95 protein-coding genes, 2 tRNA genes, 1 other RNA gene and 2 pseudogenes are annotated in these 114,605 nt (G+C 61.1%); 69 read left to right on the forward strand and 31 right to left on the reverse strand.

Features of this window, described 5'->3' with window-relative positions; genetic code table 11:
- Positions 1 to 171 precede the first annotated feature (171 nt).
- The 3 genes and pseudogenes from ASF84_RS00005 to ASF84_RS00010 all read left to right on the forward strand — a co-directional run.
- Positions 172 to 1,356 (forward strand): annotated as a pseudogene (locus ASF84_RS00005) (IS256 family transposase); the annotation flags it as partial.
- Positions 1,357 to 1,926: 570 nt separating this feature from the next.
- A pseudogene (locus tag ASF84_RS28205) lies at positions 1,927 to 2,091 on the forward strand (transposase domain-containing protein); the annotation flags it as partial.
- A 107-nt stretch (positions 2,092 to 2,198) separates the two neighbouring features.
- Positions 2,199 to 3,545, forward strand: coding sequence for a phospholipase D family protein (locus ASF84_RS00010; protein ID WP_056833959.1), 1,347 nt, complete (start codon positions 2,199 to 2,201; stop codon positions 3,543 to 3,545).
- Positions 3,546 to 4,360: 815 nt separating this feature from the next.
- On the opposite strand, the gene ASF84_RS28900 is transcribed toward ASF84_RS00010, so the two are convergent.
- From ASF84_RS28900 to ASF84_RS00020, 3 genes are all read right to left on the reverse strand, one after another.
- The gene (locus ASF84_RS28900) at positions 4,361 to 5,188 is read right to left on the reverse strand and encodes a hypothetical protein (RefSeq protein WP_156684117.1); all 828 of its coding nucleotides are present in this window, start codon (positions 5,186 to 5,188) and stop codon (positions 4,361 to 4,363) included.
- A 139-nt stretch (positions 5,189 to 5,327) separates the two neighbouring features.
- Positions 5,328 to 7,919, reverse strand: coding sequence for a DEAD/DEAH box helicase (locus ASF84_RS00015; RefSeq protein WP_056833961.1), 2,592 nt, complete (start codon positions 7,917 to 7,919; stop codon positions 5,328 to 5,330).
- 3 nt (positions 7,920 to 7,922) lie between these two features.
- Positions 7,923 to 10,025 (reverse strand): site-specific DNA-methyltransferase, encoded by a 2,103-nt coding sequence (locus ASF84_RS00020; protein ID WP_056833963.1) that lies wholly within the window; start codon positions 10,023 to 10,025, stop codon positions 7,923 to 7,925.
- 720 nt (positions 10,026 to 10,745) lie between these two features.
- Here ASF84_RS00020 and ASF84_RS28210 point away from each other — a divergent pair.
- The 5 genes from ASF84_RS28210 to ASF84_RS29555 all read left to right on the forward strand — a co-directional run bounded on the left by ASF84_RS28210 (position 10,746) and on the right by ASF84_RS29555 (position 15,752).
- A complete protein-coding gene (locus ASF84_RS28210; RefSeq protein WP_082481213.1) occupies positions 10,746 to 11,048 on the forward strand; it encodes a hypothetical protein in 303 nt (100 codons plus the stop codon).
- Positions 11,049 to 12,775: 1,727 nt separating this feature from the next.
- Entirely contained in the window at positions 12,776 to 14,182 is a 1,407-nt protein-coding gene (locus ASF84_RS00025; protein WP_056833965.1) for a YfjI family protein, read from the forward strand.
- On the forward strand, positions 14,169 to 14,522 hold the full coding sequence (locus ASF84_RS00030; protein ID WP_056833967.1) for a hypothetical protein: 354 nt from the start codon (positions 14,169 to 14,171) through the stop codon (positions 14,520 to 14,522). The genes ASF84_RS00025 and ASF84_RS00030 overlap by 14 nt, the downstream gene beginning before the upstream one ends.
- The gene (locus ASF84_RS00035; RefSeq protein ID WP_056833968.1) at positions 14,506 to 15,486 is read left to right on the forward strand and encodes an integrase domain-containing protein; all 981 of its coding nucleotides are present in this window, start codon (positions 14,506 to 14,508) and stop codon (positions 15,484 to 15,486) included. The genes ASF84_RS00030 and ASF84_RS00035 overlap by 17 nt, the downstream gene beginning before the upstream one ends.
- The gene (locus ASF84_RS29555; RefSeq protein ID WP_016568976.1) at positions 15,483 to 15,752 is read left to right on the forward strand and encodes a hypothetical protein; all 270 of its coding nucleotides are present in this window, start codon (positions 15,483 to 15,485) and stop codon (positions 15,750 to 15,752) included. The genes ASF84_RS00035 and ASF84_RS29555 overlap by 4 nt, the downstream gene beginning before the upstream one ends.
- A gap of 164 nt (positions 15,753 to 15,916) precedes the next feature.
- Here ASF84_RS29555 and ASF84_RS00040 read toward each other — a convergent pair whose 3' ends face one another.
- From ASF84_RS00040 to ASF84_RS00070, 8 genes are all read right to left on the reverse strand, one after another.
- On the reverse strand, positions 15,917 to 17,173 hold the full coding sequence (locus ASF84_RS00040) for an integrase domain-containing protein (protein ID WP_056833969.1): 1,257 nt from the start codon (positions 17,171 to 17,173) through the stop codon (positions 15,917 to 15,919).
- Positions 17,174 to 17,358: 185 nt separating this feature from the next.
- Positions 17,359 to 17,750: a transfer-messenger RNA gene (gene ssrA / locus ASF84_RS28225) on the reverse strand.
- Positions 17,751 to 17,834: 84 nt separating this feature from the next.
- The gene (locus ASF84_RS00045) at positions 17,835 to 18,119 is read right to left on the reverse strand and encodes a hypothetical protein (protein WP_056833971.1); all 285 of its coding nucleotides are present in this window, start codon (positions 18,117 to 18,119) and stop codon (positions 17,835 to 17,837) included.
- Between the two features lie 497 nt (positions 18,120 to 18,616).
- Entirely contained in the window at positions 18,617 to 21,427 is a 2,811-nt protein-coding gene (locus ASF84_RS00050) for an FAD-binding and (Fe-S)-binding domain-containing protein (protein WP_056833974.1), read from the reverse strand.
- Complete coding sequence (locus ASF84_RS00055) at positions 21,424 to 22,095, reverse strand: LutC/YkgG family protein (protein ID WP_056833976.1); 672 nt, start codon at positions 22,093 to 22,095, stop codon at positions 21,424 to 21,426. The genes ASF84_RS00050 and ASF84_RS00055 overlap by 4 nt, the downstream gene beginning before the upstream one ends.
- Positions 22,095 to 23,570 carry a LutB/LldF family L-lactate oxidation iron-sulfur protein gene (locus ASF84_RS00060; protein WP_056833977.1) on the reverse strand — a complete coding sequence of 492 codons (1,476 nt, stop codon included), beginning with the start codon at positions 23,568 to 23,570 and terminating at the stop codon, positions 22,095 to 22,097. Before ASF84_RS00060 ends, ASF84_RS00055 begins: the two co-directional genes overlap by 1 nt.
- The gene (locus ASF84_RS00065; RefSeq protein WP_056833980.1) at positions 23,567 to 24,400 is read right to left on the reverse strand and encodes a (Fe-S)-binding protein; all 834 of its coding nucleotides are present in this window, start codon (positions 24,398 to 24,400) and stop codon (positions 23,567 to 23,569) included. The genes ASF84_RS00060 and ASF84_RS00065 overlap by 4 nt, the downstream gene beginning before the upstream one ends.
- Positions 24,401 to 24,515: 115 nt before the next feature.
- Positions 24,516 to 26,204, reverse strand: coding sequence for a lactate permease LctP family transporter (locus ASF84_RS00070; RefSeq protein ID WP_056833982.1), 1,689 nt, complete (start codon positions 26,202 to 26,204; stop codon positions 24,516 to 24,518).
- Between the two features lie 371 nt (positions 26,205 to 26,575).
- Here ASF84_RS00070 and ASF84_RS00075 point away from each other — a divergent pair, with 371 nt between their 5' ends.
- Positions 26,576 to 27,343, forward strand: a complete 768-nt coding sequence (locus ASF84_RS00075; RefSeq protein WP_056833984.1) for a GntR family transcriptional regulator — start codon at positions 26,576 to 26,578, stop codon at positions 27,341 to 27,343.
- Between the two features lie 109 nt (positions 27,344 to 27,452).
- Here ASF84_RS00075 and smpB read toward each other — a convergent pair whose 3' ends face one another.
- The gene (gene smpB, locus ASF84_RS00080; RefSeq protein WP_056833987.1) at positions 27,453 to 27,935 is read right to left on the reverse strand and encodes an SsrA-binding protein SmpB; all 483 of its coding nucleotides are present in this window, start codon (positions 27,933 to 27,935) and stop codon (positions 27,453 to 27,455) included.
- Between the two features lie 237 nt (positions 27,936 to 28,172).
- Here smpB and ASF84_RS00085 point away from each other — a divergent pair, with 237 nt between their 5' ends.
- Positions 28,173 to 28,607 (forward strand): type II toxin-antitoxin system RatA family toxin, encoded by a 435-nt coding sequence (locus ASF84_RS00085; protein ID WP_056833989.1) that lies wholly within the window; start codon positions 28,173 to 28,175, stop codon positions 28,605 to 28,607.
- A complete protein-coding gene (locus tag ASF84_RS00090) occupies positions 28,600 to 28,920 on the forward strand; it encodes an RnfH family protein (protein ID WP_056833990.1) in 321 nt (106 codons plus the stop codon). The genes ASF84_RS00085 and ASF84_RS00090 overlap by 8 nt, the downstream gene beginning before the upstream one ends.
- Positions 28,921 to 28,978: 58 nt before the next feature.
- On the opposite strand, the gene ASF84_RS00095 is transcribed toward ASF84_RS00090, so the two are convergent.
- The gene (locus tag ASF84_RS00095) at positions 28,979 to 29,515 is read right to left on the reverse strand and encodes an outer membrane protein assembly factor BamE (protein WP_056833992.1); all 537 of its coding nucleotides are present in this window, start codon (positions 29,513 to 29,515) and stop codon (positions 28,979 to 28,981) included.
- A gap of 98 nt (positions 29,516 to 29,613) precedes the next feature.
- On the opposite strand from ASF84_RS00095, the gene fur reads away from it, so the two are divergent.
- The gene (gene fur / locus ASF84_RS00100; RefSeq protein WP_056833994.1) at positions 29,614 to 30,021 is read left to right on the forward strand and encodes a ferric iron uptake transcriptional regulator; all 408 of its coding nucleotides are present in this window, start codon (positions 29,614 to 29,616) and stop codon (positions 30,019 to 30,021) included.
- Between the two features lie 68 nt (positions 30,022 to 30,089).
- Here the strand turns inward: fur and recN are convergent, their stop codons facing one another.
- Complete coding sequence (gene recN, locus ASF84_RS00105) at positions 30,090 to 31,763, reverse strand: DNA repair protein RecN (protein WP_056833997.1); 1,674 nt, start codon at positions 31,761 to 31,763, stop codon at positions 30,090 to 30,092.
- Positions 31,764 to 32,034: 271 nt separating this feature from the next.
- On the opposite strand from recN, the gene grpE reads away from it, so the two are divergent.
- The 7 genes from grpE to greA all read left to right on the forward strand — a co-directional run bounded on the left by grpE (position 32,035) and on the right by greA (position 42,114).
- The gene (gene grpE / locus ASF84_RS00110; RefSeq protein ID WP_056833999.1) at positions 32,035 to 32,598 is read left to right on the forward strand and encodes a nucleotide exchange factor GrpE; all 564 of its coding nucleotides are present in this window, start codon (positions 32,035 to 32,037) and stop codon (positions 32,596 to 32,598) included.
- A 101-nt stretch (positions 32,599 to 32,699) separates the two neighbouring features.
- Positions 32,700 to 34,616 carry a molecular chaperone DnaK gene (dnaK, locus tag ASF84_RS00115; protein ID WP_056834000.1) on the forward strand — a complete coding sequence of 639 codons (1,917 nt, stop codon included), beginning with the start codon at positions 32,700 to 32,702 and terminating at the stop codon, positions 34,614 to 34,616.
- A 325-nt stretch (positions 34,617 to 34,941) separates the two neighbouring features.
- On the forward strand, positions 34,942 to 36,075 hold the full coding sequence (gene dnaJ / locus ASF84_RS00120) for a molecular chaperone DnaJ (protein WP_056834003.1): 1,134 nt from the start codon (positions 34,942 to 34,944) through the stop codon (positions 36,073 to 36,075).
- A gap of 21 nt (positions 36,076 to 36,096) precedes the next feature.
- On the forward strand, positions 36,097 to 36,900 hold the full coding sequence (dapB, locus tag ASF84_RS00125; protein ID WP_056834005.1) for a 4-hydroxy-tetrahydrodipicolinate reductase: 804 nt from the start codon (positions 36,097 to 36,099) through the stop codon (positions 36,898 to 36,900).
- A 248-nt stretch (positions 36,901 to 37,148) separates the two neighbouring features.
- Positions 37,149 to 38,285 (forward strand): glutamine-hydrolyzing carbamoyl-phosphate synthase small subunit, encoded by a 1,137-nt coding sequence (gene carA, locus ASF84_RS00130; protein ID WP_056834007.1) that lies wholly within the window; start codon positions 37,149 to 37,151, stop codon positions 38,283 to 38,285.
- A gap of 134 nt (positions 38,286 to 38,419) precedes the next feature.
- On the forward strand, positions 38,420 to 41,641 hold the full coding sequence (gene carB, locus ASF84_RS00135; protein ID WP_056834009.1) for a carbamoyl-phosphate synthase large subunit: 3,222 nt from the start codon (positions 38,420 to 38,422) through the stop codon (positions 41,639 to 41,641).
- Positions 41,638 to 42,114: a transcription elongation factor GreA gene (greA, locus tag ASF84_RS00140; RefSeq protein WP_056834011.1), complete on the forward strand. Its 477-nt coding sequence runs from the start codon at positions 41,638 to 41,640 to the stop codon at positions 42,112 to 42,114. The genes carB and greA overlap by 4 nt, the downstream gene beginning before the upstream one ends.
- A 111-nt stretch (positions 42,115 to 42,225) precedes the next feature.
- Here the strand turns inward: greA and yhbY are convergent, their stop codons facing one another.
- Positions 42,226 to 42,534: a ribosome assembly RNA-binding protein YhbY gene (yhbY, locus tag ASF84_RS00145; RefSeq protein WP_056834013.1), complete on the reverse strand. Its 309-nt coding sequence runs from the start codon at positions 42,532 to 42,534 to the stop codon at positions 42,226 to 42,228.
- 101 nt (positions 42,535 to 42,635) lie between these two features.
- Between yhbY and rlmE the strand changes: the two genes are divergently transcribed.
- From rlmE to ASF84_RS00225, 16 genes are all read left to right on the forward strand, one after another.
- Positions 42,636 to 43,286 carry a 23S rRNA (uridine(2552)-2'-O)-methyltransferase RlmE gene (rlmE, locus tag ASF84_RS00150; RefSeq protein WP_056834015.1) on the forward strand — a complete coding sequence of 217 codons (651 nt, stop codon included), beginning with the start codon at positions 42,636 to 42,638 and terminating at the stop codon, positions 43,284 to 43,286.
- Positions 43,287 to 43,478: 192 nt separating this feature from the next.
- Entirely contained in the window at positions 43,479 to 45,383 is a 1,905-nt protein-coding gene (gene ftsH / locus ASF84_RS00155; RefSeq protein ID WP_056834018.1) for an ATP-dependent zinc metalloprotease FtsH, read from the forward strand.
- Positions 45,384 to 45,391: 8 nt separating this feature from the next.
- Positions 45,392 to 46,243: a dihydropteroate synthase gene (gene folP, locus ASF84_RS00160; RefSeq protein ID WP_056834020.1), complete on the forward strand. Its 852-nt coding sequence runs from the start codon at positions 45,392 to 45,394 to the stop codon at positions 46,241 to 46,243.
- 17 nt (positions 46,244 to 46,260) lie between these two features.
- Entirely contained in the window at positions 46,261 to 47,601 is a 1,341-nt protein-coding gene (glmM, locus tag ASF84_RS00165) for a phosphoglucosamine mutase (RefSeq protein WP_056834022.1), read from the forward strand.
- Positions 47,602 to 47,666: 65 nt separating this feature from the next.
- Positions 47,667 to 48,422: a triose-phosphate isomerase gene (gene tpiA, locus ASF84_RS00170; protein WP_056834023.1), complete on the forward strand. Its 756-nt coding sequence runs from the start codon at positions 47,667 to 47,669 to the stop codon at positions 48,420 to 48,422.
- Positions 48,423 to 48,426: 4 nt separating this feature from the next.
- Positions 48,427 to 48,807 carry a preprotein translocase subunit SecG gene (secG, locus tag ASF84_RS00175; RefSeq protein WP_056834025.1) on the forward strand — a complete coding sequence of 127 codons (381 nt, stop codon included), beginning with the start codon at positions 48,427 to 48,429 and terminating at the stop codon, positions 48,805 to 48,807.
- 46 nt (positions 48,808 to 48,853) lie between these two features.
- Positions 48,854 to 48,939: transfer RNA gene (locus ASF84_RS00180), tRNA-Leu, on the forward strand.
- Positions 48,940 to 49,035: 96 nt separating this feature from the next.
- Positions 49,036 to 49,112 (forward strand) — tRNA-Met (locus ASF84_RS00185).
- Between the two features lie 130 nt (positions 49,113 to 49,242).
- Positions 49,243 to 49,701: a ribosome maturation factor RimP gene (gene rimP, locus ASF84_RS00190; RefSeq protein WP_056834027.1), complete on the forward strand. Its 459-nt coding sequence runs from the start codon at positions 49,243 to 49,245 to the stop codon at positions 49,699 to 49,701.
- A gap of 59 nt (positions 49,702 to 49,760) precedes the next feature.
- Positions 49,761 to 51,242 (forward strand): transcription termination factor NusA, encoded by a 1,482-nt coding sequence (nusA, locus tag ASF84_RS00195; RefSeq protein ID WP_056834029.1) that lies wholly within the window; start codon positions 49,761 to 49,763, stop codon positions 51,240 to 51,242.
- 26 nt (positions 51,243 to 51,268) lie between these two features.
- Positions 51,269 to 53,824, forward strand: coding sequence for a translation initiation factor IF-2 (gene infB / locus ASF84_RS00200; RefSeq protein ID WP_056834031.1), 2,556 nt, complete (start codon positions 51,269 to 51,271; stop codon positions 53,822 to 53,824).
- Positions 53,825 to 53,960: 136 nt separating this feature from the next.
- On the forward strand, positions 53,961 to 54,362 hold the full coding sequence (rbfA, locus tag ASF84_RS00205; RefSeq protein ID WP_056834033.1) for a 30S ribosome-binding factor RbfA: 402 nt from the start codon (positions 53,961 to 53,963) through the stop codon (positions 54,360 to 54,362).
- Positions 54,363 to 54,365: 3 nt separating this feature from the next.
- A complete protein-coding gene (truB, locus tag ASF84_RS00210) occupies positions 54,366 to 55,283 on the forward strand; it encodes a tRNA pseudouridine(55) synthase TruB (protein WP_056834035.1) in 918 nt (305 codons plus the stop codon).
- Positions 55,284 to 55,443: 160 nt separating this feature from the next.
- Positions 55,444 to 55,713, forward strand: coding sequence for a 30S ribosomal protein S15 (rpsO, locus tag ASF84_RS00215; protein ID WP_056834037.1), 270 nt, complete (start codon positions 55,444 to 55,446; stop codon positions 55,711 to 55,713).
- 271 nt (positions 55,714 to 55,984) lie between these two features.
- The gene (gene pnp / locus ASF84_RS00220; protein ID WP_056834039.1) at positions 55,985 to 58,090 is read left to right on the forward strand and encodes a polyribonucleotide nucleotidyltransferase; all 2,106 of its coding nucleotides are present in this window, start codon (positions 55,985 to 55,987) and stop codon (positions 58,088 to 58,090) included.
- Between the two features lie 343 nt (positions 58,091 to 58,433).
- The gene (locus tag ASF84_RS00225) at positions 58,434 to 58,790 is read left to right on the forward strand and encodes a BON domain-containing protein (RefSeq protein ID WP_056834041.1); all 357 of its coding nucleotides are present in this window, start codon (positions 58,434 to 58,436) and stop codon (positions 58,788 to 58,790) included.
- Between the two features lie 150 nt (positions 58,791 to 58,940).
- Here the strand turns inward: ASF84_RS00225 and ASF84_RS00230 are convergent, their stop codons facing one another.
- The 4 genes from ASF84_RS00230 to ASF84_RS00245 all read right to left on the reverse strand — a co-directional run bounded on the left by ASF84_RS00230 (position 58,941) and on the right by ASF84_RS00245 (position 64,037).
- Positions 58,941 to 59,222 (reverse strand): DUF2845 domain-containing protein, encoded by a 282-nt coding sequence (locus tag ASF84_RS00230; RefSeq protein WP_056834043.1) that lies wholly within the window; start codon positions 59,220 to 59,222, stop codon positions 58,941 to 58,943.
- 40 nt (positions 59,223 to 59,262) lie between these two features.
- Positions 59,263 to 62,211 (reverse strand): DUF748 domain-containing protein, encoded by a 2,949-nt coding sequence (locus tag ASF84_RS00235; RefSeq protein ID WP_056834045.1) that lies wholly within the window; start codon positions 62,209 to 62,211, stop codon positions 59,263 to 59,265.
- A 107-nt stretch (positions 62,212 to 62,318) separates the two neighbouring features.
- Entirely contained in the window at positions 62,319 to 63,335 is a 1,017-nt protein-coding gene (locus ASF84_RS00240) for a class I SAM-dependent rRNA methyltransferase (RefSeq protein WP_056834047.1), read from the reverse strand.
- Between the two features lie 153 nt (positions 63,336 to 63,488).
- Positions 63,489 to 64,037: a DUF1523 family protein gene (locus tag ASF84_RS00245; protein WP_056834049.1), complete on the reverse strand. Its 549-nt coding sequence runs from the start codon at positions 64,035 to 64,037 to the stop codon at positions 63,489 to 63,491.
- A 119-nt stretch (positions 64,038 to 64,156) separates the two neighbouring features.
- On the opposite strand from ASF84_RS00245, the gene ASF84_RS00250 reads away from it, so the two are divergent.
- The 13 genes from ASF84_RS00250 (at position 64,157) to ASF84_RS00310 (ending at position 75,788) form a co-directional block, all read left to right on the forward strand.
- Positions 64,157 to 65,155 carry an ATP-grasp domain-containing protein gene (locus tag ASF84_RS00250; protein WP_056834051.1) on the forward strand — a complete coding sequence of 333 codons (999 nt, stop codon included), beginning with the start codon at positions 64,157 to 64,159 and terminating at the stop codon, positions 65,153 to 65,155.
- A 158-nt stretch (positions 65,156 to 65,313) separates the two neighbouring features.
- Positions 65,314 to 66,456 (forward strand): trypsin-like peptidase domain-containing protein, encoded by a 1,143-nt coding sequence (locus tag ASF84_RS00255; protein ID WP_056834053.1) that lies wholly within the window; start codon positions 65,314 to 65,316, stop codon positions 66,454 to 66,456.
- 48 nt (positions 66,457 to 66,504) lie between these two features.
- A complete protein-coding gene (locus ASF84_RS00260; RefSeq protein WP_056834055.1) occupies positions 66,505 to 67,638 on the forward strand; it encodes a phosphoribosyltransferase domain-containing protein in 1,134 nt (377 codons plus the stop codon).
- On the forward strand, positions 67,631 to 68,389 hold the full coding sequence (locus ASF84_RS00265; protein WP_056834057.1) for a hypothetical protein: 759 nt from the start codon (positions 67,631 to 67,633) through the stop codon (positions 68,387 to 68,389). Before ASF84_RS00260 ends, ASF84_RS00265 begins: the two co-directional genes overlap by 8 nt.
- 1 nt (position 68,390) lies before the next feature.
- Positions 68,391 to 69,491, forward strand: coding sequence for a cysteine protease StiP domain-containing protein (locus ASF84_RS00270; RefSeq protein WP_236709349.1), 1,101 nt, complete (start codon positions 68,391 to 68,393; stop codon positions 69,489 to 69,491).
- A complete protein-coding gene (locus tag ASF84_RS00275; RefSeq protein ID WP_056834059.1) occupies positions 69,491 to 70,441 on the forward strand; it encodes an HpcH/HpaI aldolase/citrate lyase family protein in 951 nt (316 codons plus the stop codon). Before ASF84_RS00270 ends, ASF84_RS00275 begins: the two co-directional genes overlap by 1 nt.
- Positions 70,442 to 71,146, forward strand: coding sequence for an HAD family hydrolase (locus tag ASF84_RS00280; protein WP_056834063.1), 705 nt, complete (start codon positions 70,442 to 70,444; stop codon positions 71,144 to 71,146).
- 45 nt (positions 71,147 to 71,191) lie between these two features.
- Positions 71,192 to 71,782: a TerD family protein gene (locus tag ASF84_RS00285; protein WP_056834064.1), complete on the forward strand. Its 591-nt coding sequence runs from the start codon at positions 71,192 to 71,194 to the stop codon at positions 71,780 to 71,782.
- Positions 71,779 to 73,002, forward strand: a complete 1,224-nt coding sequence (locus tag ASF84_RS00290; protein WP_056834066.1) for a TerD family protein — start codon at positions 71,779 to 71,781, stop codon at positions 73,000 to 73,002. The genes ASF84_RS00285 and ASF84_RS00290 overlap by 4 nt, the downstream gene beginning before the upstream one ends.
- Positions 73,003 to 73,054: 52 nt before the next feature.
- Complete coding sequence (locus ASF84_RS00295; RefSeq protein ID WP_056834068.1) at positions 73,055 to 73,504, forward strand: tellurite resistance TerB family protein; 450 nt, start codon at positions 73,055 to 73,057, stop codon at positions 73,502 to 73,504.
- A 27-nt stretch (positions 73,505 to 73,531) separates the two neighbouring features.
- Positions 73,532 to 74,569 carry a TerC/Alx family metal homeostasis membrane protein gene (locus ASF84_RS00300; RefSeq protein WP_056834070.1) on the forward strand — a complete coding sequence of 346 codons (1,038 nt, stop codon included), beginning with the start codon at positions 73,532 to 73,534 and terminating at the stop codon, positions 74,567 to 74,569.
- Positions 74,570 to 74,596: 27 nt separating this feature from the next.
- On the forward strand, positions 74,597 to 75,172 hold the full coding sequence (locus tag ASF84_RS00305) for a TerD family protein (protein ID WP_056834072.1): 576 nt from the start codon (positions 74,597 to 74,599) through the stop codon (positions 75,170 to 75,172).
- Positions 75,173 to 75,209: 37 nt separating this feature from the next.
- On the forward strand, positions 75,210 to 75,788 hold the full coding sequence (locus ASF84_RS00310) for a TerD family protein (RefSeq protein ID WP_056834074.1): 579 nt from the start codon (positions 75,210 to 75,212) through the stop codon (positions 75,786 to 75,788).
- Positions 75,789 to 75,865: 77 nt separating this feature from the next.
- On the opposite strand, the gene ASF84_RS00315 is transcribed toward ASF84_RS00310, so the two are convergent.
- From ASF84_RS00315 to nadC, 3 genes are read right to left on the reverse strand one after another with little or no spacing between them, the layout of a single operon-like run.
- A complete protein-coding gene (locus tag ASF84_RS00315) occupies positions 75,866 to 77,122 on the reverse strand; it encodes a VWA domain-containing protein (RefSeq protein ID WP_056834076.1) in 1,257 nt (418 codons plus the stop codon).
- Between the two features lie 28 nt (positions 77,123 to 77,150).
- A complete protein-coding gene (locus tag ASF84_RS00320; protein ID WP_056834078.1) occupies positions 77,151 to 78,233 on the reverse strand; it encodes a TIGR00266 family protein in 1,083 nt (360 codons plus the stop codon).
- Positions 78,234 to 78,269: 36 nt separating this feature from the next.
- On the reverse strand, positions 78,270 to 79,118 hold the full coding sequence (nadC, locus tag ASF84_RS00325; RefSeq protein ID WP_056834081.1) for a carboxylating nicotinate-nucleotide diphosphorylase: 849 nt from the start codon (positions 79,116 to 79,118) through the stop codon (positions 78,270 to 78,272).
- A gap of 314 nt (positions 79,119 to 79,432) precedes the next feature.
- On the opposite strand from nadC, the gene ASF84_RS00330 reads away from it, so the two are divergent.
- The 3 genes from ASF84_RS00330 to ampE all read left to right on the forward strand — a co-directional run bounded on the left by ASF84_RS00330 (position 79,433) and on the right by ampE (position 83,542).
- Positions 79,433 to 81,667, forward strand: a complete 2,235-nt coding sequence (locus ASF84_RS00330) for a DUF1631 domain-containing protein (RefSeq protein ID WP_056834083.1) — start codon at positions 79,433 to 79,435, stop codon at positions 81,665 to 81,667.
- A 474-nt stretch (positions 81,668 to 82,141) separates the two neighbouring features.
- Positions 82,142 to 82,702 (forward strand): 1,6-anhydro-N-acetylmuramyl-L-alanine amidase AmpD, encoded by a 561-nt coding sequence (gene ampD, locus ASF84_RS00335; protein ID WP_056834085.1) that lies wholly within the window; start codon positions 82,142 to 82,144, stop codon positions 82,700 to 82,702.
- A gap of 3 nt (positions 82,703 to 82,705) precedes the next feature.
- A complete protein-coding gene (gene ampE, locus ASF84_RS00340) occupies positions 82,706 to 83,542 on the forward strand; it encodes a regulatory signaling modulator protein AmpE (protein WP_056834087.1) in 837 nt (278 codons plus the stop codon).
- Positions 83,543 to 83,548: 6 nt separating this feature from the next.
- On the opposite strand, the gene ASF84_RS00345 is transcribed toward ampE, so the two are convergent.
- Both ASF84_RS00345 and cra read right to left on the reverse strand, forming a co-directional pair.
- Complete coding sequence (locus ASF84_RS00345) at positions 83,549 to 84,328, reverse strand: TatD family hydrolase (protein ID WP_056834089.1); 780 nt, start codon at positions 84,326 to 84,328, stop codon at positions 83,549 to 83,551.
- Position 84,329: 1 nt separating this feature from the next.
- Positions 84,330 to 85,313 (reverse strand): catabolite repressor/activator, encoded by a 984-nt coding sequence (gene cra / locus ASF84_RS00350; protein WP_056834090.1) that lies wholly within the window; start codon positions 85,311 to 85,313, stop codon positions 84,330 to 84,332.
- Between the two features lie 342 nt (positions 85,314 to 85,655).
- Here cra and ptsP point away from each other — a divergent pair, with 342 nt between their 5' ends.
- From ptsP to ASF84_RS00370, 4 genes are all read left to right on the forward strand, one after another.
- Positions 85,656 to 88,517: a phosphoenolpyruvate--protein phosphotransferase gene (gene ptsP, locus ASF84_RS00355; RefSeq protein WP_056834092.1), complete on the forward strand. Its 2,862-nt coding sequence runs from the start codon at positions 85,656 to 85,658 to the stop codon at positions 88,515 to 88,517.
- Complete coding sequence (gene pfkB, locus ASF84_RS00360; protein WP_056834094.1) at positions 88,517 to 89,458, forward strand: 1-phosphofructokinase; 942 nt, start codon at positions 88,517 to 88,519, stop codon at positions 89,456 to 89,458. The genes ptsP and pfkB overlap by 1 nt, the downstream gene beginning before the upstream one ends.
- Positions 89,459 to 89,472: 14 nt before the next feature.
- Positions 89,473 to 91,206 carry a PTS fructose-like transporter subunit IIB gene (locus ASF84_RS00365; protein ID WP_056834096.1) on the forward strand — a complete coding sequence of 578 codons (1,734 nt, stop codon included), beginning with the start codon at positions 89,473 to 89,475 and terminating at the stop codon, positions 91,204 to 91,206.
- 328 nt (positions 91,207 to 91,534) lie between these two features.
- Positions 91,535 to 92,476, forward strand: a complete 942-nt coding sequence (locus ASF84_RS00370) for an AEC family transporter (protein WP_056834098.1) — start codon at positions 91,535 to 91,537, stop codon at positions 92,474 to 92,476.
- A 10-nt stretch (positions 92,477 to 92,486) separates the two neighbouring features.
- Here the strand turns inward: ASF84_RS00370 and ASF84_RS00375 are convergent, their stop codons facing one another.
- From ASF84_RS00375 to gatC, 6 genes are read right to left on the reverse strand one after another with little or no spacing between them, the layout of a single operon-like run.
- Positions 92,487 to 92,870, reverse strand: a complete 384-nt coding sequence (locus tag ASF84_RS00375; RefSeq protein ID WP_056834100.1) for a carboxymuconolactone decarboxylase family protein — start codon at positions 92,868 to 92,870, stop codon at positions 92,487 to 92,489.
- A gap of 30 nt (positions 92,871 to 92,900) precedes the next feature.
- Entirely contained in the window at positions 92,901 to 93,953 is a 1,053-nt protein-coding gene (locus ASF84_RS00380; protein WP_156684118.1) for a calcium/sodium antiporter, read from the reverse strand.
- A 53-nt stretch (positions 93,954 to 94,006) separates the two neighbouring features.
- Positions 94,007 to 94,375: a septal ring lytic transglycosylase RlpA family protein gene (locus tag ASF84_RS00385; RefSeq protein WP_056834104.1), complete on the reverse strand. Its 369-nt coding sequence runs from the start codon at positions 94,373 to 94,375 to the stop codon at positions 94,007 to 94,009.
- 53 nt (positions 94,376 to 94,428) lie between these two features.
- Entirely contained in the window at positions 94,429 to 95,874 is a 1,446-nt protein-coding gene (gene gatB, locus ASF84_RS00390) for an Asp-tRNA(Asn)/Glu-tRNA(Gln) amidotransferase subunit GatB (RefSeq protein WP_056834106.1), read from the reverse strand.
- 12 nt (positions 95,875 to 95,886) lie between these two features.
- Positions 95,887 to 97,338, reverse strand: a complete 1,452-nt coding sequence (gene gatA, locus ASF84_RS00395; protein WP_056834108.1) for an Asp-tRNA(Asn)/Glu-tRNA(Gln) amidotransferase subunit GatA — start codon at positions 97,336 to 97,338, stop codon at positions 95,887 to 95,889.
- 15 nt (positions 97,339 to 97,353) lie between these two features.
- Positions 97,354 to 97,641: an Asp-tRNA(Asn)/Glu-tRNA(Gln) amidotransferase subunit GatC gene (gatC, locus tag ASF84_RS00400; RefSeq protein WP_056834110.1), complete on the reverse strand. Its 288-nt coding sequence runs from the start codon at positions 97,639 to 97,641 to the stop codon at positions 97,354 to 97,356.
- A gap of 216 nt (positions 97,642 to 97,857) precedes the next feature.
- Between gatC and mreB the strand changes: the two genes are divergently transcribed.
- The 8 genes from mreB (at position 97,858) to tldD (ending at position 109,131) form a co-directional block, all read left to right on the forward strand.
- The gene (gene mreB, locus ASF84_RS00405) at positions 97,858 to 98,895 is read left to right on the forward strand and encodes a rod shape-determining protein MreB (RefSeq protein WP_056834111.1); all 1,038 of its coding nucleotides are present in this window, start codon (positions 97,858 to 97,860) and stop codon (positions 98,893 to 98,895) included.
- A gap of 222 nt (positions 98,896 to 99,117) precedes the next feature.
- The gene (mreC, locus tag ASF84_RS00410) at positions 99,118 to 100,227 is read left to right on the forward strand and encodes a rod shape-determining protein MreC (RefSeq protein ID WP_056834113.1); all 1,110 of its coding nucleotides are present in this window, start codon (positions 99,118 to 99,120) and stop codon (positions 100,225 to 100,227) included.
- The gene (gene mreD / locus ASF84_RS00415) at positions 100,220 to 100,711 is read left to right on the forward strand and encodes a rod shape-determining protein MreD (protein ID WP_056834115.1); all 492 of its coding nucleotides are present in this window, start codon (positions 100,220 to 100,222) and stop codon (positions 100,709 to 100,711) included. The genes mreC and mreD overlap by 8 nt, the downstream gene beginning before the upstream one ends.
- Positions 100,712 to 100,765: 54 nt before the next feature.
- Complete coding sequence (locus tag ASF84_RS00420) at positions 100,766 to 101,368, forward strand: Maf family protein (RefSeq protein WP_056834117.1); 603 nt, start codon at positions 100,766 to 100,768, stop codon at positions 101,366 to 101,368.
- A complete protein-coding gene (gene rng, locus ASF84_RS00425) occupies positions 101,365 to 102,822 on the forward strand; it encodes a ribonuclease G (protein ID WP_056834119.1) in 1,458 nt (485 codons plus the stop codon). Before ASF84_RS00420 ends, rng begins: the two co-directional genes overlap by 4 nt.
- A gap of 166 nt (positions 102,823 to 102,988) precedes the next feature.
- Positions 102,989 to 106,804 carry a YhdP family protein gene (locus ASF84_RS00430; RefSeq protein ID WP_056834121.1) on the forward strand — a complete coding sequence of 1,272 codons (3,816 nt, stop codon included), beginning with the start codon at positions 102,989 to 102,991 and terminating at the stop codon, positions 106,802 to 106,804.
- Positions 106,805 to 106,843: 39 nt separating this feature from the next.
- On the forward strand, positions 106,844 to 107,689 hold the full coding sequence (locus ASF84_RS00435; RefSeq protein WP_056834123.1) for a carbon-nitrogen hydrolase family protein: 846 nt from the start codon (positions 106,844 to 106,846) through the stop codon (positions 107,687 to 107,689).
- Positions 107,690 to 107,691: 2 nt separating this feature from the next.
- Positions 107,692 to 109,131, forward strand: a complete 1,440-nt coding sequence (gene tldD / locus ASF84_RS00440) for a metalloprotease TldD (protein ID WP_056834125.1) — start codon at positions 107,692 to 107,694, stop codon at positions 109,129 to 109,131.
- A 44-nt stretch (positions 109,132 to 109,175) separates the two neighbouring features.
- Here tldD and yjgA read toward each other — a convergent pair whose 3' ends face one another.
- The gene (yjgA, locus tag ASF84_RS00445) at positions 109,176 to 109,697 is read right to left on the reverse strand and encodes a ribosome biogenesis factor YjgA (RefSeq protein ID WP_056834127.1); all 522 of its coding nucleotides are present in this window, start codon (positions 109,695 to 109,697) and stop codon (positions 109,176 to 109,178) included.
- Positions 109,698 to 109,804: 107 nt separating this feature from the next.
- On the opposite strand from yjgA, the gene pmbA reads away from it, so the two are divergent.
- From pmbA to ASF84_RS28905, 6 genes are all read left to right on the forward strand, one after another.
- The gene (pmbA, locus tag ASF84_RS00450; protein WP_056834129.1) at positions 109,805 to 111,151 is read left to right on the forward strand and encodes a metalloprotease PmbA; all 1,347 of its coding nucleotides are present in this window, start codon (positions 109,805 to 109,807) and stop codon (positions 111,149 to 111,151) included.
- A gap of 362 nt (positions 111,152 to 111,513) precedes the next feature.
- A complete protein-coding gene (locus ASF84_RS00455) occupies positions 111,514 to 111,909 on the forward strand; it encodes a hypothetical protein (protein ID WP_056834131.1) in 396 nt (131 codons plus the stop codon).
- Complete coding sequence (locus ASF84_RS00460) at positions 111,902 to 113,278, forward strand: class II fumarate hydratase (protein ID WP_056834134.1); 1,377 nt, start codon at positions 111,902 to 111,904, stop codon at positions 113,276 to 113,278. Before ASF84_RS00455 ends, ASF84_RS00460 begins: the two co-directional genes overlap by 8 nt.
- 27 nt (positions 113,279 to 113,305) lie before the next feature.
- Complete coding sequence (locus ASF84_RS00465) at positions 113,306 to 113,761, forward strand: tetratricopeptide repeat protein (RefSeq protein ID WP_056834136.1); 456 nt, start codon at positions 113,306 to 113,308, stop codon at positions 113,759 to 113,761.
- 1 nt (position 113,762) lies between these two features.
- Positions 113,763 to 114,374, forward strand: a complete 612-nt coding sequence (locus tag ASF84_RS00470; RefSeq protein ID WP_056834138.1) for a superoxide dismutase — start codon at positions 113,763 to 113,765, stop codon at positions 114,372 to 114,374.
- 27 nt (positions 114,375 to 114,401) lie between these two features.
- A complete protein-coding gene (locus tag ASF84_RS28905) occupies positions 114,402 to 114,575 on the forward strand; it encodes a hypothetical protein (protein ID WP_153811665.1) in 174 nt (57 codons plus the stop codon).
- Positions 114,576 to 114,605: the final 30 nt, after the last annotated feature.

Genomic DNA, 114,605 nt, shown 5'->3' on the forward strand with positions numbered 1-114,605 from the left:
GAAGTGGTGTAACTGAACCAGCCGAAGGCGCCCTGTGGGCGAAAGAGGAGGGTCATCGTGAAGTGGTGTAACTGAACCAGCCGAAGGCGCCCTGTGGGCGAAAGAGGAGGGTCATCGTGGTTCTTGGCTAATGTTGAGTTTGCGGACTTAACCTTCACCAGAGAAACCACGATGACCAAACCCACTATCGCATTGACCGAGCTGGTTGAGAAAGGGGCAGACGCYGATCTGCTCAAGCAAATGATCCAGTACGTTGCCCAGCGCATGATGGACCTCGATGTCGAAGGCCTGTGCGGCGCCGGCTTCGACGTCAAAAGTCCAGACCGCCTAAACAGCCGCAACGGCTACCGGGATCGCCTCTGGCAGACCCGTGCCGGCGATGTCGAYCTCAAGATCCCCAAGCTGCGCCAGGGCAGCTATTTYCCGGGTTTCCTTGAGCCCAGACGCACCGCCGAGAAGGCCATGGCTGCCGTCATTCAGGAGGCCTATATCCAGGGCGTCTCGACGCGTTCGGTGGATGARCTGGTCAAGGCCATGGGCATGACCGGCATCTCCAAGAGCCAGGTGTCGCGACTGGCGGGTGAGATCGACGAGCGCGTCCACGCCTTCCTTGATCGCCCGCTGGAAGGCGACTGGCCCTACCTGTGGATCGACGCCACCTACGTCAAGGTGCGGGAGGCCGGGCGTATCGTCTCGGTCGCCGTCATAATCGCCGTGGCTGTGAAYACCAACGGGGGCCGGGAAATTCTGGGCATGCGGGTCGGTCCGTCCGAGGCTGAGCCGTTCTGGACGGACTTTTTGCGCAGCCTGATGCGACGCGGCCTGCGCGGCGTGAAGCTGGTGATCTCCGATGCCCACGAAGGGCTGAAGGCCGCTGTATCCAAGGTKTTCCATGCCACCTGGCAGCGYTGTCGCGTGCACTTCATGCGCAACGCCATGGCCCATGTCGGCAAGGGCCAGCGCACCATGGTGGCCGCCCTGCTGCGCACGGTGTTCGCCCAGGACAGCCGCAGGGAATGTCATCAGCAATGGCGGCTGGTGGCCGATCAACTGAGGGAAAAGTACCCGAAAATCGCGKCGCTGATGGACGGCTGCGAGGACGAGGTGTTGGCACACATGGCCTTTCCCAAGGCGCACCGGCAGCAGTTACACAGCACCAACCCGCTGGAACGGTTGAACGCGGAGATCAAACGCCGCACCGAAGTCGTGGGTATTTTCCCTAACGATCCGGCGATTACCCGGCTGGTTGGGGCGATGCTGCTGGAACAGAACGACGAGTGGTGCCTGCAACGGCGCTACATGCAACTGGAGGCCTTCGAGGCAGTCAGCGATAATCCGCAGGCCAAGCTGTCGGCCGTAGTGGAACAGAACGACGAGTGGTGCCTGCAACGGCGCTACATGCAACTGGAGGCCTTCGAGGCAGTCAGCGATAATCCGCAGGCCAAGCTGTCGGCCGTRATCAACTAAACGGCAAACTCAGTGGCCAGAGCCATGATGAGTTACACCACTTCCTGGGACACGATCGTTTTTTTTGAGATTTGGTAGCCGGGGTAATCTGAATTTTGTTTGTAGGCTATTGATTTATATTAATAATACTAGATTGATATTTTTTCTGGAATGCCAATTGGAATACCAAGTGCTGTTTCGCTGATTGGTGATCCGCATTTGTCCCTCCCCAACGCGAGGAGCTTGATATCCCAGTATCAAGGGGCTCGCTCTGATGAACGTCTGCCAAGGCTCTAAATTAGGTGGGCTTCGCGATCATCGAAAGCAGTGAATTCGATAATTATTATGTCCAGATTAGCGTCATTGCCTTTAATTCGGGCGACTGACTAGGCAGATCTTGATACGGTGCCCCTTCAGAGGTTGCTCCACTAGAAAGGCATTCACCTGTGCGGCAGTACGTCGGTAATTTCATTTGCCCCGCTGAGCAGCGGTAAACGGGCGGTAGCGATCATGAGTCTGATCCACTGAGCGCGCATCAATGGGCATGACCCGTATGCTTGTCTCAAGGACGTGCTGACGCGGCTGCGGACGCAGCGAGTAAGTGAGAGTGATCAGTTGTTGCCGCGTCTGTGGATACCTGACTGACTTGCGCAAGGTGAATTGGGCGGACGCTTACCGTTCAATTTGTGATTGAACGGATATAGTAGCGTCGTGTGCGCATTGTCCAATGCAATACGTTGAAAGGAGTCGACATGAAGCTGATCGCCAATCGAATTAACGGGGTACATCTGCGTGACCTACTACCTGGGGCCGAGGTCGAGATAGATGGCGTGTTGGCTGCCGTGGCCTATGGCAGTAGTGCATCCGATATCACCCAAGATCTGGTCGGCCATTGCGTCGATAACAAGCTGCGTCTGGACCTATGGATGCGCTACGACCATACCGTTCCCGTTTCGGTAGAACTGCTTAAGCGACTGTTCAAGCATCAGAAAAACAATGTATTTGCGCGCTTTGTCCCCGACCGCTTCCACCCCAAGGTTATTTGGTGGAAAGGCTACGGCGCCTATATTGGCTCGGCCAACCATACTGATAATGGGTGGCTTACAAACATTGAAGCGGGAGTTTTCCTGACGGCGGACGAGTTGCTCGCCAATGGCTTGGACAACCAGTTGGAAGACCTATTCGACTACCTACGTGAACTGGAAGTGACCATCCCTATTTCGGCGGATTACATCGCTGAAATGGAGCGCTTCAACTTCTGGAACAAGGGCCTCTACGACGAGTCACGCAAGAAGCGCACCCATCCCGAATGGGAAGGTCCGAGCTTTGTCCAAGAGAAGGCCGCCTTTGACCGACGCAAGGACAATTTCAAGCAGGAATGGTTAGAAACGCTCGGTATTCTGCAGGGCATCCAGCAACAACTGGGTGACTACCGACCCAAATGGGTGAGTGCCAATGTCCCAAGTGCTTGGCATGTCGATCAATTTCTGCATGGTTACTATTACAATCATGTCGGCGACGCCCAGCGCAAGCCATACGAGGACTTCCACGAACACCACCGGGCCAACCCGCAGGCTGCACTGGAGGTTGAACTGAGGTGGTGGAAGTCTTTGTCGGAAGCGCCATCGTACGAAGACTACGCGCTTTATGAGAGTGCACCGGCGGTGCGTGAGTTGCTGGCGCAGGACAAGGTGCTCGAACTATCTAGTGAGGAATTCGCCGTCCTGTGTCGCAACACCCACGCCACCATGGAGCACATAATAAAAGTGCCAACCGCCGAGCTTGGCTTTCCTGAGCTGAAGACGCTGGATAGGGAGTCACGTGTGCGGCCCTTTGCCGAACTCATTCTGCGTCAGCGCAACCGCAAGGGCTGGGATGTTCGTAAACTACTCCACCACGTGCTCTATGAAGGGCAAGATAGTGAAATCTGGTTGCGCCTTTACCATGCTGGGCGCGACTGGGAGCACAGCATTCCACGCTACGGTCTGAATTCGCTAGCCGAGGTGATCGGCTGGGCCCGACCGGAGGTTGTCCCACCGCGCAACGGTCGTACCAGCAAGGCGTTGAGAGCATTGGGCTACGATGTGAAGGTCTATTGAGCCCTATATTAGATGTTTCAGACGACTAACGCCTGCTAATGGTTTGGCGGTTCAAAGTTGCGAAGGTTAGGATTATCTGATGCAAAATCACACTCCCCTCACTAGTGAGAAGTGATGTTTCTATGAAGTTAATTGCCCCATCCAATATGGTCTCGAGGGGGACAAGGTCTAGTATAGAAGTCAGTCGAGGTTGAACGGGCCATGGCGGATAGTCGCCCACGTAATACTCCGCACTGTGGTCTTCAGTCTTGGAGTTATGGGAGGAGGCGGTAATGCAAATTTGGACGGGGCTAGAAGTCCGCTTGTTGCGATATTCTACTTCGTCAGATCCAAGGTGTGCCTTGCCTTGCCTTGCCTGGGTGGGGAGGCAGGCTTCATCTACGGTCAGTCAATATTACTGTAACTAAATTTGAGAGTACAGATGCCAGGGTAATGCCTCGTTTCCTCTAATTGCGGAAGCAAGTGAGATCCACTTTGACTGGAGTTCCTGTTTCTCAGGTTTGCGACGTTATTCATATGACTTGGTGGACGTTTAATCTTTTTTGTAGGATATGCAATGCTCCATAGGGATTATTAATACGTGCTAGCTTAGATGGCGGTGGCGTATTAAAGAGTTCTGTAACTATATAAATTACGCTATTTGTTATGCGCTATTAATACATGTGGTAGCTTATAATCGGCATAAGTCGCCTGTCATGTCAGCACTTTATCTTTAAAGGTACCGTCTGCCAAAGATGGCGGACGGTACATTTGTCTATTCTTTGCATAAACGTAGGTTAGGGTTGATCGGCCGGAATCGCAGGTTGATAAGTTTCTCACGAACAATAGTTCAGGCCAGGTGCGCATTGTGGGGGAGTTGTTTCACTGACCCCGTGGATGTCAGCCCACGAATCATACCGGTCTTTGCCTGGGGTAAACTGACCGATTGTAATTGCTCGCGCGATTGTCGTATTTGATAAAAAATGAGGAGTCATATCCGGAAATACAAAGGCATGCCACCCATAACTATTATTCTCAGAAGAGAATTTCCTTCCTTCGCTATGAGATACTCTGAAATGCGTATCTTTATTGCGTTTTTTAACTTCAAAAGTGATGTTGCACGTTCTGCAAGTTAAATCCGGGCGCCGTATTTTTTTTGATTTGTCGTAAATAATCTTAAAGTGGCCAGGAGTTTGGAGTACATTGGTATCGAACGAGTGCCCTTGACTTACTAAAACCTGCGCTACAACTCGCTCGGCCTTTTCACCGGCTTTGGCACGTAGCGCGAATAGACCGTCTTCTTTCTGCGAGAAGTTTCCAGCGTCGCTCGGTTGTCCGATGTATAGGATATGTATCCAAAATAGTTCAATCGTGATCGAGTTCTGAGAAACTGAACTTACTACGACGTCAATGTGGTCGCCACGCTCTAGAACTCTTTTAAAATAATCTAAGGCCGAGATACGCTCTGTGCCAAAGGTCATAGCGTGATTTTTAGGTATTGAGAGAGGAAGGTTGCATCCTTCGAAGTATAACAATAGCAAGTCTTGATTGGTTTTAGCGTTTGTGATTTTGAGATTTCTAACTAGTGCAGTACTAGTTAGGGAAAGTATGTCTCTCTGGGGCTTTTCCGTTATTTGTGAGTATCTTGAGGGCGTATAGTCCATTTGCCTATCTCCTGTGATGTGATATTTTCTAAGTGCTCTATATAAAGTTAGCTATGCGGGTGTTGTCTTGCATCGATCCCGCATAGCGTCTGGTCTTTGGATCGTTTTAGTGGCCTCAGTGATGTTTTAACAAAAACTGCTATAAGTAGTCACTTGCTAGCTCGCTCCGATATAGAGATATAACGTCATTAGCCTCTGCAATGGCTGATCTGACTTCTGCTCTAGTGAGGTCAAGTAATCTCAGTTTATTTTCAACCTCAGTTATACACTCTATACGACGATAGGCGTCTGGGTGTGCTGCAGCATACTCCGCCAAACCTTGCAACTTTGGTAGGGCATCACTCAGATGATGGCTATGCGGGTCTATCAAATCCGCGATAAAACTGCCATCCTTTTGTTTTACAAAAAATATAAAGTCTGGCCGCACAATTTTATACTGTTCGCCATTTTTATACGCTACACCTAGTGATGACTGTCCAGGCTGCTGCGGGTTTCGATACCAAAAGGAGAATCCGGCGCGCGCGCGCTCAATTTTGATGACAGATTTTTCCCATGTATTGAACTCTGCAGGGTAATCTCCCGCTTCATCGCATAGCAAGTGATCGCGATACGTAGGCAGGATAGTAATGCTGTCCTGTTCGATTGCCGTAGTAGGTTCATCTTTCGCCTCAGGTCTGACCAAATCTATATCCTGGGGCTCGTTGCTCATCTCCTTTACCTGACGATATGCCTCTTGTCGTTCATGAGAGAGGCTCTTGATGTCTACTCGATATTTTGTAAACCAAGACTTTGCAATCTTTTCTGCTTCAGCATCAAAAAAAGCTAACAGATCGGGTAGTAACCCCAGCGCAGCAATGTCGACTCGCGCGTCCACTAAAGCTTCAAGATAAGCTTCTGTGTCATCCGGCCCCGCTTTTTTTCGAGCGAGGTCTTCAGTGTACGTGCGTGCAATATCAGGCGTGATAATACGAGCTGCACGCCGAAAGGCATCATCAATAACCGCCATATCCGCGCCTTCCCAGAACTGATTGAATGACTTCGAATTACCCTTCAGGTCAGCAACTAGCGACAGCCCTTCAACATTCATCACTCCATCACGTCTGATGGCGATGTCATCTTGCCAACGCGCCCTCGCACCATCCAGCACTTTATGTAGCTCCGCGTGCGCTTTCTTACCCGCATCTGGAAACAGACCGTCCCATGCTAACTCATGAGCTAACGCAGTCAGCCGTTTAGGGGATCTTGCTCCTTTCTGAGGCCGAGTCTGAGATGGCAATGACTCAAACTTTGTCCAAACCGAGTCTGGTACTCGATCGGAGGGGCGCATCCTGCGCGGGTTGACGAGAATTCGACCAGTTGGAGGTTGATCAACTCCGTCGCTGCCGCCGTTCATTAAGGCATCTGCTACAGCGCTTACCGTTTTTGCATCGAATAAAGGAAGTAAGCAGTGCACCGTATTTAATTGTTCATTGCCCGGAATTCGACGGGCAAGAGGTGTCCTCACCATGCGGCCGAGTAACTGAGTAATATGTGTGCGGTCTACGGCTGCGCGGAAAGACACCATCACTTCAGCGCGTGGACAGTCCCAGCCGGTACTGATCGCGTCTTTGGCGATTAGCACTCTTATCCAGCTTGCATCTTGGACTAGCTCGGGGGATACATAAGGCACTCTATAGGGGCCAAACTGCTGCGTAGAATGTTCGCCGAAGACGTGCGCGATACAGTCACTAGGTGCATCTGGCCACTGTCGGAAAATCGTCGTAAGAGCTTGTCCAATATCATCAGGGTCTGGAGTATTTGGAACCTGAAGTACCATCAGGGGCGTAACAGAAGACTTTTCGTCTTGTTGTTTGGCATACGCCGCCCATTGAAGTGATGACTCCTTAAGTTTATCAGCTGCCCGTCTAAGAATTACGGTGTCAAACCTACCGGCCTCATCTGGAATATCAAGAATAATCGTGTCCTTTAGTAATCCGGACTCTTGGACTTTTTGCGCATCCACCGACACGTGAGGGAGGGTGCTGCGACCGATAGCTCCATCCATTGCTTTATTAAAGCGATCAACCGTTGCTGATATACCCCACACAATAGGTATGCTTGGTACGTTTTGCACGCCATTGATAAGTCTCAATACAATCGAGCTCTTAGCATTTTGCGCTGCTCTTGTAGGGCTTCCCATTCCTCTATGAGCTTCATCGAGCACTAAATACAAAGTCAGGGATGGTTCGTTGACCGTATTGCGTATAGTATCCCAAATAGTATTGGACCGCAGATCTGGCCGCGTCTCAGGGAAAAGCCCTCCGCTATTGTCTCCTTCAAAGCCTCGTACTAACAGACTGTTTTTTCCGAGTTTTTGGGTGTTTAGAAAATAAATTTTACGAGCTTCAAATTTTATACGATTGAAACTATTGTCCACAACTATCAAGTCAGTGTGTTTCAGCCGGTCAGAGGCTTCCATCAATCGGAATCTAGTTTGTTCGTTTAACGTTGGGTCATCGCTAAACCAGATGACTACTGCGCCAGGATCAGCATCAAAATTGTATTCATCTTCACCGAAAAATAGCGCTTCAAAAACTGCTGCGGCCATGACTGTTTTACCAGCACCGGTTACAGCTGTTAGTGAGAAGGCGTGTTTGTCGCCATCTTCCTGCCAACGCCTGCGCGCCTTTTTTAAGTTGGCTAAGGCGTCACGGACTGCATCGATCTGATAATCTTTGAGCGTAAACTTCATGCTCTATTCCCCATTCATAAAGCTGAAGTTTGTCAGGTACGACTCGTATAGCCTTACTGATTCGATATGGCTGGGTAGATGGCGAGTGACAGATTGAAAGCGGCGCTCGTCATTTGTTACTATATATGCAACGCGTAGCTCTTCAGCCTTTGCTACTGCATCGTAGAACGCAGCCGCATTATCTACGTCCACTAATAAAGCATAGGCATCCATCACCACCCAGCCCGTATCAGGCAGTCGGTCAGCCCTGCGGCCGCGGCTGCCGGCACGCAACCACAGAAGAGGCGCTATACGCGAAAACGCGCTGTTATGGCTCACCGATATAGGAGTTTCGTATGATAATGTAAAGAACTCTGCATTCTCTTCAAAACCTTCGGCGATTGGGAACTCATCTGTAAATTTGTAATCTCCGGGAATGATTTCTCCATTGGGCGTTTTGCCGGTAATTGCGGCGGCCACTCGAGGTTTAGTCACGTAGTCGCAGATCCCAAATGCCTCCCACTCTGGGTCTCCCGGGCGCAAGCCTTTCTGGCGAAGTGCTTGTTGCTCATTAGCTCCCACTTCATTGTTGGTAATACTGATACATTGGCGACGCCCGCCATCTTGGCGGTTTAGACGCATAACGGCATGAACTGTGGTGCCAGATCCTGCGAAAAAATCTAGTATCACGGCATTTGGTTTGTTAGCTAAAAAAAGACGCAGTGAGTCTTCTACTGCGTATAGTGATTTCGGGAAAGGGAAGGCGCGCCCAGGTATAAGAGACCGGAGTAAACTAGTTCCATACGCTCCGGCGTCATGTTTCGACTCTCGCCAAACTGTACTTGGGCGTGCTGCCTTCCCACCAGGTATCACAACGATCTTTGAGCCATCTGGTCGAGTGCCTGTGATTTTATATTCGCCTCGCTCCACTCGCTTTATGTCCTCTGTAGAGAGGTAGGCGATGGTGTACGGCTGATGTTCATTGCCGGGCGTAACTCTAACGTAGCCCCCGTTTATAGCTTGCTGCAGACTAGGACCTGTTAGACCCCAGATGAGAGCAGTTCCGTCCGGAGCGATTGGAAATACAGGTACGGCGCCGTTGACCACAGGCACATCATCGATATGATCATCATTCGACATCGGATTTCCGATGTGTACGATACGCATAGTTTCTCTATCGACATATACTGGATAAAACTGCCGAGGGCGTGAGCCACGAATCAATGCTTTCTGAGTACGGCGAAGGTAAAGCCATCGAACCTCTGCATCATTGCCGGAACGCTCGCCGCTTCCAAGTTCAATATTTCCAATAAAAACGAAGAAAGCGTATTCGTCGACTCGTGAAAATTCGTTTGCGCGACTGGTACTGCGAGGGCTAATAGTGATACTCACCATTTGAACGCGGCAGCCTTCGAAGATTTGCTCAAGTAGTAATCCCAGTCGGAGGTACTCTTTTTCATCAATCGTGATGATGAGCACTGAACTAGCAGGATTAAGTAAACTTTTTGCTAATAATAGACGGCGCTCTATCATTGCTAGCCATTTACTGTGCCGATAGAGATCATCACCTTCTACGTAATCATTATTATATTTCCAGTCTTTTGCTCCGGTATTATAAGGTGGGTCTATGTAAATCGCGTCAATTTTTCCACTATGAGTATAAGTGAGCGCCTTGAGCACGTGGTAATTTTCACCGTTGATTACGCTGTGGAATGGCTTTTCTCCACCGCGTTCAACTTTACCGGTGCTCTGCAGCCCAGGATATATAGCGTCGCGAAACTGGGCTACAACCACCAGATCCTTTAAGTCAGCTATTTGGGTTTGGATGCCACTAGGCTCTAAGAGCTCCAGTTCGGCAAGCTTACCCTGCTCAGAGGCTATAACACGAGCAACTCTCCATAGGCGCGAATCACCACCGCTCAAGGTATGGCGATCAGGCATTACCCGAACCTTGTCACCTTTGCGCACTGGGCGCCGAGGCAGTTCCACGGCCTCTGGACTATGGCGTTCGAAGTTCAGGCCAAACGGCAAGCGTGACGACAGACCATTGAACTCGCGTTCCAAATCGTTGCCCAGCTGTGCATCGTTTTTCTTGACCTGCGCGATGAGGTCAGTCAATCGAGACATCGAGTTCGTTTATCCTTATTCATTGCGGTAAAATTTTTTGGTGGCGCTTAGCCATTCTAGGCTCCCGCGACGCGCTCTGACGCCCGAATCCTCGGGCAGCACGGCAGACCAAGAGGCGACATTTACCCATTTGTTCAAGCTGACGGTCTTCATTTGAGACCCCGCTTCCTTCGCGAGCGTTATGTTGCCTGAGGTACAACCGCGATCTCATCGCACTGAATTTCGAGCCGAAACTGAACTGCAGCTGCCAAATGTGGCCAATCATCCCACGTTGTGTCGCGCCGGGCCAGCAGCGCCCGTATAATCGAGGCTTCTGTTTGAGATCAGAAAAGGTCCCCATAGCTAAACGTGCTCAGCGAAATTTGCATCAGATATGTCTTGGTTACCGTCCCAAATTCCTTCCATAGCCGCTAGAGGGGCTGGTAGGGAGTGTGCCCCTGCTTGCCAGTGGATAAATTTGCCGAACGAATGCTTTTAGCTGAGGTAAGTGCGACGGTTCATGACTGCAGCTTAGGCTGTATGAGGCTTAGGTTTCCCGTGTGCTAGGTACGGACGATAATAGGGTCACCTGTCTTTGTAAGCCTTGTGGTTCTTTGGTTTGGCTTTGATGTGTTGCCGTCGTCGTAAGCTTGGCGCGTTGGTGAAACGCTGATGACAGCGCGCTCGCTTTGGTGAATCTCGTTTTGGTATGGTGTCGCTCTAATCGAGGTTGATGCGAACATGAAATTATTGAACACGTATGAAGATCGTGACGATGCTGAGGATGCTGCAGAAAAGCTAGTAGGGGACAAACGCTTAGCCAGTGAGCGTGACGCAACCGTGACTATCTACAATTTATTTGGTATTCCCAGCTGGGGTAATTTCCTTCGTCTTGATATGTACGGCTTGGTGGAGTTGAAGGCACTTTTGCAGCAGCGTGCTAATTGGGGGTCAGATAGTATAGTTAGGCATGACGAACTGATCTCTGTACTGCAAGTTATCTCTAAAAATTATAATTTATCTATTCCCCCGCACTGGCTTTAAGGGGGGCGCAATTATATTGTTTTATTAGGGAGGTTTTGACTTTTTGGTGGCGTGTAGTTTAAGGTATATATGCTTGTTTGGATGACCTGATTTGCGGTGGGGGGCTTGTAGTAGTGTAGGTGGTCGCGATTTTTTGAGATATCTGCTGGGATGCTTTGATTAGTATCATTCCTTATCTTCACCAGTCGGCGCAATCTGCAACTATTTGGGTAAGTTCTCATTTTCTTACTCACATGCCTAAGACATAACGACGCAATCGAACGAAACTGCTCATTTTCCGCAGGACGTTGACCGGGTGGTAGGGGTGCCGATGACGCGACGGTGCCTGACGTCGAGGTGTTTCGATACTGAATGGCTTGTCCGCTTAGCGCATTCACCGATAGATAGGTGAGTGAGTCTCTGTCTCGCCTGATGAAGGTTTGCCCGCGATCCAATCCCATGGAGAGTGAGTTCGTTTCGAGTATTAAGGGTGGCGTTCGATGTGCTTAGACGTGCTTCGAAAACTCTTCATGCCAAGATTGCGGTCACTGGTGCAGAGCCTAAAGTGTCATTGTCCTGGGGGCTTTTAGAAAGTATTGAGGCCGGTTTCCGTGGCGTTGCGGCAAACGCTGCTCAATCTCCGTGCACATACTGCGTCCCGACAAACCAGTTCATGCTGAGAGTCTAGTCTACGCTTGGGACTTTTCTTTTCCCGCCAAACCCTCCGATCAAGCGATCTTTGATCGCGCCGGTCGGAGGGTTCACTCATTGTTCTCGAAGTCACCTTGTTCCAGCCTCCTATTTCAAATTTAATTCGCGCGACGCCATTGTCAATCCGTCAGTAATTGCCCGTGATTTCTATCGAGTCGAACGCAGTTTCAGCGTCAGAGTCGAGGTTGTCGTAGGGCTACAGCTAGAGATGTGGCGACACCGGCGACGGCGGCGACAACCCATGCAGGGCGCAGGCTGGGGCATGGCGACAAAAGTGGCGACAGTCGCCACTTATTGGCCGCTTTGCTCGTGATGCTTGACCACCTATTCGAGTGGGTATAACAATTGGCGCACGGACCGCTGTCGTTGACAGCACCTGCCCAGGTAGCCAGAACCTTCAAGGCTACGCCCCTTGTGTGGTGGTTCTTCCCCAAGTGCGATTAGCGTCCGGCGGCTCGCACGGTCACTCTTCTAGCGTGATGGATGCCTACTCGACCTATCTGCCCACTGCGGCAGACGATAGACCCTCCTCGCTGCATTGCAGCAACCTCACATCTTGGCACTCTACGCTGCGCCAGACCGCGCCCGTCTCTTTCTCTTGGAAAGAGACGGGCGCTCGTACCACTGCTGCAAGCCATGTCGTACAAGGCATTGCCGCAACCTTTCTCGTGACAATCGGCCTGACAAATCCGATTCGTCGCCTTCCGCAACGACACAGGCACCGGTGCCGCAGCCTATGGAAAGGCTGCATCTGACTGACGGTCAGGCATGCCCCAGGTGTCGATGTTGTGGCCTTCTCTCACCCAGGATCTCTAGGTGCCGAACTCGTCAGTCGGCACAACCTCCACCCGCCCGCATCGTCGGATGCGTCTAAGGAGGCCAGATTCATGGGTCATGCCCTTGCTCCCGGTCGTAAGGAGCCGTTCGTTCCGCGTCAGTGAACACCTCACAGGCCGCAGGGGCCTTGATCCCTGATAACACTCAACAGCCGTGGCGGGACTACGTGAGGACGACCAGCAATAACGAGGAGAGGGCGCATGCAGCAGTTAGATCCGAAGCTTGAACTACCACAACCACCTCTACCACTGATTGAGTCGAATCCCGTGGCCCAGCCTTATCCGGTGCAGGCACTGGGTGGGATTCTTGGGCCTGCAGTCGAACGCATGGCCGAGGTCATCGGGGTGCCCCAGGCATTGGCTGCACAATCGATGCTGGCTGCTTCGGCGCTGGCCACTCAAGGTCATGCGGGCTTACAGCTCGATGGGAGAAATTATCCGCTGTCGCTGTACCTGATCACGGTGGCCGCGTCAGGGGATCGTAAAACGGCGGCGGATCGATGTGCATTGCTCCCAGCACGGCAATGGGAGCGTGAGCAGTGGCAGCGCTACCGCGAACAGCTCGCTCGGTACCGTGTCGCGCAGCGACAGGCCCAGCGTATCAACCCTGGCGATCCCAACCCCACAAACGGCGTACCGCTTGAAGCTGAGCCCTCTGCACCTAGGCTGATCACCACGGATCCGACTATCGAGGCCCTGATAAAAGGACTCTGCCATGACTTACCGAGCATGGGCCTGTTCTGTGACGAAGGAGGGCAGTTCCTCGGTAGCACCACCATGAGTCGGGACAACCGTTTGAAAGCGGTCACGACCTTGTCGTCACTCTGGGACGGTAGCCCGATTGATCGTGCTCGCTCTATGGCAGGCGAAAGCCTACGAGCATATGACCGACGCCTGAGCCTGCACCTGATGCTGCAACCGTATCTAGCCATGCAGTTACTCAGTGACCCATTGCTGCAGGGGCAAGGCATTCTCGGTCGCTGCCTCATCACCTGGCCCACCAGCCTGGCCGGACAACGCAGTTACCAGTCTGTCGACTTGTCCAAAGACCCCGCCCTAAAGCGATATCACCACCGTCTTTCGGCCCTGTTTAATCAGCCTTGGTCACTTTCCGCTGACGGCGCCTTGCGGCTATCACCGCTGACACTAAGTCCGTTAGCACGCCGTCGCTGGATTGATTTGCATGATGCCATCGAAGCTCAGTTGGGGGAGTTTGGCGAACTGGCCAGCGTACGGCCCAGCGGATCAAAGGCCGCCGATAACCTGCTGCGCGTCGCCGGCATTCTTGCGGTTGTGGAGGAGAGCAGCGTCGTGGAGGTCGACCATATCCAACGGGCCTCCGCTTTAGTCGGCTACTACCTCACCGAGATCCAGCGCCTGACTGAGCGGGAGCCAGTGTGTCGGGTAAAGGAAGAGGCGGACCGGTTGCTGCGATGGCTACAGGTCAAAGATTGGAAGCGTTTCAGTATTCGTGAATTGAATCGCAACGGTCCCCGTTTTGCCCGTAAAAGCAGTCGTCATACCGCCAAGCTGTTGGTCGAGTTGATTGATCATCAGTGGCTCATCACCGACGGCCACACCTTCGAGGTGCGCCATGTTCAATCTTGATGAAGCGCTGCGCAACCATCTGGCTCAGCGCGAAAAGGAGCCGAAAGCGCAATTTGTCGCCGTTACTGTCGCCACTTTGTCGCCACGCTCAAAGCCAGGCAGGGCTAGGGATGTCGCCGCTGTCGCCGGTGTCGCCACCACCAGTAAAACTATCACCTCGACGACAGCCATCATTCAGTTGTTGAAAGAGCAGGGCGTGCATCTCTACGTCACTGACAACACGCTGTGTTTTCGTCCGACTGATTGGGCTCAGTTCGCGATTGTAAGTCCGCACTGGCGAGCCCTTTTGCATGATCTCGCGGCAGTCGATCAGGAACAGAAAAATGGCTCGGGTCGGTAAGCGAGCGGGGCGCAATTTCGGCTTCGGTCGCCAGCTTAGCTATGCTGGACCGCAAGCACTGAAAGACCTGTTTGGCAACGGCCATTTTGCTACCGTCAAAGCCCATAGCGATCGCTGGCAGGCCTTCGTGAATTGGTGTCGATCCGAGGAAGGGCCGAGGCTCAATGACGCGCGTCAGATCGACCGCGAGATCCTCATGCGGTACGCTGCCTATGTGAGGCAGCAGGTTGACCAGGGCAACGTCGGCATCGCCACCGCGCAGAACCGACTGTCAAGTGTGAACCGAACGATGGCTGCGCTGCGCGGTGATCAGTACGTCAAAATCCCCAGTCCGAGCAAGGCGCTGGGTATGCAGCGCTCAAACGTGCGCGGGGAGGCACCGCAAGGCCAAGATCGTGCTCAGATCGAGTTGATCGCACGCGCACTGTCAGAGCGAGGTCAGCAACGAGTGACCGCAATTGTGCATCTGGCTCGGGAGACTGGTATGCGCCTGCGTGAAGCGATCTTGGCTGACCTGCCCCGACTGCAACGTGAGGCCGGGCAACTGGGCAAGATCAACATCCAAGACGGCACCAAAGGTGGTCGATCAGGCGCGTCAGCACCGCGCTGGATCGCGGTCACTGATCAAATCCGTGGCGCCTTGGATAGGGCCTGGGAGGCTTCACCCCGCGGCAGTCGGAACCTGTTGGCTCCCAACGAGAGCTACAAAGAGTTTATGCAATCAGTTGTGCGACCGGCACGGGACCTCCTGCATGAACATGGATTGAAAGGCTTTCATGAGCTGCGGGCGGCTTACGCCTGTGAGCGCTATGAGCAACTAATCGGCTTTCCTGCACCCGTTAATGGTGGTCGTGTTCATCAAGAGGATCGAGCACTCGATCAGCGAGCCCGTAAGCAGATCAGCCACGAGTTGGGACATAACCGCATCGATGTGGTGAGTGCCTACATCGGAGGCCGGCAATGACGGCCGAGTTCGACATAGCGTTGTTTCTGCGCCCCGTGCTCAAAGGTGCACATGCCACGCAGCAGCGGCACATCAGGCAAGCAGAAAGGATGCACGAGGTGATTCGTGAACGCTGGGGTTGCGCGACTCCCTGGTCCTGGAGGGAAAAGCACGTGAGATGGTTTCTGGAGCACTATTTGCGATGCTCAGCTCCAGCTACCATCTATTACTACGAGTTAACAGCAGGGTTGATCCGCCGTAGAAAAGCAAAAACGGTGGTTGCCTGATAGACCTTTAAACGTGAGCCCCTGAGGATGGGAATGCGGAGCCTTCCCATCCTCAGGGGCTTGGCTGAAAAAGCGCAGGCATACCAGAGATCTGGCAACTGTCGTCTCCTTTCACCCTACTACACGACACGAATCGTAGCCGGTGCCGCGTACCTTTTGGATGTTCAGCGAATCGGTACGACGTTGCGATCTCTGGTTTGATTGATAGCCGATGCCGACAGGCTGCCGGTGGCCGCGTTCTGGATATGTTCACTCCACCACGCCATCATCGGACGCCGGCGTTCGATGTAGTCAGTCCTGTTGTAGGCGCTACGAACTTCGTCCTTGTCGACATGCGCCAGCGCGACCTCGATCAGTTCCGGATCCCAGCCATGCTCATTCAGGATGGTGCTCGCCATCGAGCGCAAACCGTGGCTGACTAGACGGTCCTGAAAGCCCATGCGTTTCAGCGCCATGTTGGCGGTCTGGCTATTGGCATGGGTGCGGGGATTTCTATCTGAGGGGAACACGTACTCTCGGTTACCGCTGAGTTGCTTGAGCGTCTCCAGTAACGCAAGTGCCTGATCGGTAAGAGGGATTGTGTGCGGCCGGCGCTTTTTCATGCGCTCTGGCGGAATGGTCCAGATGCGCTTGTCGAAGTCGATATCTGCCCATCGTGTGGTGGCTGCTTCGGAAGGGCGGGTCATCGTATGCAGTTGCCATTCGATCAGACAGCGGGTGGTGCGCTTGATGCTGGCGTTCGCGATTTCCATCATGAGCTCGGGAAGCTCCTCAGGTGGTAGCGCAGCCATGTTCTCTTTCTTGGGTTTCTTGAACACCGCCCGAATTCCATTGAGGGGGTTCGCGAATATCAGCCCGGAATTGACCCCGTAGGTCATGATCTCGTTGAGTCGTTGGCTCAATCGTTTAACGGTTTCGAGGCTCCCTTTAGCTTCGATTGGACGAAGGATCTTGATAACCATCGGAGCAGTGATTTGAGAGAGCGGCGTTGTTTTCATGCTTGGGAATACATGAAGCGTCAGCGATCTCCAAATGTCTTCGGCGTAGGCTTTGGTTACGGAGTCTTTCTTCAGCTCGAACCAAGCGGTGGCCACCTTCTCGAAAGTGTGTTCAGTCTCAGCAAGTTTGGCTTGCCTTACCTCATCACGCTGGGTTTTGGGATCAGTGCCCAAAGCGAGCAGCTCACGCGCCTCTGCGGCTTTCTTCCGGGCGTTGGCTAGCGAAAGGTCGGGGTAGGGACCAAGCGCCATATTGATACGGCGTCTGGTCAGGGGCTCGCGGTAATTGAAATTCCAGATCATTGAGCCGCTTGCGCGGACTCTAAGCTGTAAGCCATCGCCGTCGCTGAGGACGAAATCTTTACCAGTTGCCTTGACCGCCTTGAGCTGGCGATCTGAGAGGCGGGTTGCGTTAGTAGGCATGGGGCTACCTCCAGCACCGTTTTGGTATCCTGAAAATAGCATTTGGCAGTTCGGGATACCACCTGGGATACCAAAGCGGCTGGAACTCAGAAACTCTCCAAAGCTCCCATAAGCGCTGAAACCCCCGTATTTGCTGGACTCCAGGCACAAAAAAAGACGTCCGTGGACGTCTTTAGTTGATCAAATGGTGGAGCCGGGGGGATTTGAACCCCCGTCCGCCAGTACTCCGCTGTCGGTCCTACATGCTTAGCCGTGTCTATTAAGTTAACCCTCAGCGACCCGACGGGCAGGGTGCTTTGGGCGAGTTGTGTAAGTTTTAGTCACATCGGCCACAACGTCCTAAGTGACGATCCTGTTCTATATGACAATCACTTCGGGTTTACAGGCATCCCCTAGTGATTGCTGGAGCCGAAGCTACCAGAAGAGCTAGTCGCACCGCTTACGCGGCGAGAGCGTAGCCCTCGTAGTTTTCGTCATTGGCAACTATAGAAAGTTGCAACAGTGGATTTACGACTTCTGTTACCAAGTCGGCATGCACCTAGAGTTTCATCACCGGCGTCGAATCCAAATCGGCCCCGTGACTGCTTTGCGGGCAGTCAGTGGGGCGCAGTCTACGCCTTTCGAGGCGTGAAGTCGACCCACTGAAGCGGACTGCCGGCGATTATTTGGCGCCCTGGCTGCCCGAACCGATCAGCTTGAGCTCGGAAATGCTCTTGGAGGTCAGCTCGATGCATTTCTTTTCGTCACCGGCGGCTTTGGCGGCAGCGGCTTCGTCGTGGGTGGTCTTGAGCGCGGTCTTTTTGTCCATGCTCAGGTTGCTGTTGGTGGAGACCTGGGCGTCCTTGAGGACTTGCAGGTTGGTGTCGCACAGGTCGTCTGCGGCGAAAACGGGGGAGGCCAGCAGGGCAGCGCTGAAGAACAGTCCGGTGAGAGCGGTACGTTTCATGTTGTTTCTCCATAAACCTGTGGACTCGGTGGGGTCCGTCGGTGGGACGGGATTCCGAGATTAAAAAGCCATCTGTTTCATCTGGCTTACAGGATTGACTGTGCCGCTTGGCAGGGGTTCTATTTATTTTTGGGGGTGAAATGAAATGTTGAAAATGCGGTGAATATGCACTGAAAGGGGGCGATCTGGGTGGTAGCGGTTGGGTAGGGCGATAGATATGTAGTGCTTGGAAGTCAGTCATCGCCAGCAGAGCTGCCTCCCACGGGCTGAGTGAGCGAGGCATGAGGTTCAGGCGGACATTGATTCTGTTGGGCGCTGCTTGCTGCGGGTGGTGTTCTGAGTATGGGACGGGTATGGGCGATGGGTATGTGGTGTTTGGACGTCAGTCATCGCCGGCAAGCCGCCTCCCACGGTGGTGGGTGGGGGATGAAGTTCGGGGGTGTCAGTGGTTTTGGTGGCGGGGGCTGGGTGAGGGGCATTTCTGCCCCTTTTTTGGGTTAGATGCGGCGGGGTTGGGTGACGCGGTCTACCAGGTAGACGAGGCTGTGGTAGTCGATGCCGGAGTGGTGGGACAGGCCGATTTCGCAGGTGCGGCTGGTGGAGATGCCTTCGTTGCAGTGTTGCACGGCGTCTTTGAGCGGGCGCAGGGCGTGGGCGTTGAGTTCGGGGGTGGTGAAGCCTTTGTCGCCGGCAAAGCCGCAGCAGTGGATGCCTTCGGGGATGACGACGTTGACGCTGCAGCGCCGGGCCAGTTCGATCAGGGCCTGGCTTTCGCCCAGGTGCTGGGTGCTGCAGGTGACGTGCACAGCCACCGCTTCTTGTTGCGGGGTGAAGGTCAGTTTGTCCAGCAGGTGGGTGCGGATGAAGCGCACCGGGTCGTAGAGGTCCAGGCGGGTGTCGGCCAGGTCCTGCGCCAGGCGCAGGGTGCAGGGGCTGGTGTCGCAGTAGATCGGGTCGAGGCCGCCGCGGCTGGCCTTGAGCAGGGCGTTGAGCAGTTCGGTGCGCTTGGCGTCGGCCTGTTCGGTGTAGCCCTTGGAGGCAAAGGGCTGGCCGCAGCACAGGGTGTCCTGGTCGTCGGGGAACACCACTTGGTAGCCGGCTTTTTCCAGCAGGTGGCGGGTCTTGTCGAGCAGGGAGGATTGCTCGCGGTCGCCGATGGCCGGGCCCATGACCCGCGAGACGCAGGCGGCCAGGTAGACCACGCGGGGGCGGGCGTCGTGGATCGGTGCGCTGAGGCGAATGGCTTGCTCGGGCTGGGGCATGGCCGGCGTCCATTGTGGCACACGGCCGGCGGAGGCTTTGCTCAGGCTGGCCGACCATTTGGCCAGGCGCGGCGCGCCCAGCAGCATGCGCGCGCCGTTGGCGGCGTGCAGGGTGAAGCGCGCGCCCTGCAGGGCGGTCTTGAAGTGGCTGGCCAGCCAGCCGGCGGCCTTGTCGTGGTGCGCCTGTTGGCTGCGCAGTTTTTTCACCAGTTCGCCGGTGTTGATGCCCACCGGGCAGCGTTGGGCGCACAGGCCGGTGGCGGCGCAGGTGTCGATGCCCTGGTAGTGGTAGTCGCGCTCCAGCGCCGTGGTGTCTTCGCCGTTGCGTTTGCGCGCCTGGATGTCACGCCAGATGACGATGCGCTGGCGCGGGCTCAGGGTCAGGCCCTTGGAGGGGCAGACCGGCTCGCAAAAGCCGCATTCGATGCACTTGTCGACGATGTCGTCGGCAGCCGGCAGCGGTTTGAGGTTTTTCAGGTGGATCTGCGGGTCGTCGCTCAGCACCACGTCGGGGTTGAGGATGCCGTTGGGGTCGAGCAGGCGCTTGAGCTGCCACATCAGTTGGTAGGCGTCGGTGCCCCATTCCTTTTCGACAAAAGGCGCCATGTTGCGGCCGGTGCCGTGTTCGGCCTTGAGCGAGCCGCCGAATTCCACCGCCACCAGTTCTGCGACGTCGTCCATGAACGCCTGGTAGCGCGCCACTTCGGCCGGGCTGTTGAAGCCCTGGGTGAAGACGAAGTGCAGGTTGCCTTCCAGGGCGTGGCCGAACAGGATCGCTTCGTCGTAGCGGTGTTTGTCGAACAGCTCGATCAGGCGGCGCACGCCGATGGCCAGTTGCTCGACCGGAAAGGTCACGTCTTCGATGATCACCGTGGTGCCGGTCTGGCGCACCGCGCCGACCGCTGGAAAGGTGTCTTTGCGAATCGCCCAGAGGCGGGCGTTTTCCACCGGGTCTTCGCTGAAGTCGACCTGTTTTTCCACCGGGAACGGCGCCAGGGCGGTCATGATCTGAGCCAGTTGTTCATGCAGCAGCGGCTGGCTGGCAGCGCGGGCTTCGATCAGCAGGGCGCAGGCGTTGTCCGACAGCGCGCGCACGAAGGCCGGCATGCCGGGTTTGTCTTGCACCGAGCGCAGGCTGCGGCGGTCGAGCAGTTCGACGGCGGCCACCGGTTGCTGCTTGAGCACGGTGACGGCGTTGCAGCAGGTTTCGACGTCGGGGAAGACGATCAGCGCCGAGGCCTTGTGCGGGTGGTCATGCACCGTGTCGTAGGTCACCGCGCTGATAAAGCCCAGCGTGCCTTCGGAGCCGACCAGCAGGTGGCTGAGGATGTCCAGCGGCTCGTCGAAGTCGACCAACGCGTTGAGCGACAGGCCGGTGGTGTTTTTCAGCCGGTATTTGTGGCGGATGCGGGCGGCCAGTTCGGTGTTGGCGCGGGTCTCGCGGCCCAGCCGGGCCAGGTGCCCCAGCAGGTGGGCGTGGCGGGTGCGAAAGGCGGCGACGCTGGCCGGTTCTTCGGTGTCCAGGCAGGTGCCGTCGGCCAGCACCAGGCGCAGGCCGGCCAAGGTGTGGTAGGTGTTCTGCGCGGTGCCGCAGCACATGCCGCTGGCGTTGTTGGCGACGATGCCGCCGATCTTGCAGGCGTTGATCGAGGCCGGGTCCGGGCCGATCTTGCGCCCGAACGGTGCCAGCCAGGCGTTGGCCTGGGCGCCGATGACCCCCGGTTGCAGGCGGATCTGCGCGCCGTGCTGGCGAATTTCCCGGCCGTTCCAGTTATCGCCGAGCACCAGCAGCACCGAGTCGCTGATGGCCTGGCCCGACAGGCTGGTGCCGGCGGCGCGAAAGGTCACCGGTACGCGCGAGGCCTGGGCCAGCTTGAGCAGGGCGATGACTTCGGCTTCGGATTCGACACGGATCACCAGTTTCGGGATCAGCCGGTAGAAGCTGGCGTCGGTGCCGAAGGCCAGGGTCGAGAGCGGGTCGTCGAAGCGCCGCGCAGGCGGGATGAGCAACTGCGCCTGGCGCAGGAAATCGGCGGGCAGGGTCATGCGTCCTCCAGAATCAGCACCACCAGGTCCTTGGGACCGTGGGCGCCATAGGCCAGCACTTGTTCGATGTCGGCGGTCTTGGACGGGCCGGACACCAGCAGGGCGTTGGTCGGCATGCCGCCGGCCCACTGTTGCTCGCGCTGCACCTGGTACAGGTTGTCGTAGATCTGGCTGGCCTTGAGCAGAGCAACGTGCACCGGCGGCACCAGGCTCATCAGGCGCGGTTCTTCACGGGTCGGCCAGAGGATCAGGCTGCCGGTGGCGGCGATGGCGCCCAGGGTCGAGGTAACGCTGGCGGCGGTGTCGTCGAACATTTCCTGTTTCCAGTGCTCGATGGGCCGGTCGTAGGCCTTGAGCGGCGCCAGGCCTGGGTGCTGCGCCCAGTGCGCGGTGATGCGCTGCCCGTGGGGCGTGGTCGGGGCGATCAGCAGGTTGTCCAGTTGCCGCTCGGCGACCAGTGCGGCCAGGCGTTGCGGCCAGTTCTGTTCGGTGCACAGGTGGATTTCGGTGTGCACCGCTTCCATCAGTTTGCGCAACTGGGCGATGCGCTGGTCGGCGGGGTAGGACCAGGGGTCGGTCACCAGCGCTTCATTGAAAATGTCGGCAATCGGTTGGGTGCCGGCCAGGCTGTGGCGCAGTTTGGCGAGGATGTTGTGCCGGGCGTTCATCAACGCTCTCCTGTGGGGCGGGGCTGCGGTTTGCCCTGCTGGTGGTCACGGGCCAGGTCGTGCAGCGAGCGGGCGGCGGGCCTGGGCGCGCTGTGGTTCTGGGTCCAGGGGCCGATATTGCCCGGTGTCAGGCCGCGCAGGCGCGTGGCCATGAAGCCGAAGGCGCGGTACAGCGCAGGCGAGGTGTTGAGCCGCGCCCAGAGGTTCCAGATCAGGCGTTCCTTGCGTGAGTATTTCTGGCCCTGGTCGCGCATTACCGGGTTGGGGCTGTCGGGCGCCTTGACGTTTTCTTCGCGCAGGCGGCGCAGCAGGGCCGGGATCGGAATCTTCACCGGGCAGACTTCGCCGCACGCACCGCACAAGGAGGAGGCGCTGGGGTGATCAGGAACCTTGTTCAGGCCGGCCATGTGCGGGGTGATGATCTTGCCGATGGGGCCGGGGTAGACCTCGCCGTAGGTGTGGCCGCCGACGCGGGTGTAGACCGGGCAGTGGTTCATGCAGGCGCCGCAGCGGATGCAGTTGAGGGTCTGGCGCAGTTCGCTGTCGGCAAAGGCCTGGCTGCGGCCGTTGTCGAGCAGCACCAGATGCACTTCTTGCGGGCCGTCCAACTCGTGGGCCTGGCGCGGGCCGGAGATCATGTTGACGTAGGTGGTGATCGGAATGCCCAGCGACGAGCGGGTCAGCAGCGACAGCAGGGGCACGGTGTCGCGCAGGTTTTCGACGACTTTCTCGATGCCGGTCACGGCGATGTGCACCGGTGGCACGCTGGTGACCATGCGGCCATTGCCTTCGTTTTCGACCAGCAGCAGGGTGCCGGTCTCGGCCACGGCGAAGTTGACACCGGAGACGCCGATGTCGGCCTCGAAGAATTTCTGCCGCAGCACGCGGCGGCCGATCTGGATCAACTGGTCGACGTCGGTGGTGTACTCGACGCCGAGCTTTTCATTAAACAGTTTGGCGACTTGGGCGGCGTTCTTGTGGATGGCCGGCATGATGATGTGCGAGGGCTTTTCGTGGTCCATCTGCACGATGTATTCGCCCATGTCGGCTTCCAGGCACTCAATGCCGCGCTCGCCAAGAAAATGGTTCATCTCCATTTCTTCGCTGACCATCGACTTGCCCTTGATCAGTTGCCGGGCTTCATGCGCCTCGACGATCGACAGCACGATGGCGTTGGCTTCTTCGACGGTCTCGGCCCAGTGCACCTTGACGCCGTTGCGGATCAGGTTGCGTTCCAGTTGCTCCAGCAGGTCGGGCAGCTTGGACAGGGCGCGGGCGCGGATGGCGTTGCCCAGGTCGCGCAGGTCTTCGCGCTCGTCGGCATCGCTGAAGGCGGCGGCGCGCTTGGTCATCAGCGAGTCCATGGCGCGGCGGAAATTGCCGCGCAACTGGGCGTCGCCCAGGGCCTGGTGGGCGCGCTGGCGAAAGTCGGGTTCTTCTATCTGTACGGCAGGAATGCGCGTGTGGCTGTTCATGAGCGGCCTCCGGTGCGTTGCCATAGAAAGCTGGCCAGGTGCTGGCCGCGCAGGGACTCACGCTGTTTTTCCAGGGCGCCGTTGATGTTCATCAGGCAACCGCAGTCGGCGGTCAGTATCTGGTCGGCGCCGGAGGCTTTCAGCGATCGGGTTTTGTCGGCCACCATGGCGCCGGAGATGTCTGGCATGCGCACGCTGAAGGTGCCGCCGAAGCCGCAGCATTCGCTTTCGTGGTCGTGCTCGACCCACTCGACGTTGTGCAACTGGCCGAGCAGTTCGCGGGCGTGCAGGTGGGTGTTCATTTCCCGGCGCGCCGAGCACGAGGTGTGCAGGGCGATGCGGGTGGGCTGGCCGTGGTCGGTGAAGCGCACCTGGCACACGTGCAGCAAGAATTCGGTCAGCTCATAAGTGCGCGCGGCCAGCGCCTGAACCTTGGCCAGCATCTCGGGTTCGTCCCTGAACAGGTCCGGGTAGTGCTCGCGGAACATGCCGGCGCAGGAACCTGACGGCAGGATCACCGGCGCGTCGCCGTCGAACAACTGCACCTGGGCACGGGCCACGCTGCGGGCCTGCTCGGTGTAGCCGCTGGTGTAGGCCGGCTGCCCGCAACAGGTCTGTTCGGGCGGGTAGATCACCTCGATGCCTTCGCGTTCGAGCAGGTGGATGGCGTCCATGCCGGCTTCAGGAAAGAACAGGTCGACCACGCAGGTGCCGAACAGGTAGACCTGTTGCGGTTTGTTGGTCGGGTACTGCCGCGGCGCATGGCGCGGGGCCAGGCGGGTGGCATTGGCGGGGGCAGTAGAAGCTGCGTTGTAGAACAGATCGCTCATCAGGTGCTTCTCCGGGTGGGCCCGGTTATCCGTGCGCGGCTGCGTTGTGGGCGACCGCACACGGGATATCGATGGATGGCGCCGGCTTCAGGGGCCGGCGCCAGGGTTGGCACTGTCAATGCACGAGCATGCCGGTGAACCAGTACGCCTGGGCGTAGGTGATGCAGCCGACCAGCGTGGCGAAGAACAGGCTGTGCTTGAGGGTGAAGCGGAACAGGTCCGACTCCTTGCCGACCAGGCCGGTGGCGGCGCAGGCCACGGCGATCGATTGCGGCGAGATCATCTTGCCGGTCACGCCGCCGCTGGAGTTGGCCGCGACCATCAGCACGTCGCTGACGCCGACCTGGTGCGCGGTGGTCGCCTGCAGCGAGCCGAACAGCGCGTTGGCCGAGGTGTCGGAGCCGGTCAGGAATACGCCCAGCCAGCCCAGGAACGGCGAGAAGAACGGAAAGGCCGCGCCGGTGCCGGCCAGGACCAAGGCCAGGGTCGAGGACATGCCCGAGTAGTTCATGACAAAGGCGAAGGCCAGCACCATGCCGATCGAAACGATGGCCCAGCGCAACTCGATGACTGTCTCTTTAAAAGTGGTAATACCAATTTTTGCGCTGATGCGCAGCACGATCATCGAGACGATGGCCGAGAGCAGGATCGCAGTGCCCGAGGCGGCGATGAGGTCGAGCTTGTACACCGCCGGCATGGCCGTGGCCTTGGCGACGATGGGCGTGCCCTTGATCACCATCTGGTCCAGAAAAGGCACGGCGGTGTTGATGGTCCAGGCCTGCAGCGGGCCACCGGCGGCGAACAGCGCCTTGAACGGTTTCAGGGTCCAGACGGTGACCATGGCGGTCAGGATCAGGAACGGCGACCAGGCCTTGAAGATCTGCCCTGCGCTGTAGGGCGATGGCGTGCGCGAACCCAGCGGGCTGCTGCCACCGCCGCCACCCAGCATGGCTGCGCCGCCACCGCTGATCACCACATCAGTGGCGCGCTGCGGCTGCCAGACCTTGAGGAACAGGGTCAGGGAGATGATGCTCACCAGGGCCGAGGTGATGTCGGGCAGTTCCGGGCCGATGAAGTTGGAGGTCAGGTACTGGGTGATGGCAAAGCTGGCGCCGGCCACCAGGGCGGCAGGCCAGGTTTCCTTGACGCCGCGCATGCCGTCCATGATGAACATCAGCCAGAACGGCACGAAGATCGACAGGAATGGCAGCTGGCGACCGGTCATGGCGCCGATCTTGAAGGCGTCGATGCCCGAGACCTGGCCGGCGACGATGATCGGGATGCCCAGTGCGCCGAAGGCCACAGGCGCGGTGTTGGCGATCAGGCACAGGCCGGCGGCGTACAGCGGGTTCAGGCCCAGGCCGACCAGCAGGGCGGCGGTGATGGCCACCGGGGCGCCGAAGCCGGCTGCGCCTTCGAGGAAGGCCCCGAAGCAGAAACCGATCAGCAGCACTTGCAGGCGCTGGTCGTCGGTGATGGTCAGTACCGAGCTGCGGATGATCTCGAACTGGCCGCTCTTGACGGTCAGTTTGTAGAGGAACACCGCCGCGACGATGATCCAGGCGATCGGCCACAGACCATAGGCAAACCCGTAGCCGGCCGCCGCCAGGGCCATGTCGACCGGCATCTGGAAGGCGAAGATCGCCACCAGCACCGACAGCGCCAGGGTAATGCTGCCGGCGATGTGCCCCTTGAGCCGGAAGATCGCCAGCGCCAGGAAGAAGAACACGATGGGGATGAGCGCAGCGGCGGCGGATAAGCCCAGGCTGCCAAGGGGGGTATAGAGTTGTTGCCAGGTCTGCATGGGGTGGCCCCTAGTTGTTTTTGGTTAGGCCCGGTGTGCTGTGACGTGCGCCGCCGATCGGTGTCACGGTGCGTGGTGTCCAGCCCGCCAGTTCTGGCCTTTCCGGTCGGGAAAGGTCCGGCGATGCGATGGTGGTCAACCATCTGACATTGCGCTTGGATAATTGGTAATACCAATTTACAATGCTTGGTCGCTAGGTTAGAGGCCTTGCTTGGGGTGTGTCAATTTGTCCTTTTGGGACTTTGGTCTGATGCGGGGATGGCAACTGGCTTGGTGGCCGGCTGCGCAAGCGCTTGCAGCAGGTGCCGACAGCGTCTCAATGGGCCAGAATAGACAGCCCGATAACGGGATCGGGAAGTGGAGTGAGGGTTATGGGCTTTGGTCAGGTGCGGCAGCGCCGTTTGTCGGACGATATTGTCGAGCAGTTGGAAAAAATGATTCTCGAGGGGACGTTGAAGGCCGGTGGTCGCCTGCCGGCCGAGCGTGCCCTGGCCGAGCAGTTTGGCGTGTCGCGTCCGTCGCTGCGTGAGGCCATCCAGAAATTGACGGCCAAGGGGCTGCTGATCAGCCGCCAGGGCGGCGGCAATTATGTGGCCGAAAACCTGGGGTCGACGTTCAGTGATCCTCTGTTGCACTTGCTGGAAAACAGCCCGGATGCCCAGCGCGACCTGCTGGAGTTTCGTCATACGCTGGAGGCGTCATGCGCCTATTACGCTGCGCTGCGGGCGACGGACCTGGATCGCGAGCGTCTGCGCCAGGCATTCGATGCGCTGCAGGATTGTTATGCACGGGCCGAGGAGGAGGGTGGGACCGAAGAGGCGGCGGCCGATGCCAATTTTCACCTGGCGATTGCCGAGGCCAGCCATAACACGGTGCTGTTGCACACCATTCGCGGGTTGTTCGACCTGGTGCGGCGCAACGTGGTGATCAACATTGGTGGCATGTACAAGCAGCGCAGCGAAACCCGCGACATGCTGATCGAGCAGCACCGGGAGCTGTTTCTGGCGATCATCGAGCGGCGGGCGGAGGATGCGCGTGAAGTGTCCAGCCGGCACCTGATGTATGTGCAGGAGGTGCTGGACGAGGTGCGCCAGCAGGGCGAAAGGGCTGCGCGGGCCGAGCGGCGGCATAATTTGTAGGGTGTGCGGGCAGGCGCCTGTACGTGGGAGCGACCAGCGGTCGCGAAGGCCGCAGTGAGTTGCGGGTTTTTTCGCGACCGTTGGTCGCTCCTACAAGGTGTTTCTGGGGTCAGTCGTCCTTGCCCTTGCTGCGCACGGCGCGTTGCAGCTCGCGGTCGGAATCGCGTTCGCGCTCGGTGTGGCGCTTGTCGTATTCCTTCTTGCCCTTGCCGAGTGCGATTTCGCACTTGATCAGGTGCTGCTTCCAGTACAGCGACAAGGCGACGCAGGCGTAGCCCTTTTGCTGCACGGAGGTAAAGAGCTTTTCCAGCTCGCGCTGGTTGAGCAGCAGTTTACGGGTGCGTGTCGGGTCGGCGATGACGTGCGTGCTGGCGGTCTTGAGTGGCGTGATATGGCTGCCCATCAGCCAGGCCTCGCCATCCTTGAGCAACACGTAGCTGTCGACCAGCTGTACCTTGTTGGCACGCAGGCTTTTTACTTCCCAACCGGACAGGACCAGACCGGCCTCGAACTTGTGTTCGATGAAGTAATCGTGACGCGCCTTTTTATTTTGCGCGATGGTCCCTGTAGGGTGCTTTTTGAGTTTGGCCATAGGGGGCGCATTATAGGCAGTTGCTTCGATGTCGGCTATGGGCAAGCGGTGCGCTTGAGCACACTGGATGAATCCCGGACAATGCGGTCTCTTTTTATGCAGGTTTCGATGGGGTGGGTGGCCGATCTGATAGGGCGCACCGAAGTTGTTGACCCTTGTATTTCTACCAGATGCGCTTTGTGGCGCCATTCGGCATTCTTGTGATGTGTGCCGCTCAGTTTTGGAAATGACGCTGACATGACTACGCATATTCAACGCTCGGCCCTGTTGCCGTACCCGGCCCGGTTTCTCTACGACCTGGTCAATGATGTCGCGCGTTACCCGGAGTTTCTGCCCTGGTGCGCGGCTGCGCAGGTGCTGGAGAGCAGCGACACGCACATGCGTGCCAGTCTTGAAATCGCCAAGGGCGGGTTGAGTCAGAAGTTCGTGACGCGCAACACCCTGGTGCCGGGCGAGTCGCTGACCATGGATCTGGTCGAGGGGCCGTTCAGCCAGCTGCACGGGGTGTGGACCTTCAAGGCATTGAACGACAAGGCCTGCAAGATCAGCCTGGACTTGTCCTTCGACTATTCGGGTGCCCTGGTGCGGACCACGCTGGGGCCGCTGTTCAACCAGGCGGCCAATACGCTGGTCGACGCCTTCTGTCAGCGCGCCAAGCAATTGCATGGCTGACACCCTGATCGAAATCGAGGTGGTGCATGCCGGCCTTGAACGTCAGGTGCTGCTGGCGGTGCAGGTGCCGGTTGGCAGTACGGTCTACCAGGCTTTGCTGATCAGCGGTATCGGGCAGGCCTTTGCGCAGTTGGACCTGACGACCTGCCCGGTGGGGATCTTCGGCAAGCGGGTCAGTGATCCGCAGGTGCGCATCGTGCAGGCCGGCGAGCGGATCGAGGTTTATCGACCATTGCTGGCCGACCCCAAGGAGATCCGGCGTTTGCGTGCTGCCAAAACGGCACGGGTGCTGAAAAAGGCGCGCCCTTCATAAGCTTTACAAATGACAGGCACAAAAAAGCCCGGCGAACCGGGCTTTTTTTATGGCGGCGTTACCGTGGCGACGTTTCCAGGGGTTCCTGGACGGGGGTCGGTATGGTTTCGACGCTGTCGACGTCTTTCTGGATCTGGTCAAGCAGCGAACCTGGGCGCGGAGGTTCTTCCGGCTTGGGCTGCGGCTGATGCTCGATCGGTGCCGTGGCAGGCTCGGTGGTGGTGTTGCTGCCCTGGCCCAGGATGGCTTCATCGCGGCTGACGCCGGGCATGAAGTCGCCTGAGAGGCTGACCAGTTGATCGTTGCTGTTGAAGATCAGGCTGACACGTTCCTGCTGACGCTCGCCGCCACCGGGCTGCATGCTGTACAGGTAATCCCAGCGATCGGTGTGGAACGTGTCGGTCAGCAGAGGGTTACCCATGATAAACCGTACTTGCCGTCGGGTCATTCCCGGGCGCAACTGGTCTATCATGTCTTGCGTGACGACATTTCCCTGTTGGATGTCGATTTTATAAACCCCGGGGAACGAACAACCGGCGAGTGCGAGCAGTCCCACGAGTGTGAAACTGGTTAGCAAGAGCTTGGTGTTTTGCATCGGTGGGCGACTTCCACTATCTTGGCTGGGACAACGTAAACTCCGATCATACCTGCATTAAGAGAAGCTGCGAAGCAGCGTCTGCGAGAAAGCTGACCATGGTTGAAAATAGCGAACTACGTAAAGCAGGACTCAAGGTGACCCTTCCACGGGTCAAGATCCTCCAGATGCTCGATTCTGCCGAGCAGCGTCACATGAGCGCCGAGGATGTCTACAAGGCACTGATGGACGCCAGCGAGGACGTCGGCCTGGCCACGGTTTACCGTGTCCTGACTCAGTTCGAGGCGGCAGGTCTCGTCGTGCGCCACAATTTCGACGGCGGTCATGCGGTCTTCGAACTGGCTGACGGCGGCCACCACGACCATATGGTCAACGTGGATTCTGGCGAAGTCATCGAGTTCTTCGACCAGGAAATCGAATCGCTGCAAAAGGCCATTGTCGAGCGGCATGGCTTCGAGCTGGTCGATCACAATCTGGTGCTCTACGTGCGCAGCAAGAAAGACTGAGTCTTTTATTGCGTGCATGAAAAAAGCCCCTTGGCGACTCCGGTCGCCAAGGGGCTTTTTTGTGTGCCTCAGTTTTTCGAGGTGACGATCATCTTCTTGGCGTGAGCCAGCGATTCCTTGGTCAGGTCGATGCCGCCCAGCATGCGGGCGACTTCTTCGATGCGTTCGGTCTTGCCCAGTTTCGACACGGCTGTGCGCGTGGCGTTGTTGTCGCGGACCTTGTGCACGAACAGGTGCTGATGGCCTTGTGCGGCCACTTGCGGCAGGTGGGTCACGGTCATGACCTGGCCGCGATCACCCAGCCGGCGCAGCAACTGGCCGACGATTTCAGCGGTCGGGCCGCCAATGCCGACGTCGACTTCGTCGAACACCAGGGTCGGGATGCGCGAGGTCTGGGCGGTGATCACCTGGATGGCCAGGCTGATGCGCGACAGCTCGCCACCGGAGGCCACCTTGGCCAGCGGCTTGAGCGGTTGTCCGGGGTTGGCACTGACCAGCAGTTCGACCTGCTCCAGGCCATAGGGCAGCAGTTCGCCGCCGGCATGAGGCTTGAGTTCGATGCTGAAGCGTCCACCCGGCATGCCCAGGCGATGGATTTCCTGTTCGACGGCGTGGGCCAGTTCGCCCGCCGAGCGGTGGCGAAGGTCGCTCAGTTCCCGGGCCTTTTCCTGATAATGCCGGGCAAAGGACGCCAGCTCGTTCTGCAGGCGCTCGATGGACTCGTCATTGGCATTGAGCGTTTCAATCTCGTCCAGCAGCTTCTGGTGCAGCGTGGCCACTTCGTTGGGCTGGATGCGGTGCTTGCGCGCCAGGCTGTAGATCGCGTCGAGGCGTTCTTCGATCTGTTGCAGGCGGGCCGGGTCGGCATCGAAATGATCGAGAAAGCGGTTGAGCTCGCCCATGGCCTCTTCGACCTGGATCTGGGCACTGGACAGCAGTTCGGTGGCCTCGTGGAGGGCGGTCGAAGCATTGCTGACCCCCGACAGGCGGTTGAGGCTGTTGGTCAGGGCGTGCAGGACGTTGCCCGAGTCGCTTTCGCTGCACTGCTCGATCACCTGGCGGCAGATGCCCAGCAGGCTTTCGGCGTTGGTCAGGGCCTTGTGGTCCTGCTCGAGGTTCTCCAGTTCGTTTTCGCCCAGGCTCAGGCTTTCGAGTTCTTCGAGCTGGTAGCTGAGCAACTGGTGGCGGGCGCGTTGTTCGTCGCCGGAGTTGGACAGGCGTTCCAGCTCCTGGCGGGTCTGGCGCCAGCGTTGCGAAGCCAGGTGCACCTGGCGGGCGAGGTCGGTGGCGCCGGCGTATTCGTCAAGCAGGCGCCGGTGGGTCTCGGCCTTGAGCAGCGACTGGTGCTCGTGCTGACTGTGAATGTCGATCATCAGCTCGCCCAGCGCCTTGAGGTCGCCTTGCGGGCAGGGCGTGCCGTTGATGTAGGCGCGCGAGCGGCCTTCGGCGGTGATGACCCGGCGCAGGATGCACGGGCCCTGGTTGTCGAGGTCGCGCTCGGCCAGCCAGGCTTGTGCTTCGGGAATGTCAGCCAGGTCGAAGGTGGCCAGGATATCGGCCTTGTCGGCGCCCGGGCGGACCACGCCACTGTCGGCCCGGTCACCCAGGGTCAGGCCCAGGGCGTCGAGCATGATCGACTTGCCGGCACCGGTTTCGCCCGTGATAACGCTCATGCCGCGATCGAGTTCAAGATCGAGGTGCTCAACGATGGCGTAATTGTGTACGGAAAGATGGACCAGCATGAAGTGGCTCCGAGACAGTTCTTCTGGTTATTTATACAGTGTTTGATTCCGCTCTGACAATGCCTGCCTTTAGTTCGATTTCATCGGTCGACGTACGGCCTTAGTCGTTCCTGTCGCCGGCTTGAGACGCTCGTCTGGGTTTTATGGCGCAATTTTTCATCACAATTGGCAACTTCCTGTAGGCCGGGCCCTTGAAGCCGTAAATTCCGTTCCCATATAGGGGGGCAGAAGCGCGAGTTGGGTTCGCGGACGTTTTTGAAAGGAGAGCTCTATGGCTGACGAACAGAATCTGGATACGCAGGCTCAGGATCAGGCTGCGCAATCGGCGACAGGTGAAGACCTGGCAGTGCGCGTGCAGGTGCTCGAAGAGCAGCTGGCTGCCGCGCAGGACCAATCTCTGCGTGTGGCTGCGGATCTGCAGAATGTCCGCCGCCGTGCCGAGCAGGATGTAGAAAAGGCGCACAAGTTTGCGCTGGAGAAATTTGCCGGTGATCTGTTGCCGATCATCGACAGCCTGGAGCGTGGTCTGGACCTGTCCAGCCCGGACGATCAAAGCATCCGTCCGATGCGCGAAGGCATCGAGCTGACGCTCAAGATGTTTCAGGACACGCTCAAGCGCTATCAGCTGGAGGCGGTCGATCCACACGGCCAGCCCTTCAATGCTGATCAGCACCAGGCCATGGCCATGGAAGAAAGTGCCAACGTCGAGCCCAACACGGTGCTCAAAGTGTTTCAGAAGGGCTACCAGCTCAATGGTCGCCTGCTGCGCCCGGCAATGGTCGTGGTCAGCAAGGCCCCTTCGCCTGCCAAACCGTCGATTGACGAGCAGGCTTGAAATCGGCCGACCAGGCCCCATTTAAAGGTCAAGCGTTCAAGTGCTACCGCAATCTGTGAACCCGGTTGCGGCAACCCTACAAAAGTTTCGGGAGAGTAAAGATGGGCAGAATTATCGGTATCGACCTGGGGACCACCAACTCCTGCGTTTCGATTCTGGAAGGCGGTAATGTCAAGGTGATCGAAAACGCCGAAGGCACCCGCACCACGCCTTCGATCGTGGCCTACGCCAACGACGGCGAAATCCTGGTTGGCCAGTCGGCCAAGCGCCAGGCGGTCACCAACCCGCACAACACCCTGTACGCGGTAAAGCGTCTGATCGGCCGTCGCTTCGACGAAGAAGTCGTTCAGAAAGACATCCAGATGGTGCCTTACAAGATTTCCAAGGCTGACAACGGTGATGCCTGGGTCGAGGTCAATGGCCAGAAGATGGCGCCTCCTCAGATTTCCGCTGAAATCCTGAAGAAAATGAAGAAGACCGCCGAAGACTACCTCGGCGAGCCTGTGACCGAAGCGGTCATCACCGTACCGGCCTACTTCAACGACAGCCAGCGTCAGGCCACCAAGGACGCCGGTCGTATTGCCGGTCTGGACGTCAAGCGCATCATCAACGAGCCGACTGCGGCTGCGCTGGCCTACGGCATGGACAAGGCCAAGGGCGATCACACCGTGATCGTTTATGACCTGGGTGGCGGTACCTTCGACGTGTCGGTGATCGAAATTGCCGAAGTCGACGGCGAGCACCAGTTCGAAGTACTGGCCACCAACGGTGACACGTTCCTGGGCGGTGAAGACTTTGACATCCGTCTGATCGACTACCTCGTCGACGAATTCAAGAAAGAAAGCGGCATCAACCTCAAGGGTGATCCGCTGGCAATGCAGCGCCTGAAAGAAGCCGCTGAAAAAGCCAAGATCGAGCTGTCCTCCAGCCTGCAGACCGACGTCAACCTGCCGTACATCACTGCAGATGCAACCGGTCCGAAGCACTTGAACGTGAAGATCTCGCGTTCGAAGCTCGAATCGCTGGTCGAAGACCTGGTGCAGCGCACCATCGAGCCATGCCGCGTTGCCCTGAAAGATGCCGGTATCGACATTGGCGCGATCAACGACGTGATCCTGGTCGGCGGTCAGACCCGCATGCCGCTGGTGCAGAAGCTGGTGACCGATTTCTTCGGCAAGGAAGCGCGCAAGGACGTCAACCCTGACGAAGCCGTGGCCATGGGTGCTGCCATCCAGGGTGCGGTACTGGCCGGTGACGTCAAGGACGTCCTGCTGCTGGACGTCAGCCCGCTGACCCTGGGTATCGAAACCATGGGTGGCGTGATGACCGCGCTGATCGAGAAGAACACCACGATTCCGACCAAGAAATCGCAGGTTTTCTCCACCGCCGACGATAACCAGAACGCCGTGACCATTCACGTGCTGCAAGGTGAGCGCAAGCAGGCTGGCCAGAACAAGTCCCTGGGCAAGTTCGACCTGGCCGAGATTCCGCCAGCACCACGCGGTGTGCCGCAAATCGAAGTGACCTTCGACATCGACGCCAACGGCATCCTGCACGTCGGCGCCAAGGACAAGGCCACCGGCAAGCAGCAGTCCATCGTGATCAAGGCCAACTCCGGTCTGTCCGAGGAAGAAATCCAGCAGATGGTGCGTGACGCCGAAGTCAACGCCGAAGAAGATCGCAAGTTCGAAGAGCTGGCCTCTGCCCGTAACCAGGGCGATGCCCTGGTGCACTCGACTCGCAAGATGATCTCTGACGCTGGCGACAAGGTCACCGCTGAAGAGAAGACCGCTGTCGAGGCTGCACTGGTTGCGCTGGAAGCTGCTGTCAAGGGCGACGACAAGGCGCTGATCGAAGCCAAGGTCGAAGAACTGTCGAAGGTTTCCGCACCCATCGCGCAGAAAATGTACGCCGAGCAGGCTGAAAGCCCTGAGGCCGCTGCCAAGCCGGCCGAAGGCGCAGCCAAGCCTGACGACGTCGTCGACGCCGAGTTCGAAGAAGTCAAGGATAACAAGTAAGCGCAGGCTCACTTGCAAGCCGGTTGACCGCTGTGTTGCGGTCGCTGGTAGGATGTCGCCGCGCGGGAGCTTGCTCCCGCGTTGGCGTGTCTGGAGCAGACGAAATTTCCGGTGGTTGCCGCACGGCGGCAGGCACCTTGCGGCAAGGCTGCGATGCTCCTGCATCAAGGCTTGTTCTGCCGCTTTCTCGGCCATCGGTGGCCGTTGAACGAAGACCAGGATCGTTGAATTGACGTGAGTTGGGTCCGGGCCTTTATTGGGCTCAACGAGTCAGGCCAGGCTCAGGAGAGTCAGGCCGGACGTCCTCAAGAGTGCGGAAGAATATATGGCTAAGCGTGACTATTACGAAGTGTTGGGGGTCGAGCGCGGCGCCGGTGAGGCGGAGCTGAAAAAAGCCTATCGCCGCCTGGCGATGAAGCATCACCCGGACCGTAACCCGGATGACAAGACCTCGGAAGAGCTGTTCAAGGAGGCCAACGAGGCCTACGAAGTGCTGTCCGATGCCAGCAAGCGTGCGGCCTACGACCAGTATGGCCATGCCGGTGTCGACCCGAGCATGGGTGGCGGCGGTGGCGGCTTCGGTGCGGGCGGTGCGAACTTCTCCGATATTTTCGGTGACGTGTTCAGTGACTTCTTCGGTGGTGGACGTGGCGGCGGTGGTCGTGGTGGTCCGCAGCGCGGCAGCGACCTGCGCTACACGCTGGAGCTGAACCTTGAAGAAGCGGTGCGCGGCACGACCGTGAATATCCGCGTGCCGACGCTGGTCAACTGCAAGCCGTGCGACGGCAGCGGTGCCAAGAAAGGCTCGTCGCCGATCACCTGCCCGACCTGTGGTGGTATCGGTCAGGTGCGCATGCAGCAGGGCTTCTTCTCGGTGCAGCAGACCTGCCCGCGCTGCCATGGCAACGGCAAGATCATTTCCGATCCGTGCGAATCCTGCAATGGCGAAGGCCGGGTCGAGGAATACAAGACCCTGTCGGTCAAGGTGCCGCCCGGTGTCGACACCGGCGATCGCATCCGCCTGTCGGGCGAAGGCGAGGCCGGCCCGCACAGCGGTCCGAGCGGCGACCTGTACGTGGTCATCAATGTGCGCGAGCACCCGATCTTCCAGCGCGACGGCAAGCACCTGTTCTGCGAAGTGCCGATCAGCTTTACCGATGCGGCGCTGGGCGGCGAGCTGGAAGTGCCGACCCTGGACGGTCGCGTCAAGTTGAAGATCCCCGAAGGCACCCAGACCGGCAAGCAGTTCCGCCTGCGTGGCAAGGGCGTGGCGCCGGTACGCGGTGGCGGCCCTGGCGACCTGATGTGCCGTGTGGCGGTCGAGACGCCGGTGAACCTGGGCAAGCGTCAGCGCGAACTGCTCGAGGAATTCCGTGAGTCGCTCGAAGGTGACCAGTCGCACTCTCCCAAGGCCAGTGGCTGGTTCGAGGGTGTGAAGCGTTTCTTCGGCGATTTGTAAGGTTATCCACAGGAGCAGGGTATGCGACGTATTGCTGTGACAGGCGCCGCCGGGCGCATGGGCAAGATTCTGATCGAAGCGGTCGGCCAGGCGCCGGGCGCCGGGCTGACCGCCGCCATCGACCGTCCCGACAGCACGCTGGTGGGCGCCGATGCCGGCGAACTGGCAGGGCAGGGCCGCATCGGCGTGCCCTTGTCGGGTGACCTGGCCCGGGTGGCCGAAGAGTTCGATGTGTTGATCGACTTCACCCATCCTTCGGTGACGCTGAAGAACCTGGCGTTCTGCCGCAAGGCGGGCAAGGCCATCGTGATCGGCACCACCGGGTTCACGGCCGAAGAAAAGCTGCGCCTGGCCGAGGCGGCCAAGGAGATTCCGGTCGTCTTCGCGGCCAACTACAGCGTTGGCGTGAACCTGTGCCTGAAGCTGCTCGACACGGCCGCGCGGGTGCTGGGTGACGAGGTCGATATCGAGATCAGCGAAGCGCACCACCGGCACAAGGTCGACGCGCCTTCGGGCACGGCCTTGCGCATGGGTGAAGTGGTGGCCAATGCGCTGGGTCGTGACCTGGAAAAAGTCGCCGTCTATGGGCGTGAGGGCCAGACCGGTGCGCGCGAGCGGCAGACCATCGGCTTTGCCACGACCCGCGCCGGCGACATCGTGGGTGACCATACCGTGCTGTTCGCCGCCGATGGCGAGCGCGTCGAAATCACCCACAAGGCGTCGAGCCGCATGACCTTTGCACGCGGTGCCGTGCGTGCAGCGCTGTGGCTGGACGGCAAGGCGCCAGGTTTGTATGACATGCAGGATGTGCTGGAACTGCGCTGATTAACGGTCGAGGTCGGCGAAAATCCTGAATTTTCACGACCTTGGCGATCAGCAACAGAAATTGCGTGTCCAGACTGGCTGCATTTGCAGTAGACCAAAACAGGCCTTTTCTGTAAGCTACAGCTTTAGTGTGTCCACTAAAAGCGCGCAGATGAATCCATAAGAAAGCGGGGTGACGTATCAAAACGTCATTCCGCTTTTTTACAACCTGCGATCGCCCTTTCAGGCTTTATTTACGGGAGGTCTTCTTGACTAAGCCAGCCATACTCGCCCTTGCTGATGGCAGCATTTTTCGCGGTGAAGCCATTGGAGCCGACGGTCAGACTGTTGGTGAGGTGGTGTTCAACACCGCAATGACCGGCTATCAGGAAATCCTTACCGATCCTTCCTATGCCCAGCAAATCGTCACCCTGACTTACCCGCACATTGGCAACACCGGCATCACCCCGGAAGACGCCGAGTCCGACCGCGTCTGGTCAGCCGGCCTGGTCATTCGCGACCTGCCGCTGGTGGCCAGCAACTGGCGCAGCAAGATGTCTTTGCAGGACTACCTGAAGGCCAACAACGTCGTGGCCATCGCCGGCATCGACACCCGTCGCCTGACCCGCATCCTGCGTGAAAAGGGCGCCCAGAACGGCTGCATCCTGGCCGGTGACAACATCAGCGACGAAGCGGCCATCGAAGCGGCACGCGGCTTTCCGGGCCTCAAGGGCATGGACCTGGCCAAAGTGGTCAGCACCAAAGAGCGCTATGAGTGGCGTTCCAGTGTCTGGGAACTGAAAACCGACAGCCATCCGGAAATTGCGGCCGCCGACCTGCCTTACCATGTCGTCGCCTTCGACTACGGCGTCAAGGTCAACATCCTGCGCATGCTGGTCGAGCGCGGCTGCCGCGTGACCGTGGTGCCGGCACAGACCCCGGCCAGCGATGTGCTGGCACTCAGCCCGGACGGCGTGTTTCTGTCCAACGGCCCGGGTGACCCGGAGCCTTGCGACTACGCCATCCAGGCGATCAAGGATGTGCTGGAAACCGACATTCCGGTGTTCGGCATCTGCCTGGGTCACCAGTTGCTGGCCCTGGCCTCCGGTGCCAAGACTGTCAAGATGGGTCACGGCCACCACGGTGCCAACCACCCGGTGCAGGACCTGGACAGCGGCGTGGTCATGATCACCAGCCAGAACCACGGTTTTGCGGTCGACGAGGCCACCCTGCCAGGCAACGTCCGCGCCATCCACAAGTCGCTGTTCGACGGCACCCTGCAAGGTATCGAGCGCACCGACAAGAGCGCGTTCAGCTTCCAGGGTCACCCTGAAGCCAGCCCGGGTCCAAACGATGTAGCGCCTTTGTTCGATCGCTTCATCGATGCCATGGCCAAGCGCCGCTGACCGGTTGCCTTGAAAATGAAACAAGCAGGTGCCCGGGTGGCCCCGGACCTTATCGGTCCGGTCGCTGCCACCCGGCATCGCCATGAATATTCAAGACGGCTTGCCGACTGAATTGCGGAGTTGAGTGACAACCCATGCCAAAACGTACAGACATTAAAAGTATCCTGATTCTCGGCGCCGGCCCCATCGTGATCGGCCAGGCCTGTGAATTCGACTACTCCGGCGCCCAGGCCTGCAAGGCCCTGCGCGAAGAGGGTTACCGCGTCATCCTGGTGAACTCCAACCCGGCCACCATCATGACCGACCCGGCCATGGCCGACGCCACCTACATCGAGCCGATCAAGTGGCAGACCGTTGCCAAGATCATCGAGAAAGAGCGTCCTGACGCCGTACTGCCGACCATGGGTGGCCAGACCGCCCTGAACTGCGCCCTGGATCTGGAGCGCGAAGGCATCCTGGAAAAGTTCGGCGTGGAAATGATCGGTGCCAACGCTGACACCATCGACAAGGCCGAAGACCGCTCGCGCTTCGACAAGGCCATGAAGTCCATCGGCCTGGCCTGCCCGCGTTCCGGTATCGCCCACAGCATGGAAGAGGCCTTCACGGTCCTCGAAAAGCTGGGCTTCCCGTGCATCATTCGTCCGTCCTTCACCATGGGCGGCACCGGTGGCGGTATCGCTTACAACCGTGAAGAGTTCGAAGAAATCTGTGCCCGTGGTCTGGACCTGTCGCCGACCAAGGAGCTGCTGATCGACGAGTCGCTGATCGGCTGGAAAGAGTACGAGATGGAAGTGGTCCGCGACAAAAAGGACAACTGCATCATCGTCTGCTCCATCGAGAACTTCGACCCGATGGGCGTGCACACCGGTGACTCGATCACCGTCGCGCCGGCCCAGACCCTGACCGACAAGGAATACCAGATCCTGCGTAACGCCTCCCTGGCGGTGCTGCGCGAGATCGGCGTCGAGACCGGCGGTTCCAACGTGCAGTTCGGTATCTGCCCGAACACTGGCCGCATGGTCGTGATCGAGATGAACCCGCGTGTCTCGCGCTCTTCGGCACTGGCCTCCAAGGCCACCGGCTTCCCGATCGCCAAGGTCGCGGCCAAGCTGGCGGTCGGCTACACCCTCGACGAACTGCAGAACGACATCACCGGCGGCAAGACCCCGGCGTCCTTCGAGCCGGCCATCGACTACGTCGTGACCAAGCTGCCGCGTTTCGCCTTCGAGAAGTTCGCCAAGGCTGACGCCCGCCTGACCACCCAGATGAAGTCGGTCGGTGAAGTCATGGCCATCGGCCGGACCTTCCAGGAATCCCTGCAAAAGGCCCTGCGTGGCCTGGAAGTGGGCGTGTGCGGCCTGGACCCGAAAGTGGACCTGAGCCACCCGGAAAGCATGAGCACCCTCAAGCGCGAGCTGACCGTGCCGGGTGCCGAGCGTATCTGGTACGTGGCCGATGCCTTCCGTGCCGGCATGACCGTCGAAGAAATCTTCGCCATGAACATGATCGACCCGTGGTTCCTGGTGCAGATCGAAGACCTGGTCAAGGACGAAGAGAAGGTCAAGACCCTGGGGCTGTCGAGCATCGACCGCGACCTGATGCTGCGCCTCAAGCGCAAGGGCTTCTCCGATGCGCGCCTGGCCAAGCTGCTGGGTGTGACCGAGAAGAACCTGCGCACGCACCGTCACAAGCTGGACGTGCTGCCGGTCTACAAGCGCGTCGACACCTGTGCCGCCGAGTTCGCCACCGACACCGCCTACATGTACTCCACGTACGAGGAAGAGTGCGAGGCCAACCCGTCGACCCGCGACAAGATCATGATTCTGGGTGGCGGTCCCAACCGCATTGGCCAGGGTATCGAGTTCGACTACTGCTGTGTGCATGCGGCCCTGGCGCTGCGTGAAGACGGCTATGAAACGATCATGGTCAACTGCAACCCGGAAACCGTCTCCACGGACTACGACACCTCCGATCGCCTGTACTTCGAGCCGGTGACCCTGGAAGACGTACTGGAAATCGTACGGGTCGAGAAGCCCAAGGGCGTCATCGTCCAGTACGGCGGGCAGACCCCGCTGAAACTGGCTCGCGCCCTGGAAGCGGCCGGCGTGCCGATCATCGGCACCAGCCCCGACGCCATCGACCGTGCCGAAGACCGCGAGCGCTTCCAGCAGATGGTCGAGCGCCTGAACCTGCGTCAGCCGCCAAACGCCACCGTGCGTAGCGAAGACGAAGCGATTCGTGCCGCTGCCAAGATCGGCTACCCGCTGGTCGTGCGCCCGTCCTATGTCCTGGGTGGCCGGGCGATGGAAATCGTCTATCAGGAAGACGAGCTCAAGCGTTACCTGCGCGAAGCGGTGCAAGTGTCCAACGACAGCCCGGTGCTGCTGGACCACTTCCTCAACTGCGCCATCGAAATGGACGTGGATGCTGTCTGCGACGGCACCGATGTGGTCATCGGCGCGATCATGCAGCATATCGAGCAGGCCGGCGTTCACTCCGGCGACTCGGCGTGCTCGCTGCCGCCGTACTCGCTGCCGGCTCACATCCAGGACGAAATGCGCGAGCAAGTGCGCAAGATGGCCTTGGAGCTGGGTGTGGTCGGCCTGATGAACGTACAGCTGGCGCTGCAAGGCGACGATATCTACGTCATCGAAGTCAACCCGCGCGCCTCGCGTACCGTGCCGTTCGTGTCCAAGTGCATCGGTGTCTCCCTGGCGATGATTGCCGCCCGTGTCATGGCTGGCAAGACCCTCAAGGAGCTGGGTTTCACCAAGGAAATCATTCCTAACTTCTACAGCGTCAAGGAAGCGGTGTTCCCGTTCGCCAAGTTCCCGGGCGTCGACCCGATCCTCGGCCCTGAGATGAAGTCCACCGGTGAAGTGATGGGCGTCGGCGACACCTTCGGCGAAGCGTTCGCCAAGGCCCAGATGGGCGCCAGCGAAACCCTGCCGACCAGCGGCACTGCGTTCATCAGCGTGCGTGACGACGACAAGCCCCTGGTGGCCGGCGTTGCCCGTGACCTGATCAGCCTGGGCTTCGAAGTGGTGGCCACCGCCGGCACGGCCAAGCTGATCGAAGCCGCGGGTCTCAAGGTCCGTCGCGTCAACAAGGTGACCGAAGGTCGTCCGCACGTTGTCGACATGATCAAGAATGACGAAGTCACGCTGATCATCAACACCACCGAAGGCCGTCAGTCGATTGCTGACTCCTACTCCATTCGTCGCAATGCGTTGCAGCACAAGATCTACTGCACGACCACCATTGCGGCCGGCGAAGCCGTCTGTGAGGCGCTCAAGTTCGGTCCCGAGAAGACCGTACGCCGCCTGCAGGACCTGCATGCAGGATTGAAAGGATGATTAAATACCCCATGACCGTCCAGGGCGCTCGCGCCCTGGAAGAAGAACACGCCCACCTGACCAAGGTGGTCCGCCCCAAGCTCAGCCAGGACATCGGGACTGCGCGCGAGCTGGGTGACCTCAAGGAAAACGCCGAATACCATGCCGCCCGCGAGCAGCAGGGCATGGTCGAGGCGCGGATCCGCGACATCGAGGGCCGCATGCAGAATGCCGTGGTGATCGACGTCACCACCATCGAGCACACCGGCAAGGTGATTTTCGGCACGACCGTGGAAATCGCCAATGTCGATACCGACGAAAGCGTGACCTACCAGATCGTTGGCGAGGACGAAGCGGACATCAAGCTGGGCAAGATTTCGGTAGGCTCGCCTATCGCCCGTGCGCTGATTGCCAAGCAGGAAGGTGATGTGGTGGCGGTGACGACACCCAAGGGCGTGATCGAGTACGAGATTGTCGAGGTTCGCCACATCTGAGGCGACTTGCCAACCTGCTGCTGAATGAGCTTTGGCCGCCCGCCCGGATATTCCGGGTGGGCGGCCTGCTTTTAAGGGCCAGGCTACGAACGCAGCCTGCTTGAAGCGGTGTCAGCTGGCGCGATGAACGTTTGACAGGTTCTTGTTGACCTTGGGGTTCTTGCGGTAGATCAGTGCCATCTTGCCGATGACCTGCACCAGTTCCGCAGACCCTGTCTTGCACAGGCCGGCAATGGCTTGCAGACGGCTTTCGCGGTCCAGAACGTTGACCTTGACCTTGATCAGTTCGTGATCGCTCAGTGCGCGCTCCAGTTCGGCGAGCACACCTTCGGTCAATCCGTTGTCTGCCACGATCAAAACCGGTTTCAGATGGTGGCCAATGGATTTGTACTGTTTCTTCTGCTCTTGAGTGAGCGGCATAATGACCCCTGCGTCTGGTCTGGTAAAAACGGCGGCCAGTTTACCCGAGCGAGTCGGGGACCGCCCTATTAATCGTGACCCGTTTATTTTCGAGGTGCCCAGTGAAGCCTTCCAAGTCCAGCCAGAATTGGCTGAAAGAACATTTCGACGACAAATACGTGAAGATGGCGCAAAAGGACGGCTACCGTTCGCGCGCCAGCTACAAGCTTCTGGAAATCCAGGAGAAGGACAAGATCATCCGTCCGGGCATGACCGTGGTCGACCTGGGCGCCGCGCCCGGCGGCTGGTCGCAGGTGACCAGCCGGCTGATCGGCGGGCAGGGCCGGCTGATTGCCTCGGACATTCTGGAGATGGACGCCATCGGTGATGTCACCTTCATTCAGGGCGACTTCACCGAAGACGCCGTGCTGACGCAAATCCTCGAGGCGGTCGGTAATACACAGGTAGACCTTGTGATTTCCGATATGGCCCCCAATATGAGTGGATTGAGTGCGGTCGACATGCCGCGCGCCATGTTTCTCTGCGAACTGGCACTGGACCTGGCAGGTCGTATCTTGCGACCAGGCGGGGATTTTCTGATCAAGATCTTCCAGGGCGAAGGCTTCGACGTCTATCACAAGGACGTTCGCCGCCTGTTCGACAAGGTGCAGATGCGCAAGCCGCTGTCGTCACGCGACAGGTCTCGCGAGCAGTATTTGCTGGCCCGTGGTTTCCGTGGCATTGAAGGCTCGGCCAGCATCGAGCGTTTTTGAGGTCTGGCGATAGCTTTTTTCAAATGGCATGAAAGTGCCGCCTGAACGAACATCGCGTAGCTAAAGTTTCACAAAGGGTTACAGACGGCGCCTGCCACAGCTGTGGGTTCTGTAGTAAGTTAGGGCGGTGATTATCATGCGAGGCACGCTTGCGGCGTGGAGCTTGCTTCAGAGGGTAGCTAATTGAACGATATGGCAAAGAATTTGATCTTGTGGTTGATCATCGCGGCTGTCCTGGTGACGGTGATGAACAACTTCTCCAGCCCGAACGAACCGCAGACCCTCAACTATTCCGAATTCATCCAGCAGGTGAAGGACGGCAAGGTCGAGAAGGTCTCCGTGGACGGCTACGTCATCACCGGCAAGCGCAGTGACGGCGACACCTTCAAGACCATCCGTCCGGCAATCCAGGACAACGGCCTGATTGGCGACCTGGTCGACAACAACGTCGTGGTCGAGGGCAAGCAGCCCGAGCAGCAGAGTATCTGGACCCAGTTGCTGGTCGCCAGCTTCCCGATCCTGGTGATCATCGCGGTGTTCATGTTCTTCATGCGCCAGATGCAGGGCGGTGCCGGCGGCAAGGGCGGGCCCATGAGCTTTGGCAAGAGCAAGGCGCGCCTGCTGTCCGAAGACCAGGTCAAGACGACCCTGGCCGACGTGGCCGGGTGTGACGAGGCCAAGGAGGAAGTCGGCGAACTGGTCGAGTTCCTGCGTGATCCGGGCAAGTTCCAGCGCCTGGGTGGCCGTATCCCGCGTGGCGTGCTGATGGTCGGTCCTCCGGGCACCGGCAAGACGCTGCTGGCCAAGGCCATCGCCGGTGAGGCGAAAGTGCCGTTCTTTACCATCTCCGGTTCGGACTTCGTCGAGATGTTCGTCGGTGTCGGTGCCAGCCGTGTGCGCGACATGTTCGAGCAGGCCAAGAAGCACGCGCCGTGCATCATCTTCATCGACGAAATCGATGCCGTGGGTCGCCATCGTGGCGCCGGCATGGGTGGCGGTCACGACGAGCGCGAGCAGACCCTCAACCAGTTGCTGGTCGAGATGGACGGCTTCGAAGTCAACGACGGCATCATTGTCATTGCCGCCACCAACCGTCCCGACGTACTGGACCCTGCGCTGCTGCGTCCTGGTCGCTTCGACCGCCAGGTGGTGGTCGGCCTGCCGGACATCCGTGGTCGCGAGCAGATCCTCAAGGTTCACATGCGCAAGGTGCCGATGGGCGAGGACGTCCAGCCTGCCGTCATTGCACGTGGTACACCGGGCTTCTCCGGTGCCGACCTGGCCAACCTGGTCAACGAGGCCTCGTTGTTTGCGGCCCGCAACGGCAAGCGCCTGGTCGAGATGAAAGAGTTCGAACTGGCCAAAGACAAGATCATGATGGGCGCCGAGCGCAAGACCATGGTCATGTCCGAGAAAGAAAAGCAGAACACCGCCTATCACGAGGCCGGCCATGCCATCGTCGGTCGCCTGGTACCTGAGCACGATCCGGTCTACAAGGTCTCGATCATTCCGCGCGGTCGTGCGCTGGGTGTGACCATGTTCCTGCCCGAAGAAGATCGCTACAGCCTGTCCAAGCGTGCGTTGAACAGCCAGATCTGCTCGCTGTACGGTGGCCGTATCGCCGAAGAGATGACCCTGGGCTTCGATGGCGTCACCACGGGTGCGTCCAACGACATCATGCGTGCCAGCCAGATCGCCCGGAACATGGTGACCAAGTGGGGTCTGTCCGAGAAACTCGGCCCGCTGATGTACACCGAAGACGAAGATTCCGGCTTCCTGGGTCGCGGTTCGAGCCAGAACACCAGCTTCTCCGGTGACACGGCCAAGCTGATCGACTCCGAGGTGCGCAGCATCATCGACCATTGCTACGACACGGCCCGGCAGCTGCTGACCGACAACCGTGACAAGCTCGATGCAATGGCTGAAGCCCTGATGAAGTACGAGACCATCGATGCCGACCAGATCGACGACATCATGTCCGGTCGTCCGCCACGTGAGCCGCGTGACTGGGAAGGCGGTTCGGGCACCAAGGGTACGCCCATTGCGCCTGATTCGCGTCCTGAAGCCCCTATAGGCGGCCCTGCCGCTGACCATTAAGGCCTGACATGACTGTTGCGCCGTACCCGACCCGGTTGCCTTGCGGCAACCGGGTTCTTGATCTGGCCCGGACGCATGTCATGGGCATCCTCAATGCGACCCCTGATTCCTTTTCTGACGGTGGGCGCTACGCCAGGCTCGACGCTGCGATGCAGCATGCCGAGAGCATGGTGCGTGCCGGCGCGACCCTGATTGACATCGGCGGTGAGTCGACCCGCCCCGGCGCTGCCGTGGTGTCCGTCGATCAGGAGCTGGAGCGGGTTGCGCCGCTGGTCGAGCGTATTGCCTGCGAGCTGGACGTCATCATCTCGGTCGATACCTCGACGCCTGAAGTCATTCGTGAGACGGCCAGGCTGGGTGCGGGCCTGATCAATGATGTCCGCTCATTGCGGCGTCCAGGTGCCTTGCAGGCGGCTGCACAGACCGGTTTGCCCGTCTGCCTGATGCACATGCTCGGTGAGCCTGGCGACATGCAGGACAATCCACGGTATGAAAACCTGCTGGGCGAGGTGGCCGGCTTTCTGGCGTCACGCATGGCTGAATGTGCGGCAGCCGGAATCGGTGCCGAACGTATCATCCTGGATCCCGGTTTTGGTTTCGCCAAGACCGTCGAGCACAATCTCAGCCTGTTCCGGCATATGGAAGTCCTTCATGCCTTGGGAAGGCCCTTGTTGGTCGGGGTCTCGCGCAAGAGTATGATCGGCGCCGTACTGGAACGTCCCGTGGGCGAGCGCCTGTATGGCGGTCTGGCCCTGGCGGCCCTGGCAATGACCAAGGGCGCAAGAATCCTGCGCGTGCATGATGTTGCTGAAACAGTCGATGTCATACGCATGATCGCAGCTGTCGAGTCGGCAGAATAAGAACACGGTGGAGCCCCATGAGTAACAGAAAATATTTCGGCACCGACGGCATTCGCGGTCGTGTGGGTCAGTACCCTATTACCCCTGATTTCATGCTCAAGCTGGGCTGGGCGGCCGGTATGGCTTTTCGCCGCCTGGGCGCCTGCCGCATTCTGGTGGGCAAGGACACCCGTATTTCCGGCTACATGTTCGAGTCGGCGCTGGAGGCGGGCCTGTCTGCTGCCGGTGCCGATGTCATGCTGCTCGGGCCCATGCCGACCCCGGCCATTGCCTACCTGACCCGGACTTTCCATGCCGAGGCAGGCATCGTGATCAGCGCTTCGCATAACCCGCATTACGACAACGGCATCAAGTTCTTCTCGGGGCAGGGGACCAAGCTGCCCGACGAGATCGAGCTGATGATCGAGGAGTTGCTCGATGCGCCGATGACGGTTGCCGAATCGGACAAGCTCGGCAAGGTGTCGCGCATCAACGACGCGGCGGGTCGCTACATTGAGTTCTGCAAGAGCAGCGTGCCGACCAGCACCAGTTTTGCCGGTCTCAAGCTGGTGGTCGATTGCGCGCACGGGGCGACCTACAAGATTGCGCCCAATGTGTTTCGTGAGCTGGGTGCGCAGGTTCATGTGCTGGCGGCGCAGCCCAATGGCCTGAACATCAACGAGGCGTGTGGCTCGACCCACCTTGAGGCGGTACAGGCCGCTGTGGTGGCTGAAAAGGCCGATCTGGGCATTGCCTTCGATGGCGATGGCGACCGGGTGCTGATGGTCGATCACACCGGTGCGGTTGTCGACGGTGATGAGCTGATGTACATCATTGCGCGTGACCTGCACGAGCGCGACCGTCTTAATGGCGGCGTGGTCGGGACGCTCATGAGCAACCTGGGGCTGGAGCTGGGGCTTGCCGAGCTGGGCATCCCGTTCGTGCGCGCCAATGTCGGTGACCGTTATGTGATCGCCGAAATGCTTGAGCGTAACTGGCAGCTGGGTGGCGAAAACTCCGGGCACGTCGTGTGCCTGCAGCACACCACCACGGGTGATGCGATCATTGCGGCCTTGCAGGTGCTGATGGCCCTGCGCCGCAGCGGCAAGAGCCTGGCCGAGGCCCGCCAGGCGCTGCGCAAATGCCCGCAGGTGCTGATCAACGTGCGCTTTGCCGGTGGTGTCGACCCTGTGGCCCATCCGGCCGTGCAGGAGGCTTGTGCGCGCGTGACCGCTGAAATGGCCGGGCGTGGGCGGGTCCTGCTGCGCAAGTCCGGGACCGAGCCGCTGGTGCGGGTCATGGTCGAAGGCGAAGACGAAAAGCAGGTGCGTGGCTACGCCGAGGCACTGGCAAAACTGGTTAATGAAGTTTGTGCCTGATACGGCTTGCCAGCCTTTGAAGTGTTGGGTAACATCTGCGCCCACTTTGACCGACGAGGTACAGCATGCGTCGCACGATGGTAGCTGGTAACTGGAAAATGCACGGTACCCGCGCCAGCGTCGCTGAGCTGATCGACGGGCTGGCGAAACAGACTCTGCCTGGCAGTGTCGACATCGCTGTGTTTCCCTCGAGTCTGCATGTGGGTCAGGTGGTCAACGGCCTTCAGGGTGCGTCGATTGCCGTAGGTGCACAGGATGCAGCCGTACAGGCGGATCAAGGTGCGCTGACTGGCGAGATTGCGTCGAGCCAGCTGGTTGATGCCGGTTGCAAGCTGGTGCTGGTAGGGCATTCCGAGCGTCGCCTGTTGCTGGGTGAATCGGATGAGGTCCTGAACCGCAAGTTTGCTGCCGTTCAATCGGCAGGCATGACGCCTGTGCTGTGTATTGGGGAAACCCTGGAGCAGCGCGAGGCGAAGCAAACCCTTGAAGTGGTCGGGCAGCAGCTTGACAGCGTCATCAAGGCGTTTGGTATTCAGGCGCTGGTCAATGCGGTTGTTGCCTATGAGCCTGTATGGGCCATTGGTACCGGGTTGACCGCCACGCCTGAGCAGGCGCAGGAAGTGCACGCAGCAATTCGTGCGCAGCTGGCAAAAGAAGATTCCGAAGTCGCGCAAGGTGTGCGGCTTCTATATGGCGGCAGCGTCAAGGCGGCCAATGCGGCCGAGTTGTTCAGCATGCCGGATATCGATGGGGGGCTTGTGGGTGGCGCCTCCCTGAATGCAGATGAATTCGGTGCGATCTGTCGCGCCGCGGGAAACTGAAAAAATGCTGGAAACAGTCGTAGTCGTTTTTCATCTGCTGGGTGCACTGGGTGTTGTTGCCCTGGTTCTGATGCAGCAGGGTAAAGGTGCAGAGGCTGGAGCGTCTTTTGGTGCGGGTGCATCAAATACTGTCTTCGGAGGCCAAGGAAGTGCTACCTTTCTGAGTAAGTTTACTGCTATACTTGCAGCCTGTTTTTTCATAACTAGCTTGGGCTTAGGCTACTTTGCTAAAGAAAAAGCTCAGCAGTTTGATCAGGTCGGTTTGCCAGATCCAGCTGTGATGGAAATCAAGCAGAAGCCAGCATCCGATGATGTGCCAATGCTTGAAGGTCAGAAGCCAGCAGCCACGCCTGCTGATGTTCCTGCCGCTCCAGAGCAGAAGTAAAAAAGAGTTCAGGCGATGTGTGTAGAGGTCGCCAAAGAGTTGTAATGCCGAGGTGGTGGAATTGGTAGACACGCAACCTTGAGGTGGTTGTGCCCGTAGGGTGTAGGGGTTCGAGTCCCCTTCTCGGTACCATTTAGCAAGAGAGCCCGCATCAGCGGGCTTTCTTGCGCTCGGGATGTTCGATTGACCTGTCAAGGTATCGGTCGTATAATCCGGGCCCAGCTTTGTCGCGGGGTGGAGCAGTCTGGTAGCTCGTCGGGCTCATAACCCGAAGGTCGTTGGTTCAAATCCAGCCCCCGCAACCAGTTTTAGCAGAGCCCCTTTTAAGGGGCTTTTTGCTAGCTGTACAGAACATGACACCGGTGTTCAGCGGTGTCTTCAGTGATGGGCTTTTGCCCATTTTTTTATTTCTAAAGCATGCACGAGGGGGTTCAGATGTCGAGCAAGCTGGAACAGTTGCAGGCCATACTGGCCCCAGTGGTTGAAGCGCTTGGCTATCAATGCTGGGGAATCGAGTTCATTTCCCAAGGCCGGCATTCGCTGCTGCGCATTTATATCGACAAAGAAAACGGCGTTCTGGTGGAAGACTGCGAAATCGTCAGTCGTCAGATCAGTGGCGTGTTGGATGTAGAAGATCCAATCAGCTCTGAGTACACCCTGGAAGTGTCGTCGCCCGGCATGGATCGTCCCCTGTTCAGCATTGAGCAGTTTGCGGCACACGCCGGCCAACAGGTAAAAATAAAATTGCGTTCCCCCTTTGACGGGCGGCGCAACTTTCAAGGCGTTCTCCGCGGGGTGGAGGAACAGGATGTCGTGGTTCAGGTCGACAGCAATGAATACCTGCTGCCGATTGACCTGATCGACAAGGCCAACATTATTCCCGCGTTTGACTGAAACGTGCCAGATGCTGCGGATCCCGCGGATCCAATGGCTTGCGAAAGGCGAGGCGTACGATGAGCAAAGAAGTACTGCTGGTAGTTGAGTCGGTATCCAATGAAAAGGGCGTACCGGCCAGTGTCATTTTTGAAGCGCTGGAGCTGGCACTCGCTACAGCGACCAAGAAGCGCTACGAAGATGAAGTGGATGTGCGTGTTGAGATCAACCGCCACACAGGTAATTATGAGACTTTCCGTCGCTGGACCGTGGTCGAAGACGAAGACCTGGACGATCCGGCACACCAATATGCGGTAGACCAGGCCCAGGCGCACAAGCCCGGTGCCGTCGCCGGTGAAGTGATCGAAGAAAAGATCGAGTCCATCGAGTTCGGCCGTATCGCTGCGCAAACGGCCAAGCAGGTCATCGTGCAGAAAGTGCGCGAGGCCGAGCGCGCCCAGGTCGTCGACGCCTACCGCGAACGACTGGGCGAAATCATTTCCGGTACTGTCAAGAAGGTCACGCGTGACAATGTCATCGTTGACCTGGGCAACAATGCCGAAGCCTTGCTGGCACGCGAAGACATCATCTCCCGTGAGACATTCCGGGTCGGTGTGCGTGTGCGGGCACTGCTGAAAGAAATTCGCACCGAAAACCGCGGCCCGCAGCTGATTCTGTCGCGTACTGCGCCAGAAATGCTGATTGAGCTTTTCCGTATCGAAGTTCCGGAAATCGCAGAAGGTCTGATCGAGGTGATGGCTGCCTCGCGTGACCCGGGCTCGCGTGCAAAAATCGCTGTTCGCTCCAAGGACAAACGCATCGACCCGCAAGGCGCCTGCATCGGCATGCGCGGTTCGCGTGTCCAGGCTGTTTCCGGCGAGCTGGGTGGCGAGCGTGTGGATATTGTGCTGTGGGACGATAACCCGGCACAGTTCGTGATCAATGCAATGTCCCCTGCTGAAGTAGCGGCAATCATCGTCGATGAAGATGCCCATGCAATGGATATCGCTGTTGGTGCGGACAACCTGGCACAAGCGATCGGCCGTGGCGGACAGAACGTTCGCCTGGCCAGTCAGTTGACCGGTTGGACGCTCAACGTGATGACCGAGTCCGATATCCAGGCCAAACAGCAGGCAGAAACCGGTGACATTCTGCGCAACTTTATCGACGAGCTGGAAGTCGATGAAGAACTGGCGCAGGTACTGGTTGATGAAGGCTTCACCAGCCTGGAAGAAATTGCCTACGTACCGTTGGAAGAAATGCTCAACATCGACGGCTTTGACGAAGATATTGTCAATGAGCTTCGCGCTCGTGCCAAGGATCGCTTGTTGACCAAAGCCATCGCTACTGAGGAAAAGCTGGCAGACGCCCATCCGGCCGAAGACCTGCTCTCGCTTGAGGGTATGGACAAGGATTTGGCGATGGAACTGGCGGTGCGCGGCGTAATTACCCGCGAAGACCTGGCCGAGCAGTCTATAGATGACCTGCTCGACATCGACGGCATTGACGATGATCGTGCCGGCAAGTTGATCATGGCCGCCCGAGCCCATTGGTTCGAGTAACAGGCGCGGCCTGAGGAGAGAAGTGCATGACGCAAGTCACGGTGAAACAACTGGCCGATGAGGTCAAAACACCGGTAGAGCGCCTGCTGCAGCAGATGCGTGAGGCAGGTCTGCCGCACACCGCCGCCGAGCAACAAGTGTCCGACAGTGAGAAGCAATCGTTGCTGACTCACTTGAAAAGCAGCCACAAGGCTAAAGTGGAAGAACCGCGCAAGATCACCTTGCAGCGCAAGACCACCAGCACCCTGCGTGTTGCCGGTAGCAAGAGCATCAGCGTTGAAGTGCGCAAGAAGAAAGTCTTCGTGCAGCGCAGCGCCGAAGAAATCGAAGCCGAGCGCAAGCGCGAGCTGGAAGAACGTCGTGCGGCAGAAAACGCAGCGCGTCAAAAAGCCGAGGCTGAAGAAGCCAAGCGTCGTGGTGACGACCCAAGCCGCCGCCAGCCTGCTGCTGCCCCGGCCGCTCAGGCTCCGGCCAGCAAGCCTGCCGAAGCGCCAGCACCTCGTGCTGCAACGCCTGAGCCGGCTCGTGAAGCATCTGGCGCGGCCAATGCCAACGGTGCCCCGGCCCCGACGACGATCGAAGTGCGCAAGCGCGAAGAGCGCCGTCCAGACAAAGCCCCTTCGCGTGGTGGCGACGACCGCACCCCGCGTGGCGATGGCGAGCGCAAAGGCGCTCCGAATCGTCCGTCGAGCAAGGACAAGGCCCCTGCAGTCCGTGTTGCTCCGCGTACCACCGATGAAGAAAGCGACGGCTTCCGCCGTGGCGGCCGCGGCAAGTCGAAGCTGAAGAAGCGCAATGCGCATGGCTTCCAGGCGCCGACCGGTCCGGTCATCCGCGACGTGGCCATTGGCGAAACCATCACCGTGGGCGAACTGGCCGCGAAGATGTCCGTCAAGGCAGCCGAAGTCATCAAGTTCATGTTCAAGATGGGCACCCCGGTGACCATCAACCAGGTGCTGGACCAGGAAACTGCCCACCTGATCGCCGAAGAGCTGGGCCACAAGGTCACGCTGGTCAGCGACAACGCCCTGGAAGAGTCCCTGGCCGAGTCCCTGAAGTTCGAAGGCGAGACGTTCTCCCGTGCGCCGGTCGTGACCGTCATGGGTCACGTTGACCACGGCAAGACGTCCCTGCTCGACTACATTCGTCGTGCCAAGGTCGCTGCTGGCGAAGCCGGTGGTATCACCCAGCACATCGGTGCCTACCACGTAGAAACCGAGCGCGGCATGGTCACCTTCCTCGACACCCCGGGTCACGCGGCGTTTACCGCCATGCGTGCTCGTGGTGCCAAGGCGACCGACATCGTGATCCTGGTGGTCGCGGCCGACGACGGCGTGATGCCGCAAACCATCGAAGCTGTTCAGCACGCCGTAGCGGCTGGCGTGCCGCTGGTGGTCGCGGTGAACAAGATCGACAAGCCGGGTGCAGACCTGGATCGCATTCGCAGCGAACTGTCGATCTACGGCGTGACGTCAGAAGAGTGGGGCGGTGATACGCCGTTCGTTCCGGTTTCCGCCAAAATGGGTACCGGTGTCGACGAACTGCTCGAAGCCGTCCTGCTGCAGGCCGAAGTCCTGGAACTCAAGGCCACGCCATCGGCGCCAGGCCGTGGTGTTGTCGTCGAATCGCGCCTGGACAAGGGCCGTGGTCCTGTCGCCACCGTTCTGGTTCAGGACGGTACGCTGCGCCAGGGCGACATGGCCCTGATCGGCTCGAATTTCGGCCGCATCCGCGCCATGCTCGACGAAAACGGCAAGCCTGTGAAGGAAGCCGGTCCGTCGATCCCGGTCGAGATTCTCGGCCTGGACGGCACACCGGAAGCCGGTGACGAGATGACCGTACTGGCTGACGAGAAGAAAGCCCGTGAAGTCGCGCTGTTCCGTCAAGGCAAGTTCCGTGAAGTCAAGCTGGCTCGCGCTCACGCCGGCAAGCTGGAAAACATCTTCGAGAACATGGGTCAGGAAGAGAAGAAGACGCTCAACATCGTCCTCAAATCCGACGTCCGTGGTTCGCTCGAGGCGCTGCAAGGTGCCCTGGGTGGTCTGGGTAACGATGAAGTGCAGGTCCGGGTCATTGGTGGCGGTGTCGGTGGTATCACCGAAAGCGACGCCAACCTGGCACTGGCCTCCAACGCTGTTCTGTTCGGCTTCAACGTGCGTGCCGATGCCGGTGCGCGCAAGATCGTCGAGCAGGAAGGTCTGGACATGCGTTACTACAACGTGATCTATGACATCATCGAAGACGTCAAGAAAGCCCTGACCGGCATGCTGGGCAGCGATGTTCGCGAGAACATCCTGGGCATCGCCGAAGTGCGTGACGTGTTCCGTTCGCCGAAGTTCGGTGCGATCGCAGGCTGCATGGTGGTTGAAGGTACGGTCTACCGTAACCGTCCGATCCGTGTACTGCGTGAAGACATCGTCATCTTCGAAGGTGAGCTGGAATCGCTGCGCCGCTTCAAGGACGACGCTGCTGAAGTGCGTAATGGCATGGAATGCGGTATCGGCGTCAAGAGCTACAACGACGTCAAGGTCGGTGACAAGATCGAAGTCTTCGAGAAGGTCCAGGTGGCTCGTAGCCTCTAAACCGCAGGCTTCGGACACGGTGCCTGGCACCGTGTCGCGAGCTGAACGCAACGCCCGGTCTGACACGCGTCAGGCCGGGCGTTTGCCGCTTTCAGACCGTCAGGGTTTGCGCCCGGGTCAGTAACAGGTATCAAGCATGGCCAAAGAATATAGCCGTACCCAACGCATCGGCGACCAGATCCAGCGCGAGCTGGCTCAACTGATCCGCCGTGAAGTCAAGGACCCGCGTGTCGGTCTGGTCACCGTCACCGCCGTGGATGTCAGCCGCGATGTCGGCCACGCCAAGATCTACGTCACCGTGATGGGCCAGGACGACGCCGAATCCATTGCGCAAAGCCTCAAGGTGCTCAACACCGCCGCCGGTTTCCTGCGCATGCAGCTGGGCCGTGAAATGAAGCTGCGCAGCGTGCCGCAACTGCATTTCCACTACGATGAAAGCGTGGTGCGTGGTGCCCACCTTTCGGCGTTGATCGAGCGTGCCGTGGCCGAAGACAGCCACCATCAGGGCGATGCCGCTTCAGACGATTCCAAGGAGTAACGGGTGGCCCAGGTCAAACGTATCCGTCGTAACGTCAGCGGGATCATCCTGCTCGACAAGCCCCTGGGGTTCACCTCCAATGCGGCCTTGCAAAAGGTGCGCTGGTTGCTCAATGCCGAGAAGGCCGGACACACCGGCAGCCTCGACCCGCTGGCCACCGGTGTCTTGCCACTGTGCTTCGGTGAGGCCACCAAGTTCTCGCAATACCTGCTCGATTCGGACAAATCCTACGAAACTGTCATGCAGTTGGGTAAGACTACGACCACCGGCGACGCTGAAGGGGACGTATTGCAAACCCGGCCCGTGACCGTTGGTCGCGCCGATATCGACGCCGTATTGCCAGGATTTCGTGGGCAAATCAGCCAGATACCGCCGATGTACTCGGCGCTCAAGCGTGATGGCCAGCCCTTGTACAAGCTGGCGCGTGCAGGGGAAGTAGTGGAGCGCGAGGCGCGTTCTGTTACTATTGCGCGCCTGGAATTGCTGGCGAGCGAAGGCGAGACCGCCACACTGTCCGTCGATTGCAGCAAAGGCACCTATATCCGTACCCTGGTGGAAGATATTGGTGAGCAACTGGGCTGCGGTGCCTATGTGGCGCAACTGCGCCGTACCCAGGCCGGCCCGTTCACGCTGGCCCAGACGGTGACGCTCGAAGAACTCGAGCAGGCCCATGCCGAAGGCGGCAACGAAGCGATCGACCGCTTCCTGATGCCCTCCGACAGCGGCTTGCAAGACTGGCCACTGCTGCAGTTTTCCGAACACAGTTCGTTCTACTGGTTGCACGGGCAGCCCGTGAGAGCCCCGGATGCGCCGAAATTCGGTATGGTCCGGGTGCAGGATCATGAAGGACGCTTCATCGGAATCGGTGAAGTAAGCGATGATGGGCGCATTGCGCCGCGTCGGCTGATTCGGTCGGAATGACCGAAAACCCGCGCAACGACCGGCTTGTCCGGTCCGAGCGAGGGCGAGGGTGGCTGTCAACAGGCACGGTCACATCTCATTTTTTAATACGAGGCACTGCCCTCGGCCTGTTGGAATCGTCTTGAACAAAGGCGCTTCCTTGACATGAAGGATTGCCCACATGGCACTCAGCGTTGAAGATAAAGCTCAAATCGTAACCGACTACCAGCAAGCTCCAGGTGATACTGGTTCGCCAGAAGTGCAAGTTGCACTGCTGACCGCCAACATCAACAAGCTGCAGGGTCACTTCAAGGCCAACGGTAAAGATCACCACTCCCGTCGTGGTCTGATCCGCATGGTAAACCAGCGTCGCAAGCTGCTGGACTACCTGAAGGGTAAAGATGTCAGCCGTTACAGCGCCCTGATCGGTCGTCTGGGCCTGCGTCGCTAATTGCGATGTGGCACGTCTCCTGTTCCGGCCCGTGTGGTTCTTTTCGATGATGTCGCTTGCCGAGGCTGGCAATCGCAGATGAGATCCGAAACGCATGGGCGGTCAGGAATCTGAGGTTGGTTGTCTGTCAGGCTCACCGGTTTAACCGGTGAACCAGGCAGGCTTCCAGCCTCAAGTTTTATCTGGAGCCTGATCGGGGCCGACTCCCCGCCCGGCCCAAGAATTCGCAAGAAACCAGTTCCCCCAAAGTCAACAAAGAAGGTAGGAAACCGTGAACCCGGTAATCAAGAAGTTTCAATTCGGTCAGTCGACCGTAACCCTGGAGACAGGCCGTATTGCCCGCCAGGCTTCCGGCGCCGTCCTGGTCACCGTTGATGACGACGTCAGCGTGCTGGTCACTGTCGTGGGTGCCAAGCAGGCAGACCCGGGCAAGGGCTTCTTCCCGCTGTCCGTGCACTACCAGGAAAAAACCTACGCCGCCGGCAAGATCCCTGGCGGTTTCTTCAAGCGTGAAGGCCGTCCTTCCGAGAAGGAAACCCTGACTTCGCGACTGATCGACCGTCCGATCCGTCCGCTGTTCCCTGAAGGCTTCATGAACGAAGTCCAGGTTGTCTGCACCGTCGTTTCGACCAGCAAGAAGACCGATCCGGACATCGCGGCGATGATCGGCACCTCGGCCGCCCTGGCCATCTCCGGCATTCCTTTCGACGGTCCTGTTGGCGCCGCCCGTGTCGCGTTCCATGAAAGCACCGGCTACCTGCTGAACCCGACCTACGAGCAACTGCAGGCTTCGAGCCTGGACATGGTCGTGGCCGGTACCTCCGAAGCCGTACTGATGGTCGAATCCGAAGCCAAAGAGCTGACCGAAGACCAGATGCTGGGCGCCGTCCTGTTCGCCCATGACGAGTTCCAGGTGGTGATCAACGCCGTCAAGGAACTGGCCGCCGAAGCCGCCAAGCCGTTGTGGAACTGGCAGCCAAAGCCGGAAGCCACCGAGCTGCTGGGCGCCATCCGTGCCGAGTTCGGCGACGCGATCTCCGACGCCTACACCATCACCGTCAAGGCTGACCGCTATGCACGCCTGGGCGAACTGCGCGAGCAGATCGTGGCCAAGCTGGCTGTGGAAGAGGGCAGCCCGTCTGCCAGCGAAATCAAGGCCGCCTTCGGCGAAATCGAATACCGCACCGTGCGCGAGAACATCGTCAACGGCAAGCCGCGTATCGATGGCCGTGACACCCGCACTGTGCGCCCGCTGAACATCGAAGTCGGCGTGCTGCCGAAGACCCACGGTTCGGCCCTGTTCACCCGTGGCGAAACCCAGGCCCTGGTTGTTGCAACCCTGGGTACTGCCCGCGACGCACAGTTGCTCGACACCCTTGAAGGCGAGAAGAAAGACGCCTTCATGCTGCACTACAACTTCCCGCCGTTCTCGGTCGGTGAGTGTGGTCGCATGGGCGGCGCCGGTCGCCGTGAAATCGGTCACGGCCGTCTGGCCCGTCGCAGCGTCCAGGCCATGCTGCCAAGCGCTGACGAGTTCCCGTACACCATCCGCGTGGTTTCGGAAATCACCGAGTCCAACGGTTCGAGCTCGATGGCGTCGGTCTGCGGTGCTTCGCTGGCCCTGATGGACGCCGGTGTGCCGGTCAAGGCACCCGTGGCCGGTATCGCCATGGGCCTGGTCAAGGAAGGTGGCAAGTTCGCCGTCCTGACCGACATCCTGGGTGACGAAGACCACCTGGGCGACATGGACTTCAAGGTCGCCGGTACGGCCAAGGGTGTCACTGCGCTGCAGATGGACATCAAGATCAAGGGCATCACCGAAGAGATCATGGAGATCGCCCTGGGCCAGGCCCTGGAAGCTCGCCTGAACATTCTCGGCCAGATGAACCAGATCATCGGTCAGGCCCGCAGCGAACTGTCGGCCAACGCGCCGACCATGATCGCGATGAAGATCGACACCGACAAGATCCGTGACGTCATCGGCAAGGGCGGCGCCACCATCCGCGCCATCTGCGAAGAAACCAAGGCGTCGATCGACATCGAAGACGACGGCACTATCAAGATCTTCGGTGAAACCAAGGAAGCGGCCGAGGCTGCTCGCCAGCGCGTCCTGGGCATCACTGCAGAGGCCGAGATCGGCAAGATCTACGTCGGCAAGGTCGAGCGCATCGTCGACTTCGGCGCCTTCGTCAACATCCTGCCGGGCAAGGACGGTCTGGTTCACATCTCGATGCTGAGCGACGCTCGGGTCGAAAAAGTGACCGACATCCTGAAAGAAGGCCAGGAAGTCGAAGTGCTGGTACTGGACGTGGACAACCGCGGCCGTATCAAGCTGTCGATCAAGGACGTGGCGGCTGCCAAGGCTTCCGGCGTCTGATGTAACCCTGCCAGCCGGCGTCGTCGTGACGCCGGGCTGTCTGAAAAATCCGCAGGCCGGCAATGGCTGCGGATTTTTTTATGGGTATTTTTCGGCGGTCTACAAGGTGATCGGCGCCACGGTCTGTGTGGTGGCTACGTGCCTTCGGGAAAACTTGCAACTTGCATGCGTGCACGACAGCGAAACGGGCAAACTGCACGATCATCAGTTTTTCACTATTTGTTAACTAATTGATTTATATAAGTTTTATAAGCAATTCAAAGCTGGCACAGCGCTTGCGATATACCTGTTAACCCTGCGAAGTGATGCTTACGCAGTTTTTGAGAAAAACAGGAGTTATCGTATGAAGAAGTTCGCTATCGCTGCTGCCACTGCCCTGACTCTGACCATGGCCGGTGGTGCATTCGCCCAGACCGCCAACCAGGCTACCCAGGCGCCCATCATGCTGGCCGCCAACGACACCGTTGACAATGCCAAGCAAGAAGGCAGCGACACCTGGATCACCACCAAGGTCAAGGCTGACCTGCTGACCGAAAAAGGCATTCCAGGCTCGGACATCGAAGTTGAAACCAACAAAGGCGTGGTCTCCCTGTCTTCGAAAGTCACCGTGACCGAAGCCCAGAAAAAGCAGGCTGTGATGATCGCCAAGAACATCAAGGGTGTTACCGCTGTTTCGGCTGACGGCCTGAAGGCTGACTAAGCAAGAATCGATGATGACCCTCTGAACGACAGCCGGGCGCCAGCAAGGTGTCCGGTTGATGAGAAGGTTCATGCGAGAGGCCACAGGGATGTGGCCATTACAGGCCCCGGCTTTCGAGTCGGGGCCTGTTCTATTGTGGGCGGCAGATAATCAGCCGCGCTTGCTCTCGATACGCACCAGGCGTCCGCCCTCGAAGCGCAGGTAGCGGTACATGCCGTGGTCGGGGCCGTAGACCCATTCCTCGATGTCGACCTGCTCGGAGCGGCGGTAGGTGCTGTTGTAGCTTTTGCGCGAGCCAAGCGTGGCCTGGCTGGCCGGCTGGCCGCATTTCTTCTGCACCTCGAAGGCGTGGTCGCCCACGCTGACCAGATGGCTGTTGCAGCGCAGGGTCGAGGCCTGTGCCAGGCCCATGCCGGCACCGGTCAATGCCATCAGCAGGGCACAACATACGAGACGGTTATTCAAAACGTGACTACTCACTGTCCAGGTGCAGGGGCGTGATCACGCGGCCATCGGGCTGTGCCTTGCCAAGCTGGGCATCGATGAAATACACCCGCTCATCCTGCAGCTTGCCCTTGTCGACCAGGTAATCCTTGATGCTGCTGGCCCGATCCTGGCCCAGCTCACGCAACAGTACCTCATTCTTGCCCCAGAACTGCAGCAATGCCTCGCGCAACTGGTTCTGGCGCTGGGCCTTGTCGAGTTGCTCCCACGGCGCCGGTGGCTGCTGCTTGAGCCGTGCCCGGTAGATGCCTTCAAGCATGGGCGCCTTTTCGTCTTCAGGCACCTCCAGCAGGCTGGCGCTGGCCGGAACCTTGTCGCCACGGCGCTGCAGGATCTTGTACCAGGTGTACTGGTATTCGCGCTCCAGGCGCTGGCGGGCCAGCAACGGCCCGTCGCTGCCGGCAGCGCTGGTGCCTTCGATTTCCAGGCGCAGGGTCGGCCGTTCGCTCAGTGCCACAGCCAGTTTGTCGAGCGCCTGGCGGGCCTCGGCAGTCAGGGTGCTGGAGCCGGGATCGAACAGGACGGTGCCCAGGTCTTGTGACCCCCCGCCGGCGACCAGGCCGCCAATGAACTTGAAGGGCGACTGTGCGGCGCGCAGCACCAGGTTGCGCAAGGTCTGCCAGACGATGGGCATGACGCTGAACTGTGGGTTGTTCAGATCGCCTTCAAGCGGCAACTCGATGGAAATGCGCCCTTCGGTGTCCTTGAGCAAGGCCACGGCCAGGCGGATCGGCAGGTCCACGGCATCGGGGCTGTCGACCTTTTCGCCCAGTTGCAGCTGCTCGACCAGCACTTTGTTCTGCGCCTTGAGCTGGCCTTGGGTGATCAGGTAATGCAGGTCCAGGTTCAAGCGACCCTTGCGAATGCGGTAGCCGGCGAACTTGCCGGAGTAGGGCGTCAGGGTGGTCAGCTCGACGCGCTTGAAGCTGGTGGCGATGTCGAGGCTGGCCATCGGGTCGAACGGGTTGACGCTGCCCTTGATGGTGACCGGCGCATAGCGGTCGACCTTGCCTTCGATATTGACCGGTGCAGGCTTGGCCAATTCGTTGTCGATGGTGCCAATGCGGCCATTGAGTTGCTGCACGGCGGTGGCAAAGTTCGGCGTCAGGGTGAAGTCAGCGAAGTACGCCGAGCCGTCCTTGATATTGATCTGGTCGACGCGGATGCCCAGTGGCTGTTCGGTGCTGGCCGTGCGTTGTTCACGCGTGGCCGGCCTGGCATCGGCCGGTTGCGGGATCAACAGGTCATCGACGTTGGTGGTGCGGTCCTCGTTGATCATGAAGCGTGCGTAGGGCTGCTGCAGGTCCACACGCCCGATCGACAGGTCCTGGCCATGGCGATAGATAAGGTTGTCGGCGGTCAGGTTTTCCCATTTGACGAAGTCGCGCTGCTTGAGCGTGTCCAGGGTGTGGAGCTGATTGACCTGAGCCTTGCCGGTGATGTCGAACGCCAGCGGTTCGGTACTGTGCAGGTCGACCGTCAGGTCGCTGCCGAACATGCCGCTGCGCAGTTCCAGGCGAATCAGCGGGCTGATATAGGCCTGGGCCACACGCAGGTCGATGTCCTGGCTGGTGATCTTCAGGCGGGCCTTGACCGGCGCCAGGTTGACCTCACCGATAGCCGTCAGCTTGCCTTGCTTGCCCAGCCCGGTGTCCAGCCGCACCTTGAAGGGCGATTTGTTCAGGCTGTCGAAATTCTGCATGTCCACATTCAGCGGCCCGACTTCCAGCATCACGGGCTCGGCGGGCACGCGGTCTGCCAGATGGACCTGATAGTCGCGCAGTTGCACATCGCGCACCAGCACCTGCCAGGGCTTGCTGGCGGCAGCCGGTTGCGCGGCAGGCTTGGCCGTGGGCTCGGCGGCTTTCGCGTCAACTTCGGGCTTGGCGGCAGGTTGGGTGCCTTTGCCGGGCGGGCTGGCGAACAGCTTCTGCCAGTCCAGTTGCCCATCGGCCTCACGCGCCGCCCAGGTTTCCAGCTTCTGGCTGCGGACCTTGCCAATCACCACCTGCTGGCGTGCCAGGTCCAGCGAACTGTCGCTGATTGCCAGTTGCTGCAGGCGCACCAGTGAGCGGCCATCGGCGGCATTGATGGCCAGGGCTGCGACGCTGGCCTGGGTATTGGTCAGTTGCAACTCGGTGTTTTTGCCCAGGCTCAGCTTGTAGGCCGTGCTCAGGCTCAGGCGACCATCCTGCAAGGCCAGCGGCACGGCATCGCGCACATAGGGCCACCAGAGTTTCATCTTGCTGTCGGTGATTTTCAGCGTGCCTTCGGAGGTGACCGGCACCAGCCCGATACGGCCCTCCCAATCGATCTGCCCGCCATCGGGACTGATCGCGACCAGCGTGGCATCGGCGGGGTCTTCGGGCAGCGTGCTGAGGTTCTTCAGTTCCAGATTGAGCGTGTCGTAGAGAAATTCGATGGGGTCGCTTGGGCGTTCATCGCGAAAGTGCAGGTAGCCATCGACCAGTTTGATGCGTTCGATGCGCAGCGCGAACGGCTCGCTGGGGGCTGCCTGTTCGGGCGCCGGTTGTGCCTCGGGCAGCTTGAACAGGCGGCTCAGGTTGAACTGGCCTTTTTTGTCGAACAGTAGCTCGGTTTTTGCCTTGACCAGCTCGACGTCGCGCAGATGCAGCGCACCGCTCCACAAGCTGTCGAGTTGCAGGTTGGCGTAGAGTTTTTCGAAACCCACCTGCTCCTTGCCCGGCATGCCGATATTCAAGCCCCAGACGGTCAGCTCAAGGCTGTACGGGTTGAGCTCCAGGCGCTCGATCCGGGCCGGCACGGTGGCGTATTCGGCCAGTTTCTGGTTGGCGATGCGCAAGGCAATGCCCGGCAGGATGAAGAACCCCAACAGGCTGTACAGCACCATGACGGCCACCAGGGCACCAATAATACGCTTCAGACTTCTGGGCATTGGAGACCGCATCTCTCTTGTCGGAGGTGCTTGGAGTATGACATGCCCATTGGGTTCACAAGCCAACGCCTTCCATGTGCGTAGGAAAATTCCTTATATTTATCGGGTCAGAACTGCAGGACCAGCGTTTTCAGCGGTGGCTGGTGGTCCATGGACGGAAAATCCTCAGCGGGCTGAATCACCTGCCATTCGCGCACGGGCCGGCCGGCCTTGCTTGCACAGCGCAACACCTGCTCGCGCCAGTCGTCCATGCTGACCCGTGCCAGATTGTTGCAGCAGATCAGCACACCGTCTTCGGCGGTGCTCAGCAGCGCAGGTTTCAGCAGGCTCTGGTAGTCGCGCAGCAGGTCGACCGTACCGAACGCGCTCTTGGCCCAGGCGGGCGGGTCGAGCAGCACCAGGTCGAACTGACGCGCTTGCAGGCGTGGGTAGTCGGGCAGTTTCTGTGCGCGTCGGGCGGTGACCGGCAGGCCGGCCATCTGGCGAATGGCCGGAAAATAGTCGGACTGAATGAACTGCATGGGCGGCAACTGCGGGTTGAGCGCCCCGTTCTCGCGACCGACCGCCAGGTTGCCTTCGGCAAAGTCCAGGTTGCAGACCTCGCTGGCGCCCCCGGCGGCGGCACTGAGCCCCACGCCGCAGGTGTAGGCGAACAGGTTCAGTACACGCTTGCCGGCGCTGTGTTGTCGCACCCATTGACGGGCATTGCGCAGGTCCAGAAACAGCAAGGGGTCCTGCCCGGCATGGCGGCCGCGCACCCGATAGTTCAGGCCGCCTTCATGGCCGACCAGGTCTTGCAGGGCCGCATCCTCGGCCTGATAGACGCTGTCCTGGCGGTCAATGCGCGAATTGCTGCCGGAGCGGTCGTTGTAGACCAGCAGCAGCGCACGTTCCAGGCGTGCCTGCACCGTGGCCTGCAGGTCGATCAGGGCATCGCGCTCCAGGCGGGTATGAAAGCTTTGCACCAGCAACTGCGGGCCGTAGCGGTCGACGGTCAGGCCGCTGGCGCCTTCCTGACTGCCGTGAAACAGTCGATAGCAGTCCGTGCCCTGGGCATGCAGTTCGGCCAGCAACGACTGACGGCGGTCGAGGGCGACGCTGAGCGCCTGATTCAGGGAAGACATGCAGGGCGCCTCGGGCAGGAATTGAGGCGCGGGAGTTTATCAGCTTGCGGGCGCTTGGCATCAGCCTGCGTGGCGGGAATTCTGTGGCAATGCGACGTTCGTGGCGTCTGCGGGGCGGCCAGGCCAATCCCGCCCCGCAGACAACAACCGGCTTTAGCGAACCACGCCATCGACCCGCTGCGTACGCAGGCGCAGGCGCCGACGGATCGCCAGGGCCACGATCAGCACCAGCACCAACAGCACGGTGAAGAAGACCGTGTTGAAGATCGGGAACGGTTCGTCACGGCTGGTGGTGGATTCGATCGCTGTCACATTGGGGAACATCGACAGGATCTGAATGCGCCAGCCGTAATAGCGGATAATTGCCAACTGTTGCGCGTCACGCGAGTAACCTTGCGCCTTGGCCTGGATATCGGCCGAGTCGAACTTGAAGTACCACGGGAAGCTCCAGCCGGTGTCCTCGTTGCGATAGACCACGACATGCTTGTTGTCCGGGTGCTCGGTGTTGATGAAATACACATCGCGTGTCGGTCCGTCTGCCGGGTTTTCGGCGTTGATCACCCCGTCGGCGTCCATGCGCTTGACCTCTACCCCGGTGATCATCACCACGTCATGACGCGGCAGCAGATAGTGAAGGCTGAGCGCGCCCACTCCGATAACCAGAACCACCACCAGCCAGATCGACCGTTTGAGCCACTTCATGTCATTGTTCCCCTATGAAAAATTGCGTGACTTTGCCCTAATCCGAACATCTTGAAGCAAAACAGTTATTACAAAATTCGACAAGGCCATCTGCATGGCTACAAACGACGGAGAGTTGCATGATTTGGTTCCTTGAAGGGCAATCCAGCCAGCGTGAAGTGATCATGGGTGCACGCGAGGCATTGCCGGCCTCAGTGCGCATCATTGCCTCTCACCGACAGGCCCGTCCCGAGATTACCGGGCTGGCCGACCTGGCACTGCAGGAGCCGGCGGACAACCTCGAACGCCTTGAATGGATCATCGACACCGCCCGGCAGCAAGACGTCAAGGTTGTGATCGCCGGACGCATTGGCGGTTTCTATGAAAATCATCGCCAGCGCTTCATGGAGGCCGGCCTGGACCTGGTCACCGGCGGGATGACAGCCGAGACCTTTCGCCAGGTCGATGACAAGAGCTGCTTCACCGCAGCGGCCGAGCAGGCCGGGCTACCCTGTGTGCCGGGCATTACCGTGACCGATGCCGACCAGTTGCAACGGGCTTTCGACACCCTTTCGGCCAGCGGCGAGGTGTGCATCAAGCCGACCGTAGGGATCTTTGGCCAGGGTTTCTGGCGCTTCAAGGCCGGTGTGGATGCCTTTCGCTGCTTTGCCAACCCCGATGCCCGGGAAACCAGCTTCGAAGCCTATCTGCACGCTTACCGCCAGCCAGGCGAGCGGGCGCCCATGCTGGTCATGCCTTACATGGCTGGCAGCGAGTGCTCGGTTGACCTGGTGTGCGAACAGGGCAGGGTGGTGGCCGGCGTCGGACGCCGCAAGCAGGGTCTGAACCAGACATTCGAGCGCGACAGCGCCGCGGTGCACCTGGCCATGCGTGCCGCCGAGCATTTCGGCTGCGACGGCCTGGTCAATGTGCAGACCCGTGACGACGACGCAGGCACGCCGCACCTGTTGGAAATCAACCCGCGCTATTCCGGCGGCATTGGCTACACGCGTGAAACCGGGGTCAACCTGCCGGGGATTTTTGCCACACGTCGCCTGGGCCTGAAAGAACCGGAAACATATTGGCAGGAGAATATCCGGGTCAAGGCCATCACCGTCGCTGTACGGGCTTTCGCCTGATCGTGATAATAGATTTTTGCTATCAGTGGTACTGTAACGCCCCATGCGCAGAATCCTGTCAGCGCGCGTAAAAGCAGCGACCGGCAGGGTATGCGTAAAGCGGCCACAGACGCTTGTAACCTCTGTAACCTCTCTTCGGCCTATCAAGGAGGACCGGCATGACCGTTCTTGCACCCGGTGCGAACATTGCGCTTGCCGCTGACCGTTGCTCGTGGAACCTCAAGAGTGGCAAGGCTTCGATCTTTGGCGAGTATGCCGCAGTTGCACTGCTGCCGGTCAATGACAAGCGCCAGCCCACAGGTCCCGCCGCACTGCTGCATGACGAACAGGGCTGGATGCAATGGAGCGGCGGCCCACAGGATGTGGGGTGCTCGCTGACCCTGAGCAGCCTGCCGGCCGGCAGTGACCGCGTTCTGCTGATGGTCTATGTCTATGCCGCTGCCGGTCCGATCAGCGAAGTGGCCAGCCTGCACCTGCAGATCGACACGGGTATCGAGTACTCGCTTGAACTGCGCGAGTACGGCGAAGCGTCGATCATCATTGGCGAGTTCTACCGCCGCAACGATCAATGGAAGTTCCGCGCCCTGAGCGAGGGCTCGGCCTATGGCCTGGCCGCGTTCGGCCGCAAGATCGGCCTGGAGGTCAGTGACTTTCATCCGCGCCGTGGCAGCCAGGGCGGCGGGCAGGACGCGCACCGTCACCAGTCGGCCACCGGCACCGCCTTTGTGGTAGGGCCTGCGCACCTGATGACCTGCGCGCATGTCATCGAAGACATGAGCGTGCTGTATATCACCTCGCTGGAGGGCCGCTACAAGGTCGAGCCGGTGGTGGTCGACCGGCGCAACGACATCGCCTTGCTGCGTGTGCAGGGCGCCTCGCCGCTGAGTGTTCTGCCGTTTCGCCAGGGGCCGGGCTGCGAAGCCGGCGATAACGTCGTGGCGCTGGGTTACCCGCTGGCCTCGATTTCCGGCGGCAGCCTGCAAGTGACCCAAGGCGGTATCTCCAGCCTGTTTGGCCTGCACAGCGATGCCAGCCTGTTGCAGTTCACCGCGCCCATTCAACCAGGCTCCAGTGGCAGCCCGCTGTTTGACAGCGGCGGGGCGGTGATCGGCATGGTGACGTCCAGTGTGCCGGATGCACAAAACATGAATTTTGCGGTCAAGTCCGCGTTGCTGGTGGCGTTCCTGCAGGCGTGTCGCGTGCCGACGACCCTTTTGCAGCCGGACAAGACCTACACCACTACCGAAATCTCACGTGTCGCCCAGTCGTCCTTATGGCTTGTCGAAGCGTCTCGTAGCTGACAGCCTCGCCCGATGCGTCACCCAGCCTTACCAATCAGGAATTACACGATGGACAGCCGCCAGGCGCTCACCCAATCGACTTCGCTGCATGCCGAGCTGCTTCGCGGACGCCTTGACGTTACCGTCGAGGCGTCGACCATCGCCCCGCAGTCCCTGTTCGGCTTTGCCGAGCGGCGCAACCCCAAGCGCGCCTTTCTGTTCGTTTCCAGGGTCCTGGGGCGGCACATTCCGGTGCGTCCCGCCGTGATGCGCCAGAGTTTTCAGGACCTGGCCGACAAGATCCCGGCCGACCTGCCGGGCCCGGTGCTGGTCATCGGTATGGCCGAGACCGCCGTCGGCCTGGGCGCCGGCGTGCATCGCGCCTACAGCCAGACCCGGCCGGATGCCCTGTACCTGATCAGCACCCGGCACCCGACCGGCACCGAGCTGTTCGCCCGTTTCGAAGAAGAGCACAGCCATGCCAGTGCGCACCTGATCCACCTGCCGGTCGATCCGGAGCTGCGCGAGTCAATGCTGGCTGCTCGTTCGCTGGTGCTGGTCGATGACGAAGCCTCGACCGGCAAGACCTTCATCAACCTGCACCGGGCCCTGGTCGAGGCCGGCCTTGAGCATATCGAGCGGGTCGTCACCTGCGTGCTGACCGACTGGTCGGCCGGTGCCGTCAGCCGCGCCATGGACGTGACCACCGATCAGGTGTCGTTGCTGCAAGGTGCCTACCGCTTTGCCGAAGACCCCGAGGCCCCGCTGCCGGACATGCCTGAAGTCGGCACCGTGCTGGCGGGCGACTGGCCGCTGACGGCCGATAACGACTGGGGCCGCCTGGGTGTGCGCTCGGTGGCCGACAGCCTGGCGCCGGGCTTGCAGGTAACCCCTGGCGAGCGCGTGCTTGTGGTGGGCACCAGCGAGTTTGTCTGGCGGCCCTTTCTGCTCGCCGAGCGGCTGGAGCGGGCCGGTGCCGATGTGCATTTCAGCTCCACCAGCCGCTCGCCGATTGCGTTGGGCCATGCCATCGGTCATGCCTTGTCGTTCGGTGACAATTACGGGCTGGGCATTCCCAACTTTTTGTACAACGTGCAGCCGGGGCAGTTCGACCGGGTGCTGATCTGCACCGAAACACCGGCACAGGCCGTCTCGGCCGAGCTGATCGATGCGCTGAATGCCGAGGTTATCTGCGATGAGTAATGAACGCCCGCTGATTCTGGTCGACCTGGACGACACCCTGTTCCAGACTGCGCGCAAGACCGCGCCGGACATTGAGAAGCATGTGGCGACCGTGGACATCACCGGCAATGCCAATGGCTACATGACCAACGTGCAGCGCTCGTTCGTCAACTGGATGCTGGCCAATGCCGACGTGGTGCCGGTCACCGCACGCAGTGTCGAGGCGTTCAGCCGGGTGCGCCTGCCGTTCACGGTCGGTGCCGTCTGTTCCCACGGCGGGGTGATGCTCGATGCTGCCGGCAAGCTCGACCAGGACTGGCACGCGCAGATGCAGGACACCCTGGCACCTTATCAGGCTCGCCTGCACGAGCTGAGCGCCGCCACCCTGGCCATCGGTCAGGAGATGGGCATCTCGTTGCGTGGCTGGGTGGTCGAAGAGGCCCGGCTGTTCCACTACGTGGTGACCAAGCACAACGAAAGCGACGACAGCGTGCTGGACCGGGTGTTGGCCGAAGTGCAGGCCCGCGGGCTGCTGGAGGGGCTGCACATTCATGGCAACGGCAATAACCTGGCCTTTCTGCCTGAAGGCCTGGCCAAGCGCCATGCGGTGCAGGAGTGGCTGCGCCGCGACCGTGCGGTGAATGGCGAGCGCCCGGTGCTGGGCTTTGGCGACAGCATCACCGACCTGGGTTTCATGAACGATTGCCACTGGTGGGCCACCCCTGCGCGCAGCCAGCTGGCGCGCCTGGTCCAGGAGCACGCCGGTGAGTAGCGTGGTGCAGCAGGGCACGGTGCACGGCCTGACCACGGTCGGCAGCGGCAGTTATCGCCCTGATGACGTGCATTTTCTGCTGCGCAGTGTCGAGATCGACGTCACCGATGTCCTGGAAAAGGAACGCTTGATCCAGACGCGGCAGAAGCACTACTCGGAAATGATCAGCCTGGAGCATGCACCTGACCCCGTGCATCAGGACCTGTTCGAACGCGCACTGGCCCAGAACGGCACCCGCATGGCCGGCGACGTGCTGGCGCTGGCCCAGGCCCTGGACCGCCAGTGCAACGGCCCCGAGATTGTCCTGGTGTCGTTCGTGCGCGCCGGCCTGCCGCTGGGCGTGTTGCTGCGCCGGGCCCTGCGTGACCTGGGCCGTGAAGCGCATCACTACGGCATCAGTATCGTGCGTGATCGCGGCATTGACCGCACCGCGCTGGAGGCAATCATTCAGGCCCATGGTGCGCAGGCCATCGTGTTTGTCGATGGCTGGACCGGCAAGGGCGCCATCAGTGGCGAAATCAGCCGCAGCCTGGCCGGTGATGCACGCTTTCCCGAGCAGCCGCGGCTGGTCGTGCTGGCCGACCCCTGCGGCCGGGCATGGCTGGCGGCCTCGGCCGAGGACTGGGTGATTCCTTCGGGTATCCTGGGGGCCACGGTTTCAGGCCTGGTCTCGCGTTCCATCTGGCCGGCCGACGGCGGCCTGCATGGGTGCGTGGTCTACGACCACCTGCAGCCCTTCGACATGACCCAGGCGTTCATCGAACAGGTCGACGGCCTGCGTCGGCAACTGACCGACGCCTGCGCTGTCGAACCCTGGACCGTCGCGCAACGCCTGGCCTTGCAGGCGGCGGCAGGGCAGGCCATCGACGGGCTGGCGGCGCGGTTCGAGGTCAACAACCCCAACCGCATCAAGCCTGGCATCGCCGAGGCGACCCGCGCGGTGATGCGCCGGGTGCCCGATCATGTGCTGGTACGCGACATCCGTGACAGCGACGTACAATTGCTTCTGCACCTGACCGAACAAGCGGGCGTGCCCGTTGAACAGGCCGGCGCCGCTCTTGGCCCCTATCGGGCGGCAACCATTATTCGGAGCCTTGGCTGATGGCACTTTTCTCGCCTTACGCATTGGGGGCCACCCTGTACATGCCGGCCACCCGGGATGACATCCTTGAAGTGGTGGTCGCCCAACGAATTCCCGAGCTGCGCTCGCTGGTGGTGTGCCTGGAAGATGCCGTGGCGCCGGTCGATGTCGACACCGCGCTGGCCAATCTGCGCGAAGTGTTGTTGCGCATCGAGGCCTATGGCGGGCGCCCCGAGGGTGGCCCGTTGCTATTTGTGCGTCCGCGCGACGAATACATGGCTCAAGTGCTCAATGACTGGCCATTGATGAAACATGTGGACGGTTTTGTCGTGCCCAAGCTGTCACTGGGCAATATCAGGCGCTGGGAGCAGGCGGTCACCAACCCGGCGCTGGCCCTGATGCCGACCCTGGAGACGCCGGAGGTGTTCAATCCGGTGGCGATGGTCGAGCTGGGCCAGGCACTCAAGGCCACCCTGGATCAGCGCATCATTGCCTTGCGCATTGGCGGCAACGACCTGATGGGCTGCCTGGGCCTGCGCCGCAACCCGGCCATGACCCTGTACGGCACGCCCATGGGCTACGTGATTCCGATGCTGGCCGGGGTCATGGGCTCGCAGGGATTTGCCCTGACCGCGCCGGTGTTCGAGCAACTGGCCACGCCGCAAATCCTCGATCAGGAGCTGGCGCTGGACATCTCGCACGGGCTGGTGGGCAAGACCGCCATTCATCCGTCGCAGATCACGATCATCCAGAACGCCTTGCGCGTCAGCCTTGACGACATGAATTCTGCACGGATGATATTGAACTCTGCGGCCGCCGCGGTGTTCAAGTACAACGACGCGATGTGCGAGCCGGCCACACACTACAAATGGGCAACCCACATCCTGGAGCGCGCCAAGTGGCATGGGGTACTGCCGGCCTGTGCTCCGATCGTGGATGCCAGCATTCGACTCGCGGAGGCAGTCAGTTAAATGATAGAGCCCGATCTGGAAGTTGAGGTGCAAGAGCGTCTGCTGGCCGTGTTCGATTTCGACGGCACGCTGACCCGGCACGACAGCTTCGTTCCCTTTCTGAAATTTGCCTTCGGCCAGCGCACCTTTTCCCGGCGCATGGCGCGCATGGTCCTGCCCAGCCTGGGCTTCCTGGCCAGGCGCGTCAGCCGTGACGAGCTCAAGGCCCGCTTGATCAAGGCCTTTTTGAGCGGTGTTGAAGTGCAATGGGTGCAAGAACAGGCCGAAGCTTTCTGCGAAGCCTGGTGGGATCGCCTGATGCGTCCGGCCGCGCTGGAGTCGGTGGCCGCCGAGATCGACAAGGGCGCAATTGTGACGCTGTGCTCAGCCTCGCCGGAAATCGTCCTGCAACCCTTTGCCAACCGCTTGAAAGTCGAACTGATCGGCACCAATCTGGAAATCATCGACGGCAGGCTGACCGGCCTGATCGAAGGCAGCAATTGTCGGCGCGACTCCAAGGTGGCCCGTCTTGAAGGCGTCTACGGCCCCTTGAATCAGTTCCGCGTACGCGCCTGGGGCGACACCAGTGGCGACCATGAGTTGCTCGCGGCCGCCCAGGATGCCCACTGGCGACACTTTCATCCGTCCTGGCGACGGGGCCGCTACAAAGGGCCTGTTAACGCCAAGTTACACAATCGTGATGGCGCTGACGAGCCATCGCGGTAACGCTGTCACGCTTTTATCCGACGACCGTACACAGGGAGCGAAAACATGGCACTCACATTGGCAAAGAATCAGACGATCTCGCTGGAAAAAACCGCGGGCACGGGCCTGAAGAAAGTCAGCATGGGCCTGGGCTGGGATCCGGAAAAAGCCAGTGGCTTCTTCGGCAAGCTGCTCGGCGGTGGCGGCGAGATCGACCTGGACGCTTCGTGCATCGTTCTGGATGCCGACAAGAAACCACTGGACCTGGTCTGGTTCCGCCAGTTGCAATCGCGTGACGGCGCCATCCAGCACTCCGGTGACAACCGCACCGGCGAAGGTGCAGGCGACGACGAAAACATCAGCGTCGACCTGGAGCGTCTGCCGGGCACCGTGAAATACCTGGTGTTCACCGTCAACTCGTTCACCGGCCAGACCTTCGAGAAAGTCGCCAACGCCTACTGCCGCATTGTCGACAACGCCACCCGCAACGAGCTGGGCCGCTTCGACCTGTCGGAAAAAGGCCAGCATACCGGCGTTGTCATGTCCTACCTGTCGCGCACAGCCACCGGCTGGGATTTCACCGCAGTCGGCCAGGTCACCAACGGCCGTACCGCTGACGATCTGGTTGACCTGGCGATTGGAGCGATCCGCGCATGACCCAACTTGTCCCAGGTGCCAACGCGCCCGTTGCGGCGGGATCCCTGACGGTCGATGTCGACTATTCACCCCTTGCCGGGGCCGATATCGACGTTTCTGCCTTCCTGCTGACCAGCTCCGGCAAGGTGCGTGGCGACCAGGACATGTGTTTCTTCGGGCAGAAAAGCGTCAGCGGCGGGGCGGTGCAACTGATCGACAGCTCGGCCGGCAAGGCGCGTTTCAGCCTTGATCCTGGCCGCCTGGAGCCGGCCATCGAGAAGGTCGCCCTGACCGCGACCATCTACGAGAACAAGGCCAGCTTCGACAAGGTCTCGCGGCTGGTGGTCACCATCAGTGGCGGCATCGAAGCGCCGATCGCCACATCCGGCATGCAGGAAACCGCACTGATCCTGGGCGAGTTCTACCTGCGCCAGGGCGCCTGGAAGTTCCGCTGCGTTGCCCAGGGCTTTGCCGGAGGCCTGGAGCCGCTGGCGAAGCACTTCGGCGTCGAAGTGGCCGCTGCCGAGCCTGCACCTGCGCCCACACCCACACCCACACCATCACCGGCACCCACCGTTGCGCCTGCACCCGTACCGACACCCGCTCCGGCGCCGGCCGTCAAATCGACGGTCAGCCTGAGCAAGATCACGCTGGACAAGACCCGCTCTTCCATCAGCCTGGAAAAGACCGCGGCAGGCTTCGGTGAAATCCGGGTCAACCTGAACTGGAACCGGCGCAGCGACAACAAGGGCGGCGGTTTCTTTTCGATGCGCAAGAACTCTGCAATCGACCTTGATGTAGGCTGCCTGTTCGAGCTGCAGGACGGCCACAAGGGGGCGGTTCAGGCGCTGGGCAATGCCTTTGGCAGCCTGCACGCCGAACCTTTTATCAAGCTGATGGGCGATGACCGTACCGGTTCCGTCAACGAGGGCGAGTGGCTGCACATCAACGGCCAGCACTGGGGCCAGATCCGTCGCATCCTGGTCTATGCCTTCATCTACGAGGGCGCGCCCAACTGGAAGGAAACCGACGGCGTGGTGACCATCCATGTCCCGGGGCAGCCGCCCATCGAAGTGCGCCTGAACGAAGAGGGCGGTCGCCAGGGCATGTGTGCCATCGCGCTGCTGGAAAATGACAACGGTGCGGTCAAAGTGAGCCGCCGGGTCGATTTCCACAACGGCCACAGCAACATGGACAAGGCCTATGGCTGGGGCATGCGCTGGGCGGCCGGTTCCAAATAAACATCCATAACGAAGTATCCGGGGCGGCGATGGCTGCCCCTTGGGGGTTCAAATGCTGGGTTGGTTGAAAACGAATGCAACAGCGGCGCGTGAAAAACTGGGCGCCGAAGTGTCGAAATTCAAGAATCGCGAGTTTCTCGATGCGGTCGTGTCGGGCTGTGCGCTGGTCGCGGCGGCCGATGGCGATATCAGCGCCAACGAGAAGCAGAAGATGGCCGGCTTCATTCAGAACTCTCAGGAACTCAAGGCCTTCGATATCAAGGACGTCATCGCGTCGTTCAACGATATCTGCGGCAAGTTCGAGTTCGATGTGCAGATCGGCCGTGCCGAAGCACTGAAGACCATTGGCAAGATCAAGAAAAAAGAAGACGCTGCACGCCTGCTGGTGCGTGTCTGCTGCGCCATCGGTGGGGCTGATGGCAGCTTCGACGAGAGCGAGCGCCAGGCCTGCCGCCTGATCTGCCAGGAACTGGGTCTGAACCCGTCCGAATTCGATCTGTAATTTTTATCCCCTGAGGAACACAGTTAAATGGAAAGCAGCACTGCTATCGGCTTCCCTCCACTCACAATGGCCGTCTTCATCGGTCTGGCCGTCGGCGCGATGATCATTGACCTGGTCTCGCACCGGGGCAACAAGCCGATCACCCTGACCCAGGCTTCGCTGTGGTCGATCTTCTGGGTGGCCATCTCGCTGGCGTTCGCAGGTTTCCTGTATGTCCAGCATGGCTCGGAAGTGGCCACCCTGTTCGTGACCGGTTACGCGCTGGAAAAAGTCCTCAGCGTCGACAACCTGTTCGTGTTCATGGCCCTGTTCGCCTGGTTCAAGATCCCTGATGGCCTGCGTCATCGCGTGCTGTACTGGGGCATCATGGGCGCCATCGTGTTCCGTGGCATCTTCGTGGCCATCGGCACCGGCCTGCTGGCCCTGGGGCCGTGGGTCGAGGTGGTGTTCGCGCTGATCGTGGCCTGGACGGCGGTGATGATGCTGCGTGCCGGCGACGATGACGACGAAGAAGTCGACTACTCCCAGCACATGGCTTATCGCTTCGCCAAGAAACTGTTCCCGGTCTGGCCCAAGCTGCACGGCCATAACTTCTTCGTGCGCCGCGCGGTGCTGGAAGAGGAAATCAAGAAGCCAGAAAACAGCGGCATGACCCTGGCGGCCAAGGGTACGTTGTTCGCTACCCCGCTGTTCCTGTGCGTGGTCGTGGCTGAAATCTCCGACGTCCTGTTCGCGTTCGACTCGGTCCCGGCGATCATCGCCGTGAGCCGCGAGCCCCTGATCGTCTACTCGGCCATGCTGTTCGCCATCCTGGGCCTGCGTACCCTGTACTTCGTGCTTGAAGCCCTCAAGCGCTATCTGGTTCACCTGGAAAAAGCGGTGATCGCCCTGTTGTTCTTCATCGCGATCAAGCTGGGCCTGAATGCAACTGATCACATTTTCGAACACGGCTACAGCATCAGTGCCAACGCCAGCCTGATCGTGGTCATGGTTGTGCTTGCCATCGGTATCGTTGCCAGCCTGCTGTTCCCCGGCAAGGACGATGAGCCGGCCAAACAAGCGTAAATACTGGAAAAAAGGAGATTACCCATCATGGCTTTGACTCTGCAAAAAGGTGGCAACCTTTCGCTGTCCAAGACCGACCCGAGCCTGACCAACGTCCTGATCGGACTGGGTTGGGACCCGCGTAGCACTGATGGCCAGGAATTCGACCTGGACGCCAGCGCCTTCCTGCTGAGCGCCAGCGGCAAGGTTCGCAGTGATGCAGACTTCATTTTCTACAACCAGCTCAAAAGTGCCGATGGCTCGGTCGAGCATACCGGCGACAACCGTACCGGTGCCGGCGACGGCGATGACGAAGTCATCAAGGTCGACCTGAGCCGGGTGCCTGCCGATGTCGATAAAGTCGTGTTCGTGGTCACCATCCACGAAGCCGACGCACGCCGGCAGAGTTTCGGCCAGGTAGGCAATGCCTTCATCCGCGTGGTCAACGAAAAGACCGGTGCAGAAGTCGTGCGCTACGACCTGGCCGAGGATGCTTCGACCGAAACGGCCATGATGTTTGCCGAGCTGTACCGTAACAACGGCGAGTGGAAATTCCGCGCCGTAGGCCAGGGTTATGCTGGTGGTCTGGCGGCTGTTGCCAATTCTTACGGTCTGAATTTCTGATTCATCCCCTTATTGTCCTCAACAAAGGAACACGAACATGGCTGTAAGTCTGAGTAAAGGCGGTAACGTTTCCCTGTCCAAGGAAGCCCCTGGCCTGACCGAAATCACTGTTGGCCTGGGCTGGGACCCACGTGTCACCGACGGCACCGAATTCGACCTCGACGCCTCGATCTTCATCGTCGGCGAAAGCGGCAAGGTGCTGGACGACAACAGCTTCATTTTCTACAACAACAAGACTTCGGCCGACGGTTCGGTCGAGCACCTGGGCGACAACCGCTCCGGCGCTGGCGAAGGTGACGACGAAGCTGTGCTGGTCAAGCTCACCAGCCTGAACGCTGCCGTGAAGAAGCTGGTGTTCGCTGTGACCATCCACGATGCCGACGCGCGCAAGCAAAGCTTCGGTCAGGTGGGCAACGCCTACATTCGTGTGGTGAACAAGGCCGACGGCAAGGAAATTGCCCGTTACGACCTGTCGGAAGATGCATCGACCGAAACCGCGATGATCTTCGGCGAGCTGTACCGTCATGGCGAAGAGTTCAAGTTCAAGGCCATCGGCGCAGGCTTTGCCGGCGGCCTCAAGCCACTGGCTGAAGCCCACGGTGTGTCAATCGGCTGAGGCTGATTGCGCAACACAAAAAAACCGCCATCACTGATGGCGGTTTTTTTATGCGAAGTACACGCTCGGTCGAGGCTTCAGATAATCCCGGCCACCTTGGCTGCCTTGAGCCAGTCGGGAAACTCTTCCATCAGCAGGTCATACAGCTTCTCTTCGGGCACTTCGTTCAGCCGGTCGAGGGCGAAGAAGTTGCAGTTGTCCACCACCCGGCCTTCCATGTCGTCGAGCTTTTCCAGGATCCCGTAGTTACGCCCGCCCAGGCCGACGAACTGCCAGAAGATCGGCAGCCTGGCGGCTTCAACCATCAGCTTGATGATCTGGTTGTTCAGCGATACGCCGCCGTCGCTGATGAACAGGATGTACACCGGCGTGCGATCGCCCGATTGCTTGTAGTAGTCGATGACCTGGCGCATGGCGTGTGGTTCGTTATTGCTGCGCGGGCCCAGGTCCCAGTCGCGCCAGCCGCCGTGGTCGGTGGTGATGTAGTCGCGGTAATTGCTCAGCGTCACCGGGCTCAGTTGCACCGAACGCGAGCCAAAGGCCCAGCAGTCCAGGGCACCGTCATCGTCGAAATGCACGGCCATCGGCAGCAGCCGGTTGACCACTTCCTGCACATGCCCCTGGGAATATTGGTTGTTCATGGAGCCGGAAGCGTCCAGCACCAGGCCGACGCGGGCCTGGGTATTGCTCAGGTTGGCCTTTTCCAGGCTGATCTGGGCTTTCTTGGCCAGGTTAACCAACTGTGGCGCCGCCGCTGCGACTTTCTTTTCCAGGGAAATACGTGGCGGTGCAGGTTCCGCTACCGGGGCAGGCGCAGGGGCCGGTGCATCAGCCACCTCGCCGCCAAAGTGCACCACCAGTGCATCCAGGCCGGCGTTGTAGCCTTGCAGGTTGGAAGCCAGGCGCCATTCACCGCTCTTGCGATACAGATCAATGATCATGATCGCTTTCTCGGCCGCAAAGCTGGCCCCGGAAAACTCGCCACGGGCCACTTCGCGCCCGGCCTCGGCCAGGCTGAAATGGCTGGCACGGATATCGTGCATGGTGCCGGCACCGTCGATGGACGCGGTGAACACCAGGCGGTCGATGCTGGCCGGCAGTCCCGCCAGATCGATACGGAACTCGCCGCCCTGCACTTGCTGCAAGCTGTTGCAGGGGCTGCTCGGCTGGTTGAAGAAGATCATGTAGCGGTCGTCCGACAGCTTGCCATTGGCATCGACGCCAAAGCACACGTAGTCGATTACGTGCGGGGCGTCGATAGCGATGGCCAGGGTCAATGCCTGGCCGGACATCAGGGTCGAGAGCGGTACGCGTTGACCTTGGGTGATCTGCATGATGCTTCCTTGTAGTGGGCAGTAATATTCAGCGTTCGCTGCGGCCAACGCTGCCGGCCGGCAGGGCCGCGAGCATGCGTCCGGCCAGCCGTGAGAAGGGCAGGCTTTGCAGCCAGACAGTACCGGGGCCGGTCAGCTTGGCGAAGAACACGCCTTCACCGCCGAACAGCATCGACTTGATGCCACCGACCATGCGGATGTCGTAGTCGACGGTCTGGGTCATGGCCGCCAGGCAGCCGGTGTCGACATCCAGGGATTCGCCAGCCGCCAGCTCGATCTTGCGTACGGTGCCGCCAGTGTGTACGAACACCCAGCCATCGCCCTCAAGCTTCTGCAGCACGAAACCTTCACCGCCGAACAGGCCGGTGAGGATCTTTTTCTGGAACTGGATGCCGATCGACACGCCCTTGGCGCCGGCCAGGAAGCTGTCTTTCTGGCACACCAGCTTGCCGCCGAAATCGCGCAGCCGCAGCGGCAGGATGGTGCCAGGGTAGGGCGCTGCAAACGCTACACGGCCCTTGCCCGCGCCTTGCTGGGAGAACACCGTGGTGAACAGGCTCTCGCCGGTCAGCATGCGCTTGCCGGCGCCGAACAGCGAACCCAGCAGGCCCGAGGACTGGCTGCTGCCGTCGCCGAAGATGGTTTCCATCTGCACATCGCAGGTCTTGTACATCATGGCCCCGGCCTCGGCCACGGCGCTTTCGCCACGGTCCAGCTCCAGCTCGACGAACTGGGTCTCGGTGCCGAACAGCTTGAAGTCCACCCCGTCGGTGGTCGCGGCCGAGCCATAGCCGCCGGAGGCGGGCGGGTCGGGGCTGAACGAGGGGCGTGGCAACGGGTTGTTCGGTACAGGGGGCGCGGCGGCCGGGGCAGCACCGGCCGGCAGCGCGCCGGGGCGCGGCTGAATCATGTCCGGCGTGGGGTCGGGAAAGGGCGTGATACCGTCCTTCTTGATCGCGCGCACCTCGGTGATCTGATAGATCGGCTGCCAGTCGGCCATGCCCTGGCGCCAGCACCAGGCACCCGGCGCCTCGCGGGCGATCAGGCGGGCGGCAGCCGCGTCTATCGGGCCGACCTGCTTGCCGGCGTTGGTTACGAACCATTCTTTCAAGGCATCACTCCTTCGGCACGGTTGGGTGTCAGATCCTCAGAGGCTCAGGCGCATCGAAAGGTCCACGGCTTTCACATCCTTGGTCATCGAACCGATGGAAATGTAATCCACGCCGGTCTCGGCGATGGTGCGCAGTGTCTGTTCGCTGATGCCGCCGCTGGCTTCGAGCTTGGCCCGACCGTTGTTCAGGCGTACCGCTTCGCGCATGTCGTCCAGGCTCAGTTCATCGAGCATGACGATATCGGCCCCGGCGTCCAGCGCTTGCTGGAGTTCTTCGAGGCTTTCGACTTCCACTTCCACCGGTTTGCCTGGCGCGATGCGATGGGCGGCGACCACGGCTTGGGCAATTCCGCCGCAGGCCGCGATGTGGTTTTCCTTGATCAGGAAGGCGTCATACAGCCCGATGCGGTGGTTGTCGCAGCCGCCACAGGTCACGGCGTATTTCTGTGCCAGGCGCAGGCCGGGCAAGGTCTTGCGGGTGTCGAGCAACCGGACCTGGGTGCCGGCGACCAGGTCGGCAAAAAAATGCGCACGAGTGGCCACACCCGACAGCAGTTGCAGGAAGTTCAGCGCACTGCGTTCGCCGGTCAGCAAGGAGCGCGCCGGGCCTTCGAGGTGAAACAGCGTCTGGTCAGGCACGACCCGGTCGCCGTCGACCACTTGCCAGTGCACGGCCACGCGCGGGTCGAGCTGGCGGAAAACCGCGTCTACCCAGGCGGTGCCGGCGATCACGGCGGCGTCGCGGGAAATGATCGTGGCCTTGGCCAGGCGCTCTTCGGGAATCAACTGGGCGGTGATATCGCCACTGCCGACGTCTTCGAGCAGTGCGCGGCGCACGTTGGCTTCGATTTCGGCAGTCAGGGCGGCAAGTCGTACGTTTGGCATAGCAAACTCCACTACAAAGTGGGGCGAGTATAAGCCACCTCAATGCCTGCCACCCAGTGGCCGCGCCCAGGCACAGGATTTTGCCGGATGACGGTTGGTCGGTTTCAGCGCTTCATTTGCGACAGATCAATAATGTTGCGGTCTATGTACCCAGGCACGGACTCCTACTGGAATTGCAAACGTGTTTTGCAAGATAATCCGACTTGTAATTGACGTCATGCAGTTGACGCTTAATGGGCAAGGCGGGCTCGTCACAGGTGAGGGGTTGGCCAGACCTGTGGCGGGATAACAGCTATTTCCTGTCAGGAGGTGCAATGCACAGCGACAATAAGGTGGTGCCGTTGAACCAGGCCGTCCCTTCACCGGCGACGCAAATGCCTCTGGCGCGTCTGCCGGTGGTTTTGCTGCAGGTGCGCGACCAGGCGGCCCGCCAGCTCAGGGACACCCTGCAAGTGCTGTTCGACAACGCTGACGACACCCTCTTCGAGATGGCTGACCGGGCCTGCAACAATGGCGAGCAGAACACCTTTTTCGAAGCCATGCGCGACCTGCGTCTCAAGCGCAAGAGCATCGAGCGCGCCTTCATCGACAAGTTCTGTGAGGCTTTCCTGGTGCTGGATCAGTACCGGGCCGATGAGCCTGTGCTGCCCAATCCGGTTTCGTTCGACAAGCTGGAGCTGGTGCACAACGACGATCTGGAAAAGACCGTGGCGGTCGATGCCATGGTCGCCAAGGTCATGACCCGTGACGGGCTGGCGCTGGGGCAGTTGACCCTGCGCTTGAACGCGTTGGTACCCCATGCCCTGACCGATCACAACAACCCGCTGGGGCCGACCCTGCTGTGCGACTTTTTCCTGCAGGCCGGGCGCAGCCTGGGCGTGGAGATTCGCGTCAAGCTGATCATTCTCAAACTGTTCGAGAAGTACGTGCTGGCCGAGGCCGATGCGTTGTATGCCGAAGCCAACCGCGTGCTGATTGCCGCTGGCATCCTGCCGGACATGAAGGTGTTGCCCACCCGCCGGGCCAGCGACCATCTGCCGCGCGAGCGGGCCGCGCCCCAACTGGACGATCCGGCTCTGGCGCAGGTGACCGAGAAGCTCGACAAGGGCGTACAGGAAGTTTTTACCGCCTTGCAGCAACTGCTTGGGCACTTGCGTGGCAACCTCGTCCCGCGTCATGAAGCCAGTGCCGAGGTCCGGCCGATCTCCAGCCAGGACCTGCTGCGCCTGTTATCGCACCTGCAGCAATACGTGCCACCGTCCGACGAGGTCGAGGCGTTCGACCTGCGCGAGCAGCTGGAACAGTTGCTGACCCGGGTGAGCGTCAAGAGCGGCAAGTCACGCATCGTCGGCAGCGGTGACGAAGACGTCATCAATCTGGTCGCGATGCTGTTCGAGTTCATTCTCGACGACCGCAACCTGCCGCCTTCGTTGCGCGCCCTGATCGGCCGCTTGCAGATTCCGATGCTCAAGGTCGCGCTGCTCGACAAGAGCTTTTTCAGCCATGCCAGCCACCCGGCACGGCGCCTGCTCAATGAAATCGCCAGCGCCGCACTGGGCTGGGGCGGACGCGACGGTTACCAGCGCGACGCGCTTTACCTGCGCGTCGAGCAGATCGTCCAGCGCCTGCTGAACGATTTCGTCGACGACACGGCCATCTTTGCCGAATTGCTGGCGGATTTCCTGGCGTTCACCCATGACGAGCGGCGCCGCAGCGAGTTGCTGGAGCAGCGCACCCGCCATGCCGAAGAAGGTCGGGCGCGTGCCGAGCTGGCCCGCCAACGCGTGCAGCAGGAACTGAACCGCCGGCTGGTGGGCAAGACCCTGCCGCAGGTGGTGGTACGCCTGCTGCAGGAAGCCTGGAGCAAGGTGCTGCTGCTGACCTGCCTCAAGCATGGCGATGCTTCGCCCGAATGGCAGGAGGGCCTGCGGGCGGTCGACGATCTGATCTGGAGTGTCGAATTGCACGAAGCGCCCGAGGCGCGCCAGCGTCTGCTCGAATGCGTGCCCGGGCTGCTCAAGGTCCTGCGTGACGGGCTGTCCAGTGCAGCCTTCGACCCGTTCGCCACCAGCGAATTCTTCAGTCAACTGGAGGTGCTGCATGTCCAGGCCTTCCAGCACTTCTCACGCCAGCAGCAAGGCGAGACCCAGGCCTGGCCGGGCATACAGGCCGGTGCAGCGCCGGTCATGGTCAAGGTGGTCGAGGAAATCGTCCTGATCGCGCCCGAAGAGCAGGTCTTCAACGAGCCGGCAACATTGCCCGAAGACGACGGCGGGCTGCAAAAGGTCGACCAGTTGCGTGTCGGGTGCTGGGTCGAGCTACAGGAGGACGAAGAGCACAAGCTGCGTTGCAAGCTGGCGGCCATCGTCGAGGCCAGTGGACGGTACATCTTCGTCAACCGCACCGGCATGAAAGTACTGGAAAAGACCCGCACAGGCCTGGCCATGGAGTTTCGGCGCGGTTCGATCCGCGTGCTCGACGACGCCCTGCTGTTCGACCGCGCCCTGGCATCGGTCATGGGCAACCTGCGCCAGGCCAGCGGCCAGTAGGAGCGCGCTTGCCGGAATGCCGGACCACCGCGACCGAGTGCGAAGCGCTCGYAGAAATCTGTGAAACGCCACAAATTTACGACTGCTGCGCAGCCGGTCGCGGGCAAGCGCGCTCCTACAAGCGGTGAATTCAATATCCAATAAAATCAGTAGGTTAATTTGTGTTTGACGAGGGCGCGCTTGTCCGYGACTCGACGACGCCCTGCTGTTCGACCGCGCCCTGGCATCGGTCATGGGCAACCTGCGCCAKGCCAGCGGCCAGTAGGAGCGCGCTCTGCCCGCGACCGAGTGCGAAGCGCTCGCAGAAATCTGTGAAACGCCACAAATTTACGACTGCTGCGCAGCCGGTCGCGGGCAAGCGCGCTCCTACGGGGGACGGCGCCCGGGCACAAGTAAAGGGCGTTTTGCCGCTGTTGCGCTGTCTTGCTGCACGGGCATACTGGCGGCCTTTCAAGCGCTCATCGAGGCATGCTTATGCAACTGGACCCTGCAAGCGGCTGGTGCGCCGGCATCGCGCATTGCCCGTCGCCCAATTTCAATGCACGGCCGGCGGCCGAGATCTCGCTGCTGGTGATCCATAACATCAGCCTGCCACCGGCCTGCTTCAAGACCGGCCAGGTGCAGGCGTTTTTCCAGAACCGCCTGGACATCAGTGCCCACCCCTATTTCGAAGGCATCGCCGAGCTGCGCGTGTCGGCGCATTTTCTCATCGAGCGTGATGGTGAGGTCACCCAGTTCGTCTCTTGTCTGGACCGGGCCTGGCATGCGGGTGTGTCGAGCTTCGAGGGACGTGAAGGCTGCAACGATTTTTCCATTGGCATCGAACTTGAAGGCACTGACGATCAGCCCTTCACCGATGCGCAATACACCGCGCTGGGCGCGCTGGCCTGCCAGTTGCGCAAGGCCTGGCCCCTGATCACCCTGGCGCGTATCTGCGGGCACAGCGACATCGCCCCGCAGCGCAAGACCGATCCGGGGCCCTGCTTTGACTGGGCGCGTTTCCGACTGACTGTGCAGGATGCAAACGGGAGTTGAACCATGAGTTTTCTGGTGTTGTTGCTGGCCATTGTGATCGAGAAATTTTCGGGCTTGCGCCAGCGCGTGCAGCGTGACGGCCCTTGGCTGAAACAACTGGCCCGGCTGGAAGCTTCGCCCCGCACGGCCGCGCGGCCGTGGTTGAGCCTGGCGCTGCTGGTGCTGTTGCCGGTCTTGGTCCTGCATCTGGTGCTGGTGGTCATGGGGTCCGTGGCCTACGGCTGGCTGCTGTTGCCGGTGCACCTGGTGGTGCTGATCTACAGCCTGGGACGCGGTGATGTGATCGCGGCGCTGGGGCCGTTTCGCGATGCCTGCCGGCGTGGCGACACGCAGGCGGCGGTGCATGTGGCCGAGCGCGACATGGGCGTCAAGGCGCATGACAGCGAGCAGTTGCTGGCGGGCGTGCAAGGCCATTTGCTGTGGCAGGCCTACCAGGGCTTTTTTGCCGTGCTCTTCTGGTACGTACTGCTGGGGCCGGTGGCGGCGCTGGCCTATCGGCTGCTGGCGCTTGCGGTCGAGCACAGCAAGACCCCGGCCATCGGCGAGCGGGCAGGCCAGTTGCGCCATGCCCTGGACTGGCTGCCGGTCCGCTTGCTGGCGGCCAGTTTTGCCCTGGTGGGCAATTTTGCAGCTGTCAGCCGTGAGTTGCTGCAGGACCTGCTGAACTGGAATATCAGCGCCGCCCAACTGATTGCCCGCATCGGCTGCGTGGCCAGTGAAGTGCCGGCGCCGGTCGTGGGCACCCACGCGGTGACCGGCCTGAACCTGATCTGGGAGCTGCTGGTGCGCTCGGCCATCGTCTGGTATGCCGGCTTTGCGCTGTGGACGTTGCTGATCTGACTTTGCTCAGGACCAGCCCAGCACCTGCCGGGCATTGTCGGTGCTGGCCTGGGCCAGTTGCTCGGGGCTGATGTTCATCAGGCCCGCCAGTGCCCGGCAGATGGCTGGCAGGTGGTGCGGGCTGTTGCGCTGGCCGGGGTACATGGCCGGTGCCATGTCCGGGGCATCGGTTTCCAGCACGACACTGTTTAGCGGCAACTGCGGCAACACCCGATGCATGCGCAGCGCCTGCGGCCAGGTCGCCGCCCCGCCCAGGCCCAGCCTGTAGCCCAGGCGAATGTATTCGCGGGCCTGTTCCAGACTGCCGGCAAAGGCATGCACGATACCGCCGCGCTTGAGTCTGAAGCGCTTGAGGGTGGCGATGACCTCGGCATGGCTGCGCCGTACGTGCAGCAGTACTGGCAGATCAATGTCCGCCGCCAGCGCCAGTTGCGACTCGAACAGTGCTTGTTGGCGGACACGATCAAGCTCGGGCAGAAAGTAATCCAGGCCGATCTCGCCCACCGCACACACCTTCGCATGACCCTTCAGGCGCGTCAGCCAGTCACCCAGCGCTTGCACATGCTCGGGTCGATGCTCATCGAGGTGCACCGGGTGCAGGCCGAAGGCCGCGTACAGCGGTGCATGCTCCAGGCACAGTTGCCACAGCCGTTGCCAGTTGCGCTCATAGACCCCCAACACCACCATGCGCTGCACCCCCAGGGCCTGGCACTGCTCCAGCACTTGTGCCCGGTCGGCATCGAAGTCCGGAAAATCCAGGTGGGTGTGGGTGTCGATCAGGTTCACGTCAGGCCTCGCCGATGCGTTGCTTGAAGGTTCGGGTAATGGCGTGCACGCCGGGCTGGTACTGGTTGTGCTCGATGGCCGCCAGCGCCAGTGACAAGGCGGTGTCGGCGATCAACTGATGCTGCTGGGCCATGGCATTGACCGGCAGCGGCAGAAAATCCAGCAACTGGGTGTCGCCGAAGGTGCCCAGGCGCAAGGCGGCCTGAGGCTGCAAGGCATCGAACACGCCTTGCAGCAGTACGTAGGAAGTGGTCACCAGGGCATCGGGCAGGCCGCCAAGGCGCTGTTGCAGCTCGCTCATCAGCCGCTGCCCGCATACACGGCTGAACGCGTCGCCATGCTCGATGATCACTTCGCCGGCAAAGCCTTGCAGCGCATGCCTGAAACCCTCGGCCCGGGCACGGCTGACGCTCAGCTCCGGGCGGGCGCCGATCAGGGCAATGCGACGCGGGCGGGTCTGCAACAGGCTGCGGGTCAATTGCAGGCTGGCCTGCTGGTCGTCGCTGACCACCGAACAGAACAGCTCAGGGTCCATTTCCCGGTCGATGGCGATGATCGGCAGTCCCTTGGCCTGCAACTGCCGATAGCTGTCGTCACTGGCCGGCAGGCAACTGGCGACCAGCAGTGCATCGCAACGCCTTGCGCGAAACAGCTGCAACAGCTGCAGTTCGCTCAGCGGGTCATCATCGGAGCTGGCGATCAGCAACTGGTAGCCACGCGCCCGCGCGCCTTGTTCGAGCAACTTGGCAATGCGCGCATAACTGGGGTTTTCCAGGTCGGGCAGGATAAAGCCCAGGGTGCGGCTGTGGCGGCTGCGCAGGCCGGCGGCTTGTGGGTTGGGGCGGAAGTCGTGCTGGTCGACCACCGCCCGGACCCGTTCCACGGTCGCGGCACTGATGCGTTGCTGTTCGGCCTTGCCATTGATCACATAGCTGGCAGTGGTTACCGAGACACCCGCCAGGCGGGCTATATCACTGAGTTTCACCGAATGTTCCCTTTTTCGTGGCGCCTCATGGATGCGTGGAGGCCTCATGGCCGCCGGGATTGTCCCCCATGCGGCAGGATCTTTACAGCAGACCATCGGTTCATGTGCTGTGCTCAGCCTGATTTGACCTGCGCAGCCGCAATCGGACGGAGTGAGCTTCTACCGATTTGCAGAATCCAGTAACGTGCCGCACAATTTCAAGATTAAACGATTCAGCAACTGTTTTTCCTGCTGTTATCGTGTGCAGGATGATGTCAGACAAAAACGCGGTTGTGTTTCTACTCTGTCGTGTACCTACAACAAGAATCAGGCGGCGCTTCAGCGCTGCACAGGAGTCAAGGCATGCTCGAACTCACTCTGGAGCAGATCTCCATGGCCCAGGTGGCAGTGGACAAATCTGCCGCATTGCACCTGCTGGCCGAGCATCTGGTCGCCGATGGACTGGTGGCACCCGGTTACCTCAAGGGCCTGCAGGACCGCGAGCAGCAAGGCTCGACGTTCCTGGGCCAGGGCATTGCCATTCCACATGGCACCCCGGATACCCGTGACCAGGTATTCAGCACCGGCGTGCGCCTGATGCAATTTCCTGACGGTGTCGACTGGGGCGACGGGCAGATCGTGTACCTGGCCATCGGCATCGCAGCCAAATCCGATGAGCACCTGCGCCTGCTGCAATTATTGACCCGCGCGCTGGGCGAAGCTGATCTGGGACCGTCACTGCGTGCGGCCAGAACGCCGCAGGACCTGCTCAAGTTGCTGCAAGGGGCGCCCCAGGAACTGGCGCTGGATGCGCAGATGATCAGCCTGGGCGTGTCGGTCGATGATTTCGAAGAGTTGGTGTGGCGTGGTGCGCGCCTGCTGCGCAAGGCCGACTGCGTCAATAATGGTTTTGCCGCCGTGCTGCAGCAGGTCGAAGCCCTGTCGCTGGGTGACGGCCTGTGGTGGCTGCACAGCGAGCAGATGGTCAAGCGTCCGGGGCTGGCCTTTGTCACCCCGGACAAACCGCTTCGCCTGCTCGGCCAGCCGCTGACCGGCCTGTTCTGCCTGGCCAGCCTCGGTGAGGCGCACCAGAACCTGCTTGAGCGCCTGTGCGCCTTGCTGATCGAAGGCCGAGGCCAGGAGCTGGGCCAGGCCACCAACAGCCGTGCGGTGCTGCAGGCCCTGGGCGGTGAAGTGCCGGCCGAATGGCCCAGCGCACAGATCGTGCTGGCCAACGCCCACGGCCTGCATGCCCGCCCGGCCAAGGTCCTGGCGCAACTGGCCAAAAGCTTCGACGGCGAGATCCGCCTGCGCATCGTCGAAAGCGACGACCTGGCGGTGTCGGCCAAGAGCCTGAGCAAACTGCTGAGCCTGGGCGCACGTCGCGGCCAGACGCTGGAATTCGTGGCCGAGCCGACCATTGCTGCCGATGCCTTGCCAGCCTTGCTGGCGGCGGTCGAGCAAGGGCTGGGTGAAAGCGTCGAGCCGGTGCTGGCCGCGCCCGTACACGCGGTGGTGCAACCGGTCGCGCCGCGTGCCGTGGTGGCGCCGCAGGCCGGTGCGATCATCAGCGCGGTGCCGGCCTCGCCGGGCGTGGCCATGGGGCCTGCGCATGTGCAGGTGCCGCAGGTTTTCGATTACCCGCAACAGGGTGAGTCACCCGCCGCCGAGCGCGAGCGTCTGCAGGTCGCATTGCGCCAGGTGCGTGACGAAATCGGCCAGTTGATTGCGCGCAGCCAGGCCAAGGCGATTGGCGAAATTTTCGTCACCCACCAGGAAATGCTCGACGACCCGGAGCTGACCCAGGATGTCGAACAGCATTTGAATCAAGGCAAGAGTGCCGCCGCGGCCTGGGATACCGTCATCGAAACCGCTGCGGCCCGCCAGGAGGCGCTCAATGACGCGCTGCTGGCCGAACGTGCTGCTGACCTGCGTGACGTCGGTCGCCGTGTACTGGCCCACCTGTGCGGCGTGCAGGCGCTGGCCGAGCCGGAGCAACCCTACATCCTGGTCATGGACGAAGTCGGTCCGTCCGACGTGGCGCGCCTGGACCCGGCGCGGGTCGCCGGCATCCTCACTGCGCGCGGCGGGGCCACGGCGCACAGCGCCATCGTCGCCCGGGCCCTGGGCATCACCGCGCTGGTCGGTGCCGGCGAGCAGGTGCTGCTGATCGAGCCGGGCACCGTGCTGTTGCTCGACGCCCAGCGCGGCCGCCTGACCGTGGCCCCTGAGGCCGCCGTACTGGAACGGGCCGCCCAGGAGCGCGATGCTCGTGAGCTGCGCCTGCAAGCGGCGCATGCTGCCCGTATGGAGCCGGCGGTGACCCGTGACGGTCACGCTGTGGAAATCTGCGCCAACATCGGTGACAGCACTGGCACGCCGGCCGCCGTCAAGCAGGGCGCCGAAGGCATCGGCCTGCTGCGCACCGAATTGCTGTTCATGGCCCACAACCAGGCGCCGGACGAAGCGACCCAGGAAGCCGAATACCGCCGTGTCCTTGACGACCTGGGCGGGCGTCCGCTGGTGGTGCGCACCCTCGACGTCGGCGGCGACAAGCCGCTGCCGTACTGGCCGATCGACAAGGAAGAAAACCCGTTCCTGGGGGTGCGCGGCATTCGCCTGACCCTGCAGCGCCCTGAAATCATGGAAGCGCAATTGCGTGCCCTGTTGCGCGCCGCCGACAACCGGCCGCTGCGCATCATGTTCCCGATGGTCGGCAGCGTCGACGAATGGCGCCAGGGCCGCGACATGGTCGAGCGCCTGCGCCTGGAAATCCCGGTGAGCGACCTGCAACTGGGGATCATGGTCGAAGTGCCGTCGGCGGCCTTGCTGGCACCGGTATTGGCTAAGGAGGTCGACTTTTTCAGCGTCGGCACCAATGACCTGACCCAGTACGCCCTGGCCATCGACCGCGGTCACCCGACCCTGTCGGCCCAGGCCGACGGCCTGCACCCAGCGGTGTTGCAGTTGATCGACATGACTGTGCGCGCCGCCCATGCCAACGGCAAATGGGTGGGCGTGTGCGGCGAGCTGGCGGCCGACCCGCTGGCGGTGCCGGTGCTGGTGGGCCTGGGCGTGGACGAGTTGAGTGTCTCGCCGCGCAGCATCGCCGAGGTCAAGGCCTGTGTACGTGAACTCAGCCTGAGCCGCGCTCAGGCCCTGGCGCATGACGCGCTGACGGTGGGCAGCGCCGCCGAAGTCCGTGCGCTGGTGGAGGCTCTGTAATGGCCAGGATTCTGACCCTGACCCTCAACCCGGCCCTGGACCTGACCGTGCAACTGGGTCAGTTGAAGGTCGGGGAGGTCAATCGCAGCGACGCCATGCTGACCCATGCCGCCGGCAAGGGCCTCAATGTCGCCCAGGTGCTGGCTGACCTGGGGCATGAGCTGACCGTGTCGGGCTTTCTCGGCCTGGATAATCCCCAGGCGTTTGACGCGCTGTTCGCCGCGCGCGGGTTTGTCGATGCGTTTATTCGTGTGCCGGGCGAAACCCGCAGCAATATCAAGCTGGCCGAGGCCGACGGCTGCATTACTGACGTCAATGGCCCGGGCCTGGTGATCAGCGACGTTGACCAGCAGCGCCTGTTCGAACGTCTTGAACACCTGGCGCCCGGCTTCGATGCCGTGGTGGTGGCCGGCAGCCTGCCGCGCGGCGTCAGCCCGCAGTGGTTGCAACGCCTGCTGGCCATGCTCAAGGCCCATGGTCTTAACGTCGCACTGGACAGCAGCGGCCAGGCCTTGCGTGCCGGGCTCGAGGCCGGCCCCTGGCTGGTCAAGCCCAACACCGAGGAATTGACCGACGCGCTGGGCGTGCCGGTCGACTCGGTGGCCGAACAGGCCGATGCCGCCCGCCGCCTGCGGGCCCAGGGCATCGAGCATGTGGTGATTTCCCAGGGTGCCGACGGCGTGAACTGGTTCAGTGCCCAAGGCACCTGGCACGCGCAACCGCCCAAGGTGACGGTCGCCAGCACCGTGGGTGCCGGTGACTCGTTGCTGGCTGGCATGCTGCACGGCTTGCTCAGTGCCCACGCCCCGGCGCAGACCTTGCGCACCGCCACGGCCATCGCGGCCATGGCCGTGACCCAGATTGGTTTCGGCATCACCGATGCCGCGCACCTTGAACGACTCGCCAGCGGTGTGACCGTGCGCGACCTGACCGAACAATAAGAGAGGCGACCTTGATGAAATTAGCCATAGTGACCGCCTGCCCCAACGGCAAGGTCAGCAGCGTCCTGAGTGCCCGCCTGCTGGCGGCTGCCGCCCAACGCCTGGGCTGGGAAACCTGCGTCGAGGTGGTCGACCCGCACAAGCCGGAGCGCCAGTTGTCGGTGCAGGACATCGAGCAGGCCGACCTGATCGTGGCGGTGTACAGCGGTGCGCTGGACCTGAACCGCTTTGTTGGCAAGCGCCTGTTCCAGGCCGCACCGGCGCAAGCGCTGCAGGACGTCGACGCCTTTCTCCAGCGCGCCGCCGAACAGGCGCAGCCCTGGCAAGCCGTGGCCAGCGAGCCGGCAACCGCCGCACAAGGCCCTGCGCGGATCGTAGCCATTACCGCGTGCCCGACCGGCGTGGCGCACACCTTCATGGCCGCCGAAGCCCTGCAACAGTCGGCCAAACGCCTGGGGCATGAGCTGCAGGTGGAAACCCAGGGCTCGGTCGGTGCCCGTACGCCGCTCAGCCCGCAGGCCATCAGTGAGGCTGACGTGGTGCTGCTGGCCACCGACATCGAAGTGGCGACCGAGCGTTTCGCCGGCAAGCGCATCTACCGTTGCGGCACCGGCATTGCCCTCAAGCAGCCGGATGTCACGCTGGGCAAGGCCCTGGCCGAGGCCAGGGTCGAAAGCAGCGCCGACACGGCCAAGGCACCGGCCAAGTCCGAAAGCGCCGGGATCTACAAGCATTTGTTGACCGGTGTGTCGTTCATGCTGCCGATGGTGGTGGCGGGCGGCCTGTTGATTGCCCTGTCGTTCGTATTCGGTATCGAGGCCTTCAAGGAGCAGGGCACGCTGGCCGCCGCGCTGATGCAGATCGGCGGCGAGGCCGCCTTCAAACTGATGGTGCCGTTGCTGGCCGGCTACATCGCCTGGTCGATTGCCGACCGTCCGGGCCTGGCGCCGGGGATGATCGGTGGCCTGCTGGCCAGCACCCTGGGCGCCGGTTTCATTGGCGGCATCGTCGCCGGTTTTCTGGCCGGCTACAGCGCCAAGTGGATCAACCGCTACGCGCGCCTGCCGTCCAGTGTCGAGGCACTCAAGCCGATCCTGATCATTCCGCTGCTGGCCAGCCTGTTCACCGGCCTGATGATGATCTATGTGGTGGGGCGACCGGTGGCCGGCATGCTGGCGGCGCTGACCCAGTTTCTGGAAACCATGGGCACAGCCAATGCGATCCTGCTGGGTGTGGTGCTGGGGGCGATGATGTGCGTCGACCTGGGCGGGCCGATCAACAAGGCCTCCTATGCGTTCTCGGTCGGGCTGCTGGCCTCGCAGAGCTACGCGCCGATGGCCGCGGCGATGGCCGCCGGCATGGTGCCGCCGATCGGCATGGGCATCGCCAGTGTGCTGGCGCGGCGCAAGTTCGCCCAGAGCGAGCGCGAGGCGGGCAAGGCGTCGTTTGTGCTGGGGTTGTGCTTTATCTCCGAAGGCGCCATTCCGTTTGCGGCCAAGGACCCGTTGCGGGTGATCCCGGCCAGCATCGCCGGCGGTGCGCTGACCGGTGCGTTGTCGATGTACTTCGGCTGCAAACTGATGGCGCCGCACGGCGGGTTGTTCGTGATGCTGATTCCCAATGCCATCAACCATGCGCTGTTGTACCTGCTGGCCATCGTCGCCGGCAGCCTGGTGACCGGCGTGCTGTACGCCGTGCTCAAGCGCCCGGAAGTGGTCGAGCTGGCGGTCGAGCCGCAGGCTTCGTAGTCTGAAGCGGATTGCGGCCCGGCCGCTCTCATCATGCACAAAACAACTGACTGAGTTCACCCACCGTAGGAGCGCGCTCTGCCCGCGACCGAGTGCGAAGCGCTCGCAAGATCTTCGAAACGCTGAAAATTTACGACTGCTAACGCACTCGGTCGCGGGCAAGCGCGCTCCTACACGGACCCCGTGTTTGCTGTGCGACAGCGCTCCGCCTTGGCGCTGTGTCAGTGACACAGGCTGATCGCCTACGGGCATGGCGTAATATTTGGTAAAACCCTGTCCTGTCTGGCTTATCATTAGCCGCCTAACGATGGGGCAGGGGACGCACGGCATGCTGGCTATTTTTCTGGAAACACTCAATGTCACGGCACCGGTCTTTGCCATGCTGTTCATGGGCGTGTTTCTCAAGCGTATCGGGGCAATCAACGACGGCTTCATCGTCACCGCCTCGTCGCTGGTCTTCAATGTCACCATGCCGGCCCTGTTGTTCATGGGCATCGTGCATGCCGACCTCAAGACCGCCCTGCAAGCCGACCTGCTGATTTTCTTCACCGTCGCGACCCTGCTCAGCTTTGCCCTGCTCTGGGGCTGGGCGATCTGGCGCATTCCTTTTGCCGACCGTGGCATCTATGTCCAGGGCGCGTTTCGGGGCAACAACGGCGTGGTGGGCCTGGCGCTGGCGGCGAGCATGTATGGCGACCACGGGATTTCCGTGGGCGCGATCCTGGCGGCGATGGTTATCCTGTATTACAACGCGCTGTCGACCATGATCCTGGCGGTGTACAGCCCGGTGATCAAATCCGACCCGTGGAGCGTGATCAAAAGCGTATTTTCCAACCCGCTGATCATCAGCGTGATCGTGGCCTCGCCCTTTGCCTACTACGGCGTGCGCATGCCGATGTGGTTCGAGACCTCGGCCAACTACCTGGCGCAGATGACCCTGCCGCTGGCGTTGATCTGCATTGGTGGCACCCTGTCGCTGGCCTCGTTGCGCAAGAGCGGGCAAATGGCAGTGGGCGCCAGCCTGATGAAAATGGTCTGGCTGCCGCTGATCTGCACCACCGCCGCCTGGGCCTGTGGCTTCCGTGGCCCGGAACTGGGCATCCTGTTCCTTTACTTCGCCAGCCCCACCGCCGCCTCCAGCTACATCATGGCGCGCAGTGCCAATGGCAACTACGAGCTGGCGGCCGCCATTATCGTACTGACGACACTGGCCGCCGCGGTGACCACCAACATCGGCATCTTCCTGCTGCAATGGGGCGGCTGGATTTGAACCGTCGGCACTACGGTTTGGCGAAGTACTCTTCAATCACCTCCTGCGCAGCGCGGAAGGCGTCGATGGCCGCCGGCATGCCGGCGTAGACCGCGCAGTGCAGGAAGGTCTCGCGGATTTCTTCCGGGGTGCAGCCGTTGTTCAGGGCGCCGCGCACGTGACCCTTGAGTTCCTGCGAGCATTTGAGCGCCGTCAGGGTCGACAGGGTGATCAGGCTGCGGGTCTTGAGGTCCAGGCCTTCGCGGCTCCAGACACTGCCCCAGGCCTGCTCATTGATGAAGTCTTGCAGCGGCAGGCTGAACGCGCTGGCATTGGCACGGGCGCGATCGACATAGGCATCGCCCATCACCTGGCGGCGAATGCTTTCTCCGGCTTGGGTCTTCGGGTCGCTCATGGGGTATTTCCTCGTGCTCTGGAAGGGGAATCAACGATGATGGCGCCACCACGTGCGGACCATGTCCACAATCACCAGGGCGGTCAGCACCGGCAGCACGAGGTGCAGTATCCAGCTTTCCAGGCGTTCGGCCAGCAGCATGCCGGTACTGAAACCGATGATGTCCAGCCCGTAGGCGGCGTACAGCGCCAGCAGCAACAGCCCTTCGAGCCTTGTGATGCGATAGCCCGAACAGAACAGCGGCAGGCACAGCACTGCGACGCTGAGCATGATCGGCAGGTCGTAGGCCAGTGAGTTGGGCGACACCGACAGCGGTGCCGGTGCCAGCACCGCGGTCAGCCCCAGCACGCCCAGCAGGTTGAACAGGCTGGTGCCGATCACCGTGCCCACGGCCATGTCGCGTTCACCGCGCAGGGCGGCGACCAGTGAAGTGATCAGCGCCGGCATCGAGGTGGCCACCGCCATCAGCGTCAGGCCCATGATGCGTTCCGACAGGCCCAGGTGAATGGCCAGCGTCACCGTGGCATCCACCAGCAGGTGCCCGCCGCCGATCAACAGCAACAGGCCGCCGGCCAGGCTCAGCAGTTCGAGCAGGGTGCGCGGCGGGCTGTCGCCTTGGGGCGGGCCATGACTGTGGCCGTGACCATGACGGGCCGCGTGACTGGCCTGGCGCACGATGACCAGCAGGCACAAGGCAAGGCCGGCCAGCAGCACCAGGCCGTCCAGCACGCCGATTTCCCGGTCCCAGGCCAGCGCGGTCAGCAGGGCGCAGGCGCCAATCATCAGCGGAATGTCCACGCGCACCACTTGCAAGGGCACGCGCAACGGAATGATCAGGGCGCACAGCCCCAGGGTCACCAGCACATTGAAGATATGGCTGCCGACCACGCTGCCCACCGCGATGTCGGCATTGGCCGACAAGGCGGCCTGCACTCCGACCGAGAGCTGCGGCGCGCTGTTACCCAGCGCCATGACGGTGAGGCCGATGATCAGCGCCCGCACCTTGAGCCAGGCTGCCAGGCGCACAGCGGCCCGCACCGACAGCCCGGCGCCGATCAGCAACAGCAGCAGGCCGCCGGCCAGTTGCAGCAGGGCGGGTGGTGGCAGGGTCGAGAGTTGAAAAATGACCGTGACCCTCAGTCCAGTCCCTGAACGTGCACGCGGGCGGTGCCGCTGCGTATCATGCCCAGTTGTTCGGCGGCCTTTTTCGACACATCGATCAGGCGCCCGCGCGTGTTGGGGCCGCGGTCGTTGATGCGCACCACCACGCTGCGCTGGTTGGCCAGGTTGGTGACCCTGACCCGGCTGCCGAACGGCAGTTCACGGTGTGCGGCGGTCAGTGCATTCTGGTTGAACGCCTCGCCACTGGCGGTGCGCTTGCCATGATGACGCGCGCCATACCAGGACGCCTTGCCGGTTTCGTCATAGCCATGCGGGTCGACCGAATGGCTGGAACAGCCAGCCAGTAGCGAAAGCAAGGTACAGGCCGTGAGCAGTTGGCGCATGGGTGCTTATCCTGTGGGGCTTCACCGGCGCGCTTGCACGCGCCGGTGAAGGGTCAGCCTTCGAGCTTGGCCTTGAGCAGTTCGTTGACCTGCTGCGGGTTGGCCTTGCCTTTGGAGACTTTCATCGCCTGACCGACGAAGAAGCCGAACATCTTGCCGCGCTTGGCCTCGTCGGCGGCACGGTACTGTTCGACCTGGGCGGCATTGGCCGCCAGCATCTCGTCGAGCATGGTCTCGATCGCGCCACTGTCGGTCACCTGCTTGAGGCCGCGCTGCTCGATCACCTCGTCGGCGCTGCCCTCACCATTGGCCATGGCCTCGAACACCATCTTGGCGATCTTGCCGGAAATGGTGTTGTCCTGGATGCGCTTGAGCATGCCGCCCAGTTGCTCGGCGCTGACCGGCGACTGTTCGATTTCCAGGCCCTGCTTGTTGAGCAGGCTGCCCAGCTCGACCATGACCCAGTTGGCGGCCAGCTTGGCGTCGCCGCCGATGCTGACCACCTGTTCGAAGTAGTCGGCCTGCTCGCGGCTGGACGACAGCACGCTGGCGTCATAGGCCGACAGGCCGAACTGGCTCTGGAAGCGCTCGCGCTTTTGCGGCGGCAGTTCCGGCAGGGTGGCGCGGATCTGCTCCAGGAACGAATCCTCGATGATCACCGGCAACAGGTCGGGGTCGGGGAAGTAACGGTAGTCGTTGGCTTCCTCCTTGCTGCGCATGGCGCGGGTCTCGTTGGTGTTCGGGTCGTACAGGCGCGTTTGCTGGATCACCTTGCCGCCGTCTTCGATCAGGTCGATCTGGCGCTGGATCTCGCTGTTGATGGCCTTCTCGATGAAGCGGAACGAGTTGACGTTCTTGATCTCGCAGCGCGTGCCGAACTCGACCTGGCCCTTGGGCCGGATCGAGACGTTGCAGTCGCAGCGCAGCGAACCCTCGGCCATGTTGCCGTCGCAGATGCCCAGGTAACGGACCATGGCGTGGATGGCCTTGACGTAGGCCACCGCTTCCTTGGCGCTGCGCATGTCCGGCTCGGAGACGATTTCCAGCAGCGGCGTGCCGGCGCGGTTGAGGTCGATGCCGGTCATGCCCTGGAAGTCTTCGTGCAGGCTCTTGCCGGCGTCTTCTTCCAGGTGCGCACGGGTGATGCCGATGCGCTTGACGGTGCCATCTTCCAGGGTGATGTCCAGATGGCCCTTGCCGACGATCGGCAGCTCCATCTGGCTGATCTGGTAGCCTTTGGGCAGGTCAGGGTAGAAGTAGTTCTTGCGCGCGAACACGTTGTGCTGACCGATCTCGGCGTCGACCGCCAGGCCGAACTTGACCGCCATGCGCACCGCTTCCTTGTTCAGCACCGGCAGCACGCCGGGCATGCCCAGGTCGACCAGGCTGGCCTGGGTGTTGGGCTCGGAACCGAACGTGGTGGCGCTGGCGGAGAAAATCTTCGATTGGGTCAAGAGCTGGGTATGGATTTCCAGCCCGATGACGACTTCCCATTGCATTTATGATTCTCCTCAGAAGCCGGCAGGCGTGCGCGTATGCCAGTCGGTGACCAACTGGTACTGATGGGCCACATTCAGCAGACGGCCCTCCTGGAAGTAGGGTGCGAGTAACTGCACGCCCACCGGCAGGCCATCGACGAAACCGGCCGGCATCGACAGGCCGGGCAGGCCGGCGAGGTTGGCGGTGATGGTATAGACGTCTTCGAGGTAGGCGGCGACCGGGTCGCTGCTCTTGGCGCCGATCTTCCAGGCCGGGTTCGGCGTGGTCGGGCCCAGGATCACGTCGACTTCGGCGAAGGCGTTCATGAAGTCGTTCTTGATCAGGCGACGGATTTTCTGCGCCTTGAGGTAGTAGGCGTCGTAGTAGCCGGCCGACAGCGCATAGGCGCCGACCATGATCCGGCGCTGGACCTCGGCACCGAAGCCTTCACCGCGCGAGCGCTTGTACAGGTCGGTGAGGTCCTTGGGCTGTTCGCAGCGATGGCCGAAGCGCACGCCGTCGAAGCGCGACAGGTTCGAGGAAGCCTCGGCCGGGGCGATGACGTAGTAGGCCGGGATGCCGTGCTGCAGGTTCGGCAGGGTGATTTCCTTGACTACCGCGCCGAGCTTTTCCAGGGCCTTGACGCTGTCCTGGACCAATTGCGCAATGCGCGGGTCCAGGCCGGCACCGAAATACTCTTTCGGCAGACCGATGCGCAGGCCCTGCAACGAGCCGTTGAGCGTGGCCGAGTAGTCCGGCACCGGCTCGTCGATGCTGGTGGAGTCCTGCGGGTCGAAGCCGGCCATGCCTTGCAGCAGCAGGGCGCAGTCTTCGGCGGTGCGGGCCAGCGGGCCGCCCTGGTCGAGGCTGGACGCGTAGGCAATCATGCCCCAGCGCGAGACGCGGCCGTAGGTAGGCTTGAGGCCGGTCAGGTTGGTCAGTGCGGCCGGCTGGCGAATCGAACCGCCGGTGTCGGTGCCGGTGGTGGCCGGCAGCAGGCGTGCGGCCACGGCGGCGGCCGAACCACCGGACGAGCCACCCGGTACGTGCTCCAGGTTCCACGGGTTGTTCACCGCGCCGTAGAAACTCGACTCGTTGCCCGAGCCCATGGCGAACTCGTCCATGTTGGTCTTGCCCAGGGTCACGGTGCCGGCGGCGGCCAGTTTCGCAACCACGGTGGCGTCATAGGGCGCCTTGAAGTTGTCGAGCATGCGCGAACCGCAACTGGTGCGGATGCCCTGAGTGCAGAACAGGTCCTTGTGCGCCAGCGGTGCACCGAGCAGCGCGCCGGTCTCACCGGCGGCGCGGCGGGCGTCGGCGGCCTGGGCCTGGGTGATGGCCAGGTCCTGGGTCACGGTGATGAAGCTGTTGAGCTTCGGGTCCAGCTCGGCGATACGCGCCAGCAGGGTACGGGTCAGCTCTTCGGAGGAGAATTTCTTGTCGGCGAGTCCGCGGGCGATCTCGGCCAGGGTCATTTGGTGCATGCAGGCGCTTTCCCTTTACTCGATGACTTTCGGAACCAGATACAGGCCTTGCTCGACCGCAGGGGCGATGGCCTGGTATTCGTCACGGTGATTGCTCTCGGCCACGACATCGTCGCGCAGGCGCTGGGACGCTTCCAGGGGGTGAGCCAGGGGCTCGATGCCGTCGGTGTCGACCGCTTGCATCTGGTCGACCAGCCCGAGAATGCTGTTCAGTGCTTCGGTAGTACGTGGCAGATCGTCGTCGTTGAGGCCCAGACGGGCCAGGTGAGCGATCTTTTCCACGTCGCTGCGCTCGAGCGCCATGGGGGTATCTCCAATTGAGTGCATTGAGTGCATCGGACCTGGATCCGGGGCAGTTGCGGAACATGACGGCGTTTCGTGGGTCTGATGGCCGCGAACGTCCAGGGTCTTGCTCGGAAAAGCTGCCAATTTAACATATTGGCTCCTTGCCCAAAATCCCTGTCGTTGTTAGAGTTTGCCGCACTTTTTTACCCACGCGTTCCCTAGGGTCCCTTTCCCATGTTCAAGAAACTGCGTGGCATGTTTTCCAGTGATCTTTCCATCGACCTGGGCACTGCCAACACCCTTATTTACGTGCGTGAGCGCGGTATCGTACTGAATGAGCCTTCCGTCGTCGCCATTCGTACCCACGGTAACCAGAAAAGCGTCGTGGCCGTAGGGACCGAGGCCAAACGCATGCTGGGCCGTACCCCTGGCAACATTGCCGCCATTCGTCCGATGAAAGACGGCGTGATCGCCGACTTCAGCGTCTGTGAAAAGATGCTCCAGTATTTCATCAACAAAGTGCACGAAAACAGCTTCCTGCAACCCAGCCCACGTGTGTTGATCTGCGTTCCATGCAAATCCACCCAGGTTGAGCGCCGCGCCATTCGCGAGTCGGCCCTCGGCGCCGGTGCCCGCGAAGTGTTCCTGATCGAAGAGCCCATGGCTGCCGCCATCGGTGCCGGCCTGCCGGTTGAAGAGGCACGCGGTTCGATGGTCGTCGATATCGGCGGCGGTACCACTGAAATCGCCCTGATCTCGCTCAATGGCGTGGTCTATGCCGAGTCCGTGCGCGTGGGGGGTGACCGTTTCGACGAAGCCATCGTGACCTACGTACGCCGCAACTACGGCAGCCTGATCGGCGAGTCCACCGCCGAGCGCATCAAGCAGGAAATCGGCACCGCCTTCCCGGGCGGCGAGACCCGCGAAGTCGACGTGCGCGGCCGCAACCTGGCCGAAGGCGTCCCGCGTGCCTTTACCCTCAACTCCAATGAAGTGCTCGAAGCGCTGCAGGAGTCGCTGGCGACCATCGTCCAGGCGGTCAAGAGCGCGCTGGAGCAGTCGCCACCGGAGCTGGCCTCGGACATCGCCGAGCGTGGCCTGGTGCTGACCGGTGGTGGCGCACTGTTGCGTGACCTCGACAAGCTGCTGGCCCAGGAAACCGGCCTGCCGGTGATCGTCGCCGAAGACCCGCTGACCTGCGTGGCGCGCGGCGGTGGCCGTGCGCTGGAAATGATGGATAAACACACCATGGACCTGCTCTCCAGCGAGTGATTCGTCGGGAGCGCTTCAAGCAGTCCTTTGTCTGCAGGTGGCCCTTGTGCTACCTGTAGACCTGTGGCTGATCCTTGAACACGCCTTTCAATCCGTCCAGGCAATTTCCCTTGTGCATGAATAACAGCCCGTCAAGGCTCAATCCGTCGAGCCAATGCCCGACAGGAGCCGTCTATTAAACCGCTTTTTGCCAAAGGCCCTTCGCTGGGCGTACGCCTGCTTGTGCTGGCGGTGCTGTCGGTTGCCTTGATGGTGGTCGACGCCCGTTTCACCCTGCTCAAGCCGCTGCGCAGCCAGATGTCGCTCGTGCTGATGCAGTCCTACTGGATCGTCGATCTGCCGCAGCGCCTGTACCAGGGCGTGGCCATGCAGTTTGGCAGCCGTACCGAACTGCTGGCCGAGAACGAAAAGCTCAAGACCGAAGCCCTGCTGTTGCAGGGGCGCCTGCAGAAGCTCGCGGCCCTGACCGAGCAGAACGTGCGCCTGCGCGAGTTGCTCAACTCCTCGGCACTGGTCAACGAGAAGGTCGAGGTGGCCGAGTTGATCGGCATGGACCCCAATCCCTTTACCCATCGCATCATCATCAACAAGGGTGAGCGCGACGGTGTAATGCTCGGCCAGCCGGTGCTCGATGCCCGTGGATTGATGGGGCAGGTGGTCGAGTTGATGCCGTACACCGCCCGTGTACTGCTGCTGACCGACACCACTCACAGCATTCCGGTGCAGGTCAACCGCAATGGCCTGCGCGCCATCGCCAGCGGCACCGGCAACCCCGAAAGCCTGGAGTTGCGCCATGTGGCCAACACCGCCGACATCAAGCAAGGCGACCTGCTGGTCAGCTCCGGCCTGGGCCAGCGCTTTCCGGCCGGCTATCCGGTGGCGACGGTCACGGAGGTGGATCATGACTCCGGCCAGCCGTTTGCCGTTGTCCGCGCCGAACCGACCGCAGCCCTGAACCGCAGCCGCTACCTGTTGCTGGTGTTCTCCGACGGCCGCTCGGCCGAGGAGCGCGCCGCCGAGGCGGGCCAGGCGCAGGAGTTGCTGGGCCAGCGCACGGTGCCGACCAGCCTGGCACCGGCGCCTGGCGCCTACGCCCCGGTGTTCCCGGCCATGCCAGGTGCCTTGATGCCGGTGTTTCCGGTCAATACCACGCCAGGCGGCGCTGTCTTGTCGCACTCGACGCCTGCACGCCGCACATCGACCGGTTCGCATCCAGCCGGGCAGGGCAGCCCTGCGGCTTCGCCGGCACCGGCCAGCCCTCGCCCGGCCTCAAGGCCGACGACGCCACCGGCCTCCGTGCCGTCCAATTCCCGAGAACCCATCGATGGTTAGTCACGTCTCCGGGCGCAATGGCTGGGTGGTCTGGTTGACCTTCGCCATCGGCCTGTTGCTCAGCGTTTCGCCGCTGCCGCAATTCATGGAAATCTTTCGCCCGCTGTGGCTGGCGCTGCTGCTGACCTTCTGGATCCTGGCGCTGCCGCACAAGGTCGGCATGACCACCGCCTGGCTGCTGGGGCTGATGGAGGATGTGCTGTACGGCACCCTGCTGGGCCAGAACGCACTGACCCTCAGCCTGATCGCCTTTCTGGTGATGTCCTTGCAGCATCGCCTGCGGATCTTCCCGACCTGGCAACAGTGTCTGATCCTGCTGGTGGTCTTTGGCCTGGCGCAACTGGCGCAACTGTGGCTGAGCGCCTTGACCGGCAATCGCCAGCCCACCCTGGCGCTGGTGCTGCCGGCGCTGGTCAGTGCCTTGTTATGGCCCTGGATCAGCTATGGACTACGCGGGCTGCGCAAGCACCTGAAAATCAATTGAGCGCACGCAGTGCAGGCGCTCTGAACAGGGCGTTGCCGACATGGAGACGTCCCGATGTCCTTTCTTTACCTGGCTTCCGGTTCGCCGCGACGTCGTGAACTGCTGGCCCAGATCGGCGTGCCGTTCAGCGTACTGAGTGCGCAGATCGACGAAACGCCGCTGGCCGCCGAAACCCCAGAAGCCTATGTCGAACGCCTGGCCCGCAGTAAGGCCCGGGCGGGCCTGGCCTTGCTGCCCGGGACGCAGCAGGCCTGCGTGCTGGGGGCTGATACAGCCGTGGTGCTCGACGGCCGGATTCTCGGCAAGCCTGTTGGCCGGGAGGACGCGCTGACCATGCTGGCCGCGTTGTCGGGGCGTGAACATGAGGTGCTGACCGCCGTGGCGGTGCTGGACCGACAGCGTTGCGAAAGCCGGGTGGTCGCCAGTCGCGTGCGTTTTCGCGCCATCCAGGCGCATGAGGCGAGCACCTACTGGGCCAGTGGCGAACCGCTGGACAAGGCCGGCAGCTATGCCATCCAGGGGCTGGCGGCGATCTTCGTCGCGGGCCTGCACGGCAGCTACTCGGCGGTCGTGGGCTTGCCGCTGTGCGAAACCGCAGACCTGCTGGGCCATTTCGGCATACCCTGTTGGCAAGGCCTGGAAGGTGATAAGCCATGAGTGAAGAAATCCTGATCAACATCACCCCCATGGAATCACGGGTGGCGGTGGTGGAAAACGGCGTCCTGCAAGAGGTGCATGTCGAGCGCACCCAGCGCCGCGGTATCGTCGGCAATATCTACAAGGGCAAGGTGGTGCGGGTGCTGCCCGGCATGCAGGCGGCCTTTATCGACATCGGCCTGGACCGTGCCGCCTTCATCCACGCATCGGAAATCTCCATGCGCGAAGGCCCGGCCATCGAGCCGATCAGTGCGCTGGTGCATGAAGGCCAGAGCCTGGTGGTGCAGGTCACCAAGGACCCGATCGGCAGCAAGGGCGCACGGCTGACCACGCAGTTGTCGATTCCTTCGCGTTATCTGGTGTACATGCCGCGCACGGCGCACGTCGGCATTTCGCTGAAAATCGAGGACGAGGGCGAGCGCGACCGGCTCAAGAAGGTGGTCAGCGACTGCGTGGCCCAGGAGGGCATCAAGGAAGCCGGCGGGTTCATCCTGCGCACAGCCGCCGAAGGCGCTGGCGCCGAAGAAATCCTCATGGACATCCGTTACCTGCGCAGGCTCTGGGACCAGATCGGCGAGCAGATCAAGACCGTCAGCCCGCCCACGGTCATCTACGAGGACCTGGGCCTGGCGCTGCGCACCCTGCGCGACCTGGTCAGCCCGCGCATCGAGAAGATCCGCATCGACTCGCGGGAAACCTTCCAGAAGACCCGGCAGTTCGTCGCCGAACTGATGCCCGAGATCGAAGACCGCCTGGAACACTACCCTGGCGAGCGGCCGATCTTCGACCTGTACGGGGTCGAGGACGAGATCCAGAAGGCGCTGGAGCGCAAGGTGCCGCTCAAGTCCGGCGGTTACCTGGTGGTCGACCCGGCCGAAGCGATGACCACCATTGATGTCAACACCGGTGCCTTCGTCGGCCACCGCAACCTCGAAGAAACCATCTTCAAGACCAACCTGGAAGCGGCCACCGCGATTGCCCGGCAACTGCGCCTGCGCAACCTGGGCGGCATCATCATCATCGACTTCATCGACATGGAAGACAGCGAGCACCAGCGCCAGGTGTTGCGCACCCTGGAAAAACAGCTCGAACGCGACCACGCCAAGACCAATATCATCGGCATCACCGAGCTGGGCCTGGTGCAGATGACCCGCAAGCGCACCCGTGAAAGCCTCGAGCAGATCCTGTGCGAGGCCTGCCTGTGCTGCCAGGGGCGCGGCAAGCTCAAGACGCCGGAAACCATCTGCTACGAGATCTTCCGCGAGATCCTGCGCGAGGCCCGGGCCTACCAGGCGGTGGGTTATCGGGTGCTGGCCAGCCAGCGGGTGGTCGACCGCCTGCTCGATGAAGAGTCGGGCAATGTGGCCGAGCTTGAGGCCTTCATTGGCCGCACCATACGCTTTCAGGTCGAATCGATGTATTCACAGGAACAATACGACGTTGTGCTGCTCTGAGTTGCTCGCACTGCAGATATGACACCCGTTGCAAGGCGGGGCCGCGGCAGGGATGCCCCTTGAGTGAGAGTGATGTGTGATCAATGAGCAAATCCCGGCGTGGGTCCTGTGTAGCGGCCTCTCGTTGCCGTCAGTGATTGCGGTTGCCTGGCGCGGAGGCTGCTGAATGATGAACCTGCCGCGCCTGATGGCGGTGCTGGTCCGCTGGGGCCTGAGCCTGTGTGCCTTGTTGCTGGTACTGGCCGCCTTGTATGTGAGCCTGGGGCGGCAACTGGCGCCCATGCTGGCCGAGTACCGGGTGGACGTCGAAAGCCGCGCCCAGGCTGCCCTGGGCATGCCATTGAGCATCGGTCGCCTGGAGGGGCGCTGGAGCGGCTTTGCTCCGGTGCTGCTGGCCCACGATGTAATGGTCGGCGAAGGTCGCAACGCACTGCGTCTGGACCAGGTGCGGGTGGTGCCGGCGCTGTGGGACAGCCTGGTCCACCGCCAGGTGCACATTGCCGACCTCGAGGTCAGCGGTCTGCAACTGATCGTACGGCAGGACAAGGATGGCCAATGGGCGCTGCAGGGCGTGCCGAAGCGCGACGAGGCGCCCCTGGATCCCGAGCAGGTGCTGACGCGTCTGCAGCAGGTGGCGCAGTTGTCGGTGTTCGACAGCCAGTTGACGGTGCAGCCTTTCGACGAACAACCCCTGACCCTCACCTACATCAATGCCAGCCTGGCCACCGGCACCGGCCGGCAGCGCCTTGATGCACGCCTGACCCTGCCCGATGGCCAGCCGCTGGCGCTCAATGTGCAGGCCCGTATCCAGCCCGGCCAATGGCGCCAGGCCCAGGCCGATGCCTGGTTGAACCTGCCGCAGAGCGACTGGGCGCAATGGCTGCCGCGCAGCCTGACCCGCGACTGGGAAGTGTCGGCGCTCAAGGCCGGTGGGCAATTCTGGCTGGGCTGGGGCAAGGGCACGTTGCAGCAGGCAACCGTACGGCTCAATGCACCGCACCTGCAAGGCCACTATGGCGAGCACGCGCCGGCCCGGATCGATGACCTGGCGCTCAATGCCTGGTTCGTGCGCAGCGAACAGGGCTTCGAGCTGACGCTGGACTCGCTGGCCATGAACCTGGGCAAGCAGCGCTGGGAAAGCCGCCTGCACTTGCGGCAAAGCCTCGCCACGGCCGAGCGTCAGGAGCTGTGGCATGTCCAGGCCGACCGTCTGGACCTGACGCCGCTCACGGCCCTGCTCGATTCGCTGGCACCGCTGCCTGACACCTTGCGTGAAGTGCTCGATCGCCTGGATGTCACCGGCACGCTGCACAACGTGCTGCTCGACTGGCGCCCGCAGGCGCAGGGTGACGAGCGCCTGAGCTTTGCCGCCAACCTGGACAGGATCGGCTTCAAGGCGTACCACGGCGCGCCGGCGGCCGGCAATGTCAGCGGTGCCATCAGCGGTGACCTGGGCAAGGGCGAACTGCGCCTGGCCAGTGACGACTTCATGCTGCACCTGGACCCGATCTTCAAGAAGCCGTGGGGCTACAAGAAGGCCAATGCCCGTCTGACCTGGACCCTGGACCAGGACCGTTTCACCCTGGTGGCGCCGTACATCAAGGTGCTGGGCGACGAAGGCCGGATCGCGGCCGATTTTCTGATTCGCATCCACCTCAAGCACGACCATGAAGACTACATGGACCTGCGCGTCGGCCTGCTCGACGGTGATGGTCGCTACACCGGCAAGTACCTGCCGGCAGTGCTTAGCCCGGCGCTGGATAACTGGCTGCGCACGGCCATTGTCGCCGGCGAGGTCAAGCAGGGTTTTTTCCAGTATCAGGGCTCGTTGCACAAGAACGCCCCTGATCATGCCCGGGTCATCAGCCTGTTCTTCAACGTCAAGAATGCGACCCTGGATTTCCAGCCGGGCTGGCCTGCGCTTACGGGCGTGGACGGCAAGGTGTACGTCGAGAACAACGATGTGCGCATCACGGCCAGCAAGGGTCAGATGCTGGGCACCAAAGTCAGCAACGTACAGGTCAATGTTCCCCCCGCTGTCGCCGGACAACCCGTCCACCTGCTGGTCGATGGCGAATTTGCCGGTCGCCTGGGCGATGGCCTGAAAATCCTGCAGGACGCCCCTATCGGCACCGGCAGCACCTTTGCCAAATGGCAAGGCGAGGGGCCGCTCAAGGGCCGGCTGAACCTCGACATTCCGTTGGAAAAGGGCCTTGAGCCAAAGATTGTCGTGGACTTTGCCAGTGAGGGTGCGCGCCTGAAGCTGGCCGAGCCGCCGCTGGAGTTGAGTCAACTGAAGGGCGAGTTCCGTTTCGACAGTGATCGGGGGCTCAGTGGCAAGAACATCAGTGCCCAGGCGTTTGATCAGCCGGTCACGGCGCAAATTTCGGCCGAGGGCAAGCCAGGCGCGAATATCACGCGAATCAATGCCAGCGGCCAGATTGCCCTCAAGCGCCTGACTGACTGGCTGAGCTTCAATCAGCCGCTGCCAGCCTCGGGCGATATTCCCTATCAATTGCAATTGCTGCTCGACGGGGCAGACACGCCGCTGTCGATCAGTTCCAGCCTGCAAGGCCTGGCGGTGGACCTGCCGGCACCGTTCGGCAAGTCCCGCGAACAGGCGCGCCCCAGTGAGTTTCGCATGACCCTGCAAGGCCGCGAGCGACGCTACGACGCGGTGTATGGCACGCAGGCCAGCCTGACCTGGGCAGCGCCTGCCAGTGATCCGTTGCAAGGGCGTGGCGAATTGTTTCTGGGGCAGGGCGGCGCCGTTGTGCCCCAGGCCAAGGGCTTGCGCATCAGTGGCAGCCTGCCCGAACTGGATATCGCGCCCTGGCAGGACGTGGCCAAGCGCTACAGCGGTGGCGATACCGGCGGCAGCGCCCGGCAGATGCTCAACCGGGTCGATGTGCAGATCGGCCGGCTGACAGCCATGGGCACTACGCTTGAACAGGTCCGCGTGCAGGTGCAGCGTATTGCCGCTGCCTGGCAGCTGGCGCTGGACAGCGCGAAGGTCAAAGGGACGGCGGCGTTGCCCGATGCCAGAAACGCCCCGATCGATATCGACCTGCAGTACGTGCACCTGCCGGCCGCCGACCCCAATGCGGCGGTGGTCGAAAACGCGCCTGACCCGTTGGCCGGGTTCGATCCGCGTCAGGTGCCGGCGCTGGATCTGCGCATCAACCAGGTGTTCCAGGGCGAGCAGTTGGTCGGTGGCTGGGCCCTGAAAATCCGTCCGACCCCCAGTGGCTTGCGCTTCAACGACCTGAGCCTGGGCCTCAAGGGGCTGCTGCTCGAAGGCAACGGGGGCTGGGACGGCACACCGGGGGCCGGCAGCAGTTGGATCAAGGGCCATGTGGCGGGCAAGGACCTGAGCGATGTGCTCAAGGCCTGGGGCTTTGCGCCGACCGTGACCAGCGAATCATTCGAGCTGGACATCGACGGCCGCTGGCCGGGCTCGCCGGCCTGGGTGGGCCTGAAGCGTTATTCCGGGAGTCTGGATGCCACGTTGCGCAAGGGCCAGTTCGTCGAAGTCGAAGGCGGTGCCCAGGCGTTGCGAGTGTTCGGCCTGCTCAACTTCAACTCCATCGGCCGGCGTTTGCGCCTGGACTTCTCCGACCTGCTGGGCAAGGGGCTCAGCTATGACCGGGTCAAGGGCCTGCTGGTGGCCAGCGAAGGTGTCTACGTGACGCGCAAGCCGATCACCCTGACCGGCCCGTCGAGCAACCTGGAGCTGGACGGTACGCTGGACATGGTCAGGGATCAGGTCAACGCCAAGCTGCTGGTGACCCTGCCGGTTACCAACAACCTGCCCATTGCCGCCTTGCTGGTTGGCGCACCGGCCATTGGCGGCGCACTGTTTCTGGCAGACAAGTTGCTGGGCGACCGCGTTGCGCGTTTCGCCAGTGTCCAGTACAAGGTCGAGGGGCCCTGGAAAGAGCCGAAAATTACCTTCGACAAGCCGTTCGAGAAGCCTCAGTAACAGGGTTGCCTGTTTAGTCAGGTTGGCAGGGAGGATCAAATGACGTTTGCCGTGATTCAGATGGTCAGCCAGAGCGACATCGCCGAAAACCTGCGCCATGCCCGGCGCCTGCTGGAGCAGGCTGCCGGGCAGGGCGCGCGGCTGGCGGTGCTGCCGGAAAACTTCCCGGCGCTGGGACGTCGCGATGCGGCCGCCATCGGCCGCGCCGAGGCCCTGGGACAAGGTCCGATCCTGCCATGGTTGAAACAGGCCGCCCGTGACCTCAGGTTATGGATTGTCGCCGGTACATTGCCGCTGCCACCGCAGGATCAGCCCGAGGGCAAGGCTGCGGCCTGCTCGTTGCTGATCGACGAGCATGGCGAGCAGGCGGCCCGGTACGACAAATTGCATCTGTTCGATGTCGATGTGACTGACAATCGCGGGCGCTACCGTGAATCGGATGACTATGCTTATGGAGGCCATGTAGTCGTTGCCGATACGCCGGTGGGGCGGTTGGGGATGAGCGTATGCTATGACCTGCGCTTCCCGGAGCTGTACACCGCCCTGCGTGAAGCGGGCGCAGAACTGATTACCGCACCTTCGGCGTTCACCGCCGTCACCGGTGCGGCGCACTGGGAGATCCTGATTCGCGCCCGCGCCATCGAGACTCAGTGCTACCTGCTGGCCGCCGCCCAGGGCGGCATCCATCCGGGCCCTCGGGAAACCTGGGGCCAGACGGCAATCATCGACCCCTGGGGACGAATACTGGCCGAGCAGGACAAAGGTGAAGCCGTGCTGCTGGCGCAGCGCGACAGTGAAGAACAGGCGTCCATACGGGCGCGGATGCCGGTGTCCAGTCACCGGCGATTTTCAGTGCAGGACGCGGTGCGGCCTGCTTCGGAGTGAATATGAGTGACGTGTCCTCAGTCAGCGAACATCTTCTGGCGCCTGGCGGCCTGAACCTGGACACCCTGCAATCGGTGCTGGGCGAATTGGCCGGTCCCGGGATCGACGCGGCCGATCTGTATTTCCAGGGCATGATTTCCGAGTCCTGGGCGCTTGAGGACGGCATTGTCAAGGAAGGCAGCTTCAACCTTGACCAGGGGGTCGGGGTGCGTGCGCAATCGGGCGAAAAAACCGGTTTCGCCTACAGCAATGCCATCAACCTCGAGGCCCTGAGCGCGGCGGCGCGTGCGGCCCGTTCCATCTCGCGTGCCGGCCAGAACGGTCGGGTCCAGGCGTTCACCACCCAGGATGTGGCCCAGCTGTATGCGCCGGACAACCCGCTCGAAGTGCTCAGCCGCGCCGAAAAGGTCGAGCTGCTCAAGCGCATTGATGTCGCCACCCGGGCGCTGGACCCACGGATCCAGCAGGTCTCGGTGAGCATGGCCGGGGTCTGGGAGCGTATTCTGGTCGCTGCCGCCGATGGCAGCCTGGCGGCCGATGTACGGCCGCTGGTGCGCTTCAATGTCAGTGTGATCGTCGAACAGAACGGCCGTCGCGAGCGCGGTGGGCACGGTGGCGGTGGCCGTACCGATTACCGTTATTTCCTCAATGAAGACCGGGCCATGGGCTACGCCCGCGAGGCCTTGCGCCAGGCGCTGGTCAACCTCGAGGCGATACCCGCCCCGGCAGGCACCTTGCCGGTGGTGCTGGGTTCGGGCTGGTCGGGCGTGCTGTTGCACGAAGCGGTCGGTCATGGCCTGGAAGGCGACTTCAACCGCAAGGGCAGCTCGGCCTACAGCGGCCGGATGGGCGAAAGGGTTGCCTCCAAGCTGTGCACCATCGTCGATGACGGCACCCTGGCCGGTCGTCGTGGCTCGCTGAGCGTCGATGACGAAGGCACCCCGACCGAATGCACCACGCTGATCGAGAACGGCGTGCTCAAGGGCTACATGCAGGACAAGCTCAATGCCCGCCTGATGGGCGTGGCACGCACGGGCAACGGTCGTCGCGAATCCTATGCGCACCTGCCGATGCCGCGCATGACCAATACCTACATGCTGGGCGGGCAAAGCGACCCACAGGAAATCATCGCTTCGGTAAAGCGCGGGATCTACTGCGCCAACCTGGGCGGCGGGCAGGTGGATATCACCAGCGGCAAGTTCGTGTTCTCCACCAGCGAGGCCTACCTGATCGAAGACGGCAAGATCACCACCCCGGTCAAGGGCGCGACCCTGATCGGTAACGGTCCGGAGGCCATGAGCCGGGTGTCGATGGTGGGCAACGACCTGTCGCTGGACAGTGGCGTGGGCACCTGCGGCAAGGACGGACAATCCGTACCGGTAGGCGTCGGCCAGCCGACCCTGAAGATCGATGCGATCACCGTGGGCGGCACAGGCGGGTGAGGGAAGGGCAGGACTGGTCACTGCTGACCAGTCCTGAGCAGGCGCTAGCGCAGGCCGCGCTGCACTTCGTCCAGATCGCGGATGTACTTGAAGACCTTGCGACTGGAAGCCGGTGGCTTGTTATGCGCCAGTTCATGCTGGGCCTGACGGATCAGGGAGCGCAATTGCTGGCGATCGGCGTCCGGGTATTCGGAAACGAATTTTTCCAGGACGCTGTCATCGCCGCCGATCAGACGGTCGCGCCAGCGTTCCAGCGAGTGGAAGCGTTCGTTGTACTGCCGGGTCGAGCTGTCGAGCTGGTCCAGCAGGGCAAGAATAGCCTCCTGGTCCTGATCGCGCATCAGCCTGCCGATAAACAGGATATGGCGCTTTCGCGCGATATTCGCGGTGTGCTTGGGGGCTTCGGCCAGGGCGCGGCGCAAGCCGTCGGTCAAGGGCAGCTTGTCGAGCACATCCGGTTTGAGGGTAGTCAGGCGCTCGCCCATTTCAACCAGCGCCTGCTGCTCGCGTTTTACCTGGGTTTTGCTTTTCTCCCCGTCGAGGGAGTCGTCGTAAGAATCAACCATGGGGGCCGTCCGCAAATAAACGCCGCCATGATAACCAGTCAGGGGCCGCTTGTCCGGCCCGCTCGGTATGTGAACTGTGCCGAAAGCAGAATTTGATGGAGAAAGTCATGAGTGCAACCCAAAGCGTCGGCCCACAAGCCCTGCCAGCACTTCAGGAGCAGGTCGAGCAGATCATCGCCGAAGCCCGTCGCCAGGGCGCCAGCGCCTGTGAGGTGGCCGTCTCGGTGGACCAGGGACTGTCGACCTCGGTGCGCCAGCGCGAAGTCGAGACCGTAGAGTTCAATCGCGACCAGGGATTTGGCATCACCCTGTACGTCGGCCAGCGCAAGGGCTCGGCCAGCACTTCGGCCAGTGGTCCGGACGCTATCCGCGAAACCGTCGCCGCGGCGCTGGCGATTGCCCGGCACACCTCCGAAGACGAAAGCTCGGGGCTGGCCGATCCGGCCTTGATGGCACGCGAGCTGAAAGACTTCGATCTGTTCCATGCCTGGGACATTACCCCGGAGCAAGCCATCGAGAAGGCGCTGATCTGCGAAGCGGCGGCGTTCGAGGCCGACAGCCGGATCCGCAATGCCGATGGCACCACCCTCAATACCCACCAGGGCTGCCGGGTGTATGGCAACAGCAATGGCTTCATCGGCGGCTATGCGTCGACCCGGCACAGCCTCAGTTGCGTCATGATCGCCGAAGATGGCGGCCAGATGCAGCGTGACTATTGGTACGACGTCAATCGTCAGGGTGATCTGCTGACCGACGCGCAGGTCATCGGGCGCAAGGCGGCCCAGCGGGCCGCCAGCCGCCTGGGCGCCCGTCCGGTGCCCACCTGCGAAGTGCCGGTGCTGTTTTCTGCCGAATTGGCCGGTGGCCTGTTCGGCAGTTTTCTCGGGGCCATTTCCGGCGGCAACCTGTACCGCAAGTCGTCCTTCCTGGAAGGCACGCTGGGTCAACGCCTGTTCCCTGAGTGGCTGACCATCGATGAGCGTCCGCACCTGATCCATGCATTGGGCAGTGCGTCCTTCGATGGCGATGGTCTGGCCACCTACGCCAAGCCGTTCGTCGAGAATGGCGATCTGGTCTCGTACATGCTGAGCACTTACTCCGGCCGCAAGCTGGGCCTGCCGAGCACGGCCAATGCCGGCGGCGTGCATAACCTGTTCGTCACCCACGGTACTGAAGACCAGTCGGCGCTGGTACGTCGCATGGGGCGTGGCCTGCTGGTGACCGAACTGATGGGCAGCGGCTTGAACATGGTAACGGGTGACTATTCGCGTGGGGCGGCCGGCTTCTGGGTCGAGAACGGCGAGATCCAGTTCCCGGTCCAGGAAGTGACGATCGCCGGCAATATGCGCGACATGTTCAAGCAGATTGTGGCCATCGGCAGTGATCTTGAACTGCGCAGCAACATCCGCACCGGCTCGGTGCTGATCGAACGCATGACCGTCGCCGGCAGCTGACACCGCCCGGTGTAGGAGCGCGCTTGCCGGTATGCCGGACCACCGCGACCGGCTGCGTTAGCAGTCGTAAATTTGTGGCGTTTCATAGATTTACAGCCGTAAATCTTCAGCGTTTCGCAGATTTACAGCTGTAAATCTTCAGCGTTTCGCAGATTTACAGCTGTAAATCTCAGCGTTTCCGAGATTTTGCGAGCGCTATCGCACTCGGTCGCGGGCAAGCGCGCTCCTACCCGCGATCCCCCATTCCTCCTTCTTTGTCCCTCCCTCTCCAGCACCCCAAAAAACAGATTCACGTCAGAGTCTTGTTTTGATTCTTAATCTCATTCAATAATGAATATCATTTCTTGGCTGAGTCATGGGTCATGGGGTCTGTCCTGCACGAGCTGCCTTACCTGGATAACTGGCGCGAACTGGGTCTGCGGATCCGCTGTGCGCTGGATCCCGATGAGCCGCGCCTGATCGAGCATTACCTCGCTGAAGGGCGTTATCTGGCGCGTTTCACTGCCACGCCCAAGGCCCTGATTGCCCTGACCGCCTTGCGTCTGCTGCTCGACACGGCACGCGATACCGTCCTGCCCTGGCACTGGCGCTGCCTGTGCCTGGATCAAGCCTGGCGCCCGTTGCGCGACGTCAAGGCCCTGGCCGTGACCCCGGCCCGGCATCGCCAGTGGCAAGCCTGTGTCCATGAACTGGCTACATGCGTGCTGCAGCCGTCGATCTCTCTCACTGAACTGGTCCAAGGATATTCCGATGAGTAATACCCGTATCGAACGCGACAGCATGGGCGAACTGCAGGTGCCGGCCGAAGCCCTGTATGGCGCACAGACCCAGCGTGCGGTCGACAATTTCCCGATCAGCCAGCAGCGCATGCCGCGGCAGTTCATCCGTGCGCTGTTGCTGGCCAAGGCTGCCGCCGCCAAGGCCAACCTGGAGCTGGAGCAGATCAGCGAAGGGCAGAGCAAGGCCATCGTCCAGGCGGTCAACGACCTGCTGGCCGGCGATTTCATGGTCCACTTTCCGGTCGATGTCTTCCAGACCGGCTCCGGCACCAGCTCCAACATGAATGCCAACGAAGTGATCGCGACCCTGGCGACCCGCATTCATGGCGAGGTGATCAATGCCAATGACCACGTCAATTGTGGCCAGAGCAGCAACGACATCATCCCGACCACTATCCACGTCAGCGCGGCACTGGCCCTGCATGAGCACTTGCTGCCTGCCTTGCAGCATCTGATCGAGGTCACCGAGCACAAGGCCGCCCAGGTGCATCCGTTCGTCAAGACCGGTCGCACCCACCTCATGGACGCCATGCCGGTGCGTTTGAGCCAGGTGCTCAATGGCTGGGCGCAGCAGATTCGCGCCAACCTCGAACATCTTCAGGCCTTGCAGCCAAGCCTGCAATCGCTGGCCCAGGGCGGCACGGCGGTGGGCACCGGGATCAATGCACACCCTGAGTTCGCCGGGCGCTTCAACGCCCAGCTGAGCGCGCTGAGCGGTGTCGCGTTCAAGCCGGGCAAGGACCTGTTTGCCCTGATCGGTTCGCAGGACACCGCCGTCGCGGTCTCCGGCCAGCTCAAGGCCACGGCCGTCTCGTTGATGAAGATTGCCAATGACCTGCGCTGGATGAACTCCGGTCCCTTGGCAGGCCTGGGCGAGATCGAACTGGAGGCGCTGCAGCCGGGATCATCGATCATGCCTGGCAAGGTCAATCCGGTGATTCCGGAAGCCACGGCAATGGTCGCCGCGCAAGTGATCGGCAATGACATGGCCATTACTGTGGCCGGCCAGTCCGGCAACTTCGAACTGAACGTGATGCTGCCGATCATCGCCCAGAATCTGTTGGCCAGCATCGAATTGTTGGCCAATGCCAGTCGTCTGCTGGCCGACAAGGCCATCAGCAGCTTCAAGGTCAACCAGGAAAAGCTTCAGGAAGCGCTGTCGCGCAACCCGATCCTGGTGACCGCATTGAACCCGATCATCGGTTACCAGAAAGCTGCCGAGATCGCCAAGAAGGCCTATCAGCAAGGCCGTCCGATCATCGACGTGGCGCTGGAACATACCGACCTGCAACGCAGCCAGCTGGAAGTGTTGCTCAACCCTGAAAAACTGACCGCTGGCGGTATCTGAACCGCCGCCATGCCTCTGGAGGTAGTCATGCAGCATTGGAAACGGACCATCGAACAGGCCAATCGCTGTTTCAATCTCGGCGAGTGGGTAGAAGCTCGTGAGTTGTACCTCCAGGCGCTGGCGCTGGCGCAGGTGCTGTTCGAGCGCTGGGCGGACCCGGATGAAGCGGTCGCCGCCTGCGTCATTTCACACCATAACCTGGCCGACCTGCATTTGAGCCTGGGACAGCCGGAGGAGAGCGCCGAATACCTGTGTGCGATCCATCAGCGCCTGTTGCAGGCCATGCAGGATTCGCGCTTGCCCGACGCCCTGCGCCAGGCTGCCTTGCGCCATAGCAACAAGACCTATGCCGAGTTGCTGGGCTTTATCAGCGAGCACGGCGAATACCCGCGTACCCATCGACTGCTGAACAGCAACAGCGAGCACGCCCGCACGTCGTTGCAAAAGCCTTCAGCTACTCATTACCTGCACGGAGTCCATTGACATGTCTCACACCCTGCCTGAATTGCCGTATGCCTACGAGGCACTGGAGCCGTACGTCGATACGGAAACGATGAAGATTCACCATACCAAGCACCACCAGACCTACATCGACAACCTGAACAAAGCCGTTGCCGGTACTGAATATGAGCAGCTCCCGGTCGAGGAACTGGTCGGCAAGGCCAAGGAACTGCCAGAGAACCTGCGCGCGGTGGTCGTCAATCATGGTGGCGGTCATGCCAACCACTCGCTGTTCTGGACGGTCATGAAGCCCGGCGGTGGTGGCGAGCCGACAGGTGACCTGGCCGCTGGCATTGCTCAGGACCTGGGCGGTTTCGAGGCCTTCAAGGCCGCCTTCACCGACGCGGCCGTCAAACGTTTCGGCAGCGGCTGGGCCTGGTTGAGTGTGACCCCCGAGAAGAAACTGGTGGTCGAGCACAGCGCCAACCAGGACAGCCCGTTAATGCACGGCAATACGCCAATTCTGGGCCTCGACGTCTGGGAACATGCCTATTACCTCAAGTACCAGAACCGTCGCGCCGAATACATCGGTGCTTTCTACAATGTCATCAACTGGGATGAAGTCGCTCGCCGCTACCAGGCGGCCAAGGGCTGATTCATTCGTCACCATCCAGGGTGCCTCATGCGTTCACTAACACCAATCAACCGCCGTGCACGCAGGCTTCGCCTGATAGTCGGCAGCCTCTTGCTGCTGGCCGGCACCTGTTTGCTGGTGGTCCAGGGGCTGGCCTGGTTCGATCTGGAGCCTTGTGGGCTACGGACCCTGGAGCAGGGGACTGCCTGCACCCTGGGTTAAGACGGTAAACAAAAAAGGGGCGCCTGGTGA

The sequence above is a fragment of the Pseudomonas sp. Leaf127 genome, from assembly GCF_001423155.1.
In the GTDB taxonomy this organism is placed as follows: domain Bacteria; phylum Pseudomonadota; class Gammaproteobacteria; order Pseudomonadales; family Pseudomonadaceae; genus Aquipseudomonas; species Aquipseudomonas ovata.

What these genes read in the sequence shown, in the direction of transcription:
- ASF84_RS00240 (WP_056834047.1), bottom strand. Translation starts at nt 63,335, where the DNA reads ATGTCTTCCCTGAATCAGGCGCTCAGCGTCGCCCTCGACCGCCGTCAG.
- ASF84_RS00370 (WP_056834098.1), top strand. Translation starts at nt 91,535, where the DNA reads ATGCTGGCTATTTTTCTGGAAACACTCAATGTCACGGCACCGGTCTTT.
- ASF84_RS00455 (WP_056834131.1), top strand. Translation starts at nt 111,514, where the DNA reads ATGGGGTCTGTCCTGCACGAGCTGCCTTACCTGGATAACTGGCGCGAA.
- grpE (WP_056833999.1), top strand. Translation starts at nt 32,035, where the DNA reads ATGGCTGACGAACAGAATCTGGATACGCAGGCTCAGGATCAGGCTGCG.
- ASF84_RS00460 (WP_056834134.1), top strand. Translation starts at nt 111,902, where the DNA reads ATGAGTAATACCCGTATCGAACGCGACAGCATGGGCGAACTGCAGGTG.
- ASF84_RS00295 (WP_056834068.1), top strand. Translation starts at nt 73,055, where the DNA reads ATGCTGGGTTGGTTGAAAACGAATGCAACAGCGGCGCGTGAAAAACTG.
- ampD (WP_056834085.1), top strand. Translation starts at nt 82,142, where the DNA reads ATGCAACTGGACCCTGCAAGCGGCTGGTGCGCCGGCATCGCGCATTGC.
- ASF84_RS00300 (WP_056834070.1), top strand. Translation starts at nt 73,532, where the DNA reads ATGGAAAGCAGCACTGCTATCGGCTTCCCTCCACTCACAATGGCCGTC.
- ASF84_RS00070 (WP_056833982.1), bottom strand. Translation starts at nt 26,204, where the DNA reads ATGCAGACCTGGCAACAACTCTATACCCCCCTTGGCAGCCTGGGCTTA.
- dapB (WP_056834005.1), top strand. Translation starts at nt 36,097, where the DNA reads ATGCGACGTATTGCTGTGACAGGCGCCGCCGGGCGCATGGGCAAGATT.
- ASF84_RS00045 (WP_056833971.1), bottom strand. Translation starts at nt 18,119, where the DNA reads ATGAAACGTACCGCTCTCACCGGACTGTTCTTCAGCGCTGCCCTGCTG.
- ASF84_RS28210 (WP_082481213.1), top strand. Translation starts at nt 10,746, where the DNA reads ATGAAATTATTGAACACGTATGAAGATCGTGACGATGCTGAGGATGCT.
- glmM (WP_056834022.1), top strand. Translation starts at nt 46,261, where the DNA reads ATGAGTAACAGAAAATATTTCGGCACCGACGGCATTCGCGGTCGTGTG.
- dnaJ (WP_056834003.1), top strand. Translation starts at nt 34,942, where the DNA reads ATGGCTAAGCGTGACTATTACGAAGTGTTGGGGGTCGAGCGCGGCGCC.
- yhbY (WP_056834013.1), bottom strand. Translation starts at nt 42,534, where the DNA reads ATGCCGCTCACTCAAGAGCAGAAGAAACAGTACAAATCCATTGGCCAC.
- ASF84_RS00255 (WP_056834053.1), top strand. Translation starts at nt 65,314, where the DNA reads ATGACCGTTCTTGCACCCGGTGCGAACATTGCGCTTGCCGCTGACCGT.
- ASF84_RS00055 (WP_056833976.1), bottom strand. Translation starts at nt 22,095, where the DNA reads ATGAACGCCCGGCACAACATCCTCGCCAAACTGCGCCACAGCCTGGCC.
- ASF84_RS00265 (WP_056834057.1), top strand. Translation starts at nt 67,631, where the DNA reads ATGAGTAATGAACGCCCGCTGATTCTGGTCGACCTGGACGACACCCTG.
- ftsH (WP_056834018.1), top strand. Translation starts at nt 43,479, where the DNA reads ATGGCAAAGAATTTGATCTTGTGGTTGATCATCGCGGCTGTCCTGGTG.
- recN (WP_056833997.1), bottom strand. Translation starts at nt 31,763, where the DNA reads ATGCTGGTCCATCTTTCCGTACACAATTACGCCATCGTTGAGCACCTC.
- rpsO (WP_056834037.1), top strand. Translation starts at nt 55,444, where the DNA reads ATGGCACTCAGCGTTGAAGATAAAGCTCAAATCGTAACCGACTACCAG.
- ASF84_RS00035 (WP_056833968.1), top strand. Translation starts at nt 14,506, where the DNA reads ATGGCTCGGGTCGGTAAGCGAGCGGGGCGCAATTTCGGCTTCGGTCGC.
- secG (WP_056834025.1), top strand. Translation starts at nt 48,427, where the DNA reads ATGCTGGAAACAGTCGTAGTCGTTTTTCATCTGCTGGGTGCACTGGGT.
- fur (WP_056833994.1), top strand. Translation starts at nt 29,614, where the DNA reads ATGGTTGAAAATAGCGAACTACGTAAAGCAGGACTCAAGGTGACCCTT.
- ASF84_RS00435 (WP_056834123.1), top strand. Translation starts at nt 106,844, where the DNA reads ATGACGTTTGCCGTGATTCAGATGGTCAGCCAGAGCGACATCGCCGAA.
- ASF84_RS00065 (WP_056833980.1), bottom strand. Translation starts at nt 24,400, where the DNA reads ATGAGCGATCTGTTCTACAACGCAGCTTCTACTGCCCCCGCCAATGCC.
- ASF84_RS00245 (WP_056834049.1), bottom strand. Translation starts at nt 64,037, where the DNA reads ATGAAGTGGCTCAAACGGTCGATCTGGCTGGTGGTGGTTCTGGTTATC.
- ASF84_RS00235 (WP_056834045.1), bottom strand. Translation starts at nt 62,211, where the DNA reads ATGCCCAGAAGTCTGAAGCGTATTATTGGTGCCCTGGTGGCCGTCATG.
- carB (WP_056834009.1), top strand. Translation starts at nt 38,420, where the DNA reads ATGCCAAAACGTACAGACATTAAAAGTATCCTGATTCTCGGCGCCGGC.
- mreB (WP_056834111.1), top strand. Translation starts at nt 97,858, where the DNA reads ATGTTCAAGAAACTGCGTGGCATGTTTTCCAGTGATCTTTCCATCGAC.
- rng (WP_056834119.1), top strand. Translation starts at nt 101,365, where the DNA reads ATGAGTGAAGAAATCCTGATCAACATCACCCCCATGGAATCACGGGTG.
- ASF84_RS00020 (WP_056833963.1), bottom strand. Translation starts at nt 10,025, where the DNA reads ATGTCTCGATTGACTGACCTCATCGCGCAGGTCAAGAAAAACGATGCA.
- ptsP (WP_056834092.1), top strand. Translation starts at nt 85,656, where the DNA reads ATGCTCGAACTCACTCTGGAGCAGATCTCCATGGCCCAGGTGGCAGTG.
- ASF84_RS00260 (WP_056834055.1), top strand. Translation starts at nt 66,505, where the DNA reads ATGGACAGCCGCCAGGCGCTCACCCAATCGACTTCGCTGCATGCCGAG.
- ASF84_RS00015 (WP_056833961.1), bottom strand. Translation starts at nt 7,919, where the DNA reads ATGAAGTTTACGCTCAAAGATTATCAGATCGATGCAGTCCGTGACGCC.
- ASF84_RS00230 (WP_056834043.1), bottom strand. Translation starts at nt 59,222, where the DNA reads ATGGCATTGACCGGTGCCGGCATGGGCCTGGCACAGGCCTCGACCCTG.
- ASF84_RS00420 (WP_056834117.1), top strand. Translation starts at nt 100,766, where the DNA reads ATGTCCTTTCTTTACCTGGCTTCCGGTTCGCCGCGACGTCGTGAACTG.
- ASF84_RS00375 (WP_056834100.1), bottom strand. Translation starts at nt 92,870, where the DNA reads ATGAGCGACCCGAAGACCCAAGCCGGAGAAAGCATTCGCCGCCAGGTG.
- ASF84_RS00285 (WP_056834064.1), top strand. Translation starts at nt 71,192, where the DNA reads ATGGCACTCACATTGGCAAAGAATCAGACGATCTCGCTGGAAAAAACC.
- ASF84_RS00310 (WP_056834074.1), top strand. Translation starts at nt 75,210, where the DNA reads ATGGCTGTAAGTCTGAGTAAAGGCGGTAACGTTTCCCTGTCCAAGGAA.
- ASF84_RS00470 (WP_056834138.1), top strand. Translation starts at nt 113,763, where the DNA reads ATGTCTCACACCCTGCCTGAATTGCCGTATGCCTACGAGGCACTGGAG.
- nusA (WP_056834029.1), top strand. Translation starts at nt 49,761, where the DNA reads ATGAGCAAAGAAGTACTGCTGGTAGTTGAGTCGGTATCCAATGAAAAG.
- greA (WP_056834011.1), top strand. Translation starts at nt 41,638, where the DNA reads ATGATTAAATACCCCATGACCGTCCAGGGCGCTCGCGCCCTGGAAGAA.
- gatC (WP_056834110.1), bottom strand. Translation starts at nt 97,641, where the DNA reads ATGGCGCTCGAGCGCAGCGACGTGGAAAAGATCGCTCACCTGGCCCGT.
- pmbA (WP_056834129.1), top strand. Translation starts at nt 109,805, where the DNA reads ATGAGTGCAACCCAAAGCGTCGGCCCACAAGCCCTGCCAGCACTTCAG.
- ASF84_RS28900 (WP_156684117.1), bottom strand. Translation starts at nt 5,188, where the DNA reads ATGGACTATACGCCCTCAAGATACTCACAAATAACGGAAAAGCCCCAG.
- ASF84_RS00225 (WP_056834041.1), top strand. Translation starts at nt 58,434, where the DNA reads ATGAAGAAGTTCGCTATCGCTGCTGCCACTGCCCTGACTCTGACCATG.
- rbfA (WP_056834033.1), top strand. Translation starts at nt 53,961, where the DNA reads ATGGCCAAAGAATATAGCCGTACCCAACGCATCGGCGACCAGATCCAG.
- mreD (WP_056834115.1), top strand. Translation starts at nt 100,220, where the DNA reads ATGGTTAGTCACGTCTCCGGGCGCAATGGCTGGGTGGTCTGGTTGACC.
- ASF84_RS00095 (WP_056833992.1), bottom strand. Translation starts at nt 29,515, where the DNA reads ATGCAAAACACCAAGCTCTTGCTAACCAGTTTCACACTCGTGGGACTG.
- ampE (WP_056834087.1), top strand. Translation starts at nt 82,706, where the DNA reads ATGAGTTTTCTGGTGTTGTTGCTGGCCATTGTGATCGAGAAATTTTCG.
- pfkB (WP_056834094.1), top strand. Translation starts at nt 88,517, where the DNA reads ATGGCCAGGATTCTGACCCTGACCCTCAACCCGGCCCTGGACCTGACC.
- ASF84_RS00050 (WP_056833974.1), bottom strand. Translation starts at nt 21,427, where the DNA reads ATGACCCTGCCCGCCGATTTCCTGCGCCAGGCGCAGTTGCTCATCCCG.
- ASF84_RS00330 (WP_056834083.1), top strand. Translation starts at nt 79,433, where the DNA reads ATGCACAGCGACAATAAGGTGGTGCCGTTGAACCAGGCCGTCCCTTCA.
- smpB (WP_056833987.1), bottom strand. Translation starts at nt 27,935, where the DNA reads ATGGCCAAACTCAAAAAGCACCCTACAGGGACCATCGCGCAAAATAAA.
- ASF84_RS29555 (WP_016568976.1), top strand. Translation starts at nt 15,483, where the DNA reads ATGACGGCCGAGTTCGACATAGCGTTGTTTCTGCGCCCCGTGCTCAAA.
- ASF84_RS00250 (WP_056834051.1), top strand. Translation starts at nt 64,157, where the DNA reads ATGATTTGGTTCCTTGAAGGGCAATCCAGCCAGCGTGAAGTGATCATG.
- tpiA (WP_056834023.1), top strand. Translation starts at nt 47,667, where the DNA reads ATGCGTCGCACGATGGTAGCTGGTAACTGGAAAATGCACGGTACCCGC.
- ASF84_RS00010 (WP_056833959.1), top strand. Translation starts at nt 2,199, where the DNA reads ATGAAGCTGATCGCCAATCGAATTAACGGGGTACATCTGCGTGACCTA.
- rimP (WP_056834027.1), top strand. Translation starts at nt 49,243, where the DNA reads ATGTCGAGCAAGCTGGAACAGTTGCAGGCCATACTGGCCCCAGTGGTT.
- dnaK (WP_056834000.1), top strand. Translation starts at nt 32,700, where the DNA reads ATGGGCAGAATTATCGGTATCGACCTGGGGACCACCAACTCCTGCGTT.
- ASF84_RS00025 (WP_056833965.1), top strand. Translation starts at nt 12,776, where the DNA reads ATGCAGCAGTTAGATCCGAAGCTTGAACTACCACAACCACCTCTACCA.
- ASF84_RS00365 (WP_056834096.1), top strand. Translation starts at nt 89,473, where the DNA reads ATGAAATTAGCCATAGTGACCGCCTGCCCCAACGGCAAGGTCAGCAGC.
- ASF84_RS00290 (WP_056834066.1), top strand. Translation starts at nt 71,779, where the DNA reads ATGACCCAACTTGTCCCAGGTGCCAACGCGCCCGTTGCGGCGGGATCC.
- ASF84_RS00315 (WP_056834076.1), bottom strand. Translation starts at nt 77,122, where the DNA reads ATGCAGATCACCCAAGGTCAACGCGTACCGCTCTCGACCCTGATGTCC.
- ASF84_RS00430 (WP_056834121.1), top strand. Translation starts at nt 102,989, where the DNA reads ATGATGAACCTGCCGCGCCTGATGGCGGTGCTGGTCCGCTGGGGCCTG.
- yjgA (WP_056834127.1), bottom strand. Translation starts at nt 109,697, where the DNA reads ATGGTTGATTCTTACGACGACTCCCTCGACGGGGAGAAAAGCAAAACC.
- ASF84_RS00305 (WP_056834072.1), top strand. Translation starts at nt 74,597, where the DNA reads ATGGCTTTGACTCTGCAAAAAGGTGGCAACCTTTCGCTGTCCAAGACC.
- ASF84_RS00385 (WP_056834104.1), bottom strand. Translation starts at nt 94,375, where the DNA reads ATGCGCCAACTGCTCACGGCCTGTACCTTGCTTTCGCTACTGGCTGGC.
- ASF84_RS00040 (WP_056833969.1), bottom strand. Translation starts at nt 17,173, where the DNA reads ATGCCTACTAACGCAACCCGCCTCTCAGATCGCCAGCTCAAGGCGGTC.
- ASF84_RS00060 (WP_056833977.1), bottom strand. Translation starts at nt 23,570, where the DNA reads ATGAACAGCCACACGCGCATTCCTGCCGTACAGATAGAAGAACCCGAC.
- gatB (WP_056834106.1), bottom strand. Translation starts at nt 95,874, where the DNA reads ATGCAATGGGAAGTCGTCATCGGGCTGGAAATCCATACCCAGCTCTTG.
- tldD (WP_056834125.1), top strand. Translation starts at nt 107,692, where the DNA reads ATGAGTGACGTGTCCTCAGTCAGCGAACATCTTCTGGCGCCTGGCGGC.
- ASF84_RS00085 (WP_056833989.1), top strand. Translation starts at nt 28,173, where the DNA reads ATGACTACGCATATTCAACGCTCGGCCCTGTTGCCGTACCCGGCCCGG.
- ASF84_RS00030 (WP_056833967.1), top strand. Translation starts at nt 14,169, where the DNA reads ATGTTCAATCTTGATGAAGCGCTGCGCAACCATCTGGCTCAGCGCGAA.
- ASF84_RS00090 (WP_056833990.1), top strand. Translation starts at nt 28,600, where the DNA reads ATGGCTGACACCCTGATCGAAATCGAGGTGGTGCATGCCGGCCTTGAA.
- ASF84_RS00075 (WP_056833984.1), top strand. Translation starts at nt 26,576, where the DNA reads ATGGGCTTTGGTCAGGTGCGGCAGCGCCGTTTGTCGGACGATATTGTC.
- ASF84_RS28905 (WP_153811665.1), top strand. Translation starts at nt 114,402, where the DNA reads ATGCGTTCACTAACACCAATCAACCGCCGTGCACGCAGGCTTCGCCTG.
- ASF84_RS00465 (WP_056834136.1), top strand. Translation starts at nt 113,306, where the DNA reads ATGCAGCATTGGAAACGGACCATCGAACAGGCCAATCGCTGTTTCAAT.
- gatA (WP_056834108.1), bottom strand. Translation starts at nt 97,338, where the DNA reads ATGCACCAAATGACCCTGGCCGAGATCGCCCGCGGACTCGCCGACAAG.
- folP (WP_056834020.1), top strand. Translation starts at nt 45,392, where the DNA reads ATGACTGTTGCGCCGTACCCGACCCGGTTGCCTTGCGGCAACCGGGTT.
- ASF84_RS00280 (WP_056834063.1), top strand. Translation starts at nt 70,442, where the DNA reads ATGATAGAGCCCGATCTGGAAGTTGAGGTGCAAGAGCGTCTGCTGGCC.
- ASF84_RS00275 (WP_056834059.1), top strand. Translation starts at nt 69,491, where the DNA reads ATGGCACTTTTCTCGCCTTACGCATTGGGGGCCACCCTGTACATGCCG.
- nadC (WP_056834081.1), bottom strand. Translation starts at nt 79,118, where the DNA reads ATGCCAAACGTACGACTTGCCGCCCTGACTGCCGAAATCGAAGCCAAC.
- infB (WP_056834031.1), top strand. Translation starts at nt 51,269, where the DNA reads ATGACGCAAGTCACGGTGAAACAACTGGCCGATGAGGTCAAAACACCG.